Genomic DNA, 112952 nt, shown 5'->3' with positions numbered 1-112952 from the left:
TGATGATTGAGCACAGCTTTGACTGGGGCCGGGCTTGGTAATGAAAACAAAGCATCGATTTTGGGTAAGAGTTGACGTTGCACGCGTGCTGCGGCTTTAAGTTCACCGTTTTCTAGCTGTTCAAACATCTCATAAAAGTCATCGCCATTGGTATGCGCCGCGACTGAGATGACACCATGTGCACCCAGAGCCTTGGCATGAAAAGCGAGCCCATCTTCACCTGTGTAAATAAGAAAATCATCAGGCGCCTGTTCGATCAGATAGGTCAGGTTTTCAACGCCCGTGCACTCCTTGATGGCAATGATATTGGGGTGTTGCGCCAATCGTAAGCTGGTTTCAGGGGTCAACTGAGCGACCGTGCGACCAGGCACATTGTAAAGCACAATTGGCAAATCCGAAGCGTCAGCAATGGCTGTAAAATGCTGAAAAAGCCCCTCTTGACTAGGTTTATTATAATAAGGCACGACCGCAAGACCCGCCGCAAAGCCACCAAACGCTGCGACTTCTTGTGTGAAAATCACGGAATCTCGTGTATCATTGGTACCAATGCCGGCTATTAAGGGGACACGTCCAGCCACGATTTCTTGTACCACTCTGAAAAGCTCTAACTCCTCATCGTGGGTTAAAGTTGGAGACTCCCCTGTTGTCCCTGCCAAAACAAGCCCCTGCGTGTGATGCGCCAGCAAATGTTCAATCAACTTTGGCAACGCCTCGAAGTTAATATCGCCGTTCGCTTTAAATGGCGTGACTAGGGCCGTGATAATTTGGGCATTTTTCAGTTGTTCTAATGACATAAGCACTCTTTTCTTTTGATTAAGCAAGCACCTTACTGATGATTGCGGTCGATGAGTTTTCAAAAATATAAAAACAGCCTTTATTTTAAATTAAAGGCTGTTAAGTTAGTCAAATTGTCATTTGATTAGCTCACCTCTTGTCTGGATAGACAAAAGACAGTTCGCGGGATTTAACCCAACGCCCCAAGCCAAATTTCTGTGGTGAAATCCGACTTTCGGCATCTACGCCGCCTGATAATGTCCTCGTGTCCACCACTCGACTATCATTTTTCGTATCTGCAACCTCTAATATAGTTTATATTGTATCATAGTTTTTTAGATAATGTAAAGTACTATTGAGATTGAATTTAACTAATTATTGTAAAATTTTATGGGAAAATTTTACAATAAGTGTTTCATTTTTATCTACTCGGTAAGTGAGTATCGGTTCTTGTGAAATTAACCTATCCCCACTATACCACCCCTCAAATTGACCATCTGAATAAGGCAACGAACGGACAACAACCATCTTACCACGTGGGACGACTGGATTATCGCTTAGATAGGCGCCATATTGGGGATTACTAATCTCGACATCAATCCCAACATAATCATATTTGACATAATATTCCTGTAATTTTGGGTATTTTAGACCAATTTTTTCAACTAAAATATTCGGTTTGAGCTTTAAATCTTGAAAGTCTTTCAGAACATAGATTTCTTTATCGGCTATTTTTTCTTTGGCTATTTTTGTGTCTGGAGATAGACAAAAACTAGGACGGATATAGATTGGGGACGTGACTTCTGCGTATTCTATATAACCATTATACTTGGCAATCGCCGCAAAATTATCTCGATTATGATAATCAACACCCCTTAGCCACCACGAGACAATATCGCCTGTTTTTAATTTTCCGAGTGAACGAATATGCCTGTCTTCACTAAAATATTTTATTTTCATTTCATCACTAGTTACAGGATAATCTTTACCTAATTCTTTTTCAAGCAAAGTGAAAAATTGTCTTTTGATTAATTCTGCATGTTTACGAAACATAACAGAGTTTTCATCTGTAATATTGATAGACGTTACTGGTATTTCATCTTGCAATTTTTCAGGAAATTCTTTGATAAAGACTTCATTCATAAATTTATCTGGTAGACTATTGCCATAGTAGGAAGTGCTATGTTCATGTTTGTAAGGAATGGCGGAATTTAGCACATATTTCCGCATCAAAAGGACATTGCCTTGTTTATAATAGTTTTTGGTCAACACATAATAAGGCTCTAGCTTTCCGTTTTCTGGGATATAAATGGTATAACCTAGGCGTTTATCAAAGTCATAAGCTAAATCCCTCAAAATTTGTGGAGACTTTATTGGCAATTTACTGTTGATATCCATTTTTTGTATGCCATAGATACTCAAAACTAAAATTCCAAACATGACGATAACTATTTTTTTATTTTTCAGCATTATCGTCACCTCTTGCTGAAATTTTTGCTACAAGGGTAGCTTCACCTGTCACTGTATAATCACATGCTAAATCTGTAGAGATGAGTTCATTATCTCTCATCCAACCATCAAATCCACCATTTTCAGATGGAATGGCATACAATTCAGCTTTTTCATTTTCTGCTGTCACACCTCCACCTAAGATATTGCCATATTCTTCTCCATCAACGACAACATTAGTTTTATAATAGTTTTTTTCTACTTGCTTATTATCTCTTGTATGTTGCAATAACGGTAATGGGGTTGTATAATTTTTATCCTGTGACCGTAACCAAGCTAAACAAATTTCAGGTTGGTGGGCATTACCGATAATTTGAAGATTTTCAAATAGAGTGACGGTTAAATTAGGATGTTTGATCATAAAATCTAGCAAAAGTTCAAGTGCACTACTATTTAATTCTGTCAAATCATCAAGCCCAATAAGCTGACCAAATTTTTGAAGTAATGGCCTTTTTAAAATTAAATTCTGAGGTGAAATCTTTTTTAAATCCAATAATATTTTGAATGCTTCCCTCCCATAAACGATCTTTTTATTTGCAGCATCTCCTAATACTGCAGCCATGATTTCACGTAAATCTTCCTGATGATGCCGAACATAGTAATCACGATTCATCAGCTCTTCTGCTGTAAACGTGTTGATAAAAGTTTTTAAATAATCATTTAAAATATCATCTTTACTATTATCATTAACAATCATAGACTTATCTATCAAACTTATCTTTTTCCATTTAAACTCATCCAAAAGATAATCGTTAAGAGATTCTATCTGTTCTAATTCTCTTAACATTCTATCTCGTAGTAGATTATACTGTGTATCTCCTACATCCTCTTTTGTCGGTAAGGTTGTATCTTCGCCATACCTTACAAATTCAAAATTTTCACTATTTGGTGCAACTTTTGTCACAATATCATTCAAATTCACGATATTCACAATATTATGATGTTTATCATTTTTAGCCTCAAAACTTTCAAGTGTCCCTGCGGGTGGTTCGAAGCAAAAAGCATACATATCCGTAGGGTTTAGTGTTACTTGTGGCATTGTTCTGCCATTGTTCAAACTACCCGCCACCAAATTTGCCGTTGCAGCAGCGCGACTGTAACCGGTCAACCAAAGTTTGATTTTACCTTGAATTTTGTGCTTGATGATATAACTATCTAAAAATGTTAAAATATCTTGGCTTGCTGTGTCAAATCCTTGGTGTTGTCCAGATGTCCCTAGTGTGAGATTGCTCCCCCATTCAGACTCATAACCACCACCACGAATAGCTAAGGCTAATAGAGTATAATCTTCCTTACCAACTTTCAATTTTTTATTAGCAAGCACTGCGCCAATCGAATCTTTAGTCGGTTTAAATTTAAAATCGTCATTTGCTTCAAAGTCTTTAAACTCAAGCTTGGCTAACAAGGCTTTAGCATTATTACTTTTGAACAGATAGTCCGCCTGTGTTGGACTTCCCCAAGATGACAATTCTAGGTTAAGTGACATAGTAGCTAGACTGGGATTATGGGACAATCCTTGCGTTTGTGTCGTATAACTGGACTGTTTAAAATAGTCATCTGTATAGTAAAATTGCGTGCTGGCATCACGCTTACCACTGCGATCTTCAACGGCGACACCATAGTTAAATTAGCCAGATAAAAGCGTTTGATCTGGCTCTCTATATTCAAATAGATACTCAATCCCTTGAGAGATATCGACAAAACCGTCATTTTGAATATTTTCAAAAAAACGCTGGGTAAAATCTTTGGTCGTATTAGCCACATGATCCATAAAAACCAGTGTTCTAATCGACACTTTTGCTGACTTTAGCACTTTTGAAAAATCATCTGCCGCATTGGCAAACTTATATGAATAAATATCTTTGCTTTTATAAGTGCCTTTTTGTAACATTTCGCCAGATGTTGGGGCATTGTCACTGATAAGAATGAGATTAGTTTTGGTAAATTGTTTGCTTTCTACAAGTTTCCCCACCGTTTTCAAGCCAGCAGTTAAATCACTTTTCCCTTGACAAGTAATGGTGGTGAGCTTTTCCTGAATGGCTGCGCTATCCTTTGTCGGTTCAATAATCGTCCGACTTTCATCATCATAACTGATAACTGAAATCGTCGTTTCATCGCTCTCGGTTGCAAAACGATTGATGAGATTAATCGTTGTTTGAATCCCATTCCCTCTCATCGTTCGGGATGTGTCAATCAAAAATACGGTTAAAGTTGTCTCATCTAGATTCACTTTAACTAATTTTTCATCGCTCGCTTGTAAAAATGGATTTTCTTCAATGTCAAGTGCTTGTGCCACTGATAGCTGCCCGATGAACAGCAATCCTAGAAATAAAGGCATCATTAATTTTTTCATCTGATCTCCTCCTACTCCCCTATACGTAAAATAAAGTCAAATGTTCAGATTAAATCACAAAAAATAGGCTATGAACATTTTCGATGTTCATAGCCTATTGCTTAAAGGACTTTTATCCCAACTTTTTTAATCATTTATTTCAATTCAAACTTTAAGTCTTCTGTTGCGCGAACCAAGCCACGTTCGTGCAAGGTTTCAGCGATTTGGACAGAATTCCAAGCAGCACCTTTGAGCAAGTTATCTGACACAACCCACATGTGAATGCCTTTTTCAGCATCCAAATCTTTCCGAATACGACCAACAAATGTTTCACGATGACCCGCAGCGTTGACGGCTTGTGGGTAGAGTTGTTGGCTTGGATCATCTTCTAAAACAGCACCCGGAAAGGCTGAAATTGCTGTTTTGACTTGATCAATCGGTGCGATTGCTTTGGTTTCGATATAGACTGACTCTGAATGTGCCAAGATGACTGGAATCCGAACACAAGTTGCCGAAACAGCAATGCTATCGTCCTCCATAATTTTCTTGGTTTCGTTGGTCATTTTCATTTCTTCATAGGTATAGTCATTGTCAGTGAAAACGTCAATTTGTGGTAGGGCGTTAAAGGCAATCGGATAATGTTTCTTATCGCCACCTGCTGGTAAAATGTCGGCTTGAACATCTTTAGGATTGACCTTATCATTGACCACGGCTTTGATTTCGCGTTCTGTTTCAGCAATGGCTTTTGCGCCAGCGCCAGACACGGCTTGATACGTTGAAACGATAATGCGCTCCAGACCAAACTGTTGGCGAATCGGCTCGAGTGCCACCATCATCTGAATTGTCGAACAGTTTGGACAAGCGATGATTCCATTGTGCGCGTCTAGCGCATGGGCATTCACTTCTGGTACGACAAGTGGCACGTCTGGATTCATACGGAAGTTTGAGGTATTATCAACAACGACAGCACCTGCTTTAACGGCGTAAGGCGCAAACTTGGCAGAGACGCCACCACCTGCTGAAAAGAGGGCGATATCAATCCCTTCAAATGAGTTTTCAGTCGTTTCTTCAACGGTGATGTTTTGACCTTTAAAGGTCAAGATTTTGCCAGCCGAACGAATGGTCGCAAACAAGCGCACTTGTTTAATGGGAAGAGTCGATGATTCAAGCATTTCAATCATGCGACTTCCGACAGCACCTGTGGCGCCAACAACTGCAACAACATATTCTTTTGACATGGGGTATCTCCTAATCTAGTTTATCAACCGCAATGCTAAATACGGCTCATTTTTTTGATTTCGTTTGAATTTTCTAAAAATTTATCATTCATCTATTCTATCATGTTTCGTTTGAAAAAAAAAGACCCTGACAAGAAAATCTTGCCAGAATCTGATACGGTATGCTAGGCATAGACTTGAAAGGTTCACACTCGCAAGTCATAATTCATCAATCCTTGACGGGCTATGCCCCAATTATCCGTCGCGTAAATAAGGAACTTGCGTTCCAAATCGACTCATCGCATAAGACTATGATACACTATTTCTAGGTTTCTTGCAAACGACACATTGATAGAGCCCTAATCCACTGACCAAAATCAAACCTGATACAATCAAATAAATCACACCATTGGCGGCGGTTAAGCCGCCGTATAAAATCATGAAAGCGCCTAAAATCGCAAGTATCGGACAGACATAGCCGAGAAGTTTACTTTGAATCAGGCCTTTGGCTGTGCGCATGATCACGCCGACATACAAGCCGGTATAGAACATATACATAATCACGATGGGAATGGCCGAAATATCAATCCCAAGCTGGCTGATAGTCGGCACTGTCAGCGACAAGTAGTGAATACCCAGCCAAATCAAACTCACGATAAAACTCATCAGCGTTGATAGGATGGACAGGTTAAATTTCGGATGGAGGACACCGATTTTATGGCTATAAGGCAACTCTTGACGCAAAGCTAGGAAATAGGGCGCACGAATATTCGCGACGACCAGACCATTTAGCGTGCCCAAAACAGAAATGATGACCGCAATTAGCATGAGCTTCTGCCCCACCGGACCAAATAAACGCCCAGCCGCCGCTGAAAAGGCTAAATCGCCCATTTTCATGATTTCTGCCGGTCCGATTATCAGGGAAATGCCGACAAAATAGCTGACGTAGACTGCCAAGATAATGAGTGGACTGATGATGAGTGCCAAGGGTAAATTGCGTTTCGAGTTTTTGATTTCATGCCCAATGGACGGGGCAACAGCCCACCCATCATAAGAAAAGGCAACAGCGACGATAGCGCCTGTCGAGGATAGCACGATTGGCAAGGTAATGGCATGTGATGAAAGCTCTTGAGGGTCCCCAAAAATCAAACCACAAACGGCAATCAAAAATAAAGGAATCAGCTTAATAAACATGGCTGATGTCTGGAAAATCTCTGATAATTTACTTGACAAGAGATTCATGACATAAATAATCACTAAATAAACAATCGTCATCAACCAGATACCAGATTTAGAGCTGCCTAAGAAAGGAAAAAGTGCCAAGGTATAGTTGGCTGCCACAAAGGCAACAATCGCAACGAGCGCTGGAAAATAAACGGTACTCTGAAACCAGCCCAGTAAAAAGGCAAACAGTTTCCCAAATGCTTTTTCAGCATAAGAAATAAGTCCGCCCGCATCATCTGTCAACTTCGCCCATTCTGAGATGGTGATGCCACCAAAAATAATCCCAAGCGCCCCTAATAACAGGACAAGACAGCCCATCATCACATTACCATTGGTTTGCATGAGGATATCGTCAGCCTTGAAAAAAATCCCTGAACCAATTACAATCCCTATAATCATCGCAATTGACATCAAAAGGCCAAATTTGCGCGTTTTTTCTTGTTTCATTTGTCTCCTATTTTCGCCGCTCGCAGTTTTTGTCGGAAGCGGTTCCGCTAAATCATTATTATAAACTACTTTTGATGTTTTAACAACTGATAGGTTTAAATAACAAAAACAAGTTATTTTATGACAGCAAAAAAACTGTCATCATTTGATAATCACAGTTTTTTAGTCGTTAAATTATAGTTGACAATTTTACAATGAACGATAAATGTTCACAGCATTTTCCACTGTAAAACCATATTCTTGGAAGACTTTATCGCCCGGTGCAGATGCGCCCCAAGTATCAATCGTTAAAGTTTTACCAGAAAGTCCGATATATTTACCCCAACCAAAGCTTGAACCGGCTTCGATAACCATCCGTTTCGTCACGGCAAGGGGTAAAATTTCTTCTTGATAATCAGCAGATTGTTCATCAAAGATATTTTGTGCTGGCATTGAGACGACGCGCACGTTCGTCCCTTCTTTGGCAAGTTCTGCTTGTGTGTCAATGGCAAGTTTCACTTCGCTACCTGTTGCGATGATGATGCCATCAAGAGCAACAGCTTTTTGCTCAGGTGAAATGATGTAAGCACCACGATTGACACCTGCTTCAGCCAATTCGGCTGTATAAGGTAAGACTGGCAAGTTTTGACGGGTCAAAATCAAAGCCGTTGGGCGTTTCGTTTCAGTTACTGCACGACGCCATGCTGCAATCACTTCATTGCCATCAGCAGGACGAATGACGTTAAGGTTTGGCATTGAACGCACACTTGCCAATTGTTCAACTGGTTCATGCGTTGGACCATCTTCACCGACAGCGATTGAATCATGTGTCAAGACGTAAACGGTAGGGATATCTTGCAAGGCAGCCATCCGAACAGCTGGCAAGAGGTAGTTTGAGAAGACAAAGAAAGTCCCACCATAAACACGTGTCCCACCATGAAGGGCAATCCCATTCATAGCTGCTGCCATAGCAAATTCACGCACACCAAACCAGATGTTGCGACCGGCGTAATTACCAGCTTCAAAATCGCTTTCGACTTTGACCATGGTATTATTTGAGGCAGAAAGGTCAGCCGAGCCACCCCAAAGGTTTGGCATTTGTGCTGATAATTTTTGAATCGTTTCTTGTGACGTCACACGGCTAGCAGCTGATGTACCAAGCTCATACTTAGGCAAGTCAAGCTCAGGTGTGACATTACTAAAGGCATCCGCATATTGTTTGGCCAACTCAGGATAATCTTTAGCATAGGCATCAAAAGTTTCGCGCCAAACTTGCTCAAGGCTTTCGCCACGCGCACGTAGCGTTTCAAGGAAACGTTGATTCACTTCTGCAGGGACTGTAAAGTCAGGGTAATCCCAACCGTAATTTTTCTTGGCAAATGCAACACCGTCTGTGCCTAATGGCGCGCCATGAACACCTGATGTGCCTTGTTTTTCAGCACCGAAGCCAATGATTGTTTTCACTTCGATAATCGTTGGTTTGTCAGTTTCAGCCTTGGCACGCGTAATCGCTGCTTCAATTTCTTCTAAATCGTTGCCATCTTTGACCAAAATATGTTGCCAGCCATATGCCTCGAAACGCATTTTAATATCATCCGGGAATGATTTTGACGTTGGTCCGTCCAAGGAAATATCGTTACTATCGTATAACAAAACAAGCTTGCCTAATTTAAGCTGAGCTGCGAGGGATGCGGCTTCTTGCGAAACACCCTCCATCAAATCGCCATCACCATTGAGCGCGTAAGTATAATGGTCAACGATTTCGTAACCCGGACGGTTATAAGTCGCAGCCAGATGGGCTTCAGCCATGGCCAAACCAACAGCGTTAGCAATCCCTTGACCTAGTGGCCCAGTTGTTGCTTCAACACCATCTGTCCAATCCACTTCTGGATGCCCCGGTGTTTTACTTTGCCATTGACGGAAGTTTTTAAGGTCATCAATCGAGACATCATAGCCTGCCAAGTGCAAGAGCGAGTAGAGCATGGCAGAGCCATGGCCTGCAGAGAGGACAAAACGGTCACGGTTTGACCAATCACGGTGTGTCAAAGGATTGACATTCAAAAACTTACTCCAAAGGACGTAAGCCATCGGTGCAGCCCCCATCGGAAGTCCAGGATGACCTGAATTTGCCTTTTGGATGGCATCAATAGACAGGGTGCGAATCGCATTGACCGCAAGTTGATCAGTGTTGTCAAAAGTCATGTTTGGAAAGCCTTTCATTTTTCATGAGATATAGTCATTATATCACACTTTTCAACAGATTTTTCAGGATAAAATCGTTAATTTTTCCACTTTGAATAGCTGAACATCTAAGAAATCCGTCAATCTTACAGTCTCACGTATTGCTATCTTCAGAAAATCAGAAGTGGTCTACTCACAGCTTAGTGCCCATCAAGTCTTATCTAACAAAAAAAGTGCCAGAAATGACTTCCAGCACCCATTTTACGTGATTTTTTATAAGGTATCGCGCAATCCCTTATCAAATTGCGCTTTTTTTGCTTTTTCAGGCGTGATGTCATTACCATCTGGGTCTACGACCTTGATTGACTCGACATGGTGGCGCAAGCTCGATTTAACGCCAGAAATATAGGCTTGGCGGAGTTCAGCTTGCTCGACTTTCTCAGCTTCTGTGAGTCCTTCCGCTTTTTTCTTGCGGGCGAGTTCATTAATCCGTGCAATATCTTGAGGTGTTACCATTTGTTTCCTCCTTTCTGCGCTTTCATTTTGATTATTTGGTATTAATCAAGGTGAAATCAGCGATTTTTCCTGCTTTATTTGCAATAGCCGCAAGTAGGCTCAAACGATTATTCTTAAGGGCTTGATTGTCAATCATGACCATGGTGTTATCAAAGAAATCACTGATTGGTGCTGATAAAGCGAATAGATTGCTGATATTTTGTGAGCTGTCGTCTGTCAATGTCAAAGCTTGGTTGGTTGTAAACAAGGCTTTTTCAGATGCATTTTCAAAGAGATTTTCATCAATCGCTGGCACTATTTCGAGTTTGCTTGCCAAGTTAAAGACACGCGCCAAGTTTTCGACTGATGTTTTAAAGTCAGCATCGCTTGTTTTCGCATCAATGGCTTGGGCTGCTGCTCTTAAGGCTGCCACGTCAAGCGACCCAGTCGCTAAAACTGCTTCGATGATGTCATAGCGCGCTGTGCCTTCAAGCATTTTAGCCACACGACCATTGATGAAAGTCATGACCTCATCTTTGCGGTCATAGCTAAAACCATTCAGGTCAAGCGTATAAAGCTCTGTAATAAGCGCATCCAGCTCAATAGCCCAGTCTTGGTCTTCAATAATTCGTAAAATCCCTGCTGTTGCACGGCGAAGGGCATAGGGATCGTTTGACCCACTTGGAATCAAACCAACGGTAAAGAAGGCTAAAATCGTGTCTAATTTATCTGCGATAGCAAGGACGGCACCGATTTCAGTTTGGGGCAAAGCACCGTCAGCTGATGTTGGCAGATAGTGTTCACGGATACTTGCTGCAACTGCTGCATCTTCGCCTGCAAGAAGGGCATATTTTTCCCCCATAACTCCTTGCAACTCATCGAATTCTCCGACCATGCCTGTTAAAAGGTCAAATTTGTAAATGTCAGCCGCGCGGTCAAGTTTGACATCATAGTCAGCTGGCAAATTGGCTTGTTGACGCAATTTCTCAGCGATCAGTTTCACACGTCCCATGTGGGCATGGACTGATCCGATTTTTTCATGGAAGGTCACTTTTTTGAGTTTCTCAACCAAATCTGCAATTTTGAGTTTTTGGTCTTCCCGCCAGAAAAATTCAGCATCTTCAAGACGCGCAACGAGGACTTTTTGGTTCCCCTTGGCAACATTTTCGATGTGCTCAGCATTCCCATTTCTGACTGAGATGAAATGTGGTTGGAGGTTACCAGTCAAATCACGCACTTCGAAATAGCGTTGATGTTCGCGCATGGATGTGACTAGGACTTCTTCTGGTACTTCCAAATATTTGGCATCGAAATCACCGACGAAGGCTGTTGGATATTCGACTAAGTTATTGACTTCTTCTAACAAGCTTGGTTCTAGGTAGATTTCCCAGCTATTGGCTTTGGCAATCGCTGCAATTTGTGCTTGGATGGTTGCTTTACGAGCGTCTGCATCTGCTACGACAAAGGCTTGTTTCAGACTTGCTTCATAATCTGACGCATTTGCCAAAACGATCGTGTCGTCAAACAAGAACCGGTGGCCGTGCGTCACGTTGCTCGCTGTGACGTCAAGCAGGTCAAATGGTACGAGGTCCGTGTCGAGCAAGCTGACGAGCCACTGGATTGGGCGAACGAAAAGGAAGTTATTGTTGGCCCACTTCATGTAGGTCGAGAAGTTCATTTTGCTGATGACATCGCTACCAATTTTGGTCAAAATGTCTGCTGTTGCAATGCCAGTGATGTGTTTATTGGCGTAGTAGTAATCGCCTTTTAGGACCAAATCATCGGGTGTGACGCCTTGACCACGTGAGAAACCTTGGATAGCTTTTGACCAATTGCCTTCTGTATCTTTGGCGATTTTGGCTGATGGTCCTTTGACTTCTTCATCGATTGACGCTGAGGCATCTGCTAGACCATTAACCAAAACAGCCAAGCGGCGGGGTGTTGAGAATTTTGTGACGCTTTCAAAGGTCACGCGGTTTTCTGTCAAAAAGTCTGCCACGCGCGTTACAAGTTGTTGAGATGCAGCACTTACAAGGTGCGCTGGCATTTCTTCTAAGCCAATTTCAAGTAAATAGTTTGCCATTATTTGTCACCTCCAGCAACTTCTGTGTATTTGCCGTTTTCTCCCAGATATTTGTCGCGTAGTTCAGCATCTTTCAAGAGCGGGAAACCGAGCTTCGCACGTTCATTGATGAAAGTCCGCGCCACTTGACGCGCCATTGTCCGCACGCGGTGCAAATAACCCGCACGCTCTGTCACAGAAACCGCACCACTCGCATCTAGCAAGTTAAAGGTATGACTTGATTTCAAGATGAAATCATAAGCCGGATGCACGAGCCCCAAATCAAGTAATTTCGTCGCTTGCGCTTCATAGGTATCAAAAAGCGTCAAGAAAGTATCCGTTTCGATTTCCTCAAAAGCAAATTTTGAATGCTCATACTCTGGCTCCGTGAAAATATCACCATAAAGCACACCATTGCCCCACTCAAGGTCATAAACTGACTCAACCTCTTGGATATAAGACGCCAAACGCTCGAGACCATAGGTAATCTCAGACGTCACCGAATCGACTTCAATCCCGCCGACTTGTTGGAAATACGTGAACTGCGTCACTTCCATCCCGTCCAGCCAAACTTCCCAGCCAATCCCAGCCGCACCCATTGACGGGTTTTCCCAGTTATCTTCGACGAAGCGAATATCATGCTCTAGGGCATTAATGCCCAATGCTGCGAGGCTATCTAAGTAGAGCTGTTGGATATTTTTAGGCGAAGGCTTCATGACCACTTGGAATTGATGGTGTTGGAACAGGCGATTTGGGTTTTCGCCATAGCGACCATCTGCTGGGCGACGTGACGGCTGCACATAGGCAGCGTTCCACGGTTCTGGACCATTGGCACGCAAAAAAGTATAGGGCGACATGGTGCCTGCACCGACTTCGTTATCGTAGGCTTGCATGAGATTGGCACCTTGCTTGCTCCAAAATTCTTGGAGTGTTAGGATGATTTCTTGAAATGATAGTTTGTTCGACATAATTCCTCCATTATGACTGTCTTGTCATTTAAAATGTTGCCTAAAACACAAAAACGCCCTGATACTTGACACATTTCGTGTTCTAGTATCAGGACGCCTTATCGACGCGGTTCCACCTGAATTCTTGATTGCTTTAATCAATCAAGCCCTCATATTCAATTCAAGCTCCACCCGCGCCACTTGGTTTCATCGCTTTAAACCATTGTAGCAAATTTGATCAGCTTTGTCAAAAAATACTTATAGATGATGACTTGCTTTTAGTCATGACTTGATTATTGCCCCAACTTTTCCAAAAGCGCAAAGGTATTATTGACATAATAATCGACCGCCACAGGAATCGCTTCATCTTTGACCGTCATATCAGAAAAATGCAGACCTGGACTGCCTGGACCATTGCTACCAATGAAAGCAAAAACGCCAGGTATCTGCTCTTGATAACTCGCAAAATCTTCGCCTGCATTTGACAGCTCAGGCACAACGACATCATCATGCCAGCGGCTCGTTTCATCCAATAGAAAAGCTGATAATTCTGGATCGTTATAGGTCACATTTGTCCCTAAAATCCAGTCAATGTCGACCGTCACGCCGTAAGCATTGGCAACATTTTCAACAATGTCATAAAAGCGTTGTTTGGCAAGCGCGCGATCAGCTTGCTCGAAGCTACGAATGGTTCCCTCGAAAATAGCTGTGTCTGGTAATACATTCCAGGTATTGCCTGCCGCCATGTGGGTCACGGAGACGACAACAGCACGCTGAGGATCCATGTTACGCGACACGATTTGCTGTAGACTTGAGACAATCGCACTGGTCGCAACGATGCTATCCGCCCCCTCGTGTGGATAGGCAGCATGTGATCCGATACCCGTAACGGTCACGAAAAATTGGTCAACTGCTGCCATAACCCCTTTTTCACGAATGCCAATCTGACCAGCTGGTAAGGTCGGCATATTGTGGTAGCCAATGATGGCTTGCACATCTGACAAAATCCCTGTGGCTAAAACGTCTGTTGCCCCAAAATGAGCTTCTTCAGCATGTTGGAAAATCAGTTTCACAGTGCCGTTTAACTCAGTTTCGCGCTGTTTTAGAACTTTAGCAGCGCCTAACAGACTGGTTTGGTGCAAATCATGCCCACAAGCGTGCATCACACCCGCATTTTTAGAGGCAAACGGTAGACCTGTATTTTCCAAAATCGGAAGAGCGTCAATATCTGCCCGCAAGGCGATCACTGGTTCACCCTGACCAACTTGCGCTACCAGACCGGTTTTTAAGCCCGTCTCCAAAATCTCAATAGTCAAGTTTTCCAGATAGGCTTTGATATAAGCTGTCGTTTCAAATTCCTGCCCTGATAATTCAGGATTTTCGTGAAGATGATGGCGAATGGCAACGAGTTCATCATAGTGTTCAGCTGAAATGGTCATGTGTCATGTTCCTTTTATGATTATTTTTTCTCAGATAGGCGGATTAATGCCATATCCAAGAGGAATTTTTTATCTGCCTGCCCCGATTTGATTTTGTAGTCGGTATCAATCAACTGTCGCAAGGCTTGGGCTAAAAAGGCTCTGCTTCTAGCTCGCGCAGGACCGACTAAAAATTTCAGACGATAGGGATTGATTTTCAAAAACTCGATTAGCTGCCTATCTGTGTAGTGCTTATCTAGCAAGAGCTTAATTTGAAAGTACAAGCGAAAATTGATGGTCAAAATCGCCAACAACTTAATCTCATCTTCTCCTTGTAAGACGAGATCTGCGACCAAGGCCCGTGCTTCGACTAATTTCGATTTCAAAATCAAGTCCGTCAGGTCGAAAATGTTGTCAGATAGCGATTTGGGCACTGCTGCTTGAACATCGTCAGGCGTGATGGCTCTGCCATCTGCATAGGTTTTAACCATTTCGATATTCTGTCTGATGATGGCAAAGTTTGCATTCGACTTCTCAATGATGAGATTAACGATATTAGGTTGTAAACCTGAATCAGTGATAAAATATTGGGTCAATTCATTTGGCTTTAAGTCAGTAGCTTCCAGATGAAAAGCGAGTTTTTTAAGTTTCTTAACAATGCGGCGTTTGCCGTCTAATTTGCCATGACAGATGAAGATAACTTTGGTTGTCTCGAGCGGATTATCCAGAAAATTCTCTAACCGTGTTACCTGTTGTTCTGTCAAAACTGATTTTTTGACGGTGGTCAAATCCCAGAGATTTTCAAAGACAACGAGCATGCCATCCCCAAAAAATGGGAGGCTTTCCAATTCTTCGAGGGCTAGATTTGGGTCAGACTCGGTCATGTCGAAATAGGCCTGAGATAAATCTGAGGGGTCAAAGCCGATTTTCTGGAAAATCTGTGTCTTCAGCTCAGAAATAATATCGTCATTTTCTCCTGAAATCACAGTGAACTGAGGTAAGTCCGCTGCTGATAGCCGCGATAGCGCATCAAATACTGTCATGGCTACCTCCATTTTCCGTATCAGCCGCAGGCTCGTCCAGCTGAGTGACTAAAACCTTGCGAGGTTTCGTGCCTTCGGCAGGGGTGATGATGCCGGCTGCCTCTAGCTCTTCCATAATGCGTGTGGCTCTGTTAAAGCCGGTCGACAGGCGACGTTGGAGCATGGAGGCTGAGGCTTTTTGGCTCTCGATGACCAGCTGTTTGGCTTGCTCAAAGAGGGGGTCGCCAGAATCGGAAGCACTAGCGCCACCATTGCTGTCAAATCCTCTCGCATCATCTTCTGCCACTTCGCCCGGGTCAAATGTTTCATCATAATCCGCACTGGCTTGATTTTTAATGAAGTTGACAACGCTTGCCACGTCATCATCTGACAGGAAAGCGCCCTGCAAGCGAATGGCGTGATTTTCATCAATCGGCTTAAAGAGCATATCACCGCGACCGAGGAGTTTTTCAGCGCCATTGCTATCAATAATCGTCCGCGAATCTGTACCAGAAGAGACAGCAAAAGCGACACGGCTCGGCACGTTAGCCTTAATCAGACCGCTGATAACATCAACGGACGGCCGTTGTGTGGCAAGAATCATGTGAATGCCTGCCGCACGCGCTTTTTGCCCAATCCGAATGATGGCGTCTTCAACTTCTTTGGAGGCGACCATCATCAAGTCTGCCAATTCATCGACAATCACGACAATAAGCGGTAAAGTCTGCTGTTTTTCTTCATTTTCAGCGTTAAATTTCTCGACTTTGGCATTGTAGCCCTCCATATTGCGTGAGCCGACACGACGGAAAAGTTCATAACGATTTTCCATTTCATCCACGACTTTTTGCAAGGCGCGCGCTGCTTTACGTGGATTGGTCACAACTGGAATGAGAAGATGCGGAATATCATTATAGACATCCAGCTCGACCATTTTGGGGTCAACCATGAGAAACTTGACTTGACTAGGGAGTGCCTTCATCAGGATACTGGTAATGATGCCATTCACCGCGACCGATTTACCTGAACCGGTTGAGCCTGCGACTAAAATATGGGGCATTTTAGCCAGATTGAACGTCTTAATCGAGCCATCAACTGCTTTCCCGAGCGGGACTTCTAACAGATTGTCAGGATTGGTCTGGGCATTTTCCCACATCTCACGAAAACCGACCATGGCAACTTCCGAGTTCGGAATTTCAATCCCGACGACTGATTTTCCGGGGATTGGCGCTTCAATTCTGACATCTTTTGCGGCTAAAGCTAAAGCTAAATCATCTTGGAGATTGAGAATTCGGCTAACTTTAACGCCAGTTGCGGGTTTGATTTCATATTTTGACACAGATGGGCCAACGATTGCTGATTCAACTGTCGCTTGAATCCCAAAACTTTTAAAGGTTGTTTCTAGTATTTTGATATTATGTTGGACATTCTTGCGTTCATTAGCCTGATTTTTAATCGGCGTTGGGGCAAGCAAGGTCGCATCTGGTAATTGATAACGAGACATTTCAGGTGTTGCGGTGAAATTGATAGGGAGATTATCGTCTGTTTCATCCGTTTCCGCGTCTGGTTCAGGTGCTAAAATCTCACCCGTTTCTGGCTCATAATCTGGCATGACAATTTCAGGCTCTTTATAAGGCAAGACGTCATAAACATTTGGCGCTGTTAATTCTTGTGGGTCAATACTTGCAGTTTCAAGTGGCGCTGTTTCAGCTACTGCTACCGCTTCACGCGTCGCTTGGCGTTCTGTTTTTTCTGCTTGACGTTTTTCTCGTTTGTCTGCTAAGCTGACTTTGAGTTTGGCAAAAATAGCCTGCCAAAATTGTGGCGACAGATAATACAAGCCAGGAATTAGTAAAAGTCCTGCAATCAAATAAACGCCGATGACTGAAAAAAGGAGTTTCAGTGGCGAATAAATCGCATGACCAAGCATGCCCGCGCCTGCAAATTCAGTCACTTTCAGTTTGATAAGCTGGCTTGAAACCACAGCCCAGGTGTGGTTAGTCCCGACAAGGTTATCAAAATGCGCCTGAAAGCCTAACACCATGGCCAAAAAGATTAAAATCAGACCGATGATTGATTTGCGGTGTGCTGCTGAAAATTCTTTTTTAAAGATGGGCAGGATAATCATGATAACGCCAGTAATAATGACGGTATAAGCGAGACTGCCGACGGCGATTCGGATTAAGTTATAGAGCGAAATGCCGAACATGCCGAGACGGGTCGCTGCGAAAATCAGCAAAAATAAGGTGACAAACAATGCCACGACTTTTTGTTTTTCTGCTTGTTCAGCCTGTGCTTTTTTGGATATTTTTCTGTTCTTATTTGTTTTTTTTTGAGTTTTCTTAGCCATAGTTACTACAATTATACCATAATTTGATATACTAAACTTATGGAAAATATAAACAAGACATATCATGCCATGGCTTTTTTCGATTTGGATGGCACACTGCTCAACAAGAACAGCCAATTAGATGAGGAAGTTATTCAAGCCTTGCACCATATTCGCCGTAAGGGCATTTTACCTGTGATTGCTACGGGTCGTGGGCATTTTGAGCTGGACGCGCTCATGGCTCAGGCTGGCATTACCAGCGCTGTGACCATGAACGGTCAATTTATCATCGTTGAGGGAGAAGTCATTTATCACGAGGCGATGGCAGCGGAGAGCATCGCTAAACTGAAAACCATCGCTGATGCGAAACAGCAAGCGCTCGCCTTTTATGACAAGGACACTTACTGTGTGTCTGAGATGACTGATCTCGTGAAAAAAGCCTACGGCTACACAGATGCACCACTCCCGACCGTCGATTCGACACATTACCTAACAACCGAAATCAATATGCTCTTAGTCATTACTGACCAAGTTTCTGATGTGGCGTATTACCAAAATCTGGTGCCTGAATTTAATTATTTCAAAAATTCACCTTATTCGATTGACATCATCAATGCCGGTTCAAACAAGGGGACGGGAATCAAAAAAGTTGTCGAATTACTTGGCTTTACAGGCGAAACTTACGGCTTTGGCGATGGGCCAAATGATCTCCATCTCCTAGAAGCTGTTGACCATGCGACTGCCATGGGTAATGCCATAGATGACCTTAAAGCGATTGCTGACTTTGTCACAACAGCCAATACTGACCATGGTATTGTCAATGCCTTTAAACACTGGGGATGGCTTTAAGCACAATAAAAAATCTGACATCTAATGTTGTCAGATTTTTTATTTGACTTACATCAAAGCCTGCGCAGCGGTGATGATGGATAATTTATAGACATCTTCTTCATTTGAACCACGTGACAAGTCAGACACTGGTTTGTTCAAGCCTTGAAGAATTGGGCCAATGGCTTCGAAATTTCCGAGACGTTGGGCGATTTTATAACCGATATTCCCAGATTGTAAATCTGGGAAAACAAAGACACTCGCATTACCAGCAACTTGAGAATTCGGGAATTTCAAACGACCAACTTCTGGCACAAAGGCCGCATCAAATTGCATTTCACCATCAATTTTAAGGTCTGGACGTAAGTCTTTGGCAATTTTTGTCGCCTCAACAACTTTTGTCACATCTTCTGATGCGCCAGAACCATTGGTTGAAAAACTGAGCATGGCCACACGTGGCTCGATGTCAAACAATTTTGCCGTTGCTGCTGAATCAATGGCGATTTCTGCCAATTCTTGCGCACCCGGTTTAATATTGATGGCACAATCACTGAAAATATATTTTTCTTGACCATAGGCGCGTACCATCAAGAATGCACCTGATGTCCGTGAAATTCCTGGTTTCGTTTTAATGATTTGGAGCGCTGGGCGCACCGTATCAGCCGTCGAGTGAACCGCACCAGATACCAAGCCATCAGCAAGCCCCATATAGACTAGCATGGTGCCAAAATAGTTGACATCTAATAAAACATCGCGCGCCTGCTCTTCCGTGACTTTGCCAGCACGACGTTCAACGAAGGCAACAACCATCTCATCAAACCCATCATAATCTGCTGGATCAATAATCGTAAAGAGCGATGACTGCAAACCACGTGAGCGTAAGGTCGCTGAAATTTCTTCAACATTGCCCAAAAGAATCGGCGTCACTAACTGTTCAGACTGCAAGCGGTAAGCAGCACCAATAATCCGTGGTTCAATCCCTTCAGGAAAAACTATCTTTAAGTTTTTTCCTGCAATTTTCGCTTTGAGTCCATCAAACAAATCGTTTTTCATCTATCAATATGTCCTTCTAATTTTTAGTTTAACGACATTATAGCATAATTCACAAAGATTTGTAAACGTTTTCTTACTTATTTTCTTCCAAAATGGCTGCAATCTTGGTATTGATGATGTCTAGACCGACTAAATTACTGATGCCTTCGGGAATAATCAAATCTGCATACCGTTTCGTTGGCTCAATAAATTCATGATACATCGGTTTAACAGCGTTCAAATACTGCTCGATAATACTATCTAAACTCCGACCACGTTCTGACATATCCCGCTTAATTCGACGAATAATCCGAACATCGTCATCTGTATCCACAAAAATCTTAATCGCCATCATATCCCGCAAGCGCTCATCTTCTAGGACTAAAATCCCTTCGACAATGATGACATCCACTGGTTTTTGACAGTAAGTTTCTTGACTACGCGTATGATTGGTGTAGTCATAAATCGGAATGGCGACTTCTTTTCCCGCTTGAAGCTCCTCAAGCTGGCGAATCAAATACGTCGTATCATAGGCTAAAGGATGGTCATAGTTGGTCTTGAGACGCTCCTCAAAGTCCAGATGGCTCTGGTCTTTGTAATAAGAATCATGCTCAATCAAAGCGATTTGTTCATTTGAAAAGTTTGTCAGTATGGCTTGGCTAACAGAAGTCTTACCCGAAGCAGACCCTCCTGTCACACCAATAATCATTGGTTTTTTCATCATGTTTCCTATTATATCAATTTTTCTGCTTTTTTGGTAAAATAGATTGTATAATGAACACAAAGAACACTTTATTAGCATTAGAAGATGACCAGCTCGTCATCCAGACCGGCGACAAAATCTTGATTAAAGGCGCGATGGCTAGCGGTAAAACAAGATTACTCAAAAAAATAGCCGGCCAACTCCCCAAACATCAGTTTGACTTCCTTTTCCAAACTCTAGATGACAATTTCATATCTGGCACAGTAGCGGAAAATCTCGCCTTTAACTTAGAAAACAATGCCATTCCCTTGGGGCAAATGCGAGCAAGCGTTCAAGAGAGTGCTGAAACCTATCACTTGACAGATGACCTTGACACTGCTATTTCGGACTTGTCTCCCTACAAGAAACAAGTGCTGGCAATGGCGCAACTTCTCATCTATCCCACTGAGATTTTAGTCTTGGATGAGCCTTTATTTTTGCCTGAAGCTTTTGAGGGGACACTGATTGTGACGGGTGATTTTGAACCTGAACTGTTTGACCAAGTGATTGATTTATCTGAAACTGCGCTGGCTACAGTTGACCTTGACCTTAACCGTCAAATCAATCCCGACAAAGCTATTCTTTCCGTGACTGAGCTTGTGCCTCAAATGAGCTTCGCCATTTACGAGGGTGAAAAAGTCGCAATTTCAGCCCCTGCTGAGCTACCTATCGCTGATATGCTGGCGGGTTTTCGTCCAACATCAGGCGAGATTGATTTCTATTACGAAGATGTGACCCACCAATCTCTCGATAAACGTGGCAGAAAAATCGGCTATATCATGGCTAATCCTGACGATATGATTTTTGTTAAACGCGTCCGAGATGCTGGTATTTCTGATGAGCTACTCGCGCTCTGTCAGCTAACTGCTATCAAAAATGAGAGACTATCTCAGTTATCGCATCGTCAAAAACGTTTGTTCACAACTGCCTGTATTCTCATGCAAGCCACGCCAATCGTCATCATTGAGCAGCCAGAATTTGAAGGTTTCCCAGAAATCTTGACCTATCTTGATCAAAAAGGCGTGACACTCTTGCTCGTCACTGACCAAGAGCAATTCCTACCATTCATGGATAGACAGGAGGTCTTCTGATGGTGAAACCTTTAACCCCATTCAGTAAATTCATCATTTTTATCCTGACCATGGTGGCTGCACTTATTTCTAACGATACGCGATTTTTGGGTGTGCTGGCTTTGATTGCTCTGGCTTATTTTCTGAGTGCCAGACTTAAATTTGCCAAATGGCTTTGGTTTTTGATCATCTTACATCTTGTGATTATTTTTAGCCTTAATCCTGACTACGGTATCACACTTTATCACTACAATATCAGCTGGATTGCGGACTTTACACTTCAAGAAGCGCTTTATTTACTGACTATTTTTCTGAAAGATGTGATTATCCTGACTTTCTTGCAGATTTTTCTACTGACCAGTCAGCCTTTGGAAATCGCAGCCAGTCTCAATTATGTCGGTCTGCCTTACCGTATGGCTTACAAAATCGGTCGACTTTTCGGGCTTAGAAAACGATTTACAATTAATTATCTCAAACTTCGTGATGCCGCTGCTGCACAAAATCTAGTGTTTTCAAAGTTTGATGCTGTTCGATTTTTGCTGCAAGCAAAACACGAAGAAACACTAGCCAGCCGACATTTCGGCAAAAAACAAAAACGCACCTGGTATCAGATGCGCCCGATAAGCGAGCGGGATAAACGCGCCATGTGGCTTGCGGGATTTTCTGTTATAATAAGTATCATCTTGATTGTTGTGAATGGCGGTCGACTTTGGAATCCGTTTCGATGAGTTGATGGCTTTGTCAAATGGCTTGTAGCAAACTAATAAGCCTAATTTAGGGAGAAAACTATGAAATTAAAACTTGGTGTGATTGGAACTGGCTGGATTTCGCGTGCTTTTATTGATGCGGCCTTGTCAACGAAACGCTATCATTTTTCTGCGATTTATACGCGTAATTTAGCGAGTGGTGTGACCTTTACTGAGGATTTCCACCATGTGGATGTCTTTGAACATTTGACAGAATTTGTCGACTCAGAATTGGACGTGATTTATGTCGCTAGTCCCAATGCTTTGCATTTCGAGCAGGCCAAGGCAGCGATTTTAGCTGGTAAACACGTCATTGTCGAAAAACCTGCTTTTTCAAACCCAGCTGAACTGGCTGAAATTATCAAGCTTGCGGCGCAAGAAAAAGTCCTTTTCTTTGAAGCAGCGCGTAATTTGCATGAAAAATCTTTCGACATCATCAGAGAGTTCCTTGCTGACAAAATCATCGTCGGCGCTGATTTTACCTATGCTAAATATTCATCAAAAATGCCCGCCCTCTTAAACGGCGAGCTACCCAATAAATTCAACCCGAAATTTTCAGGTGGCTTGTTGGCTGATTTGGGGGTGTACTTACTTTATGCGGCGCATGCTTTTTTCGGCAAGCCAACGTATGCCCAGTACACAGCTGAATTACTGGAATCAGGCATCGATGTTTCTGGCGTCGGTGTGCTCTCCTATGACGGCTTTAAAGTCGCCCTTAAAACGGGTGGCAACTACAATTCATTTTTACCCAATGAAATCTATACGACGACTGGCACGCTTGTGCTTGATGCGGTCAATGCCATCCAGTCTGCGCATTTCGTCGAGTTGGATGGCACCACAACTGAACTACCGATTAAGGCATCTCAAGATAGCATGCAAGAAGAAGCGCTTGATTTTGCTCGAGTGATTGAAGCGCCCGATACCCCACAACATTTTGAAGACTATGAAAACTGGCTAAATCTGGCGATTAACGTTGCTGCCACAAGTTACGCCATGAGAGAAAGTGCAGGAATTAAATTTGACGCTGACAAAAAATGAGCTTCCTGAAGTCTGGACAGACGTATTAGCCTCTGTTTCTGATTTTACGGCGGTTCAACAACAATCCTTCGATGCCATTTCATCAGGACAAAACGTCCTTGCCACTAGCCCGACTGGGACAGGTAAAACCTTAGCCTATCTTTTGCCAAGTCTCCTCAAAGTAGAAAAAAAACAGGGGCAACAGCTCCTGATTCTAGCCCCTAATAGTGAGCTTGCCGGTCAAATTTTTGAAGTCGTTAAATCATTGGCAGCGCCTCTTAGCCTAACCGCTAATCTAATTATCTCCGGTGCTAGTCTTAAACGCCAAATTGAGCGGATCAAAAAAGGACCTGAGATTATCGTTGCGACCCCCGGTCGGGCCTTAGAGTTGGTTAAAGATAAAAAAATCAAGATGACTGCTATCAACACGATTATTCTCGATGAAGTTGATAACCTGCTCGAGGAGTCGCAGTGGCAGTTTGTCAAGCCGATTATCACGCGCACACCTAAGGACTACCAGTTCATCGCTTCTAGCGCGACGGCTCACGAAGTTTACGAGACCATGGCGAGTTTTGCGCCTAACTTGCTTGAGATTAATGTCGACAAAACGGACGCAACGGTTGACCATTTCATGGTCAAAGTCGAAAATCGGAAGAAAATTGACCTCCTCCGACAAATCGCCCACATGCCTAATATGCGTGGTTTGGTCTTCTTTAACCGTTTGGAAGACCTCGGCAATGCCGAAGAAAAACTGACTTTCCAACATATCGCAGCGGTTTCTATCGCCAGTGACGTCAATGGGCGTTTCCGTAAAACAATTATCGAGAAATTCAAAAATGGCGAGATTACACTCCTACTTGCAACAGATATTGCCGCGCGCGGTCTTGACATTGATGACCTCGACTATGTGATTAACTTTGATATTCCGGTCAATCTCGAAAGTTACACTCACCGGACGGGGCGGACGGGGCGCATGGGCAAATCAGGCACCGTCGTCAACATCGTCGGCAACTCCTTCGATGAAAAAAATGTCAAAAAATATCAAAAACAACCTGAAAAAATCCTCAAAGCAGGTGAATTTATCAATATAAAATGATATAATGTCAAATGGCGATGCGCCATTTATCCGTCCCTCTAGTATAACGGATATTACGGGCCCCTCCTAAGGGTTTGATGCTGGTTCGATTCCGGCGGGGGACATACACACACCGAAATAGGCGATAATACGTAATCAAAACCCCTTATTATAAAAGGGTTTTCACGTTTTACCCGAAATAGAAAATAATACTTTGTAAAAATATTTGGCACAAATTTGGCACAAGCATTTTATCACGCGCAATAGCTACCTATTTTTTATCACTAATTAACGACAAGACAAATTCCCTAAGTATCTTTGATTTTGTCTTTCCTTTTTCCGCAGCATATTCATCAAATTTTTTAGCCTCATCCTCTGAAAGCCTAAAAATAATATTTTTGCTTGGTTTATCAGATAGACTTGGCCTACCCATTTTTTTCTGCTCCTTCATTTGACTAACCACCAAATAATTAAACCTATAGCTAAAGCCCCGACGATAAATTGAACTTTTTCTTTCCCAGTTGTTTTACTGATTGTAAAAGTTCGCTTGCCATCTTTTGATTTTTTTTCATATAATTTCTTTGTCATAATATTTACACCTCGTTTAGAAAATGGTACACTTAAACCAAGGTAGGTGCTTTCACTCACCGCCTTGATTCAAGTTTGAGCTTACCGCTCGATTTTTACTGTCAGTTTAAGCCATAACAGGTTTATTGTAATTTCTACCGTTAGCTTAGCTGACTTTTTTCGTACTCTTTTTCTCAACTCCTTTTCCTTTCTATTTTCCTATCAGGTTAAGCCTTTCTTTCCTAACCCTATATCTATATTTTACACTTTTGCATTGCAAAAGTCAATAGAAAAATCAATATTTTTTCCAACAAATTGCAAACTAAAAAACCTTGTAGACTAGCGTCTACAAGGTTTTTTTAGAGTATTATTTTTTAACAATCTCAATTGCTTCAATTCGTTTTGATTGACCGGTTGTGCCAGCTTGCTGACCACTCTCGACCCAGCCAGTCCATCCAATTCCTTGGACGTGCACGCGGTACTTGATATTACCATACAGCTTAATCGCTTCAAGGCGTTTTGAACTGCCTGCCGTTCCGATAATCTCGCCAGACTTACGCCGTCCAGTCCATCCTAGTTTCTCGACATGACCCTCGCCCTCAACGCCAGCAGGCACGACAAATGCTTCAAGTCGCAAGCTCTTACCAGTTGTGCCAATCGTTTGCGTGTAGTTCTTCCAGCCGACGCCTTGGACGTGGGCAGATGTTCCGATATACGTAGCTGGTTGTGGTTTAGGCGGTGCTGGTGTCATACTTTTAACCCGCCAAACCTCGATATACATTGGTTTTTGGACGCTATAGTAGTAGTTCCAATCATGTTCAGATACTGCTGTTCCTGCTTGACCACCTGTCCAATAATCGACAGAAATGAATACCGACGCATCTTTCATGAGTCCGACATGGCCACCTGCACCACTACTGTATGCCATGCTAGGCCCCCAGCTCATCAAGACGACATCGCCACGCTGCGCATCCCAGGATTCATTCGCGGAAATGCGAGTATAGCCATTTTGGCTCAAGTAGCTAGCAAGCGTGACTGTGCTGTAAAGATAGGCATATTGACTACCGCCAGAATCTTTGATCGCTTGCGTGGTAGATCCCGAGCAATCCGCCGTTCCGTCTGTGCCATTTCGGCTGCCGTACATGGAGTAGGTAAGTTTACCTTTGCGATTATCAAACCATGACACTGCTAAATTGTTATTTGCTGTCATCTAACACCTCCTCGATCGTTTCGTCGATTTCTTGTATGGGTAAAGTTTCAGCTGTATATTCGCCACCATCAATCAACTCTTTATTGATAAAAGCCACCGCCGTCCTTTTCTTTGCCTGGTTAGTTGCATCTGTCAAGCTATCACTGTTTTCGATAGCTTTTTTAGCAAGGTCTTTCAAGTTCATTTTCAATCTCCTTTTTTTAATAAACTTGCGATTGATCTAGTCGCAAGTAGAGTGAACGTGAGTGTCGTTGTGATAAGTACAATGACCTCAATCATCCGACAAATCTTTCCAGTCGACTTTTCCATCATCGTTTTTGTCATAGATATTTTTTGCGACAATCGTGGCCAGTCCAAGTGCAGCAGTTAGCGCAGCCACAATGGTCGTTGCTTTTTCAAATTCCAGCGAACTCAGGAAGGTGATCAAGATTGGCAATCCGCCAAGCACCAGATTTTTAAGCGCATCATAAGTTTTATTTTTCACTATCTCACCTCCCTTCATTTTTGTTAGGTAAAGCGACAACCTTATTATAAAGCGTTTCGCCGGTTCCATTACCGCCTAAAGACTTATAAGCATTAAAAAGATAATTTAAGTCATCTAAATCGTCAATCGAGATATATCCAGCTTCCAAAAACTCGCCGCAATTTGTGTAAATCTTGTTGTGTAATATCGCCAACTGCGAATCTTTGAGCATCAAAAACGAGCTTTTTAGTAACTCTTTTTCTTGTTGTCTCTTATCCTGTTGTCTCAGCAACGCTTTAGTTAGCGACCTGATAGAACCAAAAAAACTGATGCCAAATACAGCGAGCATGACCGAGTTGACCTCTGCCAATTTATCCATAAACTCCAAAATATTTTTTCCTCTTTCTAATCTTAGTATTCCACTGTGATCCTATGAACAAAAATGTTACTCCTATTTGTATCATCAGCTACATTCCAATCATTCTGGCCACCTGATACAAATCTCGTTTGTCCAAAACGAAACTGAGAACCTTGAACCGCACCAGTACATAGTAATTCAACTTCCCATAACCTAAACCTCCCTGACGATGTCACATTAAACTCGGGTACGACGGTTTGAGCTGAGTACTTCCACTTTGGATCAAAGTTGGACTGAGAATTACTGATATCCATCACGACATGTTGTGTCTTATTGTAGCAAAGCAAATCTAAGTGCAGATATTTAGCGTTTGTCAAATCACCAAGCTGTTTCAACGTTGCTTCAGTATTAGACATCGCCGTATATTTGCCGTTGAAAATTTCATTGAATACAGGTATTCTCGGCCTATCATTTCTAGGCGTTCGTATATCAGAAGTTCCTACGGTTGCTCCACCGATTAATATTGTTGATGACTCTATAACCACTGGTCCTATTGAGCTTATATACACACTGCTTCTTCCTGATAATGACGTTTCTGAGTAAGAACTAAGATCTAATTTATCTTTCGCATATATAGAAAATGTACTGTCATAGCCGTACCCTCTAACAGTTCCCGTATAGACATCATATAGATGATCATCAATAGATGTATACTGTTTGGAATATATATACTCGCTATTCATATCAGTTATGATATCTTTGAAACTGGCTCCAACTAATCTATCTGGATAACCTGCAAGACCGTCATCAATTTGTCTTTGAAGATTCATGGCGTACGAATCTATGTTTCCTCCATTTGTAGACTGACCTTCTATATAATCAGGGAATGTAGAAGTTACTACAGAGTTTAATGTGGTATTTTCATCTATTGATTCCGCAGTAAATCGCATAGTTCTCAGCTCACCATTATAGAGATAGATGGCATTTATACTACCGCTATATTTTTCACCATCATAATTTCTATTTGCGAAATAGTTCCAACTTAAATAGCTCCCGCCCGTAATGGTGCCAAGATTTGGCGATATGGCTGATAAGTTATTAGCATTCAGATTTTCGACATATAATTCCCATATCACCCAATCATCGCCATTCCATTTTTTAATCAGCTGTACTTCTGATGACACATCTTGCCAGAGTTGCCCGATTTCTGGTGCTTCTGGCGGTGTATCACTCAATAATATGCCACTTGTACCATCCCCACCTTTGAGTACTGGCGTGGTGACCTCGCCATCTTTACCGGTTATGGTTAAGCTCGTGTCAGGATTTACTGTGATGGTCGGACTCTCACCATCAACACCATCATCACCTTTGAGTACTGGCGTGGTAACCTCGCCATCTTTATCAGTTATAGTTAAGCTCGTGTCAGGATTTACTGTGATGGTCGGACTCTCGCCATCAACACCATCCGACACATCAATAATTGTGACCTCATCAAATGCCACCACATTACCATTAATCACTGCAGACCAGCGAACAACAGCTTTACTGTCGATATCATCTGCCGTGATCTCGTGCTGCTCGCCATCGCCTGAAATACTAGCGCCATCGATTGTCCATTCGTACTTTTCGGGTGCTATCTCTTTGCTACCCTTGTAAAGTCTAGCGGTCAAAGTAGTCGTCCCGGCAGAGTTCTTGAATGTCAGACCATTTGTCGTTAAGGTGACAGCTTTGTAAGGTGCATTCTCCTCGGCCAGCTGTTGCATTTTCGCAATCAATTCAGCTGATATTTGAGACTGCAGGGCTTTGTAATTACCAAACGTCGCAGCTTCCACCGTCGCATCGTCAAAACTAATGACCTGCTCTAACACCCGAGCCGACAATATCAGCTGCGTTGTGTAGCCATCATCAACAATCTTGACCGTGTCGCCGATATTTGCGCCGGTCCGACCTTCTACCTCATAATTGATAGCAGGCACGCTGTGCTCTTCGAGGTACGTTTTTGCTCGATTAAATAATTCACTTTGAGAAATCTTATCGTGGCTAAAATTATAGACGATATAACCACCGCCGTTGACATTGTTCCCCCGATTGCCAAAACGTGCATTAGCTTGCGGTGCTTTGATAAAGTTTTCGCCTTTGGTATGGAAAAATTTCACCTCACCACGCGCATCTAATTCCTGCCAATTCGCCAAATTCGCAATCGTTGTGACTTTATCGTTATCATCTTTTGACGTCGGGCATACTGCCGTGCAAATTTCGCTAATATCAGTCGTCCGCTTAATCGTCCGAACATTCTTGCCATAGCGCAGTTCGATATCTTCCCGAACTTCGCCGACTTTTTTCTTGATATGCACCAAACGTTTTTTGATAGAAAAGTCCGAATTGAGTTGCACCTCATAATCAAGTTCAGCATTATCAAACTGTGTCGCTACTGATTGTAAAAACGCACGATGGCTCATTTCGCTATCCCACGAAAGTTTGCGAGTCAAGTTTGAAATCTCATTGGCACCAATCTCATAACCTGTATCGTGCATGATGCGATCAAAATACCAACTAAACGGACGCGCCACATCTGCATAAAATGGTGGTGTTATTTCAAGGTTTAGGTCAAGATTTAGGCTGATGGCTGAGATGGCCATTGTCTTATCACGTTCAGCTTCATCGATTTGCGTGATGTAAAGCAAATTATCTCGATTATTATACTCAAAGGCAATCCAGTAGCCGACCCGAAACATTCCGGAATCTGTGTGTAATTTAGATGTTTCAAAATCCAAAAAGTCGGCTGAGCCAATCAAAAATCGATGAAACTTAGACTTCCTAAAATGGATGGCGTCGGGTAAATCGTTGTCCATGATAGCGACTGGCGAGAAATTTTCATCCAAAATATGAAATTGCATTATAAGTTAGCCTCCTTAAATTCTATTTTGTAGGTTGGCGGTTCAGCGCACCAATCCGAGCATTGAAAGTAGATCGTTGTTTCCCCTGGCGGAACGGAAAACAAGTTAGAACCATCTGCTTTTTCAGTCAACTTTGGCATGCCATTGACGTAGACTTTGCTATCTGCTCCGGTCATTTTGACAATATCTCCATCGCTAAATCTGTTAGGGACGTCACGCCACTTATCAACTTTTAGTTTTCGGATTTGTAACTTTTGAATGGCGTTATGTGTCACATAATTATCGCCTGTACGCTTATCATAGTTGGCAAGTACCATCGAGACTTTCGTCACTTGCTTGTCTGCAAGATAAGGCACGATAACGCTTGGATATTGCCCCCAATAGTGAAATTGGATTTTAGCTCCCTCTTTCAGAAAGTCCATAGCCCCTCTTGACTGATTGAAAGGGTTCTCTGTGTCCAAGTGAGATGATTTAAAAGTAAAATCATATTTTGGTAAATTTTTGATGCCCGTCCCATCATTGTATGAAGCTCTACAGACTGCGCTGTTTCCGTTTTTATCAGTTTTCAACACAAGCCAGCGGGCGATGATTTCATTACCCGACCAAAAAATAATGTCCTGCACAGCCGTTTGTCCCATTTTTCCAGCCCAGAAAAAGGTATCCCACCAAGCGTAAAAGTTCTTCGCACCAATCGCTCCTTCACTGTCCGCTGGTAAAGTGTAAATCTTTCCGCCGCCGTTGAAAAGTCCTTTATTACCGCCAGTTGTTGCTAGGCGCAAGCCTGATTGCCCAGCAGACCCAGAAACGCCAAGCGTACCCGATAAATCAAACCGTGCATCTGGTGTGTAAGTGCCCGACCAGTTCGACCATCCAGCTCCATTGAAGGCAGTTGTATCCAAAAACGTTTCAGTTTGTTGATAATCTACGCCATCCGTTTCCTCTTTATTCCCAATTCCCGTGATAGCATAATCCGTGTACATCCCGACATAACCGTTTTCGGCATTCATCGTTGCCGTCATCGTGATAGGTGCATCCACACTCCCCTCATTGACTACAGTTACGCTATAACGACCATCAGCGCCTTGTGTTGCTGTGTAGGGGCCTTTTATCTCATCGGGGTGACTTAGGCCATCAGGTACGATAAAATTTAAAGTACCTACTACCGACTTGTTCTCCAACTCCCGATACATCGCAGCATCGCCATCTAGTTTTGCCAAATAGTATTCGTTCGGAAAATCGCTAAAGACAAGTTTTTGGGCTCCTTGATTGATCGCCTGCGAAATGACATCATCAATTTCCCTTACTGAACGATTATTCGAGAATATCTTCAGCTCAATCATCTTTTCTTCGTATCGACTACTCAGGATTTCAACACCATTAGCAAGCTGTGATGTCGTGTTTGTAATGCGCTTGTTATTTCTACCGATTGGATAACTCGTCAAATCGAAATAATCTGACAGCATCAAATCGCCAAATTTTATTTTAAAGTCACTGCTCATAATCCACCTCCTACTAGGCCATGTCTTTTTTGTTTTTTGCTATTAATGACATCTAAAATCTCTCCAACTTTTCCACCATCCATATAGACATCCATATTTTTACCTAACATCCGCAGCATCACTTGAATCATATCGTCTAATTTCTGCAATACCTCTTTATTATCGACATTGACATTTAGGCTTGTCTCAGACTGACTTGTCACACTTTCCACACGCGCCATATCTCTAAAAATTTGCGCATTAGCCGGTATTTTTTGCGGGCCAACACCTTTAGCATATTTTGGAATCAGTGGCGCTGTTTTTCGCGCCGTCAAAACTTTTGAGCCACGAGGCAAATCAAGCAGCACATTGCGCCCTTCTGGAACGAAAGATTGACCGTTTGGTAACGTGATCATCTCTTTATACAGACCGCCCTTTTGGTCATTGACCATGGCCACCCCGCCATTATGGTAATTAGTCCCTCTTTCTAGCTTAATTCCGCCTGATAAAAAATTAAGGACAATATTTTTTTCTGCAGGAAGGTTATTTGACAAATTTCTATTCGCGTCTGCGATCCCTACTCCAGTATTATCAGTAGCAAGTAGCGACACTGGTCCTCTCGTAAGAGAGTCTATCGTGCCTTGCGCCGCATCTTTTCCACCACGTGCCAAGTTATCAGAAAACAACCCAACTGTTTTACCAAATAACGAATTAACAGTACCCTGTGCCTCGCCCTTACCCTGCCCCGCAAGGTTAGTGGCAAACAACCCAACTGTTTTACCAAATAACGAGTTAACGGTACCTTGTGCCGCATCCTTTTCAGGCTTTGTTTTGTTAGCAGCACTCAAGTCAACTTTCTTGCCATACATTGAGTTAACGGTACCTTGTGCCGCATCTTTTTCAGGCTTTGTTTTGTTACTTGCTGTCAAGTCGACTTGTAGGCCTGTCAGAGAATTGATGGTATTTTGCGCATCTAATACATTCGGTTTCGTCGCATTTTTAGCTCTCAATTCTTGTTCTTTAGTTGACAGCTTATTCCAATCATTGATTTCCTTTGTGGCCGTATCAGACTTTTCCATGAAATCTTTGTTGTTAGCAAGCATTTTTTTGATTGAGTCTGGCATAGCCGTCCACGTCGCAAGCATCTCCTTAGAATCATAGATAGCTTTCATGCCTGCTTCGTTTTTAAAAATTAAATCCTTTTCTTCTGGTTTTAATTTTTCCCACTGCCCGTTAGCGATCATGGCTTTGGCAATAGTTTCTCTAGCGTTCGTGTCGAGATTTGCGTTTTTGAGAATGAATTGCATCTGATTCCAGCCACCCTCTGCTTGTATGGCTTTGGAAATTTCATCATTTGCATTTTGTTTCAATTCACCAGTTTTAGAGTCAAAAATTAAAGCATTCCATTGATCGCTTGCAGCTTTACCATCTGCTGACATGTCTGAACTATACTGAGCAATCATGCCGCTCGATGCGCTTACGGCTTTTCCAGCTTCGTTTGACTTAGCGATGATCCTATCGTACATCCCGTCACCGTACTTGTTGAGGGTGTCACGAGTTTTTTGCCAAATACCAGTCGCAGTCTTATCAATTCCACTTGCTTGCATCGCTCTATCTAATGCGTTCATCGATGCTAGGTATTTAGTGCCATACGATTCCATCACAGCATTATGCTGGTCACGCGCAACAGCAGCCTTGGCATCATATTCAGCTTGTGTCAGCATTTTTGAGTCAAGCGCCGTTTTCAAATCATCTTTTTCTTTTTTATAAGCACTATTTTCTTTACTCATCAACGTTTCGAGATGTTTTGTAGCACTCTCTAGCTGAGTCCTGTTAAGCTGAGAGATATCACCATTTAACGCCACCATAACATTTTTCTTTTCAGAGCTTGACAGCTTCATCAAGTTCAACTGTGCGTCAATCATCTCTTTTTGATTATTGACGACAATCTCTTTTTCTGCTGCCGTCAACTGAGACGAGTCATTATTATGCTTTTGATAGATCGCGATAACCTGGTCCGACATGATTTCAGCATTCTTAACATACTGCGCATTCGCCTCTTTCCCCTTAGCGATTTGCTCATCGGTTAATCCAAGACGACCAGCAGCCTTCTCAATCCTCGTATCCGCTTCCTGAGCAGCTGTTTTAATGTTATTATACATATCCGCAAAAGCTTGACCGACTTTTTCTGCGGTTGTTGCTCCTGCCTCAAACTTATCAATCGCATCCTTTGTATTGTCAACTTTACCTTTAAAGTTCGTCAGCTCATTATCTGCAGTCGTTGATAGCTTACTTCCCCATTTTTCCGTCTCCCGACGCGCCTCATCTTGTTTTTGAGATAAGTAAACCAAGCCCCCAGCAAGTAAAGCAGTGCCACCGACCGCAAGCGTGATTGGATTTGTCAAAAAAGGAATAGCTTTTGCAAGTAAACCCGTCTTAGTTGTCGTCCCTGCAAGAGCACTCTCCGCAGCACTCGCACCACTTGCCATGCCAGTTAATTCTTTGGTTAGCGACCTCGTCATCGATGCAGCCTTGATAGCTGTATTCATCTTACCAATGCCAGTGACAAGTAGACCGATTTTACTGATAGTACCACCAATAACATTAAGTAATGGATACGCTATTGCGGTTGCCAAACCTGCACCAACAATTAGATTTTGCGTACCAGAATCTAACCGACTAAACTTGTCGATCATATCATTAGCAAATTTTAACAATGGATTTAATGCGGGCAATAATTTTTGACCGACATTGATTTGTAAAACCTCAAGACTCGCCTTGAATTTATCAACACCATTTTTGCTAGACTTGCTAAGCTCATCAGCTAAGTTTTTAGTATAGCCTGTTGCCCCGCGTGTTTCTTTTGATAAATTTTTGATAGCATCGCCACCTTTATCAATTAAAACTGACATCGCCGTAAATGATTCCGTTCCAACCATCGTTTTAATGATACCGTTGAAATCTTGTGCGCTATGACCAGATGCAATCCATTCTTTCTTCATACCTTGCAATGATACAATCTGATCAGCGAATGAAAGTTTTTCAAACGCCTTTTTAATCCCACCGTATGCGGAGGTTATACCATCCTCTGCATCCTTGATTTGTTTTTTCGTGCCACCAAGATTGATGACTTCCGTATAACGATCTTTCGCTCTTTGAATAATAGGAATTGATTCTTCCCACGCTTTAGCTAAAGGTTGTGCCCCTTTACCTGCAACATCCATCAGGTTAGAAAATTGCTCCACCGCTTTTTTAGTCGATACTTGTGACAATTTCAACATACTTGATCTAAGAGCAGTACCCGCCGCAGTTCCTAGAATCCCGTTATCAGATAAGATACCAATGGCCGCAGCTGTATCCTCTAAAGTGTTTCCTGTTGTCTTTGCAACCGGACCAACATACTTCATCGCTTCGCCCAGATCAGAAAATCCAGATGAGGTTTTATTGGCAACAAAAGTAAGCGTATCTGTCACACGCCCGGTATCTTTTGCCTTTAGCCCAAATTGCTGCAAGATACTTGATGCCGAATCCATAACAGTTCCAAAATCATCACCACTGGCCTTGCTCGCATCTAACAACGCAGGCATAGCGTCAATCGTCTGGTTCATATCAAACCCTTTTTTGATCAACTCCTCCATCCCGTGATTAATCTCAGTGGTACTGAGACCATATTGTTTTGCCCAACCTTTGGACTTTTCTCCCATTTCTCTTGTCGCTTTAGTCAGTCCCTCTGCTGTCGGTATCGTATCAGCAAGAAGAGATTTGATTGTGTTCATCTGCCCTTCAAAATCAAGCGCTTTTTTGGTAGATAATACAAAACCAGCCGTCAAAGCAGTGCTGATTGGTTTCATTTTATCCCCAGCATCCGCTATTTTGTTTCCGATTTTTTGTGTTACATCACCAACTTTTTCTATGCCACCTGTATACCAATGTTCGGCAGCAAGTTGCTTGGTTGTGGTTTTTATCTGAGCTTCAAAAGAGGCCATCTTTGTATTAGCGACCTGAATTTTATTGGCAAGGTTTTCGTACTTTGCAGTACCCGGCTCAGCATTTTTAAAATCTGCCTTCAAAGTTTCTAAAACTTTTGACTGAGATTTGATAGCATTGCTAAGTGATTTCTGTTTTGCTGAAAGACCGTCGCTACTTTTTCCGGTCAATTTCATGACATTATCTAGTGCTTTTACTTCATTTACAAAATATTTCGTTGCTCGATTTGCAGCTGATAGACTATCGCCAAAACTCGAACTGTCAAGTCCAAGTTTGACAACCATACTTCCTAATGGATCATGCGCTCCCATATTTACCTCCGAAATTTATTCTAATTTCAGTGTAAAACAAAAAAGCCCTAAAAATAGGACTTTTTTAAAACAATTAAAAATCAAATACATTGTACGTATCATAGGTTTTAATTAGACTCATAATAGCCAATTTTAAAAGAACGTATAATAAAGCCGCGATAATCACCCAAATAATAATTGGTAGGCCTGGAATAATTAGCAAAACACCCAAAACCATACTTGGTATCAAATTACTATACTCAGAAAAAAGTCTGACAGTGATAATAATAAACGTCAAAACTAGAGCAATCATCACTAAAACCCTAAGCCAAGCAGCTTGTTTTTTAGACATCACTTACCTCCTTACTCCTTCCTTGTAGTTTCAAAATATATCGTTATACTTCTTTGTTTAATGATAATTAAACCAAGTGAAGTTTATCTCTGATAGCATCCGCAAGCGTTTGAGAGAAGTTCAAGCCCTCGTTAATGCCTGCATCATTGAGATATGAAGGAATAGATAAGGTTTTTTTGACAGGCGTTTTATCCAGCTCTCGTTTATAGCTATCAGGGTCAATATCAACCAAAGTAACAACATCAGAATCCTCAGCTTCAAAGCTGACTTGTCCCGCCTCAGGCAATGGATGATCTAACGAAAATGTACCGATATAATCTCTTGCCATCACGATAGCATCAGCTAGACTGACACCTTGTGTATAGCCATCAAGATCAGGAATATAGGCGAGATATTTATAATCAGATTTTTCTTGGTCATCAAAAGTGATGACCGTTGGGAATGCGATTAAATGAGACATCAAAAGACCTCCTTTCAGGTCATGGGCTACTTTATAGCCCGTTGCGTTTGAGTATGGCTTTTGCGAGCCGTTCGTTAATTTCTGGGTGGCGTGGGATTTGTTCTTCCCTTTCGCCATTAGTCCAAACATCATGGTTGCCACCGTGGCGTTTGAGCCACCAACCACCTTTTTTAAACTTTTTTTCTACATCTCTTTTCTTCATACTCTGCCTTTCCCTTATCTATATTAATAGTATATCACGTATTTATCACGTGGTCAACTAAAAACACGTAAAAAATGCGTATCAATATAAAAAACATCACATTTCTGTGACATTCCTTTATAACGTATTAACAAAATCAGCCAAATCCACAACTTTTTCACGCGCATCGGTATCAACTTCACTATCAGCGCCCAAAACTTTCAGCAAGCTATGCCAATCTGATTCCATCAGCTCATTTATCGAAAGTTGCTGAGAGGTCATAAGAGATTTGAAAAACGATAAAATTTTCTTTTTAGCTTCGCCAGCCGTTATTTGTCCTTTGGGTCATCGTCGTCACCACCGCCCAAAATCGCCATTGTGACCTCTTGCACGACGATTGGCAACTCTTTTGTACTCAGACCATCATATAAGTCGTCAACCGTCAAATCATCAAATAAGGACACGATAAACGCAATCCGTTTATCCAGCACCTCGCTTGGTTTGGTGCTCTCGTTATCGATTGATTCTTCCAGCTCCAAATACTCCAAATATTTGCGTGCAGGAATAAACGGGCACGTCTTAACAACCGTTTCGCCACCCTTTTTAAGTCTAATTTCTAAAGCCATTTTCTCTCCTGAAATAATCAAGACACCTTCGAAAGTGTCCTGACTTGATTATGCACCAGCAACAATGTGTAGTTGTGCTTTAAGTGTTTCGATTTTTTCCGATTCAGTTCCGACATACTTAGCAAAATACATGCCTTGTGTCGCTGCATCATCAGATGCCATTGCTGAGAATGTCATATTTTCAGATGGCAACTCCTCAGCTTTTTCACTGGCTTGTTTGCCCTCGAACTCATCTAATGACAGAACACCACGGAAAAAGCCTAAGTAAGCACCTCCGCCAGCTGTTGAAATCCCCTCAAACAATAACGACACTTCAGGTGCCTCTGTATCCGTACCGATATAAGTCACGCCATCCACTGTTGTATAGCCCAACAGTTTAGCTTTAACATCTTCCGGGATATCCAATGCCTTGATTTCCGCCTTAACATCTCCAACGCCCATGCGCGAAATGTGGTAAGCGACACCACTTCCCCATGTTTTCACAGGATCTGATGCTAAACCTGTAATCTTAACCTCTTGTAAAGCTCCGCTATTTGCAGCGCCTTTTAGTTCAAAAGTATTCGTATCTGACGGCGTAGCACCGTCTAAGATGCGCACTGTCACTTTATTTACATTGATAATTGTCATATCTTCTCCTTAATAATTTTCGTCATACAATGGACTTCTGCCCGTATATCGCCTAGCATCTACATATCGCTTCGTTTCACTGAAATACTCATCAAGTCCGCCAGCTTCTTGATAAAAACCTAGTTTTCGCATCACGATTTCAGTCTGTTTCGCTAAATTCTTGGTTAGCATTCGATCACTTGTCTCGATATTGAGCTGATAACTAAACCGCTTCGCTAACGGTTTACCACTACCAAATATCACTTGTTCAGGTGGTCCCATCGGCACAATGACAAGACTAGGCGCATCATCAGCCAAAGCCTCAGGACGCTCGAAAGACTTAATCGTTATATCCGCAAGTTCTGGGGCATCAGATAAAGCCATCCAGACCTCTGTTAGCATATCACTCATTTTATCAATTCCTCTAGTTTATCTTTTAATTTATCCATATAGGTCGCCTCTGTTGTATAAACAAAAGCTCGCATGACACCGAAACCTCTTTGTTTGACAAATTCCCCAGCCTTGAGATGATTAAAACCGAACTCATTAAGATGAACTACTTGCCAACGTCCACCAGACCATCCGATTTTCACCGATGGTATCCCACCACTTCTACTAACACGACTGGATACAATCAATTCGGGATCAACAAACGCCTGCGCAACAGACTGCAAATCTTTCGCTTGCTCCGCACCAATTTCTTTCAGCGCTTTATTTACCACTCGACTGACACGTTGGTCACTGAATTTTGCCTCTATTTTTTTCATCAACTCATCCATGCCGACAATCGTTGCGCCTGTATATGCCATCTCAATCCCCCTTCAACAAAATCGTGATAAACTCATTTTGCGTCAAGTCCGGACGAATATCCGCAATATCCCAAAAAATATCTGCAAACCTAGCATCGCGCACCTTGACGCGGTGTTTATTGCCAGGACGATAATCTGCCATCGGCTCACGTATCTTAATCGTCAGCGACCGTTTAGGGCTAACTGAGCTATTTTTCAATATCTCAATATCTTTGCTTGATGGCGCATAACACTCTGCAAACGCCTCATATTTGACGCTCATGACATTTTCACGCGCATCCAGTCCATTTGCCACACCACAAGCATAAAACGTTACAGGCGTCCTTAACGTGCCATTGTGCGTCTTATTCTTGCCCTGTTTCTGGCTTGTTATCATCGGCATCACCCTCCAGACCATACTGCACATAAAGCATATTGATTTCCTCGTGGTAATTGCCCACAAATTCATCCAAGGCATCATTATACTCGTATCTAGCACGATCAAAGATGAGACTGACAAGTGTCGGGTCATCTAAGTCACGCGCCCCAGTCAAGCGAATCAGTGTTGTGGCGCTAGATGTCAACATCTGCCTTAAATTCTTATCCTCAGCATTCGATCCGATACGCATTCTTAGCTTAAATGCACTAAGTTTGTTATCGACCCACGTTTTTATTTCTTCTAGCGTCATAGCCTACCCCTTATTTTTTAGCAGCTGATTTTTTGCCATTTTTCTTCGGCACATCGTCTTTTTCGGCTACACCCTCGCCAAACTTTTCAACGAAATCTGGCAAGGCTGCATTGAGTTCGGAAAAGCGCTCTTCAGTTACCTCAAACACCTCGCCAACATGGCGTGTGCGATTGACCGAAAAATCAACAAAATCAGTTAAAACCTTAATTTCCATCTCATGCTCCTTGCGCGACCAATGTCGCAATCACAGCCACATTATTATCTTTCGGTTTACCGAAATAGTAAGCCTTAGCCGTGTAAAGGTTCAAGTCATCCAGCGCCAACGTCTGGTCAAATTCCTTAATCTCTGTGCCACCTCCGACATAAGCATCATAACGTTTCGCCACAAAGATAACCGCCGTCCCTGCAGTAACCGCAACAGACTGCATCACTTGGATGCCAAACGGTAAGGTAAAGGTGTAAACCCCATTAACATTAAGCGCTGTAAACTTCGCTTCCAGTGCATAATAGTCCGATGGATTGACCAGCATGATGACTGACCCGCCGATTGCCACTGACTTCCCTTTTTCAGAGATAGAAAGTGTTGACATCGCAGGTTGTAACAAAGTAGGCGCATTTTGAGGATTCAAAGTCGTCAAATTAAGTGTTGCTGTTTTAGGATTAAACGTCGTCACGCCATTTGACGTTGTGCCATTGTTCAGGTTACGTGTCAATCCAATCGGTTTTTTGTTACCATCACCATTGACAACCGCCGCCTCAAGCGCAACTGCGAATGCCTCACCGATTTGTGCGATGACAAATTGCTTAATCCAGCTTGCGCCAAATTGTAGAGCATCTTTAGGAATGACCACAAACGCCGTCAGCTTGCTTTGTGAGAAATCTTCCTCAGTGAATACCGCATCCAGCTGATTTTTAATGTCAGTAAAGACATTGTCCCAACCCGCAGCACCAGATGTTTCAGCCACGAGCGCTTTTAAGCGCAAGCCAGCATTTTTGAAGTTAATCGCACCTAGCAATGGATGTTCAGAAACCAAGTCTTCAAATACTTCGTTGACCGTTTCTTCCGGCAAAAGAAGCGGATTTTTAGTGCCAACGTTTTTGGCAATGTCATTGAAAAACTTGATTTCAGTTGCCGTCATGCCCTTGTTAGCATGTTGACTGGCAAACATGCCTTCAAGCGTTTCTTTGTTTGAGTTCGTCAACGTCTCCGTCAAATCACTGCCCAGAGTTTGCATGGCCTCAGCATACAGAGCATTTTGCGTCGCTTTGTCCGCATCATTTGCCATTGATTCCGTAAATTTAGCGACCGCCGCCTGGTAGTTAGGTAAAGTGTTAAAAATAGTCATTTTGACCTCCGTTAAAATTTATAAAAAGACAAAGCGTGCCAAATCATTGACCTGCTTTGGTTTTTCCGTCGTTTTGTCCTCAAGCGCTTTTTCCACAGCCTGATTGACAAGTTTAGCAAGTTTCTCGCCATCAATTTTGATTTTGTCCGCTTCAGCAGCAGTCTGATTTTGTTTATCAGCCATCATCGCCTTAAAGGCTTCGATTTTATCCTTGCTAACGATATGCCCAGCACTTGCAACCATTTGCATCGGCTCGCTGTTAATAAACAGCACCTCATCCGCAAAACCATGCTCAACCGCCTTATCAGCCGTCATCCAAGTTTCAGCATTCATCAAAGCCAACACTTCATCGACCGTCTTACCAGACTTCTCAGCATAAACCTTGGCTAGGCTCTCGCTCGTTGCAAATAAAATCTGACTGGCATGGTCAAACTCCCGATAATCGCCATAATCGACCATGGCCGCATTGTGGATCATCATCTGACCCAATGGGCTAATCTTAACCACGTCACCAGCCATTGCCACAACGCTTGCGATACTTGCAGCAATGCCACTGACGACTACCTCAACTTTTCCGTCGTATTCTTTCAACGCCGTAAAAATTTCACTGCCCGCAAAGACAGACCCACCACCTGAATTGATAGACACCTGAATGTCTTGACCTCCAGCTTGTGCCAAAAAATCTTTAACTTTTTTAGGACTCACATAAGGGTCATCAAACCAATCATAAAACCAAGCATCGCTATCATCAATTACCGCACCATTAAATAAAAACTTCAACATCATTCCTCACCTCCTCTCAATCGCTCTATAAATTCAGTATAAACAAAAAAAGTCCAAAAAAGCGGACTTTTCAAGTTATGATTTTTTTCTCTAGCTCGCCTGTCCATCACGTTCCACCATGGGTAAAATCTCTTTTGATTTCAACAACTCATAGATAAACAGCATGCCTTGCTGTGTCCATTTAGTATGAGGGTGCAACTGTGCCACATCATCAGGCGCAAAATTTGTCTTGGTATACCCCTTATCAGCGTATTTCTGATAAAGTAACCAAACATTACCTTGTTTGAAGATAATGCCGTACTCATGCAATAGTTTATTCAACCAAACCGCACTTTTCCCGTATTGTTTAGCGATGATTGATACAGACACCAGCCCTTTGGTTTGTAGTACATAGTCATAATAACTCGCTTTAGGTTGCAACTCATTAACACGTTGCTCCGCAATCAATTTCTGCTCTGATAACTGATTATTCTCAAGCTGTAAAGTTTCAAGCTTGCGTTCTAAAATCTGACGACTACGAAGTAAAATCATTTCTTCGCTATTCCAAGCCCTCTCAACTTGAATAAAATACAGTCTGGCTTGCCTACCTCTCTCGTTACGCTGTATCATTGAGATTTCTTTTGCCATATCTATCTTCATAGCGTGGTCTACCTGCGTTTGCCGACCACCATTTGAGTTAGGGACAAAAATGTCCGCGACCACATAATCTATATTTTCACTAAAGCCATAATCAGCCATACGACCAAACCATTTTGCATACGGAGTTTCAATCCCTAAAAATTCATGTAATTCCCGACCGCTGACAAGTTGTTCATCATTTTCATTCGTTGTAATTTTGATTAAATCATTCATCACGTTCATCCTCCATAACACCATTGTAAAGAATTTTTAAAGCAAAAATAGGACTTCTCATCACGCTATATCTTCGTACAGTTCAGCAGTCCTAACGATTGCCTGATAAACCTCTGAAAAGCCAATATTTGAATCTCTAGCTAAATCTGAAATGTCATAGATACTAAAATCTTTGTTGTCATCAAGTATCCAGCCTTTGATAACCTGAGCAACATCTAAAATTATTGTCAACTCAGACAACTCAATCCCAAGCAAAATTGCCAAAACTTCTTTTTCTTTTCTAGTTATTTTCATAACGCCACCTCAATCACAGACAACGTCTGTCAAGTAAACTTATCGTCTTATTTTGGGCGCTTTCAGCCTCAGTATTCGTCGGTGGCACGTTCAGTTCTTCTAACATAGCGTTATAATCAGATTCAAGCTTCTCAACCGTATAGATTGCATATTTCAAAGCTGACAGCGTTTGACTAAATATACCTTTATCAAACCGAGACATGCTCGTCTCAGTTTGAGGGATAGTAAGTTTTTTAGACATAATAAAAATCCTTTCATTGAGCCACGAAAAGATTTGTGCTATAATTATGCTATAGCAATCTTTCGAGGTTGTTCAGTGGACAGCATTATCTGACGGACGCCAATCAGAAAGGTAATGCTGTTTTTATTTTTTCCATTCTTTTTCAAGTTTTTCAAGACCACGGCGAACCGTTTCAGCTTTACTCACTTTTTCAATTTCCGAATACTTCTTCAAAAATTTATCAGTTTTTTCATCCAATCTTATTGTCGTTGGCACGCCTTTAGGATTGCTAGACGGTGGACGACCCATTTTTTTCTTTTCGTTTATGTTAATTTCACAACTATCTGTAAAATCATATAAACAAACGCCAAAATTAGAAACGCTAAAATTAATATTTTAGTGACCGTCGCTTGATTTTCAAGCCACTTATTAAATTTGTTCATTTTTATATTTTGTGCTAAAATCAAAGTATAGAAAAGCAAGGACTGGGCTTTCCAACCCTCGCCTCTCTAACTCTAAGAAAGTTTCTTAACAATATCTATTATCAAGTTGATTAGTGTTGCTATTGCTACTAGCAAGCCAACTATTTTGATAAGTAGGTCAAGTTTAGAAGCTTTTTTCTTATTTCTCCTTGACTTCATCACGATAGCCCTTTCCGTTGGTCTTAGTATCAGGTCAAGCCTTTCTTTCTCAACCCTATATCTATATTATACTAAACCGAATACATAAAGTCAAGCATAAACTAAAACTTTTTCTAAAATATTTTTAAGCCAATAAAAAACCTTGCAAATAAGCTATTTGCAAGGTTTTTCCATATGGAGGATGTCCCCCCTCATGGCGAGGCTGAACCCTCTTTTTTCCCATCTTCAAACTCATAATTTTTCGTAATCAGGAAGCGATCACCACCCTCAACTGCCGAACGTCCCAACTCCTCACGCACCTCATTGCGAGTGACTGCACCTGACGAAATCAGCTTATCAATGCTACTAGACAGCTCAAACATATCCCGCCGTCGCACGCCTAGCATTTTAAGCGTATATCCAGCGATAAGCTCGCTTTTCGAGTAAGCGATATGATTCAGTCCATCAATCAACTTGCTAGCAATCGGCTCAATCACAGTCTCAATGAAAGTCTCATAATTCTTTTGATTGTCCGCAACATCGCCATATATCAAGCCGTTCGGAATGCCAAGGATGTTCGCTACGTCATCGATGTAGAATTTCTTGGTTTTGCTAATATCATCAATGCTGCTATTTTTTCCAGTGCCTTGCTTAGTCGAAACCTCCTCATAGTCCTTCTCGTGTTTCCTAGGGATAAGCACTACAGGCGACTTCTTGATTTCTTCGACAATGTTTTCACGCAGCCGTTTTTGGCTCTTGCGTTCTTCCTCATCTAGTTTTGTGTTTGACACACTCCATAGCGCACGAACCTGACCACTGCGAATCTGTGCGCCAACACTCGCCCCCATGATACTTGCATAGTCCGACCACAGACTGTCAAAGAAAGTATCAAGCGCCTTGTTTTCGTTTTTTAGATAAACAACTTCATCCGTTGAAAATACTCTAGATAAAGTCTTAGACCTAACAGATACGCTTGAGTATGTATCGCCCGCAAGTGATTCATTTTTGACAAACGCATCAGCGATATAAAGACCCCTCTGATAAGTGATAATTAGTAATTCACTATCTCTCATCAACTTCGACACAGCTTGTGCCCAAAATTCAGCAGCTGTCTGATTAGGATTGGGACGACTATTCAGTAAATAGTAATCCTCGTCAAAAACAGACTTTTGATTTTTGTCTTTTTTGATAAAAGTCGCCTTAGCAAAAGTCCGAGCGACATAATTCACACACGTATCAAGCGCAATGTTTTTCATCGTCGCCTGAGCAGTGGCACTTGCCATCACAAATTCAAAACTAGACCGCTCCTTGCGCCCCAAAATGGCATCTAAAACCCCCATAGCACCCCTTTCTTCATGTTGTATAAATCCAGTATAAACAAAAAAAGCCTCAAAAATAGGACTTTTTTAACCAACTTAATTTTGCACGCTTGACAATTCGCGCGCCCTATGCTCATATCACTAAAACCAGTCATTAACATTGTCATAGAAATCCCCAACACTAACATCTTGCAAGTCTCCCGAATGATACATCGCGTATTCAAACGCCTTAAAACCATCCGTCTTGCGCCGGACATCCTCTTTTTTGACATAGATGACATTGCCATCGCCCTTTAGCTTGCGCAACACATTATGCGTGTACCACCGCATCATATCATTATCGCCAAAAATGACATTTTGACTGGCAAAAGCACTCTCAACTTTCGGCGCAACTAAACTATCAATCGCAAGGGCATTTCGTAAAATCTCCAAACGATAACCCGGCGGCGCATCAAATTTATTTTTATATTGCACTTCAAAGTCACGCACTTCAAATGCTTGTTGCACATGTTCAGCCCTAAATCTATCCGCCACAATCGTCTGCAAATCGTAACCCTCGTCATCACGCATCCTGACAAACCAATCTGCTATATGGTCAGCGCTAATCGTCGGTGCATCAAGTACCGTCAAAAAGCCATCATCCTCCCATTTTTTGATTGGCGCAAACATCCGCTTGCCATTGACCGTCTCCTTGGGCTTGCTATAGCCATAAGTCGCATCCACAAACTCTTTGCGGACAAAACTATGAGATAGCCAGACATAATCCTCGCCTGATTTAAACAAAAGTCCAACTGCTGCAAAGTCTCGAACAGCAGCATAGTCAAACGCCCCCACACATTGCCGACCAGCCAAATCAGGAAATTCTCGCTTAGTCGCCACCAGCTCCTCATGGCTCGCCACACTCCGCTCAGTATCTGCAACAGGCAAATTCATCCGTTTAGTCATGAACTCTTCTCGATTGCTTGGGTCATCTTGCAACTCCTCATACTGCTCAACCACCTCATTCCACAAGTCTTTAGCATATGAACTCAAAGGCTTGTGAAACATCGGATTGGCAAGCTCCCACGTTGCCAAATCATCCACCTGACGCTCATCATCAAGCTTGCAGATAAACGGAAAAAGCGAATTAAAACGCGTTTTTCCCGTCAGCACTTTTTGCGCCTTATCTTTAATGTTATCGATAAAGCCATCACGCACATAGCCATCAGTCCCGATGTAAAATTGCCGTGGATTTGGGCGCTTGCCAAGCCCGGAAACATGCACCCGTACATCACGATTACTCTCATAGCGATGTATTTCGTCAAAAATAACAGCGCCATCACGCGCACCATCCTTCGTGCTACCATTGCTAGTCACATAACGAATCACGCTTTTAGTCTGACGGTTTCTGATTCTTGCCCTTTTATTATCAAAAGTCTTTTTAAGCGCAGGGTTTCCCTCAATCACATCGTAAATCTCATCAAAACTGACTTTTGCTTGCTCCTCGCTATTCGCCACGATTGAAATGTCATACTTGTCAATACCATGCATCGGTGTCAACAGATACGAACAAATACCAGAAATCAAACCGTTTTTGCCACCGCCACGCCCCATCATGATTAAAAATTCACGGTAAACATTTGCTTTATTCTCCGAAAAATATAAAAACACAAAAGCGATGATAAATTTTTGAAAATTTTCCAGTTTAAAAAACCATTTTTCGATATAGCCAATACATTTTTTAATCTGGTCAGCATCAAAAAACACCTCTTTAGAGCATAAACGTGGACCAATTTCACGCGCAACATAATCAATCAACTGTACACGCTCTTTATTTAATTTTATCTTCCCTTTTTCGTACTCTATAACATACTTTTTCACTTCTTTCGGCATAAATTCAATATAATTCATTCAGATTTATTCCTTTTTCGGCTGATTTTTCCAAGCGTTTTTTCTCAAAAAATTCACCAAGTTTTATCAACGCAGCATTAACTTTGACTTTTTCAGAAACGGCTGGATTTGATTTCAAAAAATTTTGTTTGCCATTTTTTACCGAAATCATGACGCCATTTTTTTCTATAGACTTATCTAATTTTTTGTAAGTGTCCACAAGGCTCAAATATCGACGCATAATCTCCACATCGCTTGCAGAATTTTTGTCAATCAACTTTGATAATTCCAATTCTAGTTTTGTTTTTGCCATAGGTTACCCCCTCTCATGTGCGTTTTTTTGATTTTTTTGGTTAAAACACTTCCAATTGGTCTTGAGTTGTCAGACAATTCTCACTTTTATTTGACCGGGGGGCTTACCAACTAAACTCCTCGTCGTCAAATTTTTTGGCACTCTGTTGATACCTGTTGTGACGCTTGTTATGGCAGTCTTTGCACAGTGTTCTCAAGTTATTGATGTCTAGTGCATGCTGTGGATAGTGTTCTAACTCCTTGATGTGATCTACCTCAAGCACTGCACGCTTCCTTGTGGTTACTTTACCTTCTGCCTTGCACCAAATACATTCATAATTGTCACGTGTCAAGACTTTGTCCCTGAGTTTGATCCAATCTGTTGAGACATAAAAACTATGTCTCGTCTCTCTTGTTGAGACATCTATCAATCAGCTCACCCCCTTTGTATTTTTCTGCAAAGTATTTGTATCCAGCATTACGAATTTTTCTGATGTTGCTCTCATCATAGTATAACTCAAAAGCTAGTTGATTATAGGACTTATTCTGGTCGCTTTTTAAAAATCGGTCAAGAATAATGCGGTGTGCGATTTCTTTTTTTTCGACTACCCAATCCAGAGCACAGTCAATATGGCTGCGCTCTAAGTCAGAAAGGTTATCGTATTGTTTGAGTAATTGCGTAATCTCTTTGTAGATTGTTCGCCACTCTTTTTCACTCGGTATTAGCCCTAAATCCATAAAACCTCTTTACTTTGCTTGGTATGATTGCTTGTTGATACGACTGCCTTATTCGCCGCTCAATGAAAATTCTAATGCCTCATAGTTACTCCCTCCTACGCATTCGATAATATATCATCAATCCCAAGTACTCATTTTCTCTAATATCTATCTTGACCAGCTCATCTTTTTGCGTATCTGGATTTTTCCTAGGAAATTCTATCAGCTCCCATCCCGGATTGTCATGTTCTAATTGTTGTTCTAATTCATCGTTAGCTAACAATTTGGCAATCTTAGAATCTGTGTACTTCCAATTCTGAGATCTCTCAACTACTGGCTTTTTCAAATTCCGACTGGCAAACCATTTTCGCTTGCCTTTTTGATTTTCTAACTTAAATTCTTTCGTCATGTAATTGGCTTTGACAACAACGCCATCAACCCCGTATTGATTTTTAATTTTATCGATCTTAGTAAAACCGATAGACTTTTTATTTTTGCCTCGTCCCTTGCTCCAAAGGTCATCTATTTCGTCTCGGTTTAACAAATTATCCATCATCAAGTGAAAGTGTAGTTTGTCAGTCGTCTTGCCTTCAATCACTCCCATGTATTTCATCTTTGGCAAACCTTTCTTTTTTCTCGCACGATTTACCCGCTTGATGAAATTTGCTATTTCTTTTTCACATTCCTCAACTGTTTCTGGTTTAAATTCTGGCGCAAAAGTGAACTCTGCTGTATAATCTCCCTCGTTGAAATTCGCTATTGCTGACAGCCTAAACCACTGCTGTGCTTTTCTGACATTCAAATTTTTTTGCACAGGTCTTGTCGCATTCTCTTTTTTTCTTCTTGGTCTACCGCCTCGAACTAAATCCACCGAAATAGATTTACCCATGATGCTACATTCTCGATATTTATTATTGGCTGATATTGCTGTATTTCTCATGTAGCTCATGATGCCGCTCCCTCTGATTTAGTTTGTCCCTGAACTTAATACCTATTACAAGCCGGCCAAACGTTGACCTTAAAATCAACGCTCAGCCTTGATGCGCCTGTCTTTACAGCGAAAATAGAAAGTCATTTTCACAACTTTCTACTATATAATAGTGTCAATATCCACAGACCAAAGCATCCATGGACAATGGCCCAGATGATACTATGCCATTTCGTTATTATCACTCATATCAATCTCCCTGATTCGCATAACCTAGATATCCGCTTTAAATTTTTTCGGCTCATCTCATCGTTTGGAATGCCTTTGCGAGCCAAACGATAGAGAAAATTAGCTATACCATATTTTGTCAAGGTGTACTCGCTATGCGCATAATGTACCTTGCCATTTTCAATTCTTATCCACATTCAATCCCCTAATCAATATCAAAAATATTCATCTGCTCAACTGGATCAAAATTGCACCACAAGCACTCTATTGCAATCTTCTTTTTTTGGCCAACATTTCCAGTTGCTGAATCAAATTCAATCTTTGCCCACCCATTGAGTTCTTCAGCATATAAACCGCTATTATAACCGCTTAAAATCACAGGGCCTCTGTGATTTTTTAAAGCGCTCAACAATGCCAGATGTTGCTCATCAGCCATGCCAAATTTATAGTGTGTTTTAGATGATACAGTTTCATTGAGATATGGCGGATCAGCATAGATTAACGTATCAACATCATTCATTTTCTCAATCAATTCAATCGCATTGCTACACTCAATTTGCGCATCTTTTAGTCTTTCAGCTGCTTGAATAATTCTTGATGGCATAGATTGCCACGTTTTCGTATTATACGGACCAGTCCATTTTACGTTTCGCCTAAAACCGCCATCAGATTTTCCACCAACTGAAAACCAACATTTGATTAAAATTCGACGCGCATCCTCTAAATCAACATCAGATTTTAGTTTTGATAGCTCATATTCTTTTCTGCTGTATGGTGTAAGTTCTACCAGTCTAGCCAATTCTTCTGGCTGATTGCGCATGACCCGCCACATATTGATTAGTCTGCCATCTATATCATTAATAGTCTCTAGCACATCTGGCGGTTTATTTAGAAACACGGCCAAACTTCCGGCAAACGGCTCAAGGTACGCCTTGTGTGTTGGAAACAGATTGATAATCCGCTCTGCTGATGACCACTTACTGCCTGGATAATTTAAGACACGATTCATTCCACTACCTCAATACATTCTGGATGCAACCAAACTTGCATGATTTCTTCCATAGTAAATTTTGGCATCAGGATATTAAACAAATCTTCAAATGCCATTTCTTCATCTTCTTTTACCCATTTTAAGTTATAAAACTCTCGACCAGTCATCTTTATTTTCGGCAAATATGTTTTTTCAAGCTGCCTAATTATATACAGTAGGTCACAAACACCGCCATTAGTCATTTTGAAAAGACCATCTTCATCTTTTCCGTTAAAATAAATTTCAACTGCATCTTCGAATGTCATTTAATTACTCCTCCACCAATTCATCTGACACATACTCAAAACCAAGCCTCTCTATATCATTGAAAATTATAGCGCTCATGTTAAAAGAATCTGCATAGTGCCAAATCCGCTCCACTCTGAAATAAATCATTGGCCGCATTCCTTGTCTATAACCATCGTATTCTTCCATTTTTAACAAAGTATGATCTTTTCCAATCCTGAATACTTTGCCAATTTCTGGTAAATTTGTTGTTTTCATTCCACTACCTCGACCAATTCTGGGTACAACCACGCTAAAGCAAGTGTTTTATCGTCTAAAATTCTGATTTCCCTCACTTCATCGTTATAACTATCTTCGGTAATAGAAGGTGTATCCCATCTGTAATTCAGTATGTCTTCTAATGTATCGTACAAATCAATTGCGATTGTATAAAAATCAAATTGAGCTTTCGTCATCTTTATTTTCGGCGCATAGGTGGCTTGCAGTCTATCAAGTATTTGGTTCCATGCCATAACACCAACATAACCATCGTGCGCCCTTGCGCTTCTCTCAGCTTTTTCGTAAGCCTCTTTAAATGTCATTTATCTTCCTCGTCTTGATCCTTAGTTTTGTTGATTTGTGGGTCAAGATTTAATTCTGTTTGATCTGGATTTTTCCACTCCATAACATTCAGTAGATTTCCCTGTGGCAACGTGTATTCAAAATTTACAACTTGTCCGATACTTTCGGCAAGCGTTGGAATAATCGGCATCATTTCAGTGAATGGTACGATTAATTTAAGCGCTAAGCCACTATCGGTCACATTAGCGCTTTTGACTTCAGCTTTAAACTGTTTTTTTGTAAAAATTTCTTCTGTTTTATTCATTTTCTTATCTCCTCTATCGCCCAATCATAAGGGCGAACAATCTTCAAATGTTTCACCATTGCACTAGCCCTTTCGGATGTATCTAACCTAAAAGCCTTTGATTTGTATCTCGTCAAACCTTGCATAGGATTTTCGAAATTGCTAATGTACCACTTCGTTTTTAATTTGGTGGCATTGTACCCAATAATATAGCTCATTTCTCCACTCCAAATTTCAGCTCAATAGACTTAAATCTTTTAAACTCATTGCCATCATACAAGTAACAGTCTTTGTCATATAGTGCCGCTATCATTGCCTCAATCTGACAGCCTTTTGACTGTTTAAATTCCTCACGACTTCCAATGACAATCACACCGTCACAATCTTCGATGTAACGTGCAGAATTACACAACATTTCTATCGGTCGCTTGTCTTTTACAATGCCATCCGCCGCATTATCCTTGGCGACAGTTTCTAAAAATGGATTGAAAAAATCAATCCCTTTATTCGCCAAAAGCGATGCAAAATCCGCAATCTTTTCTTTGATTTCCTCAATCGACTTACCGTTCATCGGCGTTGCTAAATAAACTTTCATGTCTCACACTTTCTATACTAATCTTTTGGCAATCTCAGAAATGACATTGACTGTCACACTGTTGCCAGCTTGTTTATAGAGTTGGCTATTGCTGTTGACCCCTTGCGCCTTATCAAACGTCCAGTCTGGAAAGCCTTGCAATCTCCAACACTCCCGAGGCGTCAATTTTCTAATTCTAATGCCGTCAGTAACTCCCGCATCATGGCTATTAGCTTTTATCGTCCTACTCAAATTATCAAGCGGACCATGATTGAAATCTGGGGAATCATTGGTGTAAATACCGCCAACCTTTAACAGGTTGTTTTCTTGCCAACTGCTAGATGAGAGTGTAGGTGCTATCTCATGTTCTCCCCCAGAGTTAAAACCTCGTGGACGTTGTAAGATTTTAGGCCCTTCCCCTTTATTCGTTGTAAGTGTGGGTGCAATTCCATCCGAACTATAAACATTACCGTTCATACCATTTCTACTTGGATTCACATTAGTTATAACTTTAGGTATATTGCCGCTACCACCTCCAGCTTTCAACGTTCTTGCTAATCCAATTGCATCATAAACCTGTTGTTCAAAATGCCAACCATTAGTTGTTTTTCCTTTTAAAGGATTTATGACACCTTTTTCGGACATATCTTTTACAAGCACACCATGCCTGTCCTGAGCGGTCAAAGTAAACATTGCTTCGCCATCTGTTTTAAATCTTCTGCCGTTTTGTCGTTTTTTGGCACGATCTGGCGTTAAAACAGGCACGACTATCTTAGGGTGCTGTCCCCCCCCTTGCATAGTGCCCAATGTTGGTCCTATCCCGCAAGTGTCGTAAACTCTCCTCGCTGATTCGTGCGAGAATTCCCCGCCCTTTTCTAGTGAGCCGAATATTTTTATTTGCGAATCTTCTATCTTTTTCAGACTTCCGATTTTCAATAATATACGATCCTTGTCCGTCTCCTCCGCCGTCTTTGGCTCTAACGGTGTGAATTGTTTGTCCTTGTAAGTCATCAATCTCTCTACCGCCTGACTCGACAGGAAATACTTTTCGTCCGCCCGCTCCTCTAAAATGTCCGACAATGAACACGCGCTCCCTATTTTGGGGAACTCCGAAATTTTTGCTGTTAAGTATTTGCCATTCTGCATCATACCCCAGTTCATCAAGGGTGGCGAGGATAGTTCTAAACGTGTTCCCTTTGTCGTGAGATAGTACCCCCTTGACATTTTCAAGCAGTAAAAGCCGTGGTTCGATTTGTTTAGCGGCTCGTGCAATCTCGAAAAACAAAGTTCCTCTAGTTTCGTCCATGAATCCGAGTCGCTTTCCCGCCACGGAAAAGGCTTGACAAGGGAATCCACCGCAAATAACGTCAACTGCTCCACGGAATTGTCGCCACTGCTCGTCTGTGACTTTAGTGATGTCATGAAATTCTGTTTCTCCTTCCGTGTTGTGAATTGCCTTGTAGGATTCACGCGCAAATTTGTCTATTTCGCAGAATGCCACGCATTCGTGCCCAGCCGATTCCATGCCTAGACGGAAACCGCCGATACCCGCAAATAAATCAATAAATTTCATGGCCACCTCTAAAATAGTTCCAACTGCATTTCAGTGTCATCGGCTTTGATTTTGTCACTATCCTCATAGGTTTCATATTTAATCCGCTTACGCCTGTCTCCCAACGCTTCCACGCGCATCCGATAATTCTTGAAAAGCGGATTATCATTGAGTTCTTTCGCCATCTTTTCAGCATTTTCAATAGTTGGAAACTTATGTGCTATTTCAGCACATACAGTCAATGACCAACCTTCAGTTTTTGAGATGTAAACATACCACTCACTATCATCCGACCTCACGATGTATTCTGTCATTTTGATACTTCCAATAAATTTGAATTTTCGTAGATATTTCCCGCAACCTCCAAACCTTCATAGCACTCTGAAACGCTATCGCAGACACTTTGACACTCAAATACAAAACTTCCAAGGTCATAATCAACTATCCCAAAACATTCCATATCGGTGTCCCAACAGATGTCTCCTTTGAAAATCTCAACACCATTTTTGTCTTTTAAACCTGTACTTTGTCCCACAGTCTCTTTATCAATCAAGTAAACGGTATTTTCATCAGATTCGTTCACAATCGCATATTGCCCAAACATGAATGTTAGCAACCCAGTATGCCAAACACCATTTTCATCTTTCGCTCTAAATTTAGGGATCATCTTATTTACTCCATTTCTCAACTCGACTGGCTAACAACTCCTTAGCTAGTGCTTTAATCTCTTGCCCACCCTCAGCACCATGTAACTCATCCACAGCCAAAGTGTAGGCCATCATATATTTTCTTAACTTGGCGATGGTCTCGTCTTTTTCTCGCAACTGCTCATAGAGTTCTGCCGTGTTCATCCGTCAATTCCTCTACAACATAGACCACCGCATCAGAAATCGGCACCCGTACCGTTTTATCCGGCTCACGTTTGAAGATAATATCTAATAATCGTTCGTTTTTTGTATGTTGACTATGCCATAATTCACTTTTTGTAAAAACATCAGCATAATTTGCAAGTGGCACATCCGCATTTTTAGCTTTTTCAAAATCTTCTATTTCTTGTTTCAGCATCTTATTTTCTGATACCACAGCATTATCTTTTTCGATGACAAGCGCAATACTCTTTCTTGCCCAAGCATTTTCCGCTTTCAACCGCTCAATTTCTTTCTGCTGTCTCCAGATAGTAAACTCCAAATCACTTCTAGTCTGATAGCTCATCCGATTTCCTCCACGATTTTATCAATCACATCTGACTGCCCTAAAATGCCAGTTACTTTATGACCAATGGCATCTTTTAACACTGCTAATCTGATACCGACAAAACGACCGGGCCAACCTTGCGACCTCACCCAAACCGTTTCTCCAAGCTCAGGGCTGTTTGATTGCTCGGTATCCATGATAAAATCATAAATCTTGCCAGTTTCTGCCTGGATGCTAACGACTATAACTTCGACATCTCCGATAGGTTCATTGTCTTTAATTTCTGTATTTCCGATTTTCATTTACTGCCTCCGACATAATTACTAAATTCATTTTCTACAAAGTCTTTCAATCCACTAAGTTTAAACAACCACTTATCGCCTTTTCTTGGATAAAACACCCACCCGCCGTTCTCTATATCTAAACGATCTCTGAGATTGATGTTGTTTAAAACGTGAGCTTTTAGCCAAACATCTGACCTCCCTGTATGTTTAACAAAATCAGGCATGCCAACCCACTGACCTTTAATTTCATTTTGCTTTAGTTCTTCAAACTCTGTTTTTTTGATTACAATCATGTCATCTGGTATGGGAATAGCCAAATTAACATTAATATTTTGTACCATAGACACTCCTTTCATTTTTGTGATATAATTTAGGTATAAATATTTGAAATGAGGGCGCTCTGCAAAGCGCTCTTTTCTTTTTGAGAAATTCAGGACCTTCCCCTGATTAGCGTGCGCAAATTTGTGAGCATGGCACTGCGTGTACTACAAAGCATTAAATTTTCACATCTCGCCAAAATCAATGACGACATCTCACATCCTTCTAGGGTGCTTTTTTGACGTGTTTCCCAGCACGTTTGATTTCGCAATGTGTTTTTTCAACTCACGCGCAAATAGCACTTTAATTTTTGTTTTTGGTATAATAAAAACAAAAACGAGGTTACCTTTATGCCATTACAAATTATCAAGCTACCTATTGTCGGAAATACCACTAGCTCAGCACAAGTTGAAGCCCTCTTAACCTGCCCGCATTGTTTTGAAAAACTCGCTTTTTCCCCAGTTAATATTTCAACGTTTGATAGACGTGTTGGTGATAGTTTTGCTGTCTCATTAAGATGTCTCGTTTGTCAGCAATACGCTATTTTTGAATATCATATTGATAACCTAAACTCTCCTTATGCAGGGAGTTCTAGCACGCCTTATACAACCAGTCTGGTAAAATACAACTATAACCTGCAAATCGAGGTCACTCTACCAGAACACATTGAACAGGTTTCTAGTGAATTTGTCAGCATTTATAAACAAGCCGCAATGGCAGAAGCCTATGGTTTATATGATGTTTGTGGTTTAGGCTATAGAAAATCAGCTGAATTTTTGATCAAAGATTATGTCATTAGATTAAATCCCGATAAAATAGATAAGATAAAATCTCAGCCACTTAGCCAGACGATTAAGACGTATCTATCGGATTTTCCAAAACTTCAAACATTATCAACTGCAACGGCTTGGCTTGGTAACGACGAGGCTCACTACATCAGAAAACACACTGATAAAGACTTATCTGACTTGAAACGTTTCATCATCGCTGCTGCGACTTTTATTGCTGCTGATTTTGATGCGGATACTGCGCTGGATTTTGTTTCAAAATAGCCAATATCTCATTATTTTGCTCACTGATTTCAGTGAGTTTTTTTAACATCTCGTCAATTGCAATTAGTTGTAAATTCATGTCCTGCCCCTTCCTAGTTTGCTTTTTTGACGTGATTCCCAGCACGTTGATTTCGCAATGTGTTTTTTCAACTCACGCGCATCCTATGACCTTATCTGAGGTCATTCAAATCAATATCAAGCGCATCCGCTATTCTGATCATGAAGTTAAAGCCAGGGCTTTTTACTTTTCCCAGTAAAAATTTAGAGATGTATTGCTGTTTCACTCCTACCAACTTAGCAAGTTGACTCTGTGACAACCTTTTTTCTTGCATTTTTTTAATGATTACCTGTTGCATTCTTCCTCCCCAACACCTATATGAAGTTGTTAATAACTTTATCCACAACTATATGTTGTGTTTTGTATATGATGATGATATAATATTTTTATGAATGAAATACCGCGGCTAGCTGTTTTTATTCAAAAATACCAAAGAAAGGATGTTAACTCATGAATGATCAAATATTAATACAAAGTATCATTTCAATATTTACTGTTTTTGCCAGTGGTTTCTTTAGCTTTCTTTTAACGCTTTACAAAATTCGTTCTGAAAACAAAACTAAATCGAATGAATTTGAAATAAAAAACAGAGAACTGGAGCAACGGCTAACTGAATTAGAAAAAAGTCAAAGACATGAGATTGATAAACTTACAGCAGAATACGAACTCTTAAAATCTAGCAAATCAGATGATATGCAAAATGAGATGCTAGGTAAATTCTTTAGTGGCGAACTTGATTTTTCTAGGCTTGCAAAATCTATTGACGGATTATCACAGCTTAATAACAAGGTTAAAAATCTGAAATAATCAGAAAGGAGGTTAAATTTATGAATGATATACAACTGACGAAAGATTCCAAGGAATTACTTGCGATAATTTACAAGGAATATTTAGACAGAATTAATAATGGTATTGATAAAAGAACCGCTAAGACCATATCTGGTGGCTCAGATGAACTTTCAAGACTTGCACCGACATGGCTTTATGCCGACCTTAAAGAAACCATGTACGAATTACAAAGAAAAGGTTTTTTAAAGTGTCAAAATGCTAGCAATAAAATCTATCGCGCTTGGATAACCGATGAGCTGATCATCTACATGGAAACTGTCATCCCAAGGACTGCAAAGAAAATTCTAAGTGCAATGGATATCCTTTCTTTTCTAAAGTAATTCCCAATCCTCTCTCAGCAAATCATTTGCTATTGGATTCCAAAATCTACCAGGCGCTTGCCAAACTTCTTTGTGGATTCCATTTTCTTTATCCAAACTTGGTTCCGTTGTAACTAATAAAATCCCGAAACATTCGGAGTTAGTTGGTAAAAATGCCAATCCACCCTCTAAATCACTAGGATTTGAAATCGCCTTGTTTTCTTGCAAGGCTTTTTTTGTTGCCTCTATGATATTCACTCCCTACTCCTTCCTAGCTTGCGTGTTTGTACTCCGTTTCTGATATAATAAATCTATCAAGCACGGCAATGCTTGAAATAATCAGAAAGGAATTAGTCCAATGAAAAAATACATTGAAATGTTACTAAAAGTTGAGCCAAAGTATCCCATTGTTTTAAGATTTATCGATGGTACTGAGCTAACTTTTGATTCTATTTTTGGTGATATAATAAGTGATAAAGATAACGACCCTTTTATCGAATTAAAACTCAAAGATGAAGACGAATCTTATCTTATCAACACAAATCATGTCATCTATGCTGTATCTAATCGTGATTTTGATTAATCAGCCCAACCTTACTTTTAGCAATCCAGTAATGGCAGTGACCATTTCTGGATTGCTTTTTGTTTTAGGATTATGAACAATCCCATCGATTAAACAATCTATTTTTTCTTCCAAAACTATGCGTAATTCTAGCCGTTTTGTTCTAGCAACAAGTGCCCTATCATTCATCGCCTGTCGTTCATTCGTTGACATTATTTCATCTGATTTTTCTGTCATATCTACTCCTTTCTAGCTTGCGTGCATTTCTCGTTCGGAAAACCGTACTTTTTGTTTAAAAAAATATGATTTAACTTCATCATCTGGAATTTCAAGGATTTCAGAAATCTCCACAATCTCTGACGGCTTAAAATAAGTCTTATTGTTTAACTTTGCGCTCAAAGAAGGCTTGGATATTTTAGCGACTTCTGAAAATACACTTTCATTTCGATAGCGTTCTTTAATTCTTCCACGAAGTTTTGAAAAATCAAAAATAATTTTTTCCATAATGTAACTCCTTTCTTGTTCGGTTTTCCGAACCTTTTCTAAATTAAGTATAGCATTCTTAAAATAAAAGTCAAGTATATATTTCGGTTTTCCGTATTTATTTTTTATTTATAAAATAAAACGCTGTTTTGCATTGATTTTGTTCAGTTTTACTGATATACTTTATTTACAAGGGAGTACGGAAATATGAACATTTTCTCAGAAAGACTGAAACAAGCATTAAATGAGAGAGGCATGAAACCCATCGAACTTTCAGAATTAACAGGGATTAGCAAATCTTCTATTAGTGATTGGATAAATGGTAAATATGAAGCAAAATCAGATAAAATCTTATTAATTGCTAAGGCCTTGAATGTAAATGAAAGCTTTTTAATTGGTCTTCAAGTGCCAATGGATAATGGTACCCCAAAATTGAATCAAGGAAAAAATATCAATAATAAAACTATTTCAGAAGTCACTGAAATAATGAACAAACTTGATGAAGCTGGCCAAGCTGCAATTTTGAAATTTGCTAAATTTGAGTTAGCTCAATTCGAAGGTGACCCAAAAGACAGCGAAGGACACGTTACTGCAAGTTAAGATTGCTGTAACCGTTCGCTTTCCCAATATAATCTATAAAAATCATAATAAAGAGGTGCTGTGTAATGACGATTGACATTTCGTTTGGTCCAATAGACAGAAAAACTATTACTCGTGAAAAAGGCAATAGTTTAGCTAAGTTCACGCCTGATTACTCTGTTGTCGATATAGAGACTACTGGCTTAGATACTGGTTATAATGACATCATAGAAATTGCTGCTTTAAAAGTAAGAAATCATGAAATAGTTGATGAGTTCAGCTGTCTTGTCAAGCCTGCTGATTTTGAATGCCTTGACCCATTTGTAACGACATTAACCAAAATCACAACTGAAATGATTGAGACCGATGGCATACCAACGAAATCAGCAATCCAAGATTTCATTTATTTTGTCGGAACAGATACAATCGTTGGTCACAACGTTAATTTTGATTTGAATTTCCTATACGATGATGCACTCAATTTCCTAGACTTTAAATTTAACAATGATTTTATTGATACGTTGCGAATTTCAAGGCGAGCTTTACCCGATTTAAAGCACCATAGGCTTAAAGATTTAAATCAATATTTCGAGTTAGACTTTGGCAGATTACACCGTGCTATGGCAGACTGCCATGTCACAAAATCAGTTTTTGACTGCTGCAAAAATATACTCGGTGATGACTGGAGCTATACATCACCGTTAAACAAAAGCAGAATTAATATTGACGATTTAAAATCTACTGTCTCAGAATTTGATACTGACCACATTTTTTATGATAGCTATATTGTCATGACAGGAAAACTTGAAAGTTTCACAAGAAAAGAGGCTTTTCAAATCATTGTAAATTTAGGCGGTCATCCTCAAAATGGCATCACTAAAGATACAAATTTCTTGATCGTTGGCGATACCGACTATTCCAAAAATGTAAAAAATGGACTTACCGGCAAACAGAAAAAAGCTGCTGAAAAACAACTAGCTGGACAAGATATACAAATATTGTCAGAGAGTACATTTATTGAGCAACTTTGAATGAAAATTAATCATTCTACTGTTCTCAACTTCTAATATCATACTCACTAGAGGAGAAACTATGACTAACAACTTTATAAAAACAATTAATATTGATGAACTGCTTGATAACATTCCTGTAATTGACCATGATGTAAATTATTGGTTTGTAAGAACAAATGGAGGAGATTATTTTACTGACTTCAATATTAACTCCTACATAGGAATCGACTATAATGAAATAACTCTTGAACATATCTCAGACTCGAATAATTCAACTGAAATATTAAAAAATAAAATCAATCATATTTATTATGATCAAATTAAGTCAGAAAAAATAAATCAAACAGGGAAAATTGCTACCCAACTCTTAAGATTTGTAAATAGGATTGAAATAAATGATATAATTATCATTCCTTCAATCTCTTCTGAACTATTTCTAGTTGGGCGTGTCATTAGCAACGCCTATGAAATTCCTGATAGTGAAATTATTACGACAAGTAAAGAAAATATACACTATAAAAAATCAAGTTATAAAAAAAGAATTAATGTAAAGTGGATTAAATCATTTAGCAGGGACGATGCTGATAGTAAATTGTATAAAATGATCTTCTCACATCAAGTAATATCTGATGTTAATGACTATAAAATTTTTATTAATAGAGCACTATTTCCTGTATATATTGAAGATGATACACTACATATAGTATTCAAAGTAACTAAAAATGATGATATTAATGGTGCATCACTTGGTCAATTTATATACTATTACAATCTGATGTATGGATATCTTTTCCCAGGTGAAAAGATGGAAGTAAAAGTTAATGTTCAATCTCCAGGTCCAGTAGAAACTATTTCTAAGACTGCTCTTAAGGGGATGTTTACATTTGCATTATTAGCTTATATTACTTCCACCCCCTATGGAGGTAAAGTTACATTTGGTAGTCAACTTTTAGGTAACATTGAAGTAGATATCCCTGGATTGGTGAAAGGTTATCGAGAAGATCAAACAAAGAAAATTGAAATAAAAAACAAAGAGCTTGAATTAGATGACCAAAAATTAAAACAAATTGAAAAGGCTATTGATCTCGCCGATAAACTAAAAGTTCCTATTACGGAATTGGGTATTGAATTACCAGATACTTTATCCTCTTACATAGAGGAAAAGAAAAAAGAGGCAGAAAAAACTGACTCTGATACTAAACAGCAAATAGGTAACGAAAGTTCAATAAATATTGACTCTAATGAAAAAAAGCAAGAGGATAATAGTAGTAACGATGCTAAAAAGTAGAATTTTTGTAGTTGAATTTTTTGAAAATACAACTTTATAAAGTTTAATAGATAGGAACAATATACCAAATAAAAAAGTGGCATACCAAAAAAATTCTGATATCAGTTGTCTCATCATTCTTATCCTCCCATTATATTTAAGTTTATTTTACAACAATAATACATAAATATCAATTGCAAAAAGTTCTACCCTCTTCATCCTGAAAAATTAATTTATGAAAGAAGAAAAAATGGCACGATATACAAAACGTGGCAAGGTTTGGCAATATGAAATATCTTATAAATCCAAAGACGGTAAATATAAGAAGTTAAGAAAAAGCAGCTTTCCCAAAAAATCCGATGCAATATTGGCGGCTTCTGAAATGGAAATTAAACTTGGCAAAGGATTTGCGGTCAACGATAAAGATGTTTTGCTGTCCGACTACTTCCGCCAATGGATTGAAATATATAAAAAAGGTAAAATCAGCGATGTTACCTTTTTAAAATATGAAAATATTTTGATGAATATAGAAAAGTATTTCAAATATGCGACTGTCAAATCTTTAACACGTACAAGATACCAAGAAATCATTAATCAATTTTCAAAAACTCATGCTACTCCTACCATCGAAAGATTTAACTCAACTATACGTGCGAGTATTGTCAATCTAATAGACGAAGGTGTCATCCCACTTGATTTCACAAAAAACGTTGTCATCAAAGGTGAAACTGAAGTCAAAAAAGAAAAAGATAAATACCTCAACTTTTTAGAGTTCAAACGCCTTATGAAATCAGCAAAAAGCAGAATCAACCCAAAGTATCCATCAAATTTCATGATTTTCATTGCCGGCATGACCGGAATGCGTTTTGGCGAATTGCTTGGCTTAACTTGGGATAATATCAACTATGATAAAAAATATATCAATGTTTGCCAAACTTGGGATTATCATTTCAACACAGGATTTGCACCTACTAAAAACGAGCAGTCTGTTAGAAAAATATCAATCGATGATAGTACCCTAGAAGCACTTAGTAATTTTCAAGCAGAGCAAACTAAATTTTTCAGGTCCCTAGAAATGATAAATAGACACCATCTTGTTTTCTCCAATGCTGTAACGCAAGCCATATCAAACAACGCTATCAACAAACAACTTTCCAAACTATGTAAGCAGTCCGGAATAGATACACCACTAACACTTCATGGTCTGAGACATACCCACGCATCCGTCCTACTCTACAAAGATGTCAATATTCTTGCGGTATCAAAACGACTAGGTCACAAAGATTTGTCAATCACTATGTCAGTTTACTCCCATATCTTGAAAGAGTTGGAAGAAAAGGAAAACAAGCATATTGCTTCAATTTTAGAGGAAATATAAAAATTTGGCACAAGTTTGGCACAAGATATGATTTAAATCCCTTTATATCAACGTTTATAATCTAATTTAAAAGTCGGCGGGGGACACTAATATACGCTAAAAACCCTTGTCAAATAAGGGTTTTTGTTTTATATGTGCCAAATTATTTTTTAAGATACAAAAGCCCCACTATTATCGTTCAGGCTTAACAGGATTTCGCTTCAATGAAAAATGGTCTGGGACGTAATCAACACCGCCTTTAACAAAAGGATTGCAACGCAAAATCCTTGCTGTACCCATTAACACACCGAGGAATCCGTGTTTTTGAATGGCGACAATCATATAATTCGAACAAGTCGGGTGATACCTGCAAGCTCCTGGTAGCAAGGGCGAGATAGCGACTTGATAGAATCGAACGGGTGCGATGAGCACACGAGTAATCATTTTCTTCAGCATGGTGCTTCTATTTTCTTTCCTTGCTTTGTATCCAAACGGCTAATTTAGACACGTAATTTAATGATAAACTTAGTGCCTTGTGGCTGATTGTCTTGGACGTCAATTCGACCGCCACAGGCATCAATAATCTGCTTAGCTAGCGCTAAACCTAGACCAAAACCACCTTTTTGACGGGTTCTTGCCTTATCCACGCGATAAAAACGATCAAAGATTTTCTTTTTGTCAGCATCAGAAATCCCAAAACCATTGTCTGAAGTGGTGATTATCAAATTTTGACCTGTTTTTTCAACTTGAATAGCAATCTGACTGCCATCATCTGAATACTTGACGGCGTTGTCAAATAAAATCGTGAGGACTTGCTTAATCAGACTTTCATCTAGTCTGACCTGGTCTTTAAAGTTGACTGTGCTGGTAAAGGCGCGATTAGAATTTTCAGCAAGCAACTTGTAATTTTCAAATATTTTTTCAAAATAGGTCTGATTAACTTTTGTCAGCTCAACTTTAAGACCACCATCACGTTTGGCGAGATTGAGCAAATTACTGGTCAGCATCCGCATGTTCCGAACCTCTGCCAGACTTTGCGAGATATTTTCACTTTCGTCAATAATCGTCGCTGTCGGTTTTTGGAATAAAAGTTCTAGCCGATTTTGCAAGATTGTCAAAGGCGTTCTCAATTCATGACTGGCATTTTCGACAAAATTCTTCTCTTTTTCATAAGCTGCCAAAACAGGCTTTAGTGACCATCTAGAGAGATAAATAGAGGCTACCAGTGAAATCAGCCAAAAGCTGACCATGGTTGTTAAAATGATAAACTGGCTACGCTCAAGACTATCCGATAGCTGATCAACATTGATAAAAACTTGGATGTAAGCAATATTGGTTGTGACGCTTTTGTCAAAACTCGCCTTAAACGTTTTGGTGCGGTAAAGTAGCGCATCACCTGTAGCCGTTTTAATCGTTACCGTGCCGATTTTACCAAGATTTGATTGATTAAATTTTAGATTATTAGCGACTGTTGCCGTTTCTAGGTCAATGTCTGCATTTAAAATATTACCTTTTTTATCATAGAGAATCACGGTTTGATTCGGAGAAAAAACAGATAGTTGTGGTATTCTCGCAGCACCACCCGAATCATTTCCCTGCGCTTCTGTCTTGCCATTAGCCAAAATCGTCGTATTGTTATTGCCCTGTAAAGCAAGACTCGTCAGCATTAAAGGATTTTTGGCCAATCTTTCGATATTCTCATCCGTTGATTTGTAAATACCAGAAGTCATCGTTTGCAAGATAATCGCCGATAAGGCCACAAAAATGAGCGTAAAAACAACGAAAAAATGCAAAAAATGTTTCACATCAAAGCGAAACAGATGACGACTGGCAATTTTTTTGATGATTTTTTTCATGCGTTTTCTTCTTCATTTTTTTCCATATCTTTTGTCCTATCTTAAAATATAACCGACATTGCGTAGCGTCGCAAGATTCTCCGCAAACTCGGTGCCTTTGAGCTTCTTGCGTAATTTTGACATATAGACTTCGACGACGGTCACGGTGGTGTCGCTGTCAAAGCCCCAAATGCGATCGAAAATCTGCTCTTTAGGTAAAATGACATTACGATTTTGCAAAAAATATAGGAGCAAGTCGAACTCTTTACCGAGAATTTCGATGGGTTTACCTAGTACGGTCACTTGATTATTAGCAGTATTGACAACGAGAGCTTCGCCATATTTAATCGTCGAGGTATCTTCGAGCTTGCCTGAACGTTTGAGTAGGGCCTGTATCCGTGCTTTCAGCTCATCCAGATAGAAAGGTTTAGTCAGATAATCGTCTGCACCGATTTCAAAGCCATGCATTTTATCGTCTAGGCTTTCTTTTGCTGTCATGATTAAGACAGGGGTCTTAACTCCCTTGGCACGAAGTTCAGATAGGACTTCAAAGCCGTTTTTTTCAGGCAGCATGAGGTCAAGTAAAACAATATCGTAAATATTCATTTCCGCTTCATATAAGCCTTCATCGCCATCAAAAACTTGGACGACATCTGCAAAATTTTCTAAAAAATCATAAACTGAATTGGATAAAGATAAGTCATCCTCCACTAACAGTATTTTAATCATCGTCTTGCTTTCCTCTCTTAGATAATAAGACTGCGGTGCTGTTTTATTAACTTGCTTTCTTTTCATTTTACACTATTTTAGCTTAAAAAACTTAAGATAAACATAAAAAGCCGTCAGTTGACAGCTTTCGTTGATTCGCGTACTTTCAGTTCAAATGGTACTGTCACTTTTTCGTGAAAATCACTTGGATTTGCGAGCAAATGCAGTAACTTTTGGACAGAACGATGACCAAGTTGTGTGATATTGATATCAAATGTCGTGAGATAAGGATGAATTAAACTCGCGAAAACTGAGTTATTAAACGAGATGACAGAAATATCATCAGGAACACCAATCCCTTGCTCTGAAAGACCTTGAATCACTTTAATGGCTAGAATATCATCTAAAACGACAAGCGCTGTCGCCCCGCCTAAACTTGATGTTTTGGTCGTATTAAGCAAATGACCGCTCAGGCCAAGCGACTGAATTTTCTCGTCAAAACCACGGTAACGGTCCCGAAAAACTTCGCCCTTGTCCGTATTTGTCACAAAGGCTAATTTTTTGTGTCCTAGAGTTGCCAGATATTGCGTCGCCTCAGCCCCCATGAGTTTGTTATCATTATCAACGGCAGTGATGTCATTGGCTCGCTCGACAGGTGTGCCGACGATGACGAAAGGAATTTCATCAGCTAAAAGATACTCTCGCACCGCATCTTCTTCTCCAACATACAGCATAATAAAGCCATCGACACGTTTTTCTTGGTACATGACCCTGACTTGACTTAAAAGTTCTGCGTTTGTATGACCGGAGGCGATGGAAACTGTGATTTTGTTTTGACGGGCTTCTTGGTTAATGGCCGTCAAAATTTTCATGAAAAAGGGTTGCTCAGACTTGTTTTCAATCGGTGGAAAAATCACGCCGATAGCACCCGCCTTGCCACTTGCCAGCATTTGCGCTGCTGAATTTCGTGAGTACCCTAGGTCAGCCATGGCTTTCTTAACTTTTTCTTTCGTTTTCTCAGAAATCGCCGAATGATTATGAATCGCTCGACTGACCGTTGACGCATTGACGCCCGCACGTCTGGCGACATCTTTAATTGTAACTGCCATAGCACCCCTTCTACTATCATTTTTATGTCTTATATTTCGTTTATCTCTTTTTTACAAAAGGCAGAAAAACGGAAAAACACTTGAAAGCGTTTCCGTCTGCTAATTATTTATTGTCCCATACTTTGGTTAAAAAATCAAGGGTCAGCTGACTTGTATCAGGGACAATGGCAATGTCTTCGCCCAATATTTCTGCTTTACCGACACCGATTGGCAACACATGCGCTGCTTTAATCGCTGCGATACCAGAATAAGCATCCTCAATCCCAATCGCTTGGCTCACATCGACACCGACGCCCTCAGCTGCTGCGATGAAAATGTCTGGTGCTGGTTTGCTTGCAGCCACTTTGGCTGGATCGGCAATGGCATCAAAATAGGCTGTTAATTGCATCTGGTCCAGTAAGAAAGGCCCATTTTTTGACGCAGATGCTAGGGCAATTTTAATGCCATTGGCTCGCAACTCTTGGAGTAATTGGAGAATACCCGGATAGACATCTTTAGGGGACACCGCTTGAATCATCTCAACGTAATTGTCATTTTTACGTTTGGCCATATCCGCAAATGCTTCTGCTGTATAGGCATTTTCCTGACCACCATGTACTAAAATACGACGTAGCGATTCTTCACGTGACACACCTTTTAGATTTTCATTGAACTCGCGGTCAATCGTGATGCCGATTTCTTTCGCCAATTTTTCCCAAGCGAGAAAATGGTATTCTGCGGTGTCCGTAATCACACCGTCAAGGTCAAATAAAACTGCTTGAAACATCTTAACCACCTACTTTCACAGTATAATTAGACGTCAAGTCAACTGCTTGACCGTAAACCTCTAAAGTCAAAGCATTGCCTGATAGCAAGCTGACCGTGACATTTTCTGCCACTTGAATTTTCAAAAGGCGCCCACGGTAGTTGATATGGAAGGTATAGGCCGTCCAGTCACCTGGTAAAAATGGTGCAAAACTCAGTTTGCCATCCCATGTTTTCATTTGGGCAAAGCCTTGCACAATGGCGAGCCAAGACCCTGTCATCGAGGTAATGTGCAGACCGTCTTCTGTGTCATTGTTATAATTATCCAAATCAAGACGTGCTGTCCGACCATACATTTCAACTGCCTTGGCTTCTTTACCCAACTCAGCTGCTAAAATCGCATGAATAGACGGTGAAAGTGAACTTTCATGCACTGTCATTGGCTCATAAAAGTCAAAGTTACGGCGTTTTTCTTCTAAAGAGAATTGATTGCCAAAGAAATAAATCCCTTGCAAGACATCGGCTTGTTTGATAAATGGTGAACGTAAAATTTTATCCCAAGACCAGTTTTGATTGAGCGGTAAATCTGATGCGTCCAAGGCTGCAACTGGGCGAAGGTCTTTATCCATAAAGCCATCGTGTTGGACAAAAACGCCTTCTTTTTCATCATAGGGATAGTACATCTTGTCGACAATTTCTGACCATTTTGCTAATTCGTCCGCTGTGACATTGAGGTCAGGACGCGGATGTTTCGCTAGACTTTCAGCTGTATAGCGCAAGACCCAAGCAGCCAGCGTATTGGTATACCAGTTGTTGTTAATGTTGTTTTCGTACTCATTTGGTCCTGTGACACCATGAATCATGTATTTGTCGTGACGGGCTGAATAATGCACACGGTCTGCCCAGAAACGCGCCACTTCTACGAGGACGTCAAGCCCCTCACGCGCCAAGTAAGTTTCGTCGCCTGTGTAGTTAGTATAGTTGTAAATGGCATAAGGAATCGCGCCATTGCGGTGAATTTCTTCGAAAGTAATTTCCCACTCGTTATGACACTCGACACCTGTGAAAGTCACCATTGGATACAAAGCGCCTTTAAGACCTTGTTGGCGGGCATTATGCTGCGCTTGTGGGAGTTGTTGACGACGATATTTCAAGAGATTTTTAGTCACTTTTTCGTCTGCCAATGAGAGATAGAGCGGCACTGCGTAGGCCTCTGTATCCCAGTAAGTCGCACCACCATATTTTTCACCTGTAAAGCCTTTAGGGCCAATGTTGAGGCGTTCATCTTCGCCGTAGTAAGTTGAGAAGAGTTGGAACAGGTTGAAACGGATGCCTTGTTGGGCTTCATCAGAGCCTTCAATCACAACATCGGCAATCTCCCAGCGTTTCGCCCAGGCATCGACTTGTGCTTGATAGAGGCTGCTGTAGTCATGACCTTGGACAGATTTTTCGACGATAGCTTGGTTGCCCGCAATCACAGCTTCAAGTCCATCATAGTCACGGCTTGTGGTCACGACAACACGTTTTTCAAAAACTGAAGTTTGCGTTGCAGAGACAGTTGTTTCAAAGGTATCAATGACAGATTTATCTGTCATCGTCTGTGCAACTGCCTGAAAGTCACCTGCAAAAGATTGGCTGGCAACAACACTAAATTGAGCCACACCAAAGGGATTTTCCAGCGTTTGCGTTGCGATATAAGACCCGTTTTCAGTCTGACCTTTGTCTAGGATATTCCAGAACTGCTCATCGTAGTTGGCATCTTCATTTTTAACATCGGCATCAAGGATAGCATCAATCTGAATCGTATGCGTCTGCCCGTCTACCGTTTCAAAATGAAAGGCGAAAACTGCAAGTTCTAAGACATCCGCTGAAAAAAAGCGTTCAGTCGAGACTTTGACGCCACGCACGACATAGGTATAGCTAAGGCTACCTTTAGCCATGTCGAGTGAGATGTTAAAGTCACTGATTTTTTCAGTCGCCAAGTCCACTTCTGCATCATCAATAAATAATTTTATTTTGGCAATATTGAGCGCATTAATCGCCTTACCAAAATATTCTGGATAGCCATTTTTCCACCAGCCGACACGTGTTTTATCCGGGTACCAGACACCAGCTAAGTAGAAGCCTTGGTGCATATCACCAGAGTAAGTTTCAGCAAAATTTCCCCGCATGCCCATATAGCCGTTGCCAATGGCTGTCAGAGATTCTTGTAACCGTCTGTCTTCAATTTCTAATGTATCAGATTTGATTTGCCATGGGTCAATCGCCATAATACGTTTGATTTGATTCATTCTTGATGTCCTCACTCATTTCTTTTTTAAAATTGGCATCCTTTTGCATACGCCAAACCGTCAATTTATGCAATCGGTTTCATTTCTTCTAGTTTACCATGCAAACGGTTGCACGTCAAGCTGTTTTTTTGTTTTTCTTGTAGATTCGGTAAGCCCAGCCCTCTAGTTGTAAGTCTGTTAAAGTCGGGAGTTCTGCTTGGCTGATAACGTCTGTATATTCTTGCAAAGGAACTTCAAATATGACAGTCGTTGGCTCAGCTGATAAATTGGTCACGATTAAAAATTCGTCCCGTTCATATGCCAATACTGTCGGATGGTCAGGGCATAAAAATTTGATGCCCCCCTCAGAAATGGCCTGGTTCTCATGGCGCAGTTGAATCAAAAATTTATAGAGATTCAGGATTGAGTCTGGGTCAGCTTGGGATACGGCAATATTTTTCTCCCGATAGTTAGGGTTAATCGCTAACCAAGGCTGACCATCAGTAAAGCCAGCGTTTTCAGTCGCATCCCATTGCATCGGTGTCCGAGAATGATCCCTAGAATTAACCGTCGCTGCCTTGAGCGCGGCTGCTTTCGACAAGCCGGCTGCTACTTTTTCATGGTATAAATAAATCGTATCAGTCGCATCGACCTGCGAAATATCCGTGTAGTCAAAATTCGTCATGCCGATTTCTTGCCCTTGATAAATAAAGGGCGTGCCACGCAACAGCATGTAAGCCACAGCCAGCGCTTTTGCCGACGCGTCCGTACCATCTCCTAAGACATCAATCACGCGCGGCTGATCGTGATTTTCCAGATAGGGCGCATTCCACCCACGCGCAAGCATATCTTCCTGCCAGCGGATGATTGCCTCTTTAAAGCGTTTCAAATCAGCCTTGCCCGTGTCATCTTTGACACTATGCTCCAGCTCAAAAATCATGTCGATATAGCCCTGATCGTCCGTCCAATCTGGCGCTTTCTTGCTCGATACACCACTCGCCTCCCCAACGGTCAGCGCATCGTAGGCATCAAAAATCTTCTTAAATTCCTGCATGTAAGCCTCGATACCTGCCACATTCATGAAAGGTTCCCACGGGTCATTATCCTTAAAAGATTTGATTTTAAAATCCCACGGTGCTTTCTCGATGTGACTGATGGCATCTAGCCTAAAGCCGTCAATCCCCTGCTCCAGCCACCAACGCACCATGGCATAAATCTCCTCGCGCACCTTAGGATTGTGCCAGTTCAAATCGGGCTGCTCCTTCGCAAATACGTGAAAATAAGCCTCTCCCGTCGGCTCATCAATGGTCCAAGTACTCCCACCAAAAAATGACACCCAGTTATTGGGCAGATGATCAGGCGTTGCCGGTTGCCAATGGTAATAATCCCGATAGGGATTGTCCTTAGACTTGCGACTTTCAATGAACCAAGGGTGCTGATCAGACGTATGATTGACGACTAAGTCCATGATGATTTTCATCTCTAGTGAATGCGCTCGTGAAATCAAGTTTTGTAAGTCAGCCATCGTGCCAAAACGTGCTTCGTCCAAGGCATAATAATCAGAAATATCATAGCCACCATCAAACTGCGGGCTTTTATAAATCGGATTAATCCAGATAAAATCAATACCCAAATCTTTGAGATAGGGTAATTTTTCGATAATCCCATTAATATCGCCAATGCCGTCGCCATTCGTATCGCGAAATGATTTGGGATAAATTTGATAGCCCACTGCTTGTTTAAACCAATTACTTTTCATCTGTCACTCCATTTTTTATGTCGTCGTTTGCCACCATTATACAATGCAAACGATTGCATTGTCAAGCGTAGAACTTCAATTCTTATTCCTGAACAAAAAAAGCGATAAAAGATATAATCGCCCCTTCTTGTTTCATTAAAACTCAATCTGACACCACTTCAAGTGCAAAAGCATCCCATGGTTGCAGCTCAACTTGTGTCAAATCTTTCGGAATTTGACGGTTAGCAATCACGCCTTTACCAGCAATAAACTGACTGTCAAACGTTTCCGTTTCATCAGAAAAATTGACCACAACCAGATATTTTTTACCTTCAAAATGGCGGAGATAGGCAAAAACATTGTCAGAGGTTGCAAGTAACTCGTAGTCGCCATAAACCACCCAGTCGTTTTGTTTGCGCAGGGCAATCAATTTTTGATAGGTATAGAAAATAGAGTCCTTATCAGCTAAGGCTGCCTCAGCATTAATCGTTTGGTAGTTCGCATTGACTGCCAACCAAGGCTGACCGCTTGTAAAACCTGCATGGTCAGTCGCATCCCACTGCATGGGTGTACGGGCATTATCACGACCAACGGCACGGATGCTCGCCATGATGGCTTCAGGTTTGTAGCCTTGCTCAAGACGTTCAGCATACATATTGAGCGATTCAATGTCTGCAACTTGGTCAATCGTTTTAAAGGGATAATTGGTCATGCCAATTTCTTCACCCTGATAGATGAAAGGCGTGCCACGCATGAGATGGAGCAAAATCGCAAAGGCTTTGGCACACGGCACACGATATGCCGCATCATTGCCCCAGATGGAAATGGCACGAGGTAAATCATGATTATTCCAAAAAAGTGAGTTCCAGCCTTGACCGACTGCCAAATCAGTCTGCCATTTCGAGATAATCGTTTTTAATTTAGCCTTGTTAAGGTCAATCACATCCCACTTAGGCTGTTCAGGCTCGTGTGACAAACTGATATGCTCAAACTGAAAAACCATAGACAACTCTTCCCGCTCAGGCGCTGAGTAGAGTTTGGCAATCTCAGGCGTCGCGCCCCAAGTTTCGCCTACTGTCAATAACTCTTTATCACCAAAAGTGGCATGGTTCATTTCTTGGAGATACGCATGGAGTTTTGGACCATTGCCAGTGATGGCGTCGTCAGGCATTTTCCCAATCAAATCAATCACGTCCATGCGAAAACCGCCAACGCCCTTGTCAATCCAGAAATTCATCATGTCATAGACGGCTTGACGGACTTGCTCATTTTCCCAGTTGAGATCGGGCTGTTTTTTAGAGAAAAGATGGAGATAGTATTGCCCACTTGCTTCGTCAAATTCCCAGGCAGAACCTGAAAATGCCGAGGTTAACTCATTCGGTTGGTCACGCCAGACATAGTAATCACGAAAAGCATTATCCTTAGACTTTTTAGCCTCGACAAACCAAGCGTGTTCATCTGAGGTATGATTGACCACCAAGTCCATGATGATTTTAATGCCATGTTGCCCAGCTTTTGCCAAAAGGTCGTCCATAGCTGCCATATCGCCAAAAATGCTGGCAATATCTTCATAGTCTGAAATATCATAACCGTTGTCATCCATAGGACTAGCGTAAACTGGACTGAGCCAAATGGCTGTAATCCCAAGCTTTTCCAGATAGTCCAGACGACTGGTAATCCCTTTAATGTCGCCAATCCCGTCGCCGTCAGAATCCTGAAAGCTACGCGGATAAACTTGGTAGGAGACAGCCGTCTGCCACCATTGTTTCTCAAATGTCATGATTTTGTCTCCTTCTACGATTTCATGACCTGAAATCTTGAACTTGACCTGCGCTTACGCTCCGTCCAAGCTAGGTCATTCGCGAACGATGTCCGCTCAAAGTCTTCTTAATTTGACACTTTTCATACTTCTTTCAATATCATGGCACGATGAAAAGCAACCTTACCATTATTACTTTGGACGATTTCTCCCGTCAATAACTCTTCATATTTCCCATTAAGATGCGCAATGCCAATGCCTTGAACTGGGAATAGTCCGACGATTTCTTCTCTTCCCAAAACATATTTGCCGATGAGCGACTGTCCGTCTGCTTCAATCGTATAATAACCAGTCTTAAAAATTTCTGCTGAGGTAATTTCCGCTAACCTTGCTAAATAAGCACTCTGGTCAAGACCAGTTTGCCAGTCCACCTTGTCGGCATCAAAAAGACTTGGAATGTGTTTGGCATGCACTTCCTGGCCGGCATAAAGTTGTGTCGTGCCTTGCTGAAAATAGATAAAAGCTGTCCAAGTGGCAAGTTTTTCAGGGTCAGGAATCAAGGCTGCGGCACGGAAATTATCATGGTTTTCCAGATAACGCATTTTGACATAATTATCTGGATAAATCACGGTTTGCCGTGTCAAAGCCGCCGCATAGTCTGCTAGACTGCCTTTGCCTGTCAAGACATCGTTGAAAATCTCAAAGACATCATAGTCATAAGCCATGTCAAAGGCTTGGAAAATCTCAGATTCTGAAAGCGCTGTTTGACCTTGACTTCTGTTATAGCTGACGAAACTTTCTTCGACTGATTCTGACAGCCAAATGGCATCTGGACGTACTTTGGCCACAGCTTGACGGGCTTCCAACCAAAAATTCAGCGGCACGAGGGACGCGACATCACAACGGAAACCGTCCACAACTTCTGCCCACATCTGAAGGGTTTCAATCTGATAGTCCCAGAGATCATGGCTCAGGCTATAATCCAAGTCTTTGACATCCGTCCAATCCCCAGTCTTATTGCCAAAGTCGCCGTTAGGCTTGCGGTAAAACCACTCGGGATGATGCTGAATGAGCCACGAATCTGGCGAGGTATGATTATAAACGACATCAATGATGACTTTCATGCCTCTAGCGTGAATGGCTTCTGTCAAATGGATAAAATCAGCCTTTGTGCCATACTCAGGATTGACTTCACGGTAGTCCTGAATGGCATAGGGAGAGCCGAGAGACCCCTTACGGTTGACCGTGCCAATCGGATGAATGGGCATGAGCCAGATGATATCTGTTCCCAGAGCCTTGATGCGGTCAAGCTCAGGCTCAATCGCCGCAAATGTCCCAGCCTGACTGAAATTACGTGGAAAAATCGAGTAAATCAGCTGTCCGCGAAGTGTTTTAGGAGTATCAACTGCCATTAAACGGCCTCACTTTCTAAAAAGACGACAAAGCCTTTGGGTGCTAAGGTGCCCTCACTAAAATGATTGGCAAAAATCACTTGACCGGACTCAGCACTGGTGTCATAGGCAGTCTCACTCGCATTAAAGACAGCGGTCAAACGCATGCCTGACAGACGACGCGTCACGCTCACGACATCACCGTCAACCTGCCAAGCCAAATCGCCCTCGACAAGAACTGCCAACTGGTCTTTACGAAGTTGAATTAAATCTTTCATAAAAGCATACATATCATGATCTTGTTTCTCAGGTCGCCACTCCATGGGTTTGCGATTATCAGGGTCATTCTCGCCCGTCATGGCATACTCACTGCCGTAGTAAATATCCGGCGTGCCTTGTTGCAGGAACATAAAGGCATACATTTGCTTGACAATGTCCTTATCACCATTTGCCAGACTGAGGACACGCGGGGCATCGTGAGAATCCAGTAAATTATACATCATTTGATTGGTCTGGTCGCGATTGAGCATGAGCTGGGCATTGAGATTGCTGACAAATTTGTCTGCCGATATTTTTCTTTTGGCGAAATAATCGATAATTGAACCGGTAAAAGCGTAGTTCATCACCCCATTGAACTCATCGCCAGTCAGCCAAGACTGGGCGCTCGTCCAAATCTCACCTAAGATATAAAAATCTGGGTCAATAGCAGTGACTGCTTTGTAAAATCTTTTCCAGAAATGGTGATCGACTTCATTGGCAACATCAATCCGCCACGCATCAATGCCAAATTCACGAATCCAATAGGTACTGATATCTAATAGGTAGTCTTGGACTTCAGGATTGGCTGTGTTGAGTTTGGGCATATGGCGCGTGAAGGCAAAAGTTTCATAGTTAGCATGATCATCATACTCGCTTTTCGGTGTCGTCTTAATCGGCCAAGAATGAATGTGAAACCAATCGGCATACTTAGACTGCTGACCATTTGCCAGCACATCAAGCCATTCTGGGCTTTCATCTCCTATGTGGTTAAAAACAGCATCAAGCATGACTTTAATGCCACGCGCATGTGCCTGATCGACTAATTCCTTAAAATCATCTTTTGTTCCAAAATGCGGGTCGATTTCTAAATAATTCCGCGTATCATACTTATGATTAGTCGGAGCCTCAAAAATCGGATTGAAATAAATACCGTTAATCCCCAAATCGACCAGATGGTCGAGATGGTCAATCACACCACGTAAATCGCCACCATAAAAGGCTTCTCGTGTGGGATGATCATCTGGATTCCAAGGCAGTGTCCCGTCATTATCATTAGACGGATCGCCATTGGCAAAACGCTCAGGGAAAATTTGGTACCAAATCGTTTCCTTGACCCACTCGGGTGCTTTAAAGCGATCAATCTCTTGGAAATAAGGCATTTTAAAGTAGGCATTTGAGCCCATCAGGCCATCGCTACCTGCCGTCTCATCAATCAGTGGCTCAAAGCCTTGGTCGCCATAGAAGAGCGCCTCGCCATCAAGTCCTGTGATATTAAAGCCGTAATTCAGGCGATGATGTGGTGCATAGAGTTTGGCTTCCCAATATTGATGCGTTTCTGTCGCCAGACCTCGCGTCATGGCAACATCTGCTTCTTTTTGCCAGACACCATCTGAAAAATCGTAGGGGTCGCCTGAGACGACGACGATTTTGGCAATATCATCTAGAGCGGTGCGAATACGGACACGCATTTCACTTGCCGTATAGAGATAGGCATATTCTGATTCGGGGCGATGGTAAATTGCTGATAAGTTCATATTAATTTTCTCCTCTATCTACATCCTACATCTCTTAAAAATAAGATTTGTAACTGCTTTCAAAAATAGTTTAACATAATAAAGCTAAATTGCAACCGTTTGCACATAGAATGACAAATATTTTATTTATTTACTATCCAAAACCAATCCTCTCGTGATATTAAAAAATTTGACAACATTAATAGATAGGCGCTATTACTGGATAAATTAAGGAAAAATAAATGTTTTTCAAAAAAATAAAAATAATGCTTGACATTTTAGACAAACGGTTGCATAATAGAGATGTAAAATAAAAACGCTTTCATAAAAGCGATGGAGGATTAACTTATGAAAACTTGGAAAAAAGCTTTGCTCTCAACAGCAATCCTTGGTACTGCAGCTGTAGCACTTACTGCCTGTGGCTCATCTAAATCATCTGATGGTGGTTCAAAAGCTAAAACAGATGGTAAAACTGTCCGTCTTTATGTCGATACTGAACAAAAGAAAGCTTACGATGAAATCGTAGCTAACTTCGAAAAAGAAAACAAAGATGTCAAAGTTGAAGTCAAAGCGAACAACTCTGGTGCCTCAAATGCTAAAACTGACATCGCTAAAGACCCTGCGAAATATGGTGATGTCTTCCAAGTCCCTCACGATCAATTAGGCGATATGGCTGAAAAAGGTTATATCAATGAAATCGCACCTAAATACGCGGATGCTTCTAAAGCAGAAAACAGCGAACTTGCTTTCAATGCCGTCAACTACAAAGGTAAAACTTACGCCCTGCCTTACGAAGAACAATCACAGTTCATCTACTATGATAAAACAAAACTCACTGCTGATGATGTGAAATCTTGGGATACTTTGACCTCTAAAGGGGTACTTGGTACAAACTTCGCTGTCCCATATAACGTTTACCCGATCTTCTTCTCTGCAGGTACAACACTTTATGGAGAAAATGGTGAAAAACTTGGCGACATGTCCGTTGATTCTGACAAAGGTGTCAACGCCATGAAATGGTTTGCAGAACAAAAAAATAATAAAGGCGTGATGAATACAGATAACACACTTAACCAATTAAAATCTGGTAAAGTCTCTGCTATCATCGATGGGCCTTGGTCATCTACTTCCGTTAAAGAAGTCCTCGGCGACAAAATGGCAGTGGCACCATACCCAACAATCAATATCGGTGGCGAAGAAAAACAAATGCAAGCCTTCCTTGGGATTAAATCAATCGCTGTCAACGCTAAAGCACCTGACCAAGCCGGCGCACAAAAACTCGCCGCTTACCTCACTTCTGAAGCGGCACAACTTGTTCTCTTTAAAGATCAAGGCCTCGTACCAACTAATACGAAAGCACAAGAAAATGCAGATGTTCAAGCATCAGACTTGACTAAAACTGTAATCACAATGGCACAACCTGGTTACTCTACTTTGATGCCTAAATTAGCGCAAATGTCTATCTTCTGGGACAAAGCAACACCACTTATCAACGGTGCCTACACAGGTCAAATCAAAGAAGCTGACTACAAAGCACAATTAGGAACATTCGCAAAAGACATCAACAAATAATCAATTCGATCAGTGATAAAACATGCATAAAGAGTTAGGTCAAACTAACTTTTTATACTTTAGATTAGCCTAGCCGTACGGCTAGTGCTGACCTCTATCAGCCCGCCATGCGGGCTCGGTCTTATTCAATTCATTTCACTAACTCAACATTAGGAAGATTATTATGGCTAAAAAAAGAAAAATGAACGCGGAATCCATCGTTTCAGAAGCCGAGCGTAATTTAACGATAGGCGACATCTGGCATGCTGGGACTACCGAAAAGCTGACCTTCTTCATCATGGGACTGAATCAGCTCAAACACAAACAGTTTGCCAAAGGCGCCATGTTCTTATTATTAGAAATCGCCTTTCTCGGCTGGCTTGTCTTTAGTGGCATCAGTGCCTTGTCACTCTTGACGACACTTGGACCAAACAAGAAAATGACAACAGGTCTTGATAAGGACGGCATTCCCGTCACCATTCAACCTGACAATTCTGTCATTATCTTACTTTGGGGTGTCCTTGCGATACTCATTATCATTGCTTTCGTTGTCCTCTTCATCCAAAACTACAAGTCAAATAAACACTTGGTTTATCTGAAACAAACAGGACAGCACATCCCAAGTAACAAAGAAGAGTTGGCATCACTTCTGGATAGCAACTTGCACAAAACCTTGATGGCGATTCCACTCTTGGGTGTTTTCCTTTTCACGATTTTGCCAACGCTCTACATGATTACCATGGCGTTTACCAACTATAATAAAAACCATGCGATTGCCTTTTCTTGGACTGGATTTACCTCATTTGGGCAAATTCTCTCAGGTAACTTGGCTGGCACGTTCTTCCCTGTCCTGATTTGGACACTCATCTGGGCAGTCCTTGCGACTTTGACAACCTTCCTCGGTGGTGTACTACTTGCCATGCTGATTGAATCCAAAGGGATTAAAGGAAAAGGCATGTGGCGGACAATCTTCGTGATCGTCTTTGCCGTCCCACAATTTGTGACCTTGCTTTTGATGGCGCAATTCCTCAACACACAAGGTGCCTTGAATAACCTGCTCATGGGTTGGCACATCATCTCTGAGCCGATTAAATTTATCACAACAGACTCCAATGCTTGGGTCTCACGTGCTACCGTTATCGTTGTCAACATGTGGATTGGGATTCCTGTCTCTATGTTGACCTCAACTGCAATCATCCAAAACTTGCCACAAGATCAGATTGAGGCGGCACGGATTGATGGGGCCAACAGCTTCAAAATCTTCAAATCCATCACTTTCCCACAAATTTTGTTTGTGATGACACCCGCTTTGATTCAACAATTTATCGGCAATATCAACAACTTCAATGTCATCTACCTCTTAACAGGTGGCTGGCCGATGAATGCCAACTACAATTCAGCTGGTGAAACGGACTTGCTGGTCACTTGGCTCTACAAACTGGTCTTTGGTCAGACGCAACAATACAACGTTGCTGCGGCGCTCGGTATCTTAATCTTTATCGTCAACGCCAGCATCTCACTCGTCGCTTATCGCCGAACTAATGCATTTAAGGAGGGGTAAATCATGAAATCTTATGCACATCAACGTCTCTTATCATTAGTCGGACGTTACATTCTACTCATCCTTCTTGCCATTATTTGGCTCTTCCCAATTGTCTGGATTGTCCTCGTGTCCTTCACTAAAAACTCAACTGGGTTTGTTGACACGATTATTCCGGATAACTTTACCATTGACAACTATGTTTCCCTCATCAAAAATGCAAATGGTGTCTTCCCCTTTGTCAACTGGTTGGTTAATACCTTAATCGTCTCAGTCCTCTCAATGGTCATTTCAACGCTCATTATCATCATGATGAGTTACGTCCTCTCACGTTTGAAATTTGCCTTCCGTAAACCTTTCTTACAAATCGCCTTGGTACTTGGGATGTTTCCCGGTTTCATGTCCATGATTGCCTTATACTACATCTTGAAATCATTTGATATGCTCAGCCTTGGCGGTCTGGTCATGGTTTATGCGGGGGGGGCAGGACTTGGCTTCTACATCGCTAAAGGTTTCTTTGATACCATTCCAGCGTCAATCGACGAGGCAGCGAAAATCGACGGTGCCAACAAATGGCAAGTCTTTACCAACATTACCTTGCCACTTTCAAAACCGATTATCGTCTACACTGCCTTGATGGCTTTCATCGCCCCCTGGACAGACTTCATCTTCTCAGGTATTATCTTAGGTAACAATGATTCAAAATCATTTACCATTGCCTACGGTCTTTACAGCATGGTATTTAACTCAAAGGGTTCTGCGACCACTTACTTCACACAGTTTATCGCAGGGTGTGTGATCATCGCCATTCCGATTACCTTGCTCTTCATCTTCATGCAAAAATTCTATGTCAATGGGATTACGGCTGGGGCTGATAAAGGCTAATTGTTTAAAGCTTGTCAGGTTGCTGGCAGGCTTTTTTTGTTGTTCCTGTGTGTGATGGCTAAGCAAAAAAGCCTAGCCAATCAGCTAGACTTTTGATTGATTATTGTTATTACCCTAGCAAGTTTTTCAGTTTAGCCTGATACTTATCAAAGTCTATCTGTAAACCTGAGCCGCCGTATTGGTCTAAGGCCTCAACCCAGTCGCCATTTTCAGGAACGGTATAACTTTCAATCCCTTTGGCTGCATTGAGTGCGAGGCCTGGGGCATGGGTCAGCATAAAGAAATCGCTGACATTGGTTGAGGTCACGCCTTTGATTGTGCCCAAGGCTGAACTGCCTGTGAAGAGAGTCAGCGGACTCTTAACGCCTGACATAATCGCCTGCATGACCTGCTGTTGACGTTTAGTCCGACCGAAGTCACCCTCATCATCCTTACGGAAACGCGCATAATTGAGCAAGGTTCGACCATCCATCCGCTGTGGACCGACTTTAATCCTTTGAATCGGATCTTGATGCTCAGGTGTCCAATTCAAATCGTCTGGCACCTCCACTGACTTAACTTTTTCGCCACCAATCGTGGCAAACTTAGCATCAATCTTAACGCCCATTGGAAAGAGAGAATCAATGACTGTCGCAAAACTATTGAAGTTGACTAAGGCATAGTACTGAATATCGATGTCAAAGTTTTTCTTCAAGACCTCACGCATGTACTCGGCGCCCTGATGGTCATCTTGTTCTCCTATGTTATAGGCGACATTGATTTTCGTATCTGCACCGTATTGGCTAACGCCCGGCTGATAGACCAAGGTATCCCGCATAAAGCTGACGAGCTTGACTTTCTTATCTTTAGCTCCTATCTGCATGACCATGATTGAGTCACTTCGCGCATCACCAGTCGTCTGAAAATCACGCTGGTCAGTCCCTAATATCAAGATATTGGTCGCACCAGAAGGTGCTTTTTGACCGGAAAACTTCTCTGTTTTCAAACCTTCTGGCGCGTGACTTTTACCACGCTGGTAACCATAGATAAAGAACGCAATCATCAAAATCAGGATAAGCAAAAGAAAACGGCGTAATTTCTTCCAGAAACTCACTTTTTTACGTTTTTTCTTATTTTTAGGCTTTTTAACTGGGCGCTGCTTATGCTGCTTATAATGATGTTGATTAACCCCATCCGAGCTGGGCTGCGGTTCAAACCTCGGTGCTTGTTGATAGGCTTGAGACGACTGATACCCCTGATTTGATTGATGAGTTTGTTGTGCTTGGTAAGGTTCTTGCGTTTGCTGTTGGTGCTGGTGTGTCAAATGCTGACCAGTCAACCGATTATATTCTGCCAACTCAGTATCGTTAAGGTATTTGAGATTAGCACGTAAATATTCTATTCTTAATTTTATTCGTTGGTCCATTCCCTTATTTTATCAAATTTCCAGCTAAATGTAAAAAAAAACTGAAATTAATCAGAATTATTTAATAAAACTTTCAATTTTAGCAACTACTACTGCGATACCCATGCCTGTTGTATCAATTAAAATCGCATCGTCAGCCTGTTTAAGCGGGCTAACTTTCCGTGTTGAATCCTTGCGATCACGCTCAGCAATCTCAAACTTCAATTGCGCGAAATCCGTTTCAATCCCTTTAGCTAAATTCTCCTTATAACGGCGTTCTGCCCGTTCTTCGACAGAAGCCACTAAAAAGATTTTAAGCTCAGCATCAGGTAAAACAACTGTCCCAATGTCTCGACCGTCCATAACAATCCCGCCATGACCTGCAATCTCACGCTGGGCATCAACCAGATAGGCACGAATTTCAGGAATGGCTGAAATTTTAGAAACCGCATTGGTCACATCATTTTGACGAATGGCATGGGTCACATCCACTTCACCGACATAGACCAGCTGACCTTCTGACGACGTGCCAAATGAAATCGGATTTTCTTTTAAAATGGCAATGATTTGCGCGACATCGTCATCTAAATCGTTTGATAGCGCAACATAAGTTGCCGCACGGTACATGGCACCCGTATCCAGATAGATAATATCCAGATCTTTAGCAATCATTTTAGCAACGGTTGATTTGCCGCTAGAAGCTGGGCCATCAATGGCAATTCTAATCTCTTTTAAATTCATTTTAACTTAATGACATCTCCTGGGTTTGCATACCAATTCTCAACGGTCATCCCGTTTGCCTTGGCAATTGTTTGAGCATCGCCACCTGTTCGGGCAGCGATTTGATACAGACCTTCGCCAGCTTCAACCGTCGTCGTCTCGCCAACTACAGCTGAACTTGACTCAGACGTTTCAGGCTCCGAAGATTTCTCTTCTGTTGCTGAACTCGATTGGCTAGCTGGTGTTGATTGAGCAACACTAGATTTACTCGTATAAAAACTCGATGAAATCTTAGTATTATCGACAAGTCGATTATTCCAAACAATAATCACCACAATGCCACCAATAATCATAAACAAAAGGACAACTAAAAAAGTTAAAAAATTGGTAGAAGCCTCATTTTTTTTAGATGACCGTTTAGGCGGCATATCACCACGCGATTCCTGCATGGCACCATAAACTTCATTGTTCCATGGTTCATTTTTTTTAGTCATGATGTCCTTTCTCTGTTATACTAGTCATATGAGAATTCAAATACTTCCTGAGCAGTGCATTGCTTGTGGCCTCTGCCACACTTATAATCCGATTTTTAACTATGATATCGATGGTTTAGTTCGTTTTGATACGGGCGATACCGAACTTGACATCACGTCTGACGCTAGTCTTGTTCAAGCGGCTAAAGAATGCCCAACTAGAGCCATCGTCGTCAAAGCCTATTAATTATCATTGCACAGCTAGCCTGTGCTTTTTTGATACATTTTAAATTTGGCTGAGTTTACTTTTTTTGTCGTTAGAATAGCTGTCAAAATAATGGTCAATATGACCGATTAATTCAACCTCTCCTTGAAAATATGAATTTGTTGTCAACGTATCCACAAAATATTTTTTAGGCCATTTTCTCATATAGAAAATCTTACCTTTAACATTGTGATTGGTATAAATAATAATCGCACGTTTACTGATTTTTATTTTAGAGATACTTGAAATCACGGTCTTCCCAGCATAGCCTGGTACCAAACCTCTTGACAGCAATAAATCTTTATCATCCGAAATTTCAAAATAGCGTTGAAACCCTATCCAGACTAACACGATAAAAATAATAAAAAGGATAAAAGATGATTTTGAAATTTTGGTATTTTCATATAATAAAGCCAAGCTAATGAAAATAGGTGCAATGGACAAGCACCAGTAAGTTATCGTGATTGACAACTCGGGTTGCCAATGATAACGTAATTTACCGAATATTTTAATCATGTACCTAACACCCTCTCTTTATTAAAGTACTTATATCAAGTTTATCATATTTTCTGAAATAAAACATTAAAAATGGTGTCAGAATGTCCTGTTTTTCAAAAAATCAGCCGCAACATATGGGGTGTTTTTCTTTTTTATACCTCACAATCCTGTCAAGCCTTACTTGTTTTTAATCTTTTCAATTCGTTTGTCCGGCACAACCCAAAGGAGAAAAGAAACAACGTTGATCAGCAAGCCACCAATTGGGATAAAGAAAGCGACTATCAAAGCCAACAAGTTTAATAACAATGTCCGATAAGATTTACGATAATCTCCCAAAATTTTCGTCACACACGCATTGTGGGCATTAACTTTCACTAAGTTTTTAATCATGCATAACCAAGTTAAGTTAGCGAATAAAAACAAAGCAGCAAAAAGAATTTCTGGATCATGCGCCCAAATATTATCCCCCAACCAGCTAGTCGTAAATGGCAAAAGCGTGATTAAAAAGATAAACGCATTATTCCACCAAAGCGTTTGACCACTGACTTTATCAATGATTTGAAAAATATGATGATGATTACTCCAGTAAATCACCAAAAAGATAAAACTAATGACATAAGCTGGGAAAATATCTTTCAGAACAATCAAGTCTGCAAAGGTAGACCCATGAACGTGTGGAAACTCCAAGACTAAAATTGTCATGACGATGGCAATAACAGCGTCTGTAAAGGCTTCTGTTCTACTTTTTTTCATTATATTATTCCTACTTTTCTTGTTAATTTTTATTTCTAAATATAAGAGTGCTATTTTCTCGGTAGCAAAGCATTATAACGTTGAACTTCCGTCGCAATCAGCCTTTCAATTTCAGGTGTTTGATAGCTTTCCGACTCGAACCAAATCTTGCTGATTTGCAAAGTATTCTGACGTGTCTTATCTCGGTCTGGTTCAAATCGAGCTATCAATTTATCTCCTAAAAGAATAGGCAAAACATAATAGCCATATTGGCGTAATTTTTCTGGCTTATACACTTCCCAAACATATTCAAAATCAAAGAGTTCTTTAACAAATTTCCGATCCCAAATCAAATTATCCAGTGGCGCAATAAATTTGACCTGATTGGTTTTGATTGGCGTCTCTTTGACCGCTAGTAATCGCTGATAATTGTCCTGCGTCAGGTACAGCGATTCTGTCATATCTGTCACCTGAATTTTAACGACTTTTCCCTGATCGACAAACCGCGCGATAACGGCTTTACGCTCTTTCATCATTCGCCCTAGCCAGCCCGCACCAGACTTCAGCCAATAAGCCCCTAAGCCAGACAACCTCCGATAGATAAACCAGTCCAAAAAGTCTGTTTCTGAGTCAAATGTCGGTAAATTGGTCAAGCCCTTGGCTTGTTCATAGTGCTTATACAGTTTACGCCGTCCTTGTCTCCCAGCAATCACTGCTAGGCCTTGACACCAAAGCTGGTAAAGAACAGCATTACCTAAATTTGAACTTCCCCAGCTACTATCAGCAAGTTGCCCAAGCTTCAAATCCTGAGGGGAAATCGGCTCAGAACTCTTCTGTAAAATCTCCGTCACATCAGCCAAGTAGTCCAACGCCATCTCATGGTTTCGATAACTCAAAGTCCTGAGATGCGCTTCAGCCCTTTTTTCACGGGCAAAGGCAAAGCGTCCCCATTCATCGCGTGAAAACAGACAGGCCTCCTTATCAAAGCCTTCTATCAAAAGCTCATCTTCATAGAGCAACTCAGCCAACATCTGAGGCGAATACTCTGAAAACCGACTGGCTAAAATAATATCAATGTTTGTCCCGATGATATTCAGCGGGTCTTGCTGCAGACTCGTCACGTGCCTGATATACGTTAAAAGACCCGTTTTTCCAGCGCCATAGGCATCTAACCGATCTAGCCCAAAATGGTGAATCAGATAGCGCCGAATGTCTTGTTTTGAAAAAATTGTCTCAGGCATTTTGCCCCTCCCTAAATGGTTAAACCTTAGCTTTCAGTTCTTTCAAAAAGCGTTGCCCGAGTTCTGATAACAGACCTTTCTTGTGACAAATATAGCCAATCTCGATTTGCTCATCCACTTGCAGCGGCACGCTGACGATGTCATCGCCATTCAAATCGCTGTTTAAAATCCCCGTGGAAATGGTGTAGCCGTCGAGCCCAATCAGCAAATTAAAGAGGGTCGCACGGTCAGATACAACGATCGATTTATCATGTCTCGCCGTCGACAAAATCTCCTCAGAAAAGTAAAAGGAATTGCGCTCCCCTTGCTCATAGCTCAGATAGGGAAAGGCTGCCATTTCGTCAATCGTGACCGACGTTTGATTAGCTAGCGGATGGTGCTTAGAGATAAAAACGTGCGGGACCGTCTGAAATAGCGGGGTAAACTCAAGATTGTTATCCAAGAATAGTTTAGTCAGGACATCCCGATTAAAATCGTTGAGGTATAAAACGCCGATTTCTGAGCGAAAATCGCGCACATCAGCAATCACTTCATGCGTCCGTGTCTCCCGCAAAATCAGCTCATAGTTTCGCATATCATTTTCCCGCAAAATGCTGGCAAAACTTTCGACAACGAAGGCATAATGTTGTGCGGAGACAGCAAACAGCTCCTTTTTCTCATGCTTATATTTATAGCGTTCTTCCAAAAGCTCTGTTTGCTCTACAATTTGTCTCGCGTAAGATAAAAACTCAGCACCATCTGATGTCAAGGTAATGCCACGAGTGGAACGCGTGAAAATTTTAATTCCCATTTCTTCTTCTAATTCTCTTACCGCATTTGAAAGTGACGGCTGTGTCACAAATAAATGTTTTGACGCCTCATTCATCGAGCCTGTCTCAACGATTTTGATGATATATTTTAATTGTTGGATTCTCATGGTGATTGCCTACTCAGATTCTAATTTTTATTTATAGGTATAGTTTATAACATTTTTAGCAATATACCTAGAGAAAACAGCTTATTTTTTATCAGAGTATTTTTCCAAGTTTGTAAATAGTCTGTCATAATACAATATGATGACATGGAAAACGGTTGCAAATATAGCTTGACAAACCATTCAGGATAAGTGCATAATAGAGTGTAATATTTTTTTACAATTATTCATAAGGAGGAACTCAAATTTGAGTATCGGAATCGTAATTGCGAGCCACGGCGAATTTGCCGAAGGTATCCATCAATCAGGTTCAATGATTTTCGGTGAGCAAGAAAAAGTCCAAACGGTCACTTTCATGCCTAGCGAAGGTCCTGATGACTTGCGTGCTAAAATCGACGCAGCCATCGCAACATTTGACGCTGATGATGAGATTTTGGTGCTTGCGGATTTATGGAGTGGTTCACCATTTAACCAAGCAAGTGCTGTTCTGGGCGAAAATCCAGATCGCAACATCGCTATTATTACAGGTTTGAATTTACCCATGTTAATTCAAGCCTACACTGAACGGATGATGGATGCTGATGCCGGCGTAGAAAAAGTCGTTGCTAACATCCTCAAAGAAGCAAAAGATGGTATCCGTGTGTTACCTGAAACGCTTCAACCTGAAGAAACAGTCGCAACTGCACCAACTGAAAAAGCAGCAACTTCTGCTATTCCTGAAGGCACTGTCATCGGTGATGGTAAGATTAAAATCAATCTTGCTCGCATTGATACACGTTTACTGCACGGTCAAGTCGCTACGGCTTGGACACCAGCTTCTAAAGCAGACCGTATCATTGTTGTTTCTGACGCTGTTGCCAAAGATGATTTGCGTAAACAACTCATCGGTCAAGCTGCGCCAAACGGCGTGAAAGCTAATGTTATCCCAATCGCTAAAATGATTGAGATTGCCAAAGATCCACGTTTTGGTAACACACACGCTTTATTACTTTTTGAAAACCCAGAAGATGTTTTAACAGCGGTTGAAGGTGGCGTTCCTATCGACACAGTCAACGTTGGCTCAATGGCGCATTCAACTGGTAAAACGATGGTTAACAAAGTGTTATCAATGGATAAAGAAGATGTTGAAACCTTTGAAAAACTACGTGATTTGGGAGTCGAATTTGATGTCCGTAAAGTACCAAATGACTCTAAAGCTAATTTGTTCGATTTGATCAAAAAAGCTAACGTTCAGTAAAACGAAAGGAATTAAACATGTCTATTATCTCTATTATTTTGGTTCTGATCATTGCTTTCCTCGCAGGTCTTGATGGGATTCTTGATCAGTTCCAATTTCACCAACCTATTATTTCTTGTACATTGATCGGTCTTGTGACTGGTCACTTGACAGCTGGTATTATCCTTGGTGGTACAATTCAAATGATGGCACTTGGTTGGGCGAATATCGGAGCTGCTGTTGCACCCGATGCTGCCCTTGCCGGTGTTGCTGCTGCCATTATCATGGTACAATCTGGTAACTTCGATACTAAAGGTATCACAGTTGCCTTCTCAACAGCTATCCCGCTTTCAGTTGCTGGTCTTTTCTTAACAATGATCGTTCGGACGATTTCTGTCGGTTTGGTTCACGGTGCTGATGCTGAAGCTAAAAAAGGTAACTTTGCTGGTCTTCAACGCTTCCATTTTGCCGCACTTCTATTACAAGGTATTCGGATTGTTGTCCCTGCTTTGGCCCTTATTTTGGTGCCAACTCAAGCCGTTCAAGATGCGCTTGAAGCAATGCCTGCCTGGTTGACTGATGGTATGGCTATCGGTGGTGGTATGGTTGTTGCCGTAGGTTACGCCATGGTTATCAACATGATGGCATCACGTGAAGTTTGGCCTTTCTTTGCCATTGGTTTTGCACTTGCCGCAGTTAGCGATTTGACACTTATCGCCCTTGGTGCAATTGGTGTTGCACTTGCCCTCGTCTATATCAACCTTTCTAAAATGGGTGGTAACGGCGGCACTGGTGGTGGTTCTGGTAGTACAGATCCTATCGGCGACATCTTAAATGACTATTAGAAAGGACGACAAGATTATTATGAGTGAAAAAATTAAACTTTCAAAAAATGACCGTTTAGCCGTTGCTTGGCGTTCTACTTTCCTTCAAGGTTCTTGGAACTATGAACGGATGCAAAACTTAGGTTGGGCTTTCTCTTTGATCCCAGCCATCAAAAAACTTTACACAAGTAAAGAAGACCGCTCTGCTGCTTTGACACGCCACATGGAGTTCTTCAATACGCACCCTTACGTTGCTAGCCCAATCATGGGTGTCACACTTGCCCTTGAGGAAGAACGTGCGAATGGTGCCGCAATTGATGATGTTGCCATTCAAGGGGTTAAAGTTGGTATGATGGGGCCTCTTGCCGGTATCGGTGACCCTGTCTTCTGGTTTACTGTTCGTCCTATCTTAGGTGCGATCGGTGCCTCACTTGCTTTGAGCGGTAACGTTATTGGACCAATTCTTTTCTTCGTCCTTTGGAACGTGATTCGTTGGGCATTTATCTGGTACACACAAGAATTCGGTTACAAAGCTGGGTCTTCAATTACCTCTGACTTGTCTGGTGGTTTGTTGCAAGACATCACTAAAGGTGCGTCAATCTTGGGGATGTTTATCCTTGCCGTTCTCGTAGAACGTTGGGTCTCTATCAAGTTTGCCCTTCAAGTTTCTAAAGTTAAACTCTCTGAAGGTGCTTTCATCGAATGGGATAAACTCCCTAAAGGTAACAAAGGTATCCAAGAAGCCTTCCAAAAAGTTGGCGAAGGACTTTCTCAAACACCTGATAAAGTCACAACTTTACAACAAAACTTGGATGGTTTGATTCCAGGTCTTGCTGGGTTGCTCTTAACATTCTTCTGTATGTGGTTACTTAAGAAAAAAGTTTCACCAATCGTTATCATCATTGGCCTCTTCATCTTTGGTGTTGTGATGCACGTACTCGGTGTAATGTAAGAAATTTGAAAAGCTTGTCATTTATGACAGGCTTTTTTTGTGAAAAATGATATACTATAACTATGGTACAATCACTGAATACAAAAACTTCTGCCCCTTTTCAAGCTATCGCCTATGTTGGCATTGGTAGCGTTTATGGTAAGCTCCTCATTGGCGATAAAGCATTTGAGTTTTTTAACGATGCCAATGTTGCTGATACCATTCAAATACCCTGGGAAACCATTCACCATGTCGAGGGTATCGTCACGCGCCAAAATAAAATCAGTCGTCAATTCATCATTGTGTTAAATAGACAAGGCAACAGCAAACGACAAAACCATGTGCGTTTTTCTTCTAAAGACGCTGGTAAAGTCCTGAAACTGATTCGGGAACATATCGGTAATGACAAGGTGGTTAAAGCACCGACACTCATGAGTAAAGTCAAAAAATTATTGACTAAAAGAAAAAGTTGATTATTATAGCCTATCTTGCTATAATTGTCTTAGCGGATAAGTAAGATGAATCATTGGTTTAGAAAGGTTGCGGTTGATGCAAGCAACTCCTTGATGCGTCTGAAATTCTACCGCCTTTCATTAACTAAAATAAAAAAATGAGATGCTTTCAAGCAAGACAGGTGGAACCGTGTTGAAAAACGCCCTGTCACTTTTGAAGGCATCTTTTTCATTCCTTGGAGGATAACTATGTTAGACATTAAACAAATTCGCAACCAATTTGACGAGGTAGAGGCCAAACTCAAAACACGTGGTGTGGCATCTGAAAAACTCTATGAATTACGTGATTTCGATGCGAAAAGACGTGAGTTAATCATTGAAACGGAAAATCTCAAAAAACAACGTAACGAGGCGTCTGAGGCCATTGGCCTTGCCAAACGTAACAAGGAAGATGCTAGCACTGCCATCGCGCAAATGCAGGAAGTGGCAAGCCATATCAAGGCGCTTGACTCAGAACTCGCTTTCTTCGATGAAAAAGTGACAGGTATTCTCGAAACATTGCCCAATATCCCTGCTGCTGATGTGCCTGTCGGCGCCGATGAAGATGATAATGTCGAAGTCAAACGGGTCGGTGAGGTGCCAAACTTTGACTTTGAGCCACAAGCTCACTGGGATTTGGGCGAAAAATTAGGCATTTTAGACTGGGAACGTGGTGCCAAAGTCACGGGTTCACGCTTCTTGTTCTACAAAGGTTTGGGCGCCCGTCTTGAACGCGCCCTCTACAACTTCATGCTGGACGAACATGCCAAAGAAGGCTACACTGAGATGATTACCCCTTATATGGTTAATCATGAGTCAATGTACGGCACGGGTCAATATCCGAAATTTAAGGAAGATACCTTTGAGTTGGCTGATAGTGATTTTGTCCTCATTCCGACTGCGGAAGTGCCCTTGACTAACTACTATCGCAATGAAATTATCGACGGTAGCGACTTACCGATTTATTTCACAGCTATGAGCCCGTCATTTCGTTCTGAGGCGGGTTCAGCTGGTCGTGACACTCGTGGTCTCATCCGCTTGCACCAATTCCATAAAGTCGAAATGGTTAAGTTTTCTAAGCCAGAAACCTCTTACCAAGAACTCGAAAAAATGGTCGAAAATGCCGGTAACATTCTTGAAAAATTAGGCTTGGCTTATCGGGTTGTCGCCTTGTCAACTGGCGATATGGGCTTCTCTGCGGCTAAAACCTATGACTTGGAAGTTTGGATTCCATCACAACAGACTTATCGTGAAATTTCTTCTTGTTCTAATACGGAAGACTTCCAAGCGCGCCGTGCGCAAATTCGTTATCGTGATGAAGCTGGTAAAACGCAACTTCTCCATACTTTAAATGGTTCTGGTTTAGCGGTCGGTCGTACAGTTGCGGCTTTGCTTGAAAACTATCAAAACGCTGACGGATCTGTTACCATTCCTGAAGTCCTCCGCCCTTATCTTGGTGGCGTTGATGTGATTAAATGATGATGGCAAGTTTTGAAGATAAGCGTTTAACCGTGACCTTTCCCGAGCATTTGGGGCAACTGGATGTGCTTGATTTAACAGCCTTGGTTGCAGACACCTCTAAAGCCACGTTCTATTTTAAAGGGTCAAATCTAGTGACTCAAAAAACCAAAGCTGATCGTGTCCTCGTTTTTAGCTTGCCTGTAGACATTGATCCGATTTATTTCAAAAAACATCTCATGGCTCAAAAAGTACCCAGTCATCAGACCAAAGTTTTAACGGCTTATCTGGCACAGCTTGCGCCTTATTTAGACCTGCTAGGCTATCAATTCAAGATGACACCCCAAACACCTGAGACGCCTCCTAAAAGCTCAGGTAAAGCCCAGTATCGTTTTTCAAAGGCAATTGCTGACATCCCTTTTTATGTCGATTACGATGGCGCTAAAGCTGAGGTCTATTGGCTGAAACGTAACGATATGGTTATCAAAAAAGGCGCTGTCCTCAAACAAGACATGCCCCTCAATCAAGATGGCTCTATTGGCTTTGCACAGAAATTTGCCATGACCTTACGGCAAGAACACGCTGAGGCGATTGGCACGGATTTTGTGACAACAGCTGATATTCATCTGAAATCGGTTAATGAAGTCGGTCATTTGCTTTATTTCGCAGGAACTAACTCTTGGCTGGTGCTTAAAGATCAAAACGGTCAAACCCTTTCCAGCCATACGGTTGTTAAATAAAATAAAAAACTGTCAATTTCGGCAGTTTTTTCATATGCTAGTCAGATAAAGTTTTAGTCATCCAATAATCATTGAGGACAAAATCTCCTAAAGGCGTATCAATTGCTTTATCGATGTCAAAACCATAATGCTGATAGACGGCAATAGCACGCGCGTTATAACGATTGACATGTAAATGTAACTTATCCTTGCTTTCTTGCCGTGCGATGTCCTCAAGCCGATTAAAGGCTTGTCGCGATAATCCCTGTCCTCGATAGCTGGCTAATAAATAGACTTTACTGATAAACAATTGATTTTCTTGAAGTTCATAAGCTAAATAGCCGACTGCCTCTTCATCTAAGCTGATGATTTCATACTGAACACCGTCATCGATTTCTCTTTTGATTTGCTCGATTGACTGGTAGGTTTCTAGCATATAGGCGACTTGGGCTGCGCCAATCACCGGCGTAAAGACTTCTGGCCAGATCATTTGGATCAACTCTGATAATTTTTCCAGCGCTTTTGTCGTCTCTACTTTTTGATAGGTTAATCCCTCGCTCAATTTCTTCCCCATTTTCTAAATCAAAATGACCGTAAAACAAAAAATCATCTCTCGGATGATTTTTTTGAACTTAATCTTTGCTGCCACCAATCCCGAAAATTCTCAAAATGGAGATGAACAGGTTGATAAAGTCCAAGTAAAGGCTCAAGGCCATGCTCACTGCCCAGCCATCGGTCACGTTACCGTTGTTTTGGTGGTAAAGCGTTTCAATTCTTTGATTATCCCAAGCAATCAAGCCTGAAAAGACGATGACTGAAAGAATTGAAATCATGAAATCCATACCTGAAGAGCCGACAAAGAGGTTCACGACGCTGGCAATGATAATCCCTATCAAGGCTGCAAACATCGCTTTCCCCATACCAGACAAATCACGTTTGGTCGTTTTACCAAAGATTGAGAGAGCAAAGAACATACCTGCTGTAATCGCAAAAGCAATGGCAATGCTACTGAGTTCAAAGTAAGCTAAGGTAAACGTCAAGGTGAAGCCATTTAATGCTGAAAAAGCAATGAAAGCGGGTAGCGCCATTGGTGAATTTTTTCTAGCCATTGGGGCAAGTGCAACGACTAACACCATTTCTAAAATCCATAAGACGAATAAAAGCCAAGTATTGCCTGTTAAAATCGCTGAGATACTATCAGCAAACATCGTCAACGTAATAAAGGCCACAACAGCACTGACGGCAATCCCCATGCCAACCAGCGCATAGATCCGCGCGAAGAAATCAGCAAGTGAAAACTTGCCTGTATGTTGATTTGTTTCAAAAATTTGATTATCCATAATCTCCTCCTTTTAGAACTCCATATGACTACCAACACTAGAGTTCAACTACTCTGATACAACAAACTCTTCTAAAGGCGGTTGCACCAAGACAATAGCGTCTGCCACCCGTTCCTCATCACGCATAATCTCAATATTAATCGTGACCAAATCTTTGTTGGTATCAATTTTGATGATTTCAAAATTAAAACTCAACAAATCATTTCGAAAGATTTTTTCAATGAGGTTAAGATTAACATTGACAACATGACTACCAGGACCTGGCAGATGTTTGTTGATGGTCGAGGTAATGATGCCAAAAATCAGAGCAGTTGGCACCACTGGTTTAGTCAAACCAAGTTCCTTAATATAATCATACTGCGAATAGAGCGGATTGTCATCGTTCGTAAGACCGAGATAGAGCAAAATTTCACGATTTTTAATCGTTTCAGACAGACTAAAGGTCTCACCCTCCACTAATTCATCAATCGTTTTACCTATTTTGATGTCTTGATTTTGCAATTTCATTAACTTAATTTTTCTTTCTTGAACAGTTTATGATGTTTCCATTTCATCTTCATCAACTGCGTCCATTCTTTGATGGCGACGTAATCATCAACAAAAGTCACGACAAAACTTTCTTTATAGCGTGGTGGTGCAATGGTTGCCCCCCACATATGTTTGATGATGATGTCTTTTTCTAATTTCGAAATTGTCGTCAGTTTTTGAGCGTTTTGATAAGCAATTCTTGGATGCACATAGGCATGACTGCCTTCGGGAAACTTGGTTTCACGCCAGTCGTAATAAAAGAGGTCATGTAACAGCCCTGCACGAGCCGTTGCTTTTTTGTTCCAACCCAATTTTTTAGAAATTTTGTAAGACGTGTAGCTGACATTCAAAGAATGGAGCAAGCGCGTCGAAATGTAGTGATGTGTAAACTCATTTAATTTTTGAACTTCTGGTGTCTCTAAGAGCCCACCGACATAGGACATATACTCAGCATCATACAGCCATGGAAAATCTTTTTTATTCATAAAACAATTATACCACTATTTCTGAAAAGCAACTAAATTATTTCTTAATTCTTGAAAAATGTCATCGTTTTCTTGTGCCGAATAACTATTGGCACCACTGGCGAGCGGGTGACCACCACCGGCGTGTTGTTTGGCAATGGCATTAATCGGTGCGACTTTCGAGCGCATTCTGACACGAAAATGTCCGTCTGTTTGCTCAACAAAAATGGCCCAGGTTTGAATTTCTTTAATTTTCCCTGGTGCTGAAACAATCGCAGACGTTTCTGAATCTGAGATACCATGTGCCTGCATCAAGGCTTGCGTGATAAAAATGCGGGCCACACCTTCTGGTGAAATCTCAAGATGTTCATAGACATAGCCCTGCAGTCTCGCAATTTTCATGTCAAAGCTGTCCATTTCACGCATGAGACCTGCTCTATCAAAATCGTGCTCTGCTAATTTTGCAGCGGTATAGAGCGTTTGAGGTGTCGTGGCAGGATAGAGAAAACGACCTGTATCACCAACAATCCCTGCGTATAGCACTCTGGCTGCCTCGTCAGACAGTGCCAAGTCATTGTCAAAGGCAAAATTGGCAATGATTTCTGATGCTGAGCTGGCTGTCGTATCAACTGCTAGCAAATCACCATAGGCATCATCATTGGGGTGATGGTCGATTTTAATCAAGCAATCCCCTGTCTGATAGCGCGCATCGTCAATCCGGGGTGTATTCGCCGTATCCGTCACGATGACGAGTTTTCCTTTGAAAGTTTCATCTGGGAGCTGATCCATTTTCCCGATAAAAGCTAGGCTAGGCTCATCAAAGCCGACTGCTGAAACGGTCTTATCTGGAAAATTCGTCCGCAAGATATCCCGTAAACCTAGCTGACTGCCCAGCGCATCTGGATCGGGATTTTTATGCCGATGAATGACAATCTCATCATAGGCTTTGATTTTATCTAAAATGTCATGCATATCTGTAGCTTCCTTTTTCTAGTTAATTTGTAGGGTGACTAAACTCTTACTGATAATCTGGTAATCCAGATAGACTTCAAAATCAATCGTCGCGCCAAGTCTCGTCTCGCTGATAATCTTGGGATAAACTTCCAGCTCATCGTCAATGGCGACAGCACCCATGAAATAAATGCTCATTGATTCGATGATAATATTTTTATTTTTGGTTTTAGTCATGACGCGATCGGTAATATTACTGATAATCTCAGCCATCATCCCATTGGCAATGTTACCGACATTATTCATCATGAATGGCTCAACGGTAAAAGTATAGTAGGATTGCACTTCTTTGACAGCGCGCGCCACATCATCCGTCAAGGTGTGTGAAAACTGGCTTTGTTCAGACGACTCCTGCATACTCCGAAGCATGTCTGACTTACTGATAATCCCTGCATAAGTACTATCGCTATTGACCACGGGCATCATGTCGTAACCATCAAAAATCATCTTTTGACTGGTTGAGGCAACTGTCATCTCAAACTTAGCCAGTTTGGGATTGCGGGTCATGACCTTATCAATCGTTGTACTATTTTTCTTGCCCGTCACATCGCGCATACTCACAACACCAACGACTAACTTATGTTGATTGATGACGGCAAATCTGGAACCATTAGTTTTCTTGACTAAATCCAGATAGTCTTTAACGGTCGACACTTCATAAAGCGTGGGTGCCTGACTCTGATAGACATCTGCTACCGTTGCGATTTCTTTTTTGATTAATTCATTAGACAGCGCACGGTTGATTCGGCTGGCGACGGTAAAGGTATCAAAATCTGTTCGCAGGACAGGGATGGCGTGAGCGTTCGCATAGTCTAACACTTGCGGCTCAATCTCAACACCCCCTGTAATCAACACCGCATTGCCTTCATGGAGGGCAAGAATTTGAATGTCCGTGCGGTCACCGACAATCACCAGCCCCCCACGCGTGAGGTATTTGAGAATATTTTCCTTGGTCATGGCAGCAATGGCGAATTTGCTAAAAGCCTGAGTTAGCCCTGCTTCACCCGCCATCACTTCTGCACTGGCAATTTTGGCAATCTCGCCAAAGGTCAGCGTTTCAATCACGCGCTGTTCTTGCGTCGCAATTCGCGTTGTGCCTGAGCGATCATTGATGGAAACAAGACCGCGCGCCTGCGCTTCCTTAATCGCCCGATAAGCTGTACCGTCAGAGACCTTGAGCCGATTGGCAAGACCACGAACACTGACCTTCTTGCCTATTTCCAAATCATCGATATAGTCTAGTAATTCTTGATGTTTACTCATGTTCTACCTGATAAACCTTTCTATGTACACATTTAAGTCAATAAAGCAAACATTTTTGGCTATTTTCCGTCACTTCTTCGTTGACAAAAAATATCTCAAAAATTTTGTTTACTTTTTTGACTTAAACGAGTATAACGTTTAAAATTTCTCAAAATTTTGGTATAAGGATTGAGCGCTTTATAGTTTTCTTGTAAAATAAAACCTGACTTTTCGGCGACCTTACACGAACCAATATTTTCTGCATCAACGACGATAGCCAACTGACATAGACCAAATTCTGTCAAGCTGATTTCTGCAAGCGTTCTAACAGCCTCCGTCATTAAGCCTTGTCCCCAATATTTTTGGTTTAGTGTATAGCCAATTTCTGCCGTTCTTGCTTTTTCATCTAATTTGACAAAGGTAACCGTTCCAATCATAGCAGCCTCTGACTTGAGTTCAATCGCCCATTTTCCCAAGGGCTCTTTCATAAATAAAGTCGCAATCGTCAAGCGTGTTTCCGCTAGATTATGATGTGCAGGAAAAACGTAAACCAAATTATCCGGTTTACTCGCGTAGTCAAACATATCTTCGGCATCCGTCATCGACAGGGGCCGCAACACTAACCGCGGCGTTTCAATGATGTTGAAAGTCGCTAATTTTTCATAGATACTCATGACTGTATTATAACATTAATATCTCATGAGTGGTATAGAAAAAATGTTTTTGAATGAAACCGGTTTATTTGTGGTAAAATAACAGTATGACGAATTTAGAAAATAGGCTTGATCGCGCCTCAAGCGGTGAATATCGACTAAATCCCGATGAACAAAAATTGTACCTGAACACTTTTCGTGAGCGTATTTTTCTTGCGATTACTTTTACTGACGCGAAATCTACACAAGTCAAAGACAAATTTGGACAAATTTTAAATCATTTTGACACAGCAGAACCGCCAATTTTTGTTAAAATTTGTGGTGAATTGCCTGATGACTTGACTGGCTATTATCTGAAATTAGCCACTGACCATCATTTTGAGGGACAGATTTTAACTGAGCCTGCTTCTGATCACTATGGCATCGTCATTCATACCGACCATGCGCTTAATCTTGACAAGATTGGCTTGTCTGATGTTTTTCCTGATTTGGTGCCGAAGGAATCACCTGCACTTCCACCTCAGAAAAAGGGATTTTTCGCTAAACTTTTTGGTTAAATCTTAAAAAACTAATCGTTTTATGGACTTAAAACCCACAGAAAATCAATAGCTTTTCTGTGGGTTCTTTTTTTGTTAGTCGTGTTAATTCCTGCTAATGCCATGTTTCGGCATGTACAAATTTGTCATATCGACTGCTTCTAAAGTTAGCAACTTGACTTTAGTCGTGAGACCACCAGCGTAGCCAGTCAGACTGCCATCACTGCCGACGACACGGTGGCAGGGGATGATAATCGAAATCGGATTATGGCCGACAGCACCCCCGACGGCTTGGCTGGACATGCTTGCTCTACCCATCTCTGCTGCGATTTTCTCAGCAAGCTCGCCATAGGTCATGACTTGACCATAAGGAATTTTGTGTAACAATCGCCAAACAGTCTGTCTAAACTCGCTACCAATAGGTGCTAAAGGAATAGATGTTACCGACGGTTGCTCACCTGAAAAGTAACGGTCTAACCACTTTTTAGTTGCCTCAAATACTGGCAAGCAATCATTCGCCACCCATTCCTCAGGAAAATTGTCAGCAAAATATTTTTGATTTTCTAACCATAGACCGATGAGACTTTCACCATCACTAGCCAAAGTTAAGTGACCTACCGGCGAGTTGTACGTTGTTTGACTATACATGAGCTGCCCTTCTTTCATCTTCAACATAAATCTGAGTAAACAGACTTAATTAAAATCACGGTATAAAAATAAGGCACATAGGAACGCTACTTAGGGCTGCTTGCTTCCGCACCTGACCCACTTCATAGCATTACTATTGCCTCATTTACAATTATAGCATAAAATTTATTTTTTGCGGCGATTTTTGAAAAAATTTTGCATCATTTGCGCACATTCTGCTTCTAAAATGCCTGATTCAACATGGAGGCGGTGATTAAGCCGCGGATCCTCTAAGATTTGGTACAGAGAGACAGCTCCACCAAATTTAGGGTTGGTTGCACCGAAATAAACCTGTGGCAAACGAGCAAGCGAAATCGCCCCCGAACACATGACACAGGGCTCAATCGTCACAAATAAGGCACAGTCAAGCAAGCGCCAATTCCCCACAACATCATTTGCCAGATCAATGGCACAAATTTCAGCGTGGTGTGTCGCTTTTTGATGGAGCTCACGTGCATTATAAGACCGTGCAATAATTTCACCATCCTTAACAATCACTGCACCAATCGGGACTTCCTCATGATCTGCAGCTTTTTGCGCTTCTATCAAGGCTTGGCGCATGAAATATGCTTTTTCTTCTGGTGTAAAATCTATCAAAATGTATTAAAGTCCCAAGTCTGATGTGGCGTCGCAAGCTCCGTTGGCACACCTTGTGCTTCGTCTGCTGCTTCTTGTCTCAATTGTTCCAAATCCCCAAACTGCGGCAAATGCGTCAGGACTAATTTTTTAACCTTTGCCTCACGCGCAATCCGTCCGGCTTCTAGGCTTGACAAATGATTGGGCATGTTTGATTTGTCTGAGAAAAAGTACACATCCGCTAGTAACATATCAGCAGCCTTTGAAAAGTCAACTAGACCATTGAACCAGCCCGTATCGCCCGTGAAAACGAGGGTCTGACCTGTTTTACGCTCTGTAATCCGCATGGCGTAACAGATGATTGGATGCACTGTTTTGGTAAAGGTAATATCGAATGGTCCGATTTTCTGAACACCAGTGACATCATAAGCAATGCCTTCAGAGACGCCGTCTAGCGTGAGATTTTGGAACTCGTGGGTATCTTCGTTATGCCCATAGATTTTGAGGATGGCGCCATCCCAATCTGGATCTGTCTTCGGCCAAAGCTGACGATACTGGCGCAAAACACCCAAATCTGCGATGTGGTCTTGATGGTAATGGCTGACAATTACCGCATCGATACAGAGTGGCGAGATTTCATGCTCTAACTCTGTCACGGCGCGACTGCCCGCATCAATCATGAGATTGAAACCAGAATTACTGGTTAAGAGATAAGCGGTCGTTCCAGCATCCTTGTAAGGATAGCCTCCCCACACACCCAAAGCTGTTAATTTCATATCATTCCTTTCATCTATAACAATCTTACCTTTATTTTAACATAAATGATTTTACTTTACTGAACCTATTCCTAAAAACCACCGCCTATTAGAGATAAGCGATGGTTTCATTTTCTATCAATTAGCTTGAACACTATTTGAAATTAGTCCTGTCAATTCTTCAGTAGTTTTGATCAGATTGCCTTTAGCGGGGATTTTTACCGTTACTTTACCATTAGAATAAGTGGTTTTATAAGAGATTTGCCCATCAAGACCATAACCCTCTACTTCTTTACCAGTAAATTTCACGACAACATTCGATGTTTTATTTTTACTATCTGTTGTGATACTTAATGCCTTAATGACTTTAGGTAACTCTTTATCAAAATCTTTATCTTTTAGAAGGTCATCAAATGACTCTTTCGATTTTTCAGGTAAAGCAGACAGATAAGTTTTGATAAATTTTGCAAGTTGATCACCAGACAAAGTCATCGTAATGGCTGAACCATCTTTGCTAAAATCTGTTTTATCTAAAGAATTATAGGCCTTATCCAAGGCTTTTTTAGCATCTTTAACATCTAGGGAAGAAACAGCCTCTGTCTCTTTCGCATTTTCTTCAGAAATAGCGGTAAGATCTAAGTATTTCCCTTTGATTTTCGTCATATCTAATCCCATGCTAGCAACACCAGCACCAGAAGATTGGAGGTACATATCAAGTACCGGTTTTAGCGTTTCGAGTTTAACATAAGCATCCGTATCTTTTGTCACAACTTCCAAGGGAATCTCTTGTCCTGCAAGGGAGACGTCCATAGTGACCTGAGCATTTTTGCCATCCGTCATTGATTTCCCTGAAAACTCAACACTTGATAAATAACCATTAATAATCGGGACATAAGATTTTGCATCCCCACTCGCAATGACTTTTAAATTATCCATTTTTAAATTAAACTTTTGTGTGGAAGCTTTCGCTAATTCAGCATTATCTTTGATAAATTGCGCTTTATTATCCGTCCCACAAGCTGTCAATGCAACTGCGCTGACGACCAAAGCAGCCACCATTCCTAATTTCTTAAACTTCATCCTAATTCCTCCAAATATTTTTTTATTTCCTATCCAGTATACCATGAAACGCTTACATTTCATAATATTTTGTCATTTTTGGGGTAGATGGTAAGAGACGACTTTTCATCGCTAGCTTTTTAAGCCAGATAAGAGAAAACACCTCTGGCTAGGTATCAGTGATGATTATCCGTCTTACTTAAAAAATGTCTGAGCGATTTCAACACTCACCATGGCATCTTTGGCATAATAGTCAGCACCGACAAATTCACGGTATTCTTCATTGAGGACTGCCCCACCGACCATAAAGACAGTGTCTGGTGCAACAGCTTTAACGGCAGTAATCGTTTTTTTCATATTTTGCACTGTTGTCGTCATCAAGGCTGATAGACCAACCAATTTAATCTTTTGCGTGACAACCGTCTCCACCACTGTCTCAATCGGCACATCTTTGCCAAGGTCAACGACAGCATAGCCATAGTTTTCCAGAATCATCTTCACGATATTTTTACCGATATCATGGATATCCCCTTCGACCGTCGCAAGTAAAAGTTTGCCTAGAGATGCTGATTGTTGACCTGATTTTGCAAGTGCTACTTTCAAGACTTCTTGTGCTTGTTGCGTCGCCTCAGCAGACTGCATGAGCTGTGGTAAAAATAGCTCGCCTTTTTCAAATTGAGCACCGACAACATCCAAAGCAGGAATAAAATAGGCGTTGACGATTTCAAGCGGTGTCAGTGTTTCCAGCATTTTTCTCGTTTCATCAGCTGTCAACTCCTTACGACCTTTGATAATCATCCCTTTCAAATCTAGGGTGTCATCAGTCGGTGCTTGATTGCCACTCCCATTGGACGCCGTGACGGCGATTGTTGCATTTTGAGCTTTCGCGATATACTCTGCCGAGTTGCTATCTTGTCCCGTGAACACCTTGAGCGAGCGCACCACGCGCATCATATCATCTGACAAAGGGTTCATAATCGGCGCATCAAGTCCTGCGCCAAAGGCTTGCGCCAGAAACGTGCCATTGAGTAAATCACGATTTGGCAAGCCAAAGGAAATGTTGGACAAGCCGACAACCGTTTTACAGCCCAAACGTTCTTTGACTAGGCGAATGGTATCCAATGTGACAAGCACTTGGTCTTGCTGGGCAGAGGCTGTCAAGACCAGGGGATCAATCATCACACGGTCGGGTGTAATGCCATATTTCCCAGCTTCATGGACGATTTTTTCAGCGATTTGATAGCGCTTTTCAGCCGTTTCAGGAATGCCTGTCTCATCTAGACAGAGGCCTAGAACAACCCCGCCGTATTTCGCCACGATTGGCAAAATCTTAGCCAGACTAGACGGTTTGCCATTGACTGAATTAACCAGAGGAACACCATTATAATGACGCGCACCAGCTTCAAGCGCTGCCACTTCTGACGAATCAATCTGTAAGGGCAGGTCAAGCAAAGACTGCAACTCGACAATCGTTTTAACCATCATCTGAGCCTCATCAATCTCGGGTAGGCCAACATTGACATCCAAAATATCAGCGCCAGCATCACGCTGGGCAACTGCTTCTTGAATAAGGTAGCCGATATTATTTTGACGCAGGGCTGCTTTCAGGCGCGGTTTACCTGTTGGATTGATTCTCTCACCGATAAGCGTCAAGCCCTTACCAATTTCTAGCGTTTTAAGTCCTGAAGTGATAAAAGTGCCTGATTTTGGCTCTGGATAAACTTTTTCCGTTTGATCGATGAGCGAGCGTAATTGGCGGATAAATTCTGGTGTTGTCCCACAACATCCCCCGACGACCGCCACACCTTGCGCCAACAGTTTTTGCGTATAGGCGACATAAGTTTCAGGTGTGATTTTGTAAACCGTCTCGCCATTTGCCATCTGTGGTAGACCCGCATTAGCCTGCACCATGACTGGCATTTGTGCATACTCTAAAATTTTATCGACAATCGGTGCTAATTCTTTTGGTCCCAGTGAACAGTTGACTCCGAGCACATCCACACCCAGATTTTGCAGGGTCAAAGTTGCAGTTTGCGGGTCAACCCCGACAAAGGTTCGACCATCTTCCTGATAAGTCATGGTGACAAAGACGGGCAATTTCGTATTTTCTTTAACCGCTAAAACTGCGATTTTAGCCTCCAACAAATCGGCTACCGTCTCGATGATAACTAAATCTGCCCCAGCTTGCTCCGCGATGATTGCCTGATGTTTGAACATCTCATAAGCTGCCTCAAAAGACAAAGTACCCATAGGTTGCAGAAGTTGGCCTGTCGGTCCCATGTCATAGGCGACATATTTTGGCGCAGCTTGTTTAGCCAGAGCAACCGCTGCACGAATCGTCTCTGCCACCCCATCTGCCGTCATTTTCGTCGTATTCGCCTGAAAGGTATTGGTCGTGATAACATCCGCCCCTGCCGCTACATAATCTCGATGAATTGCCGCAACAACCTCCGGATGCGTCAGATTAAAATGCTCAGGAATGCCACCAATCGGTAAGCCCCTGTTTTGAAGTTGCGTCCCCATTGCCCCGTCAAAAAGTAAAATTTGCGTTTTTAAAGCTGTTAAAATCGTCATATTAGGTCTTCCTTTATTTGAACTCCAAGCTCACTTCTTATCAACGCCTAAGTGATAAATCACTAAGGCACGTTGCCTTTAGCTTTTCCGTACGCTGCTAAAGCAGCAACTGCAATGCCATAGGAAAATAGATGATTTCTGAACCTGCGCAAGCGCAGAAAGTTCACCTACGACGAGTCATCGCAGGAGCACCATAAATCCCTAATTTTCTACAGAAGTTTGCGATTACGTCGCATCGCTTTCAGTATCATGTTTTAAAATATTTTTGAAAATGGTCACTAAAATTGGGAAAAAGAGTGCCGTTGACACGGCATGTGCCAGGTCAAACGTCAAGCCACTGAGCCAAAAGGGTAAGATCGGACTACCGAATAGTCGAGCAGAAAAAATCGAGATAAGCACCCCATACAGCATGGTCAAACCGAAAATCACTAACGTTCGTAGAAAAATCGGTTTAATCCATTTAAAGACGAGTGCCCCCAGACTCAAAATCAAGGCATAGCTGATCATCTGTCCCAAAATAATCACTGAGAATCCCATCAAAAAGCCAGTCACAACCATCGTTAAACTACTGACAATGATGGCGTCAGCTAAACCGTAAGCCAAGATAAGGACAAAAAACAGGGCTGCAATTGGTTTAACATTTGGAAAAGCACCAAAAACAAGCCGAAGCACACAGGCAAGTGCGGTTAATATGGCAAGACGCGTTAATCTTTTCGTCATCATAAGGCTGTATCCATCACATTAAAATTGCCATTTCTAACCATCTCAACTGTCAGATTTTGAGGTGGCTTGCGTCTAGGTCGCGCTAGTTTTTCGTCCTCAAATAAGCCAAGAATAGCTGTGACTGATTTTCTAGGCACCATTAAATTGGTCTCTGTCAAGGTTAATCCCAGTTGTCGATCAGCTTCCAAAGTTTTTAAAAATTGAGGCTGAACGTCTAGAGACAGGTCACCATAACCTGGCGAAAATCTGCGATTTAGTACTTTATCTTTAAACTGAGCATCAATATCAACCTCTGCTAAATCACAGATTTTTTCAATATAATCCACACATGCCGCATCTAAGACAAGCGCCTTGGTCATCTCAGACAGTTCATAAAGCCTGACTTGACGTTCGACTTCAATCCCTAGCGTGGCTGCTAACAAAACGATTTGTTTCGCATGTTTCAGATGACTGTAAAGCTGTTTCGACTGGAACACCAAGTCAGTATTGGTTAAATGAATGGCTTGCTTACTCTCATCTAGGGTAAAATCATAGGCCTGATAAATATATCGGGCATTTGACACGTCCTGAACTGCCAGCATCATCTCATCCACCAGCGCCGAGATAGCCGCCGTTAATTCTTGTTTGCGCCTATAGCCCAGATAGCGCAAAACTTCTGATTTTTCTAAGGGTAGATACTGCATAGCGCCTCCTTTTTTCTCTTAGACTAATGATAGCATAGATTTCAGCGTTCGCCATATACTTAAACCTTTAATAAGGCTATAAGCTCTATTTATACCCCAAACTAACAAAAAAACTTCTCAGAATCTAAGAAGTTTTAAACTTTATCAATTAGTGATCCCAGCAGGATTCGAACCTGCGACCGTTCGCTTAGAAGGCGAATGCTCTATCCAGCTGAGCTATGAGACCAAATACAACTACTAAATTTTACCAAAATTCAGCAGTTTCGTCAAATACTGTTTAAAATGCATCTATCAATAAATGGGATTGCCATAAACATCATATTGTGTTTCTGAGGTTTGACTATCATAGGTCGTATCTGATGTCGCGGTAGTCTCAGATGTACTTGCTTCTGTGGCTTTTTCTGCGGAAGTCTCCTCGCCATCCGTCAGCAAGGTTTTCTCAGTTGTTTTGCCATTGACCGTTGTTGTGACTGTTGGCAATGTTACACTTGGCGCATAGCCACCATAATAATTTTCAAAGGTAATAATATTAGGTGACAGGCTTTTTTCGACTGGCTTGCCAAGCGATAAGCGCAAGGCATTTTGAACACTCAATAAGTTATCAGCTGGCATGACTTGGTAAGAAATCCCATCAATCATTTCACCTAGACCTTGCAATTTAATCGAGCGCATTTTTTTGAAAGCATCCTTGTAACCTAGCAAACTTTTCAAAGAATTAGCATTCACAGCAAAGTCTGTTTTCATATTGCCAGAAATGGCGGTCAAAATTTTCTCATACTTGGTGATGGAATCCAAGCTTAAAATTTTACCCATGATTTGCGTAATGACTTCACGCTGACGCGCTTGACGACCAATATCACCTTCTGGATCCTGATGGCGCATCCGGGCATAGACCAAGGCCTGGTCGCCATCGATATGTTGCTTACCGGGGGCAATGGTTGCGGTATAATCAGGCTCCGTTTCTTCAATTGAAATCGTTGCCCCTAGTTGATTATCTACTTCAATGCCGCCAACAGCGTCCACAAGGTCTTTCAAACCATTCATGTTAATCAGGGCATATTTATCAATATCTAAGCCAATTTGTTGCTGAATCGTTGAGACTGCAGACACAGCATCACCACTCGCATAGGCGGCATTTAGCTTGGCTGTCTCGACAACATCCCCATCTTTATCGATGATATTCGTCAACATATCCCGTTCCAAGGAAACCATGGTCGTCGTATTGGTCTGAGGGTTGATTGTCATGACAATCATCGTATCCGACTGACCTGACCACAAATCAGTCCGATCACCAGAACCAGTATCCACTCCCATCAGTAAGATAGTCAAAGGTTTAGTCGCCTTGATGATGTCATCTGATTTTTTACTCGAACTCAAGCCTAAATCAGAAAACGTTGATTTAAAAGCATTCTCTGTCCGATTTAACACAACGGTACCATAAGCAAAGATGAGGCCTGCAAACACTAAAATGACTGCTAAAAAACTTAGCAATAGTTTCTTCCAAAGTCTCATCTTTGGCTTGCCGTTTTTCTTTAGCTTTCTATTTTTAGTTCTTTTAGAGCCATGCTTGGCTTCTTCATTAATTCTCTGACTTCTTTTCATTATTCCATTTTACCAGAAAAACTAGATGCAAACCTGCATTCGTATAAAATGTTACAAACTTGTAACCTTAATCAAAAAATTTGACCATTTCTAATACATCGATGAGGGTACCAAATTCATCTCTTGCACCGAATTTTCGAGTTGATTCCATCTCAAAACCATGTTTTTGATAAAGATGAATGGCTCTGTCATTTCGTTTCTGAACTTGAAGTTCCAAGCGCTTGATGGCCCCAACTTCCTGAATAAAGTCCAACATATCCGTCATCAAAATATGACCGATACCATAGCCCTGGAAATCTTGGCTAACAGCGATAAATAAATCGCCGATATGGCGAATACGGTCATGAAAATCTGCTGTCAAACTAATAACACCAGCAATTTGATTGTCCACTAAGGCTAACAGATAGGCGTTATTATCTTTTTCAGCAATTTGTGCGAGGTATTCAGACATTTGGGCTTCCGTCAGCAAGATACCTGCTTCATCGAGGGTTAAAAAATGTGATTCCTTACCGACTTGATTGAGGAAATCAATCAAGTTTTTGGCGTCTTGCGGTGCTGCTTCTCTTACGATAATTTCAGTCATATGGCTCCTTTAAGGGCGACAAGGTTTAAATCTAGGCTAAATAGCTGTCATAGTGACTGCCATGTGCGACTAGGGTCACTTCTCGTTCATCATCTTGGTAGTCAAAAATAATCTCCAGATACTCAGTCGGCAAATCTTGCGCTAAAAGATTCCCCCACTCAATCACAGTGACACCATTGCCAAATAAATAATCATCTAAATCAATCGAATCTGGATCATCGCCAATCCGATAGACATCCATATGATACAAGGGGAGGCGCCCCTCGTACTCCCGAACGATGGTGTAGGTCGGGCTTTTTATCATCTGATGAATGTCTAAACCGAGGGCGAGACCCTTGGTAAAGGTTGTTTTACCTGCGCCTAATTCACCGGTCAAGACGATAATATCTCCTGCTTGCAACTTTTTGCCTAAGGTTTCAGCAAACGCCAGCATTTGTTTTTCATTTACTTTCATAGGTTTATTATATCAAAAAAATCAGCCTCTCGACTGATTTTCTTATAACTGATTAATTTCACGAATACTTTCAATCATTAGCGTAACGCCAGCTAAGACGACGATACCTTGCAAAATGGTCGTTTTATTTTGGACAATGAGTGAAATGATAATCGTCACAGCTAAGACTGTCCCGATAATCGCAACAAAAATATTTAAACTTTTTTTGATATCATCAGGTGCCAAAAAGAGATAACACAAGACAAAGAGTGTTAATACGACTAAATAAAACATCTCATTCCCCTCTTCTATCTAGCAATCGCTTATCCTTTTTTCTTTTTGTTGGCTTTTTCGCGTTCTGCTTTGTTCAAGATTTGTTTACGCAAACGGATTGATTCCGGTGTGATTTCGAGGTACTCGTCATCAGCCATAAATTCGATTGATTCTTCCAAAGTCAAGATACGTGGTGTTTTGATGACGTTGGTTTGGTCTTTATTGGCAGAACGGACGTTGGTCATTTGTTTCGCTTTTGTCACATTGACTGTCAAGTCATTTTCACGAGAATGTTCCCCGATAATCATGCCTTCATAAACTTCAGTTCCCGGATTAACAAAGATCGTTCCACGTTCTTCAACACCCATGATGGCATAAGTCGTTGTTTTACCAGTGTCGATAGAAACAAGGGCACCACGGCTACGACCACCGATTTGTTCATGAATCATTGGCATATATTGGTCGAAAGTGTGGTTCATAATCCCGTAACCACGTGTCATTGACAAGAATTCAGTAGAGAAACCAATCAAACCACGAGCTGGGACAAGGAAAATCAAACGAACTTGACCGTTACCAGTGTTGACCATATCCAGCATGTTCCCTTTACGCTCAGAAAGCGCTTGGATGATAGAGCCTTGGTATTCTTCAGGTGTGTCGATTTGGACACGTTCAAATGGTTCAGAACGGACACCATCGATGTCACGTTCGATAACTTCTGGACGTGAGACTTGAAGTTCATAGCCTTCACGACGCATGGTTTCGATTAAGATTGACAAATGCAATTCGCCACGACCTGAGACGATCCAACGGTCAGGTGAATCAGTTGGATCAATCCGAAGTGACACGTCAGTTTGCAACTCTGATTGCAGGCGTTCTTCCACTTTACGTGATGTGACCCATTTGCCTTCGCGACCAGCGAAAGGTGAGTTATTGACAAGGAAAGTCATTTGCAAAGTCGGTTCATCGATGTGCAGAATTGGCAGTGGATCGATGTGGTCAGACGGTGTGACTGTTTCCCCAACAAAGATGTCATCCATACCAGATACAGCAATCAAATCACCAGCTTTTGCTTCTTGGATTTCAATCCGGTCAAGACCGAAGAAACCGAATAATTTAGTGACACGGAAGTTTTGTTTCGTCCCATCAAGTTTCGAAAGCGTGACGCTGTCTCCAACTTTAATCGTGCCACGGAACACACGTCCGATACCGATACGACCAACGAAATCATTGTAATCAAGCAATGAGACTTGGAATTGCAAAGGTTCGTCAGAGTTGTCAACTGGCGCAGGAATATGGTCGATAATTGTTTCGAACAATGGTTCCATTGTGTGTTCTTGTGTGTCAAGTTCGTCAGAAAGACTTGATGTCCCGTTGATGGCAGACGCATAAACAACAGGGAATTCAAGTTGATCTTCGTCAGCACCAAGTTCAATCAAAAGTTCCAAGACTTCATCGACAACTTCTTCTGGCCGTGCTGATGGTTTGTCGATTTTATTGACAACAACGATCGGTGTCAACCCTTGATCCAAGGCTTTTTTCAACACGAAACGTGTTTGTGGCATGGTGCCTTCGTAAGCATCGACCACGAGAACAACACCATCAACCATTTTCATGATCCGTTCCACTTCGCCACCGAAGTCCGCGTGACCAGGCGTGTCCAAGATGTTGATGTGTTTATCTTTATATTTAACCGCTGTATTTTTAGCAAGAATCGTAATCCCACGTTCTTTTTCAAGATCGTTTGAGTCCATGGCACGATCGTCAAGATGTGCGCGGGCGCTCAAGGTGTCTGATTGTTTCAAAAGTTCATCGACAAGTGTTGTTTTACCATGGTCAACGTGGGCGATGATTGCGACATTACGAATGTCTTCGCGTAATTTAGTCAAGATTTATACCTCATCATTTGAGATTATGTCTAAAAATCATAAGGCGACTGTCATACGCTGCCGCTTCAACATTTTTTAGAGATAATCTTTATTCTATTTCAACTTTATAAGTATAACATATTTTTGGCAAAATGCAACAAGAATGCCTTTATTAAGCGTTTTCAGTCGGTATTCGCTTGACTTAACTTTAAAAGCACTTTATAATGAAATAATGACGGCTAACATCTAGCGTTGATTTGAATTGCTAGCCTCAACTTAATATTTCTAGCCTGTTAGCTAATGCTGTTACTTCTCATACTAAATGCGAAAGCTCACCAGCTTAACATATCAGGATATGCACAAAATTAGGAGACGATATCGTTATTTTATCATTATGAAAAATACTAATAAACGTACGGCTGAAAAAAAGCCCACTACCACTCAAAATAAGAAAAAATGGCCTTTAATCATTACCATTGTCCTGCTACTCTTAGTAGCGTCAAGCGTTGCTTATGTCCTACTAAAGCCTAAACCAACAGCTTCTTCTGCTCTTAAGCCAATTAAAACAACGGCATCTGATGCGATTGTCCCACCAACTTCTGTCTCAATCGCATCCGCACCTGAGGTCGAAGATACTGGTGAAGCTGGCTGGGTGCAGGTTAAATCCAAAACAAAACTTGAGAAATTCACGGATTTATCCGTGCCAGGCGTTACCATTTACCGCGCCAATAATCCTAAAGTTCTGAAAACAGCAGCTGCACAAATTCCAGGCACTTTCATGATGTCTGACATCGTGGCACAATATCCTGATTCATTGATTATGAACACGTCTGGTTTTGATATGAATACAGGTCAGATTGTCGGTTTCCAGATTAATAACGGTCAACTTTTCTCAAACTGGTCAAATACCGCCTATGGTAGCGCTGCTTTTGTTATCAATAAAAATGGCTCTGCTAACGGATATGACCTGACAACACCTGCGACTGAGATCCTCAAAAAAGGTGGCGAGCAAAGTTATGGCTTTGGGAGTATCCTCATTAAAGATGGCGTTGTCTTACCAAATGATGGCTCTGTCAACTGGATGATTCATTCTTACATCGGTAACGATGCTGATAATAACATCTATCTTATCATTTCAGATACCAGCGAGGGATATGAGGGCACCATGGCAGCCGTTGCCAATCTCAACCTGCAAAATCTTGTCGTTTTAGATGGTGGCGGTTCATCACAAATGTCACTTAATGGTCAAACGATTTTTGCCAGTCAAGATGGGCGACCTGTTGCCGATTTTATCGTCTTGAGATAAACTTATTGTTCAACCTCAAAAAAGTCTCTCCTTTCCATACGTGAAAGGAGAGACTTTTTTGATTTACTTTTTGTGTTCAAACTTTTTATTCATTGATAGCTTCTTCAATTCTATCATGTGCTTTAGTGATTTGTGCTTCTGATAGAATTTTTTGCGCAACACCATCAATCGTCGTTGGGATTGGTCGCAAGTTTTCTTTTATAATGTTACCTAGCACACCATTATAACCTATACCTAGCGTTTTAATCGTGTCAAAAGTAAAGTCGGTTTTGATATTTTTGCCGAAAGCATTCGCAAATTTTTCATAGTGAAAAACAGTATTTGCTGATTTCATCTTAGGAATAATCGCAATCAAGATACTTTGTTCCCGATCAATCAAATCCTCCTCAGCTTTTTCAGCATCATCGCCAACCTTTCTCAGAAAGGCTTTCACTTCAGCAGCATTTTGCAAAAGTAAGCTACCATTTTTAAACTCATAACCACTTGAGATAAAGTGCGTATCATTTTGGACTTGAACGCCACCTACTGCCTCGACAAAATCTCCCAGACCACTCATTTCAAAAGCCATATATCGTGGAATATCAACTTTTAAGAGTGTCTGTATGGCATCAATTTCCCCAGCTGTTCCTTTTGTACCGTATAACTCTTTCAGGGTAGTTGCTTCTGACGGCAGATAGATATTCCGGTTTAAACTAATCACAATTGTCTTATTCTGCTTTGGATTGACCGTTAGGACTAGGATATTATTAGCTGTCTTACCATTGACGCCTAAAAATAGAAAGCTAAAGGCCGATCTATCCGTCAAGTTTGGCAACTTCGCTGATGTCTGACGCTTAATGGTTTGATACGCTTGATTTGATACTTTTTTGACATCGAAATAGGCTTTAGCACCAACGATACCAACAAGCAATACGATTACTAAGATAAGCAGGCTAACGATTTTAAGACCACGATGCTTCTTTTTAGGCTTTATATTTGTTTCATCTGATACTCGCTCGGCACGTCGTATTCTTGTTTCCATGACAAATCAAGCTCCTTTTTTAGTCTTGCCATGCCAACCCTTGACCCCAGTTTTTAGGATGACAATGTTGGTATAGCCCGCTTTTTTGAGCTTGAGCGCTGCACGAACGCAAAATACAGGTTTCGCATCCTCATATAAGAGAACCGCCTTATCCTTACGAATGGCTGAGATGCTTTGGTCAAATTGTGAGAAAGGTAAATTTCTGGCACCCAAAATATGGACAATCCGATAAGCTGTTGCTTCCCGCAAGTCAATCAACTGTGCCCCATTAAGTTGCTCAGCAAAAGTCGCATTGTCTACAATTTTAGCGACAGATTTAATTCTGAATTTATTGACAAATGGGTAGGCAAATAGACCAATAATAACCAGAATGAGTAAAATATTAACATATAACAACATATTAGACAGCCTCAGTTTCAGTGAATTTTAATGCTAGGCTGGCTGCACCAATAATGCCAGCATCATTGCCGAGTTGGGCAATTTTAATTTTAGTCGAATTTCTAACTTGTGGGAACGTATAAAGATTGAAGTATTTTTCAATCCGTGCACGCAAGAATTCTCCCGCTGCGGAAACACCACCACCGATGACGATAGAATCTGGATTCAACGTATTGCCCAAATTGCCTGACGCCAAACCAAGATATTGGCTGACTTTTTCAACAACTGAGTCTGCAAATTTATCGCCAGCTTCAGCCGCCATAAAGATATCTTTTGATGTCACAGTGTCACCGTTATCAATCGCTGCTTTAATCGCTGATTCGCCTTCATATTCCTCAGCAAGCTGGCGCGCAACACGCACAACACCTGTTGCAGACGCAATCGTTTCTAGACAGCCTGATTTGCCACAAGTACAGGCAAAAGCAGCTGGGCTGATATCCACAGTCACGTGACCAATTTCACCACCTGCACCGGCAACACCATGCACCAGGTTGCCTGCTGCGATGATACCGCCGCCAACACCCGTACCAAGCGTCATGAAGATGACATCAGGGTTATTTTCACCCGCACCAACCCAACGTTCACCCAGTGCTGCCACATTGGCATCATTATCAATGGCAAATGGTAGGCCAACACCCGCTTCAATGGCTGCACCAACTTCTTGCAAAGTTTCCCAACCTAAATTATAAGCACCGATAACTGTATTTTTAGCAATATCCACAGACCCTGGAGAGCCCATCCCAATGCCTAGAAAATCAGCTTTATCAAGTTTGTATAGCTCTAAGCGGCGGTTGATAGACGCGATGATATCAGGGACGATATGTTGACCGTTACCGATAATATTTGTTTCAATCGCCCATTTGTCCTGAACTTCACCAGCTACTGTCAAGATACCAAATTTAATCGTTGTCCCGCCAAGGTCAATCCCGATGATTTTTTTCGTCATAAGTCTTTTTCTCACTTTCAAGTCTGTGTTCTCGCCGTAGAATTAAATCTGCGGTAAAATAATC

The 112952-nt window shown here is 41.4% G+C and carries 127 protein-coding genes, 2 tRNA genes, 1 other RNA gene, 2 pseudogenes and 1 riboswitch (2 of these 133 cut by a window edge); of the genes and pseudogenes, 26 read left to right on the top strand and 106 right to left on the bottom strand.

The window, feature by feature from the left end; genetic code table 11:
- The 13 genes from dapA to RsY01_RS04660 all read right to left on the bottom strand — a co-directional run.
- Positions 1 to 794: the 5' portion of a 4-hydroxy-tetrahydrodipicolinate synthase gene (dapA, locus tag RsY01_RS04720; RefSeq protein WP_094784402.1), read on the bottom strand. Its footprint begins 112 nt before the window's first position; only the first 794 of its 906 coding nucleotides appear in the window; the start codon lies at positions 792 to 794; the stop codon falls past the left edge of the window.
- A 118-nt stretch (positions 795 to 912) separates the two neighbouring features.
- Positions 913 to 1090, bottom strand: a riboswitch (Lysine riboswitch).
- A 59-nt stretch (positions 1091 to 1149) separates the two neighbouring features.
- On the bottom strand, positions 1150 to 2244 hold the full coding sequence (locus tag RsY01_RS04715) for a DUF6273 domain-containing protein (protein ID WP_094784401.1): 1095 nt from the start codon (positions 2242 to 2244) through the stop codon (positions 1150 to 1152).
- Positions 2231 to 3769: a lipase family protein gene (locus RsY01_RS04710; protein ID WP_094784400.1), complete on the bottom strand. Its 1539-nt coding sequence runs from the start codon at positions 3767 to 3769 to the stop codon at positions 2231 to 2233. The genes RsY01_RS04715 and RsY01_RS04710 overlap by 14 nt, the downstream gene beginning before the upstream one ends.
- Before the next feature lie 141 nt (positions 3770 to 3910).
- Positions 3911 to 4636 carry a vWA domain-containing protein gene (locus RsY01_RS04705; RefSeq protein ID WP_094784399.1) on the bottom strand — a complete coding sequence of 242 codons (726 nt, stop codon included), beginning with the start codon at positions 4634 to 4636 and terminating at the stop codon, positions 3911 to 3913.
- Between the two features lie 134 nt (positions 4637 to 4770).
- Positions 4771 to 5853, bottom strand: a complete 1083-nt coding sequence (locus RsY01_RS04700) for an aspartate-semialdehyde dehydrogenase (RefSeq protein ID WP_094784398.1) — start codon at positions 5851 to 5853, stop codon at positions 4771 to 4773.
- A gap of 288 nt (positions 5854 to 6141) precedes the next feature.
- Positions 6142 to 7503: an APC family permease gene (locus RsY01_RS04695; RefSeq protein WP_094784397.1), complete on the bottom strand. Its 1362-nt coding sequence runs from the start codon at positions 7501 to 7503 to the stop codon at positions 6142 to 6144.
- A 189-nt stretch (positions 7504 to 7692) separates the two neighbouring features.
- Positions 7693 to 9684, bottom strand: coding sequence for a transketolase (tkt, locus tag RsY01_RS04690; protein WP_094784672.1), 1992 nt, complete (start codon positions 9682 to 9684; stop codon positions 7693 to 7695).
- Positions 9685 to 9936: 252 nt separating this feature from the next.
- A complete protein-coding gene (locus tag RsY01_RS04685; RefSeq protein ID WP_094784396.1) occupies positions 9937 to 10179 on the bottom strand; it encodes a DUF896 domain-containing protein in 243 nt (80 codons plus the stop codon).
- Between the two features lie 31 nt (positions 10180 to 10210).
- Positions 10211 to 12241, bottom strand: a complete 2031-nt coding sequence (gene glyS, locus RsY01_RS04680) for a glycine--tRNA ligase subunit beta (RefSeq protein WP_094784395.1) — start codon at positions 12239 to 12241, stop codon at positions 10211 to 10213.
- On the bottom strand, positions 12241 to 13191 hold the full coding sequence (gene glyQ, locus RsY01_RS04675; protein ID WP_094784394.1) for a glycine--tRNA ligase subunit alpha: 951 nt from the start codon (positions 13189 to 13191) through the stop codon (positions 12241 to 12243). Before glyQ ends, glyS begins: the two co-directional genes overlap by 1 nt.
- A 269-nt stretch (positions 13192 to 13460) precedes the next feature.
- A complete protein-coding gene (locus RsY01_RS04670; RefSeq protein ID WP_094784393.1) occupies positions 13461 to 14606 on the bottom strand; it encodes an amidohydrolase in 1146 nt (381 codons plus the stop codon).
- 20 nt (positions 14607 to 14626) lie between these two features.
- A complete protein-coding gene (gene holA, locus RsY01_RS04665) occupies positions 14627 to 15628 on the bottom strand; it encodes a DNA polymerase III subunit delta (RefSeq protein ID WP_094784392.1) in 1002 nt (333 codons plus the stop codon).
- Positions 15615 to 17954, bottom strand: coding sequence for a DNA translocase FtsK (locus RsY01_RS04660; RefSeq protein WP_094784391.1), 2340 nt, complete (start codon positions 17952 to 17954; stop codon positions 15615 to 15617). Before RsY01_RS04660 ends, holA begins: the two co-directional genes overlap by 14 nt.
- 39 nt (positions 17955 to 17993) lie before the next feature.
- On the opposite strand from RsY01_RS04660, the gene RsY01_RS04655 reads away from it, so the two are divergent.
- Positions 17994 to 18782, top strand: coding sequence for a Cof-type HAD-IIB family hydrolase (locus RsY01_RS04655; RefSeq protein ID WP_167373224.1), 789 nt, complete (start codon positions 17994 to 17996; stop codon positions 18780 to 18782).
- A gap of 48 nt (positions 18783 to 18830) precedes the next feature.
- Here RsY01_RS04655 and pta read toward each other — a convergent pair whose 3' ends face one another.
- Positions 18831 to 19814 carry a phosphate acetyltransferase gene (gene pta / locus RsY01_RS04650; protein ID WP_094784389.1) on the bottom strand — a complete coding sequence of 328 codons (984 nt, stop codon included), beginning with the start codon at positions 19812 to 19814 and terminating at the stop codon, positions 18831 to 18833.
- A 73-nt stretch (positions 19815 to 19887) separates the two neighbouring features.
- Positions 19888 to 20514, bottom strand: a complete 627-nt coding sequence (gene udk, locus RsY01_RS04645; RefSeq protein ID WP_094784388.1) for a uridine kinase — start codon at positions 20512 to 20514, stop codon at positions 19888 to 19890.
- A 53-nt stretch (positions 20515 to 20567) separates the two neighbouring features.
- Here udk and RsY01_RS04640 point away from each other — a divergent pair, with 53 nt between their 5' ends.
- The 5 genes from RsY01_RS04640 to RsY01_RS04620 all read left to right on the top strand — a co-directional run bounded on the left by RsY01_RS04640 (position 20568) and on the right by RsY01_RS04620 (position 24568).
- The gene (locus tag RsY01_RS04640) at positions 20568 to 21626 is read left to right on the top strand and encodes an ATP-binding cassette domain-containing protein (RefSeq protein WP_094784387.1); all 1059 of its coding nucleotides are present in this window, start codon (positions 20568 to 20570) and stop codon (positions 21624 to 21626) included.
- Positions 21626 to 22333, top strand: a complete 708-nt coding sequence (locus tag RsY01_RS04635; protein WP_094784386.1) for an energy-coupling factor transporter transmembrane component T family protein — start codon at positions 21626 to 21628, stop codon at positions 22331 to 22333. Before RsY01_RS04640 ends, RsY01_RS04635 begins: the two co-directional genes overlap by 1 nt.
- Positions 22334 to 22393: 60 nt before the next feature.
- On the top strand, positions 22394 to 23389 hold the full coding sequence (locus RsY01_RS04630; protein ID WP_094784385.1) for a Gfo/Idh/MocA family protein: 996 nt from the start codon (positions 22394 to 22396) through the stop codon (positions 23387 to 23389).
- The gene (locus tag RsY01_RS04625; protein WP_238594948.1) at positions 23355 to 24464 is read left to right on the top strand and encodes a DEAD/DEAH box helicase; all 1110 of its coding nucleotides are present in this window, start codon (positions 23355 to 23357) and stop codon (positions 24462 to 24464) included. The genes RsY01_RS04630 and RsY01_RS04625 overlap by 35 nt, the downstream gene beginning before the upstream one ends.
- 32 nt (positions 24465 to 24496) lie before the next feature.
- Positions 24497 to 24568, top strand: a tRNA-Arg gene (locus RsY01_RS04620).
- 146 nt (positions 24569 to 24714) lie between these two features.
- On the opposite strand, the gene RsY01_RS04615 is transcribed toward RsY01_RS04620, so the two are convergent.
- The 45 genes and pseudogenes from RsY01_RS04615 to RsY01_RS04390 form a co-directional block, all read right to left on the bottom strand.
- On the bottom strand, positions 24715 to 24894 hold the full coding sequence (locus tag RsY01_RS04615; RefSeq protein WP_094784384.1) for a ribbon-helix-helix protein, CopG family: 180 nt from the start codon (positions 24892 to 24894) through the stop codon (positions 24715 to 24717).
- Positions 24891 to 25031, bottom strand: coding sequence for a hypothetical protein (locus RsY01_RS10885; RefSeq protein WP_157905777.1), 141 nt, complete (start codon positions 25029 to 25031; stop codon positions 24891 to 24893). Before RsY01_RS10885 ends, RsY01_RS04615 begins: the two co-directional genes overlap by 4 nt.
- A gap of 346 nt (positions 25032 to 25377) precedes the next feature.
- Complete coding sequence (locus tag RsY01_RS11040) at positions 25378 to 26220, bottom strand: peptidoglycan amidohydrolase family protein (protein WP_193791315.1); 843 nt, start codon at positions 26218 to 26220, stop codon at positions 25378 to 25380.
- Entirely contained in the window at positions 26207 to 26404 is a 198-nt protein-coding gene (locus RsY01_RS04600) for a hypothetical protein (protein WP_094784383.1), read from the bottom strand. Before RsY01_RS04600 ends, RsY01_RS11040 begins: the two co-directional genes overlap by 14 nt.
- Positions 26405 to 26491: 87 nt before the next feature.
- The gene (locus RsY01_RS04595) at positions 26492 to 26704 is read right to left on the bottom strand and encodes a hypothetical protein (protein WP_094784382.1); all 213 of its coding nucleotides are present in this window, start codon (positions 26702 to 26704) and stop codon (positions 26492 to 26494) included.
- Between the two features lie 4 nt (positions 26705 to 26708).
- On the bottom strand, positions 26709 to 27062 hold the full coding sequence (locus tag RsY01_RS04590) for a hypothetical protein (protein ID WP_094784381.1): 354 nt from the start codon (positions 27060 to 27062) through the stop codon (positions 26709 to 26711).
- A gap of 32 nt (positions 27063 to 27094) precedes the next feature.
- Complete coding sequence (locus RsY01_RS04585; protein WP_094784380.1) at positions 27095 to 29938, bottom strand: phage tail spike protein; 2844 nt, start codon at positions 29936 to 29938, stop codon at positions 27095 to 27097.
- Complete coding sequence (locus RsY01_RS04580; RefSeq protein WP_094784379.1) at positions 29938 to 31437, bottom strand: distal tail protein Dit; 1500 nt, start codon at positions 31435 to 31437, stop codon at positions 29938 to 29940. Before RsY01_RS04580 ends, RsY01_RS04585 begins: the two co-directional genes overlap by 1 nt.
- The gene (locus RsY01_RS04575) at positions 31434 to 35714 is read right to left on the bottom strand and encodes a phage tail tape measure protein (protein ID WP_094784378.1); all 4281 of its coding nucleotides are present in this window, start codon (positions 35712 to 35714) and stop codon (positions 31434 to 31436) included. Before RsY01_RS04575 ends, RsY01_RS04580 begins: the two co-directional genes overlap by 4 nt.
- Before the next feature lie 73 nt (positions 35715 to 35787).
- A complete protein-coding gene (locus tag RsY01_RS04570; RefSeq protein ID WP_094784377.1) occupies positions 35788 to 36045 on the bottom strand; it encodes a hypothetical protein in 258 nt (85 codons plus the stop codon).
- Between the two features lie 67 nt (positions 36046 to 36112).
- Positions 36113 to 36505, bottom strand: coding sequence for a type II toxin-antitoxin system HicB family antitoxin (locus RsY01_RS04565; RefSeq protein ID WP_094784376.1), 393 nt, complete (start codon positions 36503 to 36505; stop codon positions 36113 to 36115).
- 31 nt (positions 36506 to 36536) lie between these two features.
- Positions 36537 to 36707, bottom strand: a complete 171-nt coding sequence (locus RsY01_RS04560) for a type II toxin-antitoxin system HicA family toxin (RefSeq protein ID WP_094783624.1) — start codon at positions 36705 to 36707, stop codon at positions 36537 to 36539.
- Between the two features lie 308 nt (positions 36708 to 37015).
- Entirely contained in the window at positions 37016 to 37312 is a 297-nt protein-coding gene (gene gpG / locus RsY01_RS04555; protein WP_094784375.1) for a phage tail assembly chaperone G, read from the bottom strand.
- 48 nt (positions 37313 to 37360) lie between these two features.
- The gene (locus tag RsY01_RS04550) at positions 37361 to 37939 is read right to left on the bottom strand and encodes a major tail protein (RefSeq protein ID WP_094784374.1); all 579 of its coding nucleotides are present in this window, start codon (positions 37937 to 37939) and stop codon (positions 37361 to 37363) included.
- Between the two features lie 9 nt (positions 37940 to 37948).
- Positions 37949 to 38329, bottom strand: a complete 381-nt coding sequence (locus RsY01_RS04545) for a hypothetical protein (RefSeq protein ID WP_094784373.1) — start codon at positions 38327 to 38329, stop codon at positions 37949 to 37951.
- On the bottom strand, positions 38326 to 38727 hold the full coding sequence (locus RsY01_RS04540) for a hypothetical protein (protein ID WP_094784372.1): 402 nt from the start codon (positions 38725 to 38727) through the stop codon (positions 38326 to 38328). Before RsY01_RS04540 ends, RsY01_RS04545 begins: the two co-directional genes overlap by 4 nt.
- 1 nt (position 38728) lies before the next feature.
- Positions 38729 to 39109: a phage head-tail adapter protein gene (locus RsY01_RS04535; protein ID WP_238594947.1), complete on the bottom strand. Its 381-nt coding sequence runs from the start codon at positions 39107 to 39109 to the stop codon at positions 38729 to 38731.
- Positions 39072 to 39395 (bottom strand): hypothetical protein, encoded by a 324-nt coding sequence (locus RsY01_RS04530; RefSeq protein WP_094784370.1) that lies wholly within the window; start codon positions 39393 to 39395, stop codon positions 39072 to 39074. The genes RsY01_RS04535 and RsY01_RS04530 overlap by 38 nt, the downstream gene beginning before the upstream one ends.
- A 10-nt stretch (positions 39396 to 39405) precedes the next feature.
- The gene (locus RsY01_RS04525) at positions 39406 to 39609 is read right to left on the bottom strand and encodes a hypothetical protein (protein ID WP_094784369.1); all 204 of its coding nucleotides are present in this window, start codon (positions 39607 to 39609) and stop codon (positions 39406 to 39408) included.
- A 1-nt stretch (position 39610) separates the two neighbouring features.
- A complete protein-coding gene (locus RsY01_RS04520; RefSeq protein WP_094784368.1) occupies positions 39611 to 40741 on the bottom strand; it encodes a phage major capsid protein in 1131 nt (376 codons plus the stop codon).
- Positions 40742 to 40759: 18 nt separating this feature from the next.
- Positions 40760 to 41527, bottom strand: a complete 768-nt coding sequence (locus RsY01_RS04515) for a head maturation protease, ClpP-related (RefSeq protein ID WP_238594946.1) — start codon at positions 41525 to 41527, stop codon at positions 40760 to 40762.
- Positions 41528 to 41614: 87 nt separating this feature from the next.
- Positions 41615 to 42376: a phage antirepressor KilAC domain-containing protein gene (locus tag RsY01_RS04510; protein ID WP_094784366.1), complete on the bottom strand. Its 762-nt coding sequence runs from the start codon at positions 42374 to 42376 to the stop codon at positions 41615 to 41617.
- Between the two features lie 60 nt (positions 42377 to 42436).
- Positions 42437 to 42670 (bottom strand): hypothetical protein, encoded by a 234-nt coding sequence (locus RsY01_RS04505; protein WP_094784365.1) that lies wholly within the window; start codon positions 42668 to 42670, stop codon positions 42437 to 42439.
- A 13-nt stretch (positions 42671 to 42683) separates the two neighbouring features.
- Positions 42684 to 42911 carry a hypothetical protein gene (locus RsY01_RS04500; RefSeq protein ID WP_094784364.1) on the bottom strand — a complete coding sequence of 76 codons (228 nt, stop codon included), beginning with the start codon at positions 42909 to 42911 and terminating at the stop codon, positions 42684 to 42686.
- A gap of 123 nt (positions 42912 to 43034) precedes the next feature.
- Positions 43035 to 43199 carry a ribbon-helix-helix domain-containing protein gene (locus RsY01_RS10815; RefSeq protein ID WP_096761350.1) on the bottom strand — a complete coding sequence of 55 codons (165 nt, stop codon included), beginning with the start codon at positions 43197 to 43199 and terminating at the stop codon, positions 43035 to 43037.
- Positions 43200 to 43722: 523 nt separating this feature from the next.
- Positions 43723 to 44850, bottom strand: coding sequence for a phage portal protein (locus tag RsY01_RS04495; protein WP_094784363.1), 1128 nt, complete (start codon positions 44848 to 44850; stop codon positions 43723 to 43725).
- Between the two features lie 120 nt (positions 44851 to 44970).
- On the bottom strand, positions 44971 to 46719 hold the full coding sequence (locus RsY01_RS04490; protein ID WP_432205766.1) for a terminase large subunit domain-containing protein: 1749 nt from the start codon (positions 46717 to 46719) through the stop codon (positions 44971 to 44973).
- Positions 46706 to 47011: a P27 family phage terminase small subunit gene (locus RsY01_RS04485; protein WP_094784362.1), complete on the bottom strand. Its 306-nt coding sequence runs from the start codon at positions 47009 to 47011 to the stop codon at positions 46706 to 46708. Before RsY01_RS04485 ends, RsY01_RS04490 begins: the two co-directional genes overlap by 14 nt.
- Positions 47012 to 47114: 103 nt before the next feature.
- Positions 47115 to 47420: an HNH endonuclease gene (locus RsY01_RS04480; protein ID WP_094784361.1), complete on the bottom strand. Its 306-nt coding sequence runs from the start codon at positions 47418 to 47420 to the stop codon at positions 47115 to 47117.
- Positions 47386 to 47727, bottom strand: coding sequence for a hypothetical protein (locus tag RsY01_RS04475; RefSeq protein WP_094784360.1), 342 nt, complete (start codon positions 47725 to 47727; stop codon positions 47386 to 47388). The genes RsY01_RS04480 and RsY01_RS04475 overlap by 35 nt, the downstream gene beginning before the upstream one ends.
- 85 nt (positions 47728 to 47812) lie before the next feature.
- Entirely contained in the window at positions 47813 to 48655 is an 843-nt protein-coding gene (locus tag RsY01_RS04470) for a rolling circle replication-associated protein (protein WP_094784359.1), read from the bottom strand.
- 412 nt (positions 48656 to 49067) lie between these two features.
- Complete coding sequence (locus tag RsY01_RS04465) at positions 49068 to 49871, bottom strand: DNA adenine methylase (protein ID WP_094784358.1); 804 nt, start codon at positions 49869 to 49871, stop codon at positions 49068 to 49070.
- Complete coding sequence (locus RsY01_RS04460) at positions 49868 to 50158, bottom strand: hypothetical protein (protein ID WP_094784357.1); 291 nt, start codon at positions 50156 to 50158, stop codon at positions 49868 to 49870. Before RsY01_RS04460 ends, RsY01_RS04465 begins: the two co-directional genes overlap by 4 nt.
- Positions 50159 to 50162: 4 nt before the next feature.
- Positions 50163 to 50396 (bottom strand): hypothetical protein, encoded by a 234-nt coding sequence (locus RsY01_RS04455; RefSeq protein ID WP_094784356.1) that lies wholly within the window; start codon positions 50394 to 50396, stop codon positions 50163 to 50165.
- The gene (locus RsY01_RS04450) at positions 50393 to 50719 is read right to left on the bottom strand and encodes a hypothetical protein (protein WP_094784355.1); all 327 of its coding nucleotides are present in this window, start codon (positions 50717 to 50719) and stop codon (positions 50393 to 50395) included. The genes RsY01_RS04455 and RsY01_RS04450 overlap by 4 nt, the downstream gene beginning before the upstream one ends.
- Positions 50716 to 51003 carry a hypothetical protein gene (locus tag RsY01_RS04445; protein WP_094784354.1) on the bottom strand — a complete coding sequence of 96 codons (288 nt, stop codon included), beginning with the start codon at positions 51001 to 51003 and terminating at the stop codon, positions 50716 to 50718. The genes RsY01_RS04450 and RsY01_RS04445 overlap by 4 nt, the downstream gene beginning before the upstream one ends.
- 193 nt (positions 51004 to 51196) lie before the next feature.
- Positions 51197 to 51577 carry a DUF4406 domain-containing protein gene (locus tag RsY01_RS04435; protein ID WP_094784352.1) on the bottom strand — a complete coding sequence of 127 codons (381 nt, stop codon included), beginning with the start codon at positions 51575 to 51577 and terminating at the stop codon, positions 51197 to 51199.
- 12 nt (positions 51578 to 51589) lie between these two features.
- Positions 51590 to 52000: pseudogene (locus RsY01_RS11140) on the bottom strand (DNA cytosine methyltransferase); the annotation flags it as partial.
- A 207-nt stretch (positions 52001 to 52207) separates the two neighbouring features.
- Positions 52208 to 53129 (bottom strand): annotated as a pseudogene (locus RsY01_RS11135) (DNA cytosine methyltransferase); the annotation flags it as partial.
- Between the two features lie 8 nt (positions 53130 to 53137).
- Positions 53138 to 53422 carry a hypothetical protein gene (locus RsY01_RS04415; RefSeq protein ID WP_094784351.1) on the bottom strand — a complete coding sequence of 95 codons (285 nt, stop codon included), beginning with the start codon at positions 53420 to 53422 and terminating at the stop codon, positions 53138 to 53140.
- Positions 53419 to 53775 carry a YopX family protein gene (locus RsY01_RS04410; protein WP_094784350.1) on the bottom strand — a complete coding sequence of 119 codons (357 nt, stop codon included), beginning with the start codon at positions 53773 to 53775 and terminating at the stop codon, positions 53419 to 53421. Before RsY01_RS04410 ends, RsY01_RS04415 begins: the two co-directional genes overlap by 4 nt.
- A 1-nt stretch (position 53776) precedes the next feature.
- Positions 53777 to 53959, bottom strand: coding sequence for a hypothetical protein (locus tag RsY01_RS04405; protein ID WP_094784349.1), 183 nt, complete (start codon positions 53957 to 53959; stop codon positions 53777 to 53779).
- Positions 53937 to 54320 (bottom strand): hypothetical protein, encoded by a 384-nt coding sequence (locus RsY01_RS04400; protein WP_094784348.1) that lies wholly within the window; start codon positions 54318 to 54320, stop codon positions 53937 to 53939. Before RsY01_RS04400 ends, RsY01_RS04405 begins: the two co-directional genes overlap by 23 nt.
- Positions 54317 to 54604: a hypothetical protein gene (locus tag RsY01_RS04395; RefSeq protein ID WP_094784347.1), complete on the bottom strand. Its 288-nt coding sequence runs from the start codon at positions 54602 to 54604 to the stop codon at positions 54317 to 54319. Before RsY01_RS04395 ends, RsY01_RS04400 begins: the two co-directional genes overlap by 4 nt.
- Entirely contained in the window at positions 54601 to 54927 is a 327-nt protein-coding gene (locus tag RsY01_RS04390) for a DUF771 domain-containing protein (protein ID WP_157905776.1), read from the bottom strand. Before RsY01_RS04390 ends, RsY01_RS04395 begins: the two co-directional genes overlap by 4 nt.
- Positions 54928 to 55254: 327 nt before the next feature.
- On the opposite strand from RsY01_RS04390, the gene RsY01_RS04385 reads away from it, so the two are divergent.
- A complete protein-coding gene (locus RsY01_RS04385) occupies positions 55255 to 55956 on the top strand; it encodes a DUF4145 domain-containing protein (protein ID WP_094784345.1) in 702 nt (233 codons plus the stop codon).
- Positions 55957 to 56126: 170 nt separating this feature from the next.
- Here RsY01_RS04385 and RsY01_RS04380 read toward each other — a convergent pair whose 3' ends face one another.
- Entirely contained in the window at positions 56127 to 56312 is a 186-nt protein-coding gene (locus tag RsY01_RS04380; RefSeq protein ID WP_094784344.1) for a helix-turn-helix domain-containing protein, read from the bottom strand.
- A 152-nt stretch (positions 56313 to 56464) separates the two neighbouring features.
- On the opposite strand from RsY01_RS04380, the gene RsY01_RS04375 reads away from it, so the two are divergent.
- Together RsY01_RS04375 and RsY01_RS04370 are read left to right on the top strand one after the other, a co-directional pair.
- Positions 56465 to 56821 (top strand): hypothetical protein, encoded by a 357-nt coding sequence (locus tag RsY01_RS04375; RefSeq protein WP_094784343.1) that lies wholly within the window; start codon positions 56465 to 56467, stop codon positions 56819 to 56821.
- A 20-nt stretch (positions 56822 to 56841) separates the two neighbouring features.
- Positions 56842 to 57183 carry a hypothetical protein gene (locus RsY01_RS04370; protein WP_094784342.1) on the top strand — a complete coding sequence of 114 codons (342 nt, stop codon included), beginning with the start codon at positions 56842 to 56844 and terminating at the stop codon, positions 57181 to 57183.
- Here RsY01_RS04370 and RsY01_RS04365 read toward each other — a convergent pair.
- Positions 57175 to 57420, bottom strand: a complete 246-nt coding sequence (locus RsY01_RS04365; protein ID WP_094784341.1) for a hypothetical protein — start codon at positions 57418 to 57420, stop codon at positions 57175 to 57177. The genes RsY01_RS04370 and RsY01_RS04365 overlap by 9 nt on opposite strands.
- A 100-nt stretch (positions 57421 to 57520) precedes the next feature.
- Between RsY01_RS04365 and RsY01_RS04360 the strand changes: the two genes are divergently transcribed.
- A complete protein-coding gene (locus RsY01_RS04360) occupies positions 57521 to 57745 on the top strand; it encodes a hypothetical protein (protein WP_094784340.1) in 225 nt (74 codons plus the stop codon).
- Here the strand turns inward: RsY01_RS04360 and RsY01_RS04355 are convergent, their stop codons facing one another.
- Positions 57746 to 57961: a hypothetical protein gene (locus tag RsY01_RS04355; protein ID WP_094784339.1), complete on the bottom strand. Its 216-nt coding sequence runs from the start codon at positions 57959 to 57961 to the stop codon at positions 57746 to 57748. It abuts the gene before it with no gap.
- 12 nt (positions 57962 to 57973) lie between these two features.
- Positions 57974 to 58228 (bottom strand): DUF739 family protein, encoded by a 255-nt coding sequence (locus RsY01_RS04350; protein WP_094784338.1) that lies wholly within the window; start codon positions 58226 to 58228, stop codon positions 57974 to 57976.
- A 186-nt stretch (positions 58229 to 58414) separates the two neighbouring features.
- On the opposite strand from RsY01_RS04350, the gene RsY01_RS04345 reads away from it, so the two are divergent.
- The 4 genes from RsY01_RS04345 to RsY01_RS04330 all read left to right on the top strand — a co-directional run bounded on the left by RsY01_RS04345 (position 58415) and on the right by RsY01_RS04330 (position 62444).
- A complete protein-coding gene (locus RsY01_RS04345; RefSeq protein ID WP_094784337.1) occupies positions 58415 to 58807 on the top strand; it encodes a helix-turn-helix domain-containing protein in 393 nt (130 codons plus the stop codon).
- 65 nt (positions 58808 to 58872) lie between these two features.
- Complete coding sequence (locus tag RsY01_RS04340) at positions 58873 to 59817, top strand: exonuclease domain-containing protein (protein ID WP_094784336.1); 945 nt, start codon at positions 58873 to 58875, stop codon at positions 59815 to 59817.
- A gap of 61 nt (positions 59818 to 59878) precedes the next feature.
- On the top strand, positions 59879 to 61087 hold the full coding sequence (locus tag RsY01_RS04335; RefSeq protein ID WP_238594945.1) for a hypothetical protein: 1209 nt from the start codon (positions 59879 to 59881) through the stop codon (positions 61085 to 61087).
- 229 nt (positions 61088 to 61316) lie between these two features.
- Positions 61317 to 62444 carry a tyrosine-type recombinase/integrase gene (locus RsY01_RS04330; RefSeq protein ID WP_094784667.1) on the top strand — a complete coding sequence of 376 codons (1128 nt, stop codon included), beginning with the start codon at positions 61317 to 61319 and terminating at the stop codon, positions 62442 to 62444.
- A 171-nt stretch (positions 62445 to 62615) separates the two neighbouring features.
- Here RsY01_RS04330 and yidD read toward each other — a convergent pair whose 3' ends face one another.
- The 10 genes from yidD to RsY01_RS04280 form a co-directional block, all read right to left on the bottom strand.
- Entirely contained in the window at positions 62616 to 62867 is a 252-nt protein-coding gene (gene yidD / locus RsY01_RS04325; RefSeq protein ID WP_238594943.1) for a membrane protein insertion efficiency factor YidD, read from the bottom strand.
- 56 nt (positions 62868 to 62923) lie between these two features.
- Positions 62924 to 64279 carry a sensor histidine kinase gene (locus tag RsY01_RS04320; protein WP_094784334.1) on the bottom strand — a complete coding sequence of 452 codons (1356 nt, stop codon included), beginning with the start codon at positions 64277 to 64279 and terminating at the stop codon, positions 62924 to 62926.
- A gap of 36 nt (positions 64280 to 64315) precedes the next feature.
- Complete coding sequence (locus RsY01_RS04315; RefSeq protein ID WP_094784333.1) at positions 64316 to 64987, bottom strand: response regulator transcription factor; 672 nt, start codon at positions 64985 to 64987, stop codon at positions 64316 to 64318.
- A gap of 113 nt (positions 64988 to 65100) precedes the next feature.
- Complete coding sequence (locus tag RsY01_RS04310) at positions 65101 to 66075, bottom strand: LacI family DNA-binding transcriptional regulator (RefSeq protein ID WP_094784332.1); 975 nt, start codon at positions 66073 to 66075, stop codon at positions 65101 to 65103.
- A gap of 103 nt (positions 66076 to 66178) precedes the next feature.
- Complete coding sequence (gene pgmB / locus RsY01_RS04305) at positions 66179 to 66841, bottom strand: beta-phosphoglucomutase (RefSeq protein WP_094784331.1); 663 nt, start codon at positions 66839 to 66841, stop codon at positions 66179 to 66181.
- Between the two features lies 1 nt (position 66842).
- Complete coding sequence (locus tag RsY01_RS04300; RefSeq protein ID WP_094784330.1) at positions 66843 to 69110, bottom strand: glycoside hydrolase family 65 protein; 2268 nt, start codon at positions 69108 to 69110, stop codon at positions 66843 to 66845.
- Between the two features lie 115 nt (positions 69111 to 69225).
- Positions 69226 to 70848 carry a glycoside hydrolase family 13 protein gene (locus RsY01_RS04295; protein ID WP_094784329.1) on the bottom strand — a complete coding sequence of 541 codons (1623 nt, stop codon included), beginning with the start codon at positions 70846 to 70848 and terminating at the stop codon, positions 69226 to 69228.
- Positions 70849 to 70990: 142 nt separating this feature from the next.
- Complete coding sequence (locus RsY01_RS04290) at positions 70991 to 72607, bottom strand: glycoside hydrolase family 13 protein (protein ID WP_094784328.1); 1617 nt, start codon at positions 72605 to 72607, stop codon at positions 70991 to 70993.
- 122 nt (positions 72608 to 72729) lie between these two features.
- Positions 72730 to 73998 carry an alpha-amylase family glycosyl hydrolase gene (locus RsY01_RS04285; RefSeq protein WP_094784327.1) on the bottom strand — a complete coding sequence of 423 codons (1269 nt, stop codon included), beginning with the start codon at positions 73996 to 73998 and terminating at the stop codon, positions 72730 to 72732.
- On the bottom strand, positions 73998 to 75770 hold the full coding sequence (locus RsY01_RS04280; protein WP_094784326.1) for a glycoside hydrolase family 13 protein: 1773 nt from the start codon (positions 75768 to 75770) through the stop codon (positions 73998 to 74000). The genes RsY01_RS04285 and RsY01_RS04280 overlap by 1 nt, the downstream gene beginning before the upstream one ends.
- 327 nt (positions 75771 to 76097) lie before the next feature.
- Between RsY01_RS04280 and RsY01_RS04275 the strand changes: the two genes are divergently transcribed.
- The 3 genes from RsY01_RS04275 to RsY01_RS04265 all read left to right on the top strand — a co-directional run bounded on the left by RsY01_RS04275 (position 76098) and on the right by RsY01_RS04265 (position 79725).
- On the top strand, positions 76098 to 77321 hold the full coding sequence (locus RsY01_RS04275; RefSeq protein ID WP_094784325.1) for an extracellular solute-binding protein: 1224 nt from the start codon (positions 76098 to 76100) through the stop codon (positions 77319 to 77321).
- A 163-nt stretch (positions 77322 to 77484) separates the two neighbouring features.
- Complete coding sequence (locus RsY01_RS04270) at positions 77485 to 78861, top strand: carbohydrate ABC transporter permease (RefSeq protein ID WP_094784324.1); 1377 nt, start codon at positions 77485 to 77487, stop codon at positions 78859 to 78861.
- A gap of 3 nt (positions 78862 to 78864) precedes the next feature.
- Positions 78865 to 79725 (top strand): sugar ABC transporter permease, encoded by an 861-nt coding sequence (locus RsY01_RS04265; protein ID WP_094784323.1) that lies wholly within the window; start codon positions 78865 to 78867, stop codon positions 79723 to 79725.
- A 109-nt stretch (positions 79726 to 79834) separates the two neighbouring features.
- On the opposite strand, the gene RsY01_RS04260 is transcribed toward RsY01_RS04265, so the two are convergent.
- Genes RsY01_RS04260 through RsY01_RS04250 form a run of 3 tightly spaced genes read right to left on the bottom strand, consistent with a single transcriptional unit; the run spans position 79835 to position 82323 of the window.
- The gene (locus RsY01_RS04260) at positions 79835 to 81130 is read right to left on the bottom strand and encodes an LCP family protein (RefSeq protein ID WP_094784322.1); all 1296 of its coding nucleotides are present in this window, start codon (positions 81128 to 81130) and stop codon (positions 79835 to 79837) included.
- Positions 81131 to 81187: 57 nt separating this feature from the next.
- Positions 81188 to 81850, bottom strand: a complete 663-nt coding sequence (gene cmk, locus RsY01_RS04255; protein ID WP_094784321.1) for a (d)CMP kinase — start codon at positions 81848 to 81850, stop codon at positions 81188 to 81190.
- Positions 81847 to 82323: an SAG1386/EF1546 family surface-associated protein gene (locus RsY01_RS04250; protein WP_094784320.1), complete on the bottom strand. Its 477-nt coding sequence runs from the start codon at positions 82321 to 82323 to the stop codon at positions 81847 to 81849. The genes cmk and RsY01_RS04250 overlap by 4 nt, the downstream gene beginning before the upstream one ends.
- A 28-nt stretch (positions 82324 to 82351) precedes the next feature.
- Here RsY01_RS04250 and RsY01_RS04245 point away from each other — a divergent pair, with 28 nt between their 5' ends.
- Positions 82352 to 82549, top strand: coding sequence for a ferredoxin (locus tag RsY01_RS04245; protein WP_094784666.1), 198 nt, complete (start codon positions 82352 to 82354; stop codon positions 82547 to 82549).
- A gap of 39 nt (positions 82550 to 82588) precedes the next feature.
- On the opposite strand, the gene RsY01_RS04240 is transcribed toward RsY01_RS04245, so the two are convergent.
- From RsY01_RS04240 to RsY01_RS04225, 4 genes are all read right to left on the bottom strand, one after another.
- Positions 82589 to 83083, bottom strand: a complete 495-nt coding sequence (locus RsY01_RS04240; protein WP_094784319.1) for an EbsA family protein — start codon at positions 83081 to 83083, stop codon at positions 82589 to 82591.
- A 159-nt stretch (positions 83084 to 83242) separates the two neighbouring features.
- Entirely contained in the window at positions 83243 to 83818 is a 576-nt protein-coding gene (locus RsY01_RS04235; RefSeq protein ID WP_094784318.1) for a TMEM175 family protein, read from the bottom strand.
- 50 nt (positions 83819 to 83868) lie between these two features.
- The gene (locus tag RsY01_RS04230; protein ID WP_094784317.1) at positions 83869 to 85038 is read right to left on the bottom strand and encodes a DNA glycosylase AlkZ-like family protein; all 1170 of its coding nucleotides are present in this window, start codon (positions 85036 to 85038) and stop codon (positions 83869 to 83871) included.
- A gap of 19 nt (positions 85039 to 85057) precedes the next feature.
- Positions 85058 to 85954 (bottom strand): LysR family transcriptional regulator, encoded by an 897-nt coding sequence (locus tag RsY01_RS04225; protein WP_094784316.1) that lies wholly within the window; start codon positions 85952 to 85954, stop codon positions 85058 to 85060.
- 244 nt (positions 85955 to 86198) lie between these two features.
- Between RsY01_RS04225 and RsY01_RS04220 the strand changes: the two genes are divergently transcribed.
- The 6 genes from RsY01_RS04220 (at position 86199) to RsY01_RS04195 (ending at position 91611) form a co-directional block, all read left to right on the top strand.
- On the top strand, positions 86199 to 87188 hold the full coding sequence (locus tag RsY01_RS04220) for a PTS sugar transporter subunit IIB (RefSeq protein ID WP_094784315.1): 990 nt from the start codon (positions 86199 to 86201) through the stop codon (positions 87186 to 87188).
- Between the two features lie 17 nt (positions 87189 to 87205).
- Positions 87206 to 88012: a PTS mannose/fructose/sorbose transporter subunit IIC gene (locus RsY01_RS04215; RefSeq protein ID WP_094784314.1), complete on the top strand. Its 807-nt coding sequence runs from the start codon at positions 87206 to 87208 to the stop codon at positions 88010 to 88012.
- A 19-nt stretch (positions 88013 to 88031) separates the two neighbouring features.
- Positions 88032 to 88943, top strand: coding sequence for a PTS system mannose/fructose/sorbose family transporter subunit IID (locus RsY01_RS04210; RefSeq protein WP_094784313.1), 912 nt, complete (start codon positions 88032 to 88034; stop codon positions 88941 to 88943).
- Positions 88944 to 89005: 62 nt separating this feature from the next.
- Positions 89006 to 89395, top strand: coding sequence for a DUF956 family protein (locus tag RsY01_RS04205; RefSeq protein ID WP_094784312.1), 390 nt, complete (start codon positions 89006 to 89008; stop codon positions 89393 to 89395).
- A gap of 228 nt (positions 89396 to 89623) precedes the next feature.
- Entirely contained in the window at positions 89624 to 90892 is a 1269-nt protein-coding gene (gene serS, locus RsY01_RS04200) for a serine--tRNA ligase (protein ID WP_094784311.1), read from the top strand.
- Positions 90889 to 91611 carry a hypothetical protein gene (locus tag RsY01_RS04195; RefSeq protein WP_094784310.1) on the top strand — a complete coding sequence of 241 codons (723 nt, stop codon included), beginning with the start codon at positions 90889 to 90891 and terminating at the stop codon, positions 91609 to 91611. The genes serS and RsY01_RS04195 overlap by 4 nt, the downstream gene beginning before the upstream one ends.
- A 37-nt stretch (positions 91612 to 91648) precedes the next feature.
- Here RsY01_RS04195 and RsY01_RS04190 read toward each other — a convergent pair whose 3' ends face one another.
- The 7 genes from RsY01_RS04190 to RsY01_RS04160 all read right to left on the bottom strand — a co-directional run bounded on the left by RsY01_RS04190 (position 91649) and on the right by RsY01_RS04160 (position 96849).
- Complete coding sequence (locus RsY01_RS04190) at positions 91649 to 92152, bottom strand: GNAT family N-acetyltransferase (RefSeq protein ID WP_167373223.1); 504 nt, start codon at positions 92150 to 92152, stop codon at positions 91649 to 91651.
- A 70-nt stretch (positions 92153 to 92222) separates the two neighbouring features.
- Positions 92223 to 92930 carry a Bax inhibitor-1/YccA family protein gene (locus tag RsY01_RS04185; protein WP_094784308.1) on the bottom strand — a complete coding sequence of 236 codons (708 nt, stop codon included), beginning with the start codon at positions 92928 to 92930 and terminating at the stop codon, positions 92223 to 92225.
- 48 nt (positions 92931 to 92978) lie between these two features.
- Positions 92979 to 93437, bottom strand: a complete 459-nt coding sequence (locus tag RsY01_RS04180) for a hotdog family protein (RefSeq protein WP_094784307.1) — start codon at positions 93435 to 93437, stop codon at positions 92979 to 92981.
- Entirely contained in the window at positions 93437 to 93943 is a 507-nt protein-coding gene (locus tag RsY01_RS04175; protein WP_094784306.1) for an HD domain-containing protein, read from the bottom strand. The genes RsY01_RS04180 and RsY01_RS04175 overlap by 1 nt, the downstream gene beginning before the upstream one ends.
- Positions 93944 to 93958: 15 nt before the next feature.
- Positions 93959 to 94894: a DHH family phosphoesterase gene (locus tag RsY01_RS04170; RefSeq protein WP_094784305.1), complete on the bottom strand. Its 936-nt coding sequence runs from the start codon at positions 94892 to 94894 to the stop codon at positions 93959 to 93961.
- 18 nt (positions 94895 to 94912) lie between these two features.
- Positions 94913 to 96196, bottom strand: a complete 1284-nt coding sequence (locus tag RsY01_RS04165; RefSeq protein WP_094784304.1) for a DRTGG domain-containing protein — start codon at positions 96194 to 96196, stop codon at positions 94913 to 94915.
- Positions 96197 to 96291: 95 nt separating this feature from the next.
- The gene (locus RsY01_RS04160) at positions 96292 to 96849 is read right to left on the bottom strand and encodes a GNAT family N-acetyltransferase (protein WP_094784303.1); all 558 of its coding nucleotides are present in this window, start codon (positions 96847 to 96849) and stop codon (positions 96292 to 96294) included.
- Positions 96850 to 96935: 86 nt separating this feature from the next.
- Here RsY01_RS04160 and RsY01_RS04155 point away from each other — a divergent pair, with 86 nt between their 5' ends.
- Positions 96936 to 97385: a DUF1694 domain-containing protein gene (locus tag RsY01_RS04155; protein ID WP_094784302.1), complete on the top strand. Its 450-nt coding sequence runs from the start codon at positions 96936 to 96938 to the stop codon at positions 97383 to 97385.
- A gap of 84 nt (positions 97386 to 97469) precedes the next feature.
- Here RsY01_RS04155 and RsY01_RS04150 read toward each other — a convergent pair whose 3' ends face one another.
- The 14 genes from RsY01_RS04150 to typA form a co-directional block, all read right to left on the bottom strand.
- Positions 97470 to 98012 (bottom strand): methylated-DNA--[protein]-cysteine S-methyltransferase, encoded by a 543-nt coding sequence (locus RsY01_RS04150; RefSeq protein WP_094784301.1) that lies wholly within the window; start codon positions 98010 to 98012, stop codon positions 97470 to 97472.
- Positions 98013 to 98067: 55 nt separating this feature from the next.
- Positions 98068 to 98165, bottom strand: an RNA gene (gene ffs, locus RsY01_RS04145) — signal recognition particle sRNA small type.
- A 12-nt stretch (positions 98166 to 98177) separates the two neighbouring features.
- Positions 98178 to 98645 carry a tRNA adenosine(34) deaminase TadA gene (tadA, locus tag RsY01_RS04140; RefSeq protein ID WP_094784665.1) on the bottom strand — a complete coding sequence of 156 codons (468 nt, stop codon included), beginning with the start codon at positions 98643 to 98645 and terminating at the stop codon, positions 98178 to 98180.
- Positions 98645 to 99403 carry an MBL fold metallo-hydrolase gene (locus RsY01_RS04135; RefSeq protein ID WP_094784300.1) on the bottom strand — a complete coding sequence of 253 codons (759 nt, stop codon included), beginning with the start codon at positions 99401 to 99403 and terminating at the stop codon, positions 98645 to 98647. Before RsY01_RS04135 ends, tadA begins: the two co-directional genes overlap by 1 nt.
- Before the next feature lie 117 nt (positions 99404 to 99520).
- Complete coding sequence (locus RsY01_RS04130) at positions 99521 to 100462, bottom strand: hypothetical protein (RefSeq protein WP_094784299.1); 942 nt, start codon at positions 100460 to 100462, stop codon at positions 99521 to 99523.
- A 174-nt stretch (positions 100463 to 100636) separates the two neighbouring features.
- Positions 100637 to 103015 carry a homocysteine S-methyltransferase family protein gene (locus tag RsY01_RS04125; RefSeq protein WP_094784298.1) on the bottom strand — a complete coding sequence of 793 codons (2379 nt, stop codon included), beginning with the start codon at positions 103013 to 103015 and terminating at the stop codon, positions 100637 to 100639.
- A 225-nt stretch (positions 103016 to 103240) separates the two neighbouring features.
- Complete coding sequence (locus tag RsY01_RS04120; protein WP_094784297.1) at positions 103241 to 103738, bottom strand: ECF transporter S component; 498 nt, start codon at positions 103736 to 103738, stop codon at positions 103241 to 103243.
- Entirely contained in the window at positions 103735 to 104421 is a 687-nt protein-coding gene (locus tag RsY01_RS04115) for a methionine synthase (RefSeq protein ID WP_094784296.1), read from the bottom strand. Before RsY01_RS04115 ends, RsY01_RS04120 begins: the two co-directional genes overlap by 4 nt.
- A 152-nt stretch (positions 104422 to 104573) precedes the next feature.
- A tRNA-Arg gene (locus RsY01_RS04110) sits at positions 104574 to 104647 on the bottom strand.
- Positions 104648 to 104712: 65 nt separating this feature from the next.
- On the bottom strand, positions 104713 to 105912 hold the full coding sequence (locus RsY01_RS04105) for an LCP family protein (RefSeq protein ID WP_238594942.1): 1200 nt from the start codon (positions 105910 to 105912) through the stop codon (positions 104713 to 104715).
- A gap of 178 nt (positions 105913 to 106090) precedes the next feature.
- Positions 106091 to 106606: a GNAT family N-acetyltransferase gene (locus RsY01_RS04100; protein WP_094784294.1), complete on the bottom strand. Its 516-nt coding sequence runs from the start codon at positions 106604 to 106606 to the stop codon at positions 106091 to 106093.
- 31 nt (positions 106607 to 106637) lie between these two features.
- A complete protein-coding gene (tsaE, locus tag RsY01_RS04095; protein WP_167373222.1) occupies positions 106638 to 107060 on the bottom strand; it encodes a tRNA (adenosine(37)-N6)-threonylcarbamoyltransferase complex ATPase subunit type 1 TsaE in 423 nt (140 codons plus the stop codon).
- Between the two features lie 42 nt (positions 107061 to 107102).
- The gene (locus RsY01_RS04090) at positions 107103 to 107333 is read right to left on the bottom strand and encodes a DUF3165 family protein (RefSeq protein WP_094784292.1); all 231 of its coding nucleotides are present in this window, start codon (positions 107331 to 107333) and stop codon (positions 107103 to 107105) included.
- 29 nt (positions 107334 to 107362) lie between these two features.
- Entirely contained in the window at positions 107363 to 109198 is a 1836-nt protein-coding gene (typA, locus tag RsY01_RS04085; RefSeq protein WP_094784291.1) for a translational GTPase TypA, read from the bottom strand.
- Positions 109199 to 109571: 373 nt separating this feature from the next.
- Between typA and RsY01_RS04080 the strand changes: the two genes are divergently transcribed.
- Positions 109572 to 110483, top strand: a complete 912-nt coding sequence (locus RsY01_RS04080) for a phosphodiester glycosidase family protein (protein ID WP_094784290.1) — start codon at positions 109572 to 109574, stop codon at positions 110481 to 110483.
- An 85-nt stretch (positions 110484 to 110568) separates the two neighbouring features.
- Here RsY01_RS04080 and RsY01_RS04075 read toward each other — a convergent pair whose 3' ends face one another.
- The 4 genes in view from RsY01_RS04075 to RsY01_RS04060 are tightly spaced (at most 6 nt apart) and all read right to left on the bottom strand, a layout consistent with a single transcriptional unit that may run on beyond the window.
- On the bottom strand, positions 110569 to 111504 hold the full coding sequence (locus RsY01_RS04075; protein WP_094784289.1) for an LCP family protein: 936 nt from the start codon (positions 111502 to 111504) through the stop codon (positions 110569 to 110571).
- Positions 111505 to 111510: 6 nt separating this feature from the next.
- Entirely contained in the window at positions 111511 to 111903 is a 393-nt protein-coding gene (locus RsY01_RS04070) for a rhodanese-like domain-containing protein (protein WP_094784288.1), read from the bottom strand.
- Position 111904: 1 nt separating this feature from the next.
- Positions 111905 to 112888, bottom strand: coding sequence for an ROK family glucokinase (locus RsY01_RS04065; protein WP_094784287.1), 984 nt, complete (start codon positions 112886 to 112888; stop codon positions 111905 to 111907).
- Positions 112863 to 112952 carry the 3' portion of a YqgQ family protein gene (locus RsY01_RS04060; protein WP_094784286.1) on the bottom strand. It continues 141 nt past the right edge of the window, so the window shows 90 of its 231 coding nt (coding positions 142–231); its start codon lies beyond the right edge, outside the window; it ends in the stop codon at positions 112863 to 112865. The genes RsY01_RS04065 and RsY01_RS04060 overlap by 26 nt, the downstream gene beginning before the upstream one ends.

This window comes from Pseudolactococcus reticulitermitis, from assembly GCF_002260845.1.
Lineage (GTDB): Bacteria > Bacillota > Bacilli > Lactobacillales > Streptococcaceae > Pseudolactococcus > Pseudolactococcus reticulitermitis.
The sequence above is the reverse complement of the archived record's forward strand: the minus strand, read 5'-3'. Positions and strand labels throughout refer to the sequence as shown.

Excerpts from the sequence above, each read along its gene's own strand:
- RsY01_RS04715 (WP_094784401.1), bottom strand. The coding sequence starts at position 2,244 with ATGCTGAAAAATAAAAAAATAGTTATCGTCATGTTTGGAATTTTAGTT.
- RsY01_RS04710 (WP_094784400.1), bottom strand. The coding sequence starts at position 3,769 with ATGTCACTTAACCTAGAATTGTCATCTTGGGGAAGTCCAACACAGGCG.
- RsY01_RS04705 (WP_094784399.1), bottom strand. The coding sequence starts at position 4,636 with ATGAAAAAATTAATGATGCCTTTATTTCTAGGATTGCTGTTCATCGGG.
- RsY01_RS04700 (WP_094784398.1), bottom strand. The coding sequence starts at position 5,853 with ATGTCAAAAGAATATGTTGTTGCAGTTGTTGGCGCCACAGGTGCTGTC.
- RsY01_RS04695 (WP_094784397.1), bottom strand. The coding sequence starts at position 7,503 with ATGAAACAAGAAAAAACGCGCAAATTTGGCCTTTTGATGTCAATTGCG.
- tkt (WP_094784672.1), bottom strand. The coding sequence starts at position 9,684 with ATGACTTTTGACAACACTGATCAACTTGCGGTCAATGCGATTCGCACC.
- RsY01_RS04685 (WP_094784396.1), bottom strand. The coding sequence starts at position 10,179 with ATGGTAACACCTCAAGATATTGCACGGATTAATGAACTCGCCCGCAAG.
- glyS (WP_094784395.1), bottom strand. The coding sequence starts at position 12,241 with ATGGCAAACTATTTACTTGAAATTGGCTTAGAAGAAATGCCAGCGCAC.
- RsY01_RS04670 (WP_094784393.1), bottom strand. The coding sequence starts at position 14,606 with ATGACCATTTCAGCTGAACACTATGATGAACTCGTTGCCATTCGCCAT.
- holA (WP_094784392.1), bottom strand. The coding sequence starts at position 15,628 with ATGACAGTATTTGATGCGCTATCGCGGCTATCAGCAGCGGACTTACCT.
- RsY01_RS04660 (WP_094784391.1), bottom strand. The coding sequence starts at position 17,954 with ATGGCTAAGAAAACTCAAAAAAAAACAAATAAGAACAGAAAAATATCC.
- RsY01_RS04655 (WP_167373224.1), top strand. The coding sequence starts at position 17,994 with ATGGAAAATATAAACAAGACATATCATGCCATGGCTTTTTTCGATTTG.
- pta (WP_094784389.1), bottom strand. The coding sequence starts at position 19,814 with ATGAAAAACGATTTGTTTGATGGACTCAAAGCGAAAATTGCAGGAAAA.
- udk (WP_094784388.1), bottom strand. The coding sequence starts at position 20,514 with ATGAAAAAACCAATGATTATTGGTGTGACAGGAGGGTCTGCTTCGGGT.
- RsY01_RS04640 (WP_094784387.1), top strand. The coding sequence starts at position 20,568 with ATGAACACAAAGAACACTTTATTAGCATTAGAAGATGACCAGCTCGTC.
- RsY01_RS04635 (WP_094784386.1), top strand. The coding sequence starts at position 21,626 with ATGGTGAAACCTTTAACCCCATTCAGTAAATTCATCATTTTTATCCTG.
- RsY01_RS04630 (WP_094784385.1), top strand. The coding sequence starts at position 22,394 with ATGAAATTAAAACTTGGTGTGATTGGAACTGGCTGGATTTCGCGTGCT.
- RsY01_RS04615 (WP_094784384.1), bottom strand. The coding sequence starts at position 24,894 with ATGAAGGAGCAGAAAAAAATGGGTAGGCCAAGTCTATCTGATAAACCA.
- RsY01_RS10885 (WP_157905777.1), bottom strand. The coding sequence starts at position 25,031 with ATGACAAAGAAATTATATGAAAAAAAATCAAAAGATGGCAAGCGAACT.
- RsY01_RS11040 (WP_193791315.1), bottom strand. The coding sequence starts at position 26,220 with ATGACAGCAAATAACAATTTAGCAGTGTCATGGTTTGATAATCGCAAA.
- RsY01_RS04600 (WP_094784383.1), bottom strand. The coding sequence starts at position 26,404 with ATGAACTTGAAAGACCTTGCTAAAAAAGCTATCGAAAACAGTGATAGC.
- RsY01_RS04590 (WP_094784381.1), bottom strand. The coding sequence starts at position 27,062 with ATGGATAAATTGGCAGAGGTCAACTCGGTCATGCTCGCTGTATTTGGC.
- RsY01_RS04585 (WP_094784380.1), bottom strand. The coding sequence starts at position 29,938 with ATGCAATTTCATATTTTGGATGAAAATTTCTCGCCAGTCGCTATCATG.
- RsY01_RS04580 (WP_094784379.1), bottom strand. The coding sequence starts at position 31,437 with ATGAGCAGTGACTTTAAAATAAAATTTGGCGATTTGATGCTGTCAGAT.
- RsY01_RS04575 (WP_094784378.1), bottom strand. The coding sequence starts at position 35,714 with ATGGGAGCGCATGATCCATTAGGAAGTATGGTTGTCAAACTTGGACTT.
- RsY01_RS04570 (WP_094784377.1), bottom strand. The coding sequence starts at position 36,045 with ATGTCTAAAAAACAAGCTGCTTGGCTTAGGGTTTTAGTGATGATTGCT.
- RsY01_RS04565 (WP_094784376.1), bottom strand. The coding sequence starts at position 36,505 with ATGTCTCATTTAATCGCATTCCCAACGGTCATCACTTTTGATGACCAA.
- RsY01_RS04560 (WP_094783624.1), bottom strand. The coding sequence starts at position 36,707 with ATGAAGAAAAGAGATGTAGAAAAAAAGTTTAAAAAAGGTGGTTGGTGG.
- gpG (WP_094784375.1), bottom strand. The coding sequence starts at position 37,312 with ATGGCTTTAGAAATTAGACTTAAAAAGGGTGGCGAAACGGTTGTTAAG.
- RsY01_RS04550 (WP_094784374.1), bottom strand. The coding sequence starts at position 37,939 with ATGACAATTATCAATGTAAATAAAGTGACAGTGCGCATCTTAGACGGT.
- RsY01_RS04545 (WP_094784373.1), bottom strand. The coding sequence starts at position 38,329 with ATGAGTGATATGCTAACAGAGGTCTGGATGGCTTTATCTGATGCCCCA.
- RsY01_RS04540 (WP_094784372.1), bottom strand. The coding sequence starts at position 38,727 with ATGGCATATACAGGCGCAACGATTGTCGGCATGGATGAGTTGATGAAA.
- RsY01_RS04535 (WP_238594947.1), bottom strand. The coding sequence starts at position 39,109 with ATGCCGATGATAACAAGCCAGAAACAGGGCAAGAATAAGACGCACAAT.
- RsY01_RS04530 (WP_094784370.1), bottom strand. The coding sequence starts at position 39,395 with ATGACGCTAGAAGAAATAAAAACGTGGGTCGATAACAAACTTAGTGCA.
- RsY01_RS04525 (WP_094784369.1), bottom strand. The coding sequence starts at position 39,609 with ATGGAAATTAAGGTTTTAACTGATTTTGTTGATTTTTCGGTCAATCGC.
- RsY01_RS04520 (WP_094784368.1), bottom strand. The coding sequence starts at position 40,741 with ATGACTATTTTTAACACTTTACCTAACTACCAGGCGGCGGTCGCTAAA.
- RsY01_RS04515 (WP_238594946.1), bottom strand. The coding sequence starts at position 41,527 with ATGATGTTGAAGTTTTTATTTAATGGTGCGGTAATTGATGATAGCGAT.
- RsY01_RS04510 (WP_094784366.1), bottom strand. The coding sequence starts at position 42,376 with ATGAATGATTTAATCAAAATTACAACGAATGAAAATGATGAACAACTT.
- RsY01_RS04505 (WP_094784365.1), bottom strand. The coding sequence starts at position 42,670 with ATGAAAATAACTAGAAAAGAAAAAGAAGTTTTGGCAATTTTGCTTGGG.
- RsY01_RS04500 (WP_094784364.1), bottom strand. The coding sequence starts at position 42,911 with ATGTCTAAAAAACTTACTATCCCTCAAACTGAGACGAGCATGTCTCGG.
- RsY01_RS10815 (WP_096761350.1), bottom strand. The coding sequence starts at position 43,199 with ATGGGTCGTCCACCGTCTAGCAATCCTAAAGGCGTGCCAACGACAATA.
- RsY01_RS04495 (WP_094784363.1), bottom strand. The coding sequence starts at position 44,850 with ATGGGGGTTTTAGATGCCATTTTGGGGCGCAAGGAGCGGTCTAGTTTT.
- RsY01_RS04490 (WP_432205766.1), bottom strand. The coding sequence starts at position 46,719 with ATGAATTATATTGAATTTATGCCGAAAGAAGTGAAAAAGTATGTTATA.
- RsY01_RS04485 (WP_094784362.1), bottom strand. The coding sequence starts at position 47,011 with ATGGCAAAAACAAAACTAGAATTGGAATTATCAAAGTTGATTGACAAA.
- RsY01_RS04475 (WP_094784360.1), bottom strand. The coding sequence starts at position 47,727 with ATGGATTTAGGGCTAATACCGAGTGAAAAAGAGTGGCGAACAATCTAC.
- RsY01_RS04470 (WP_094784359.1), bottom strand. The coding sequence starts at position 48,655 with ATGAGCTACATGAGAAATACAGCAATATCAGCCAATAATAAATATCGA.
- RsY01_RS04465 (WP_094784358.1), bottom strand. The coding sequence starts at position 49,871 with ATGAATCGTGTCTTAAATTATCCAGGCAGTAAGTGGTCATCAGCAGAG.
- RsY01_RS04460 (WP_094784357.1), bottom strand. The coding sequence starts at position 50,158 with ATGACATTCGAAGATGCAGTTGAAATTTATTTTAACGGAAAAGATGAA.
- RsY01_RS04455 (WP_094784356.1), bottom strand. The coding sequence starts at position 50,396 with ATGAAAACAACAAATTTACCAGAAATTGGCAAAGTATTCAGGATTGGA.
- RsY01_RS04450 (WP_094784355.1), bottom strand. The coding sequence starts at position 50,719 with ATGACATTTAAAGAGGCTTACGAAAAAGCTGAGAGAAGCGCAAGGGCG.
- RsY01_RS04445 (WP_094784354.1), bottom strand. The coding sequence starts at position 51,003 with ATGAATAAAACAGAAGAAATTTTTACAAAAAAACAGTTTAAAGCTGAA.
- RsY01_RS04435 (WP_094784352.1), bottom strand. The coding sequence starts at position 51,577 with ATGAAAGTTTATTTAGCAACGCCGATGAACGGTAAGTCGATTGAGGAA.
- RsY01_RS04415 (WP_094784351.1), bottom strand. The coding sequence starts at position 53,422 with ATGACAGAATACATCGTGAGGTCGGATGATAGTGAGTGGTATGTTTAC.
- RsY01_RS04410 (WP_094784350.1), bottom strand. The coding sequence starts at position 53,775 with ATGATCCCTAAATTTAGAGCGAAAGATGAAAATGGTGTTTGGCATACT.
- RsY01_RS04405 (WP_094784349.1), bottom strand. The coding sequence starts at position 53,959 with ATGAACACGGCAGAACTCTATGAGCAGTTGCGAGAAAAAGACGAGACC.
- RsY01_RS04400 (WP_094784348.1), bottom strand. The coding sequence starts at position 54,320 with ATGAGCTATCAGACTAGAAGTGATTTGGAGTTTACTATCTGGAGACAG.
- RsY01_RS04395 (WP_094784347.1), bottom strand. The coding sequence starts at position 54,604 with ATGAAAATCGGAAATACAGAAATTAAAGACAATGAACCTATCGGAGAT.
- RsY01_RS04390 (WP_157905776.1), bottom strand. The coding sequence starts at position 54,927 with ATGGTACAAAATATTAATGTTAATTTGGCTATTCCCATACCAGATGAC.
- RsY01_RS04385 (WP_094784345.1), top strand. The coding sequence starts at position 55,255 with ATGCCATTACAAATTATCAAGCTACCTATTGTCGGAAATACCACTAGC.
- RsY01_RS04380 (WP_094784344.1), bottom strand. The coding sequence starts at position 56,312 with ATGCAACAGGTAATCATTAAAAAAATGCAAGAAAAAAGGTTGTCACAG.
- RsY01_RS04375 (WP_094784343.1), top strand. The coding sequence starts at position 56,465 with ATGAATGATCAAATATTAATACAAAGTATCATTTCAATATTTACTGTT.
- RsY01_RS04370 (WP_094784342.1), top strand. The coding sequence starts at position 56,842 with ATGAATGATATACAACTGACGAAAGATTCCAAGGAATTACTTGCGATA.
- RsY01_RS04360 (WP_094784340.1), top strand. The coding sequence starts at position 57,521 with ATGAAAAAATACATTGAAATGTTACTAAAAGTTGAGCCAAAGTATCCC.
- RsY01_RS04355 (WP_094784339.1), bottom strand. The coding sequence starts at position 57,961 with ATGACAGAAAAATCAGATGAAATAATGTCAACGAATGAACGACAGGCG.
- RsY01_RS04350 (WP_094784338.1), bottom strand. The coding sequence starts at position 58,228 with ATGGAAAAAATTATTTTTGATTTTTCAAAACTTCGTGGAAGAATTAAA.
- RsY01_RS04345 (WP_094784337.1), top strand. The coding sequence starts at position 58,415 with ATGAACATTTTCTCAGAAAGACTGAAACAAGCATTAAATGAGAGAGGC.
- RsY01_RS04340 (WP_094784336.1), top strand. The coding sequence starts at position 58,873 with ATGACGATTGACATTTCGTTTGGTCCAATAGACAGAAAAACTATTACT.
- RsY01_RS04335 (WP_238594945.1), top strand. The coding sequence starts at position 59,879 with ATGACTAACAACTTTATAAAAACAATTAATATTGATGAACTGCTTGAT.
- RsY01_RS04330 (WP_094784667.1), top strand. The coding sequence starts at position 61,317 with ATGGCACGATATACAAAACGTGGCAAGGTTTGGCAATATGAAATATCT.
- yidD (WP_238594943.1), bottom strand. The coding sequence starts at position 62,867 with ATGATTACTCGTGTGCTCATCGCACCCGTTCGATTCTATCAAGTCGCT.
- RsY01_RS04320 (WP_094784334.1), bottom strand. The coding sequence starts at position 64,279 with ATGAAAAAAATCATCAAAAAAATTGCCAGTCGTCATCTGTTTCGCTTT.
- RsY01_RS04315 (WP_094784333.1), bottom strand. The coding sequence starts at position 64,987 with ATGATTAAAATACTGTTAGTGGAGGATGACTTATCTTTATCCAATTCA.
- RsY01_RS04310 (WP_094784332.1), bottom strand. The coding sequence starts at position 66,075 with ATGGCAGTTACAATTAAAGATGTCGCCAGACGTGCGGGCGTCAATGCG.
- pgmB (WP_094784331.1), bottom strand. The coding sequence starts at position 66,841 with ATGTTTCAAGCAGTTTTATTTGACCTTGACGGTGTGATTACGGACACC.
- RsY01_RS04300 (WP_094784330.1), bottom strand. The coding sequence starts at position 69,110 with ATGAATCAAATCAAACGTATTATGGCGATTGACCCATGGCAAATCAAA.
- RsY01_RS04295 (WP_094784329.1), bottom strand. The coding sequence starts at position 70,848 with ATGAAAAGTAATTGGTTTAAACAAGCAGTGGGCTATCAAATTTATCCC.
- RsY01_RS04290 (WP_094784328.1), bottom strand. The coding sequence starts at position 72,607 with ATGACATTTGAGAAACAATGGTGGCAGACGGCTGTCTCCTACCAAGTT.
- RsY01_RS04285 (WP_094784327.1), bottom strand. The coding sequence starts at position 73,998 with ATGGCAGTTGATACTCCTAAAACACTTCGCGGACAGCTGATTTACTCG.
- RsY01_RS04280 (WP_094784326.1), bottom strand. The coding sequence starts at position 75,770 with ATGAACTTATCAGCAATTTACCATCGCCCCGAATCAGAATATGCCTAT.
- RsY01_RS04275 (WP_094784325.1), top strand. The coding sequence starts at position 76,098 with ATGAAAACTTGGAAAAAAGCTTTGCTCTCAACAGCAATCCTTGGTACT.
- RsY01_RS04270 (WP_094784324.1), top strand. The coding sequence starts at position 77,485 with ATGGCTAAAAAAAGAAAAATGAACGCGGAATCCATCGTTTCAGAAGCC.
- RsY01_RS04265 (WP_094784323.1), top strand. The coding sequence starts at position 78,865 with ATGAAATCTTATGCACATCAACGTCTCTTATCATTAGTCGGACGTTAC.
- RsY01_RS04260 (WP_094784322.1), bottom strand. The coding sequence starts at position 81,130 with ATGGACCAACGAATAAAATTAAGAATAGAATATTTACGTGCTAATCTC.
- cmk (WP_094784321.1), bottom strand. The coding sequence starts at position 81,850 with ATGAATTTAAAAGAGATTAGAATTGCCATTGATGGCCCAGCTTCTAGC.
- RsY01_RS04250 (WP_094784320.1), bottom strand. The coding sequence starts at position 82,323 with ATGACTAAAAAAAATGAACCATGGAACAATGAAGTTTATGGTGCCATG.
- RsY01_RS04245 (WP_094784666.1), top strand. The coding sequence starts at position 82,352 with ATGAGAATTCAAATACTTCCTGAGCAGTGCATTGCTTGTGGCCTCTGC.
- RsY01_RS04240 (WP_094784319.1), bottom strand. The coding sequence starts at position 83,083 with ATGATTAAAATATTCGGTAAATTACGTTATCATTGGCAACCCGAGTTG.
- RsY01_RS04235 (WP_094784318.1), bottom strand. The coding sequence starts at position 83,818 with ATGAAAAAAAGTAGAACAGAAGCCTTTACAGACGCTGTTATTGCCATC.
- RsY01_RS04230 (WP_094784317.1), bottom strand. The coding sequence starts at position 85,038 with ATGCCTGAGACAATTTTTTCAAAACAAGACATTCGGCGCTATCTGATT.
- RsY01_RS04225 (WP_094784316.1), bottom strand. The coding sequence starts at position 85,954 with ATGAGAATCCAACAATTAAAATATATCATCAAAATCGTTGAGACAGGC.
- RsY01_RS04215 (WP_094784314.1), top strand. The coding sequence starts at position 87,206 with ATGTCTATTATCTCTATTATTTTGGTTCTGATCATTGCTTTCCTCGCA.
- RsY01_RS04210 (WP_094784313.1), top strand. The coding sequence starts at position 88,032 with ATGAGTGAAAAAATTAAACTTTCAAAAAATGACCGTTTAGCCGTTGCT.
- RsY01_RS04205 (WP_094784312.1), top strand. The coding sequence starts at position 89,006 with ATGGTACAATCACTGAATACAAAAACTTCTGCCCCTTTTCAAGCTATC.
- serS (WP_094784311.1), top strand. The coding sequence starts at position 89,624 with ATGTTAGACATTAAACAAATTCGCAACCAATTTGACGAGGTAGAGGCC.
- RsY01_RS04195 (WP_094784310.1), top strand. The coding sequence starts at position 90,889 with ATGATGATGGCAAGTTTTGAAGATAAGCGTTTAACCGTGACCTTTCCC.
- RsY01_RS04185 (WP_094784308.1), bottom strand. The coding sequence starts at position 92,930 with ATGGATAATCAAATTTTTGAAACAAATCAACATACAGGCAAGTTTTCA.
- RsY01_RS04180 (WP_094784307.1), bottom strand. The coding sequence starts at position 93,437 with ATGAAATTGCAAAATCAAGACATCAAAATAGGTAAAACGATTGATGAA.
- RsY01_RS04175 (WP_094784306.1), bottom strand. The coding sequence starts at position 93,943 with ATGAATAAAAAAGATTTTCCATGGCTGTATGATGCTGAGTATATGTCC.
- RsY01_RS04170 (WP_094784305.1), bottom strand. The coding sequence starts at position 94,894 with ATGCATGACATTTTAGATAAAATCAAAGCCTATGATGAGATTGTCATT.
- RsY01_RS04165 (WP_094784304.1), bottom strand. The coding sequence starts at position 96,196 with ATGAGTAAACATCAAGAATTACTAGACTATATCGATGATTTGGAAATA.
- RsY01_RS04160 (WP_094784303.1), bottom strand. The coding sequence starts at position 96,849 with ATGAGTATCTATGAAAAATTAGCGACTTTCAACATCATTGAAACGCCG.
- RsY01_RS04155 (WP_094784302.1), top strand. The coding sequence starts at position 96,936 with ATGACGAATTTAGAAAATAGGCTTGATCGCGCCTCAAGCGGTGAATAT.
- RsY01_RS04150 (WP_094784301.1), bottom strand. The coding sequence starts at position 98,012 with ATGTATAGTCAAACAACGTACAACTCGCCGGTAGGTCACTTAACTTTG.
- RsY01_RS04135 (WP_094784300.1), bottom strand. The coding sequence starts at position 99,403 with ATGAAATTAACAGCTTTGGGTGTGTGGGGAGGCTATCCTTACAAGGAT.
- RsY01_RS04130 (WP_094784299.1), bottom strand. The coding sequence starts at position 100,462 with ATGAAGTTTAAGAAATTAGGAATGGTGGCTGCTTTGGTCGTCAGCGCA.
- RsY01_RS04125 (WP_094784298.1), bottom strand. The coding sequence starts at position 103,015 with ATGACGATTTTAACAGCTTTAAAAACGCAAATTTTACTTTTTGACGGG.
- RsY01_RS04120 (WP_094784297.1), bottom strand. The coding sequence starts at position 103,738 with ATGATGACGAAAAGATTAACGCGTCTTGCCATATTAACCGCACTTGCC.
- RsY01_RS04115 (WP_094784296.1), bottom strand. The coding sequence starts at position 104,421 with ATGCAGTATCTACCCTTAGAAAAATCAGAAGTTTTGCGCTATCTGGGC.
- RsY01_RS04100 (WP_094784294.1), bottom strand. The coding sequence starts at position 106,606 with ATGACTGAAATTATCGTAAGAGAAGCAGCACCGCAAGACGCCAAAAAC.
- tsaE (WP_167373222.1), bottom strand. The coding sequence starts at position 107,060 with ATGAAAGTAAATGAAAAACAAATGCTGGCGTTTGCTGAAACCTTAGGC.
- RsY01_RS04090 (WP_094784292.1), bottom strand. The coding sequence starts at position 107,333 with ATGTTTTATTTAGTCGTATTAACACTCTTTGTCTTGTGTTATCTCTTT.
- RsY01_RS04080 (WP_094784290.1), top strand. The coding sequence starts at position 109,572 with ATGAAAAATACTAATAAACGTACGGCTGAAAAAAAGCCCACTACCACT.
- RsY01_RS04075 (WP_094784289.1), bottom strand. The coding sequence starts at position 111,504 with ATGGAAACAAGAATACGACGTGCCGAGCGAGTATCAGATGAAACAAAT.
- RsY01_RS04070 (WP_094784288.1), bottom strand. The coding sequence starts at position 111,903 with ATGTTGTTATATGTTAATATTTTACTCATTCTGGTTATTATTGGTCTA.
- RsY01_RS04065 (WP_094784287.1), bottom strand. The coding sequence starts at position 112,888 with ATGACGAAAAAAATCATCGGGATTGACCTTGGCGGGACAACGATTAAA.